Raw genomic sequence first — 115,343 nt, forward strand, 5'->3', positions numbered from 1 at the left:
GAGCCTTCGCTCCCGCAAAAGGGACGAAGACTCGTGGTACCACCCTTAGTTAATAGTGAGACATCCCCACTATTATCTTCATTGCTGTAACGGTCGAAACCGGAACACCTTCACAAGAGTCTCTTGCGGTCCAGTGTCTGCTCCAGAGTGAATTCCGTTTTTCCTTCCATAAAAATGCTTTCAGTCTAAGGCATTTTCTCCCTGAATGGTGGTTAAAAACATACTACTCTCTTTCTTAGCATTTATAAAATATACATTTGATTTATTTATTATAGAGAAAGTTATGCGGAGATGCAACTTCCTTACCTAAATTAACCCTTAAAATAATAAAGTAAAATTCCTGTTGCAACAGCAACATTTAACGATTCTGCTTGTCCATGTATAGGAATGTATACATTTTGATCAGCCATCTCAAGTAACGTTTGAGACACTCCTTCTCCTTCATTGCCAACTATTAAGGCAAACTGTGCTTGTGGCTCTAGGGCAGAATAAGAGCTCGCTTCCTTCAACGCTGTCCCAAAAACAGGAATCATTGCATTTTTAAGCTTACCAACCCACTCTTCAAGGTTGCCTTTTATAACAGGGAGATGGAACAAAGAGCCTTGTGAAGCACGAATGACTTTACTATTAAATACGTCCACACTTCCTTCACCAAGAATCACTCCTGTTAAACCAGCTGCGTCGGCCGTACGAATCATCGTCCCAACATTGCCTGGGTCTTGAACTCGGTCAATTAGCAGGTATTGTCCTTCTAATCGTTCAACTTCAGGTTCCTTTGGTAACACGCAAACAGCCGCAATGCCTTGAGGAGTCTCTGTCTCAGAAAGCTCTTTCATAATTTGATCAGTGACTAATATAACATCTTCAGACTGAAGTGTAGATGTAGGAGTTGCTTCTTCTGTCATCAACACATACTCGACTAATTTTGCCTTACTTGCTTCCTCAACAAGGTGATATCCTTCGACGAGGAAACGCCCCGTTGTTTCCCGACCTTTTCTTGTTTTTAGCTTTTTCCATTTTTTTATATGTTCATTTTTTACTGAGTCAATTCTTTTCATTTTCTACTCCTTTAAAAAACTTCTTCTCATTTCATCCATCATACCCATTTTTTTTCTCATAATCCAGTCCATGCTGTTGCATACTACTAGCAGAAGGATTATTTTTCAATTAAAAAGGAGTGCTAAGCGATGAGTTTTAATTTACGTGGGGCAATTATGGCCAATATTAAAGGAAGTACTGATCAAGAGGTAGAAGCAACGATCGTAGATGCGATGCAAAAAGGCGAAGAAAAAATGCTTCCTGGTTTAGGCGTTTTATTTGAAGTATACTGGCAAAATGCTAGTGAAGAAGATAAAAATGCTGTTTGTCAGCAAATTAGTCAAGGTTTGCAGTAATATTTGTTGGGGCACGGGTCTTATCTATGGACCAGTGCTCTTTTTTGATTTTATACAAAGTTTGATTTATTTGTTGTGAGGTGTGTGCGGATCAGAAAAGTAGTTTTTCGGATCATAAATTTCCCGATTCGGATCAGAAAACCGGAGTTTTAGATCAGAAAACAGAAGCTTCCGATCAGAAACAGCAAGATCGAGCAATTACCGAGCCCGGCTACACTAGAGAGTGATAAAAAAGAGCGAATTCACTAGGAAATCGCTCTTTTTTATCATTAATTATACGTAATTTTCTCGACTGTTTCTTGATCGAGCTTTTTGATTACTTCTACGATTAGCTTAACCGTATTTTCATAATCATCACGATGTAGCATCGCTGCGTGCGTGTGAATATAACGGGTTGGTACGGTAATAGATAGTGCAGGCACACCGTTCGCTGTTAAATGAATAGCGCCAGAATCCGTTCCGCCTCCTGCCATTGAGTCAAATTGATACGGAATGTTATTCTCATCAGCTGTATCCGTAACGAAATCTCGTAGTCCTTTGTGAGAGATCATTGATGCATCATATAAAACAATTTGTGGCCCGTCGCCCATTTTGGCAAGTGCTTCTTTTTCCGTGACTCCTGGAGTATCTCCTGCAATCCCAACATCAACGCCAAAGCCAATATCCGGTTGAATTAAATGAGCAGATGTACGAGCTCCGCGAAGGCCAACTTCCTCTTGAACCGTTCCAACTCCGTAAACCGTATTAGGATGGTCCACTCCTTGTAACCCACGCAAGACATCAATAGCAATCGCACAACCAATTCGGTTATCCCACGCTTTTGCCATTATATATTTCTCATTTTTCATCACAGTAAATTCACAGACAGGAACAACTGAATCTCCAGGTCTGACACCAAACTCCTCAGCTTCTTCTCTGCTCTGTGCACCAATATCAATGAACATATCTTTTTTATCAACTGGCTTTTTACGAGCTTCTGGTGCAAGAATATGTGGAGGTTTAGAGCCTACGACTCCAGGGATATTTCCGTTTTTCGTCATAATTGTCACACGCTGTGCTAGCATAACTTGCTCCCACCAGCCGCCAATTGTCTGAAAACGTAAAAATCCTTTTTCGTCGATGCTCGTAACCATAAATCCAATTTCATCAAGATGACCAGCTACCATAATTTTCGGGCCATTTGCTTTTCCCGTTTTTTTAGCGACAAGGCTTCCTAGATGATCTGTCGTTACTTCATCTGCAAATGGAGTTATGTATTTACTCATTACTTCTCTTGCTTCACGCTCATTCCCTGAAATCCCGTTTGCATCTGTTAAATCTTTTAACATTTGCAATTTTTCATCAAGCTTAGTCATTATGTAATCCCTCCTATAATTTTCTACCATTTAAGTATACAGAAAATAGTTACAACAATCTAATCTTAGTAGCCGTTATCTTGCCTTTCATGGTTCACTTTATTTTTTTCTAAATAAGCTCCCTCAATCTCTTCATATGTAAAACCAAGTTTAGCCCCTAACGCGAAAAACGAATTTAAAAAAGCTTGAAACAGCTGTGGATTATGTTCTAGACGTTGTGATAAATGTATTATATCTAAAAATTGTTCTGTAAGCGTTTCTTTCGGTTCATGTTTATCTGGTACGATAACCGACGTCGTTTCAAGTGTTAAACCAAGAGTTAAAGCAAAATGAAGGCCATCCACATATTCTTCTAAAATAACCGCTCGTTCCGAGGAAGACTTCCGACTCCAATACTTAAAGCACCTTGTTTCATTCGCCAATTCTCCTATCTCAACAATAAAAGCAAGTAACTTTTCTTTAAAGAGATCTTGATTAGCTAAATGATGCTCCTCTATGATTCGGTCATTTAGTTGTTTTTGTATAGCGAATAACGTTTGTATATCCATGATATTCCTCCTCTTTTCAGTATTATAACAATTATTTTCAAAAAAAAACGTAACCAAATCGATAGTTAATCGTATCACATAGTAAGGACTTTACTTCTCTAAAGAAAGTATGTCAAAATCATTATATACAAAAGAATGTACCTCATAAGGAGGCGAATAAATTGGTTATCTTATTTCGTTTGTTGTTACTGATCGCTGTCGTAGTACTAGCTTATTCAGCATTAAAATATCTATTTCACCCTAAAAGAAAGCTTGAGCAAGCCCACGACAAAAAGCAATTTTATTTCTACGATGAAGAAAAAGACGTCCGAAAAAACTTTCTCATTACTTATAAGGGAGTTATGTTTGAAGGTGAAAAGTATCTGGGGACAACTGATCAATCGTTTGAGATTGTCTCCATATACGTTTGGGCTAGACAAACTGATCGCTTAACTGGGTTTAACAAAGAAGATTTTCAATTTATCGCAGATGATATCCGCCTACGATACCCAAGTGCGAAGATTGAATGGAAAAGTCCGATAAAAGAGCTATTAAAAAAATAATGGTTTAGCGCAAAGAAAAAAGCTAGTTACCATAAAATTAGACCATATCATCATGATATGGTCTTTAAAGTGCTAGAGAAACATTTTACGATTTCTTGGTCGCAAAAAATTCATCCCAGCTAATATTTGTTCTTTTCTTCCTAAAAAACAGAAAAAGAATCGCTAAGAAACTGGCAAAAACAAGCGTTCCAGCAAGTGGTAATTCGTGTATCATGTCTCCAAAAGCCGTATAAACAACAGCCGGTGGAATGCTAACTAGAAACGAATACTTTGAATATGTTTTAAAATCTTTTGTTGATTCCATTAAATAAAGAGACACGAGATGAAAATGAACAAAAGGCATAAGCCGCATAACCATCATTTGAGGAACACTTACTTGTTTTGACTTTAATAGACGCTTTTTTATTTTCGTCAACTTCCCTCTCACACTAGGAAAAATATGAATAAGCCCATAGAAGACCATACTTACCGCAGTAAGACCTATAATGGAATAGATTGACCCATAAACCGTCCCAAATAAATAGCCACCTAGAAGGCAAATAACAAGCACTGGAATAAAAAAGATTTGTCTACATACATGGAGCAAGACAAAGAACAGCGGAGCTAGCCAACCACTTTGTTCAATAAATTGAAATGAGCTCTCTAAAAATTCCTCCATACTATTGGCCCCCTCTTCTCTTAATCTATGCTGTGATAACCTGTAAGATGAAGACTAGTACTAGTAATTGAATAAAGAGAATAATTGGAACTCCTATATAAAATTTTTTCTTTTTTGTTTTATGGCGAAAAGCTTTCATGCCAACATACACTCCTAAACTACCAGCTAACCAAGCAAATAAAAACAATGTCTTCTCTGCAACCCGTCTTTGACCTTGTTTCGCCCGGGTCTTGTCCAATCCCATGATAACATAGGCTAGGATGTTAATCACAATGAGATAAACAGTTAGTAGCATAGTAAGGCACCTCCAATTATTCATTTTATTTTATAGGCTGCGCATCCTTCATGATCCGTTATATTTCACCTTGTTCAGTTTCAGATATAATAGCTACCTCTTAAGTGAAATTACCTTTTTACAAAATAAAAAAAGCGCGACATCTGCCGCGCTTTTATCATTATGCGTTTAAACTAGCTTTTGCTTTATCAGCAAGTTGTGCAAATGACTGTTCGTCAGTTACAGCAAGCTCAGCAAGCATTTTACGGTTTACATTGATATCAGCAAGCTTTAAACCGTGCATGAAACGGCTATAAGAAAGACCATTCATACGAGCAGCTGCGTTGATACGTGTAATCCAAAGCTTACGGAAGTCACGCTTTTTGTTACGACGATCACGGTAAGCATAAAGTAATGACTTCATTACCTGACCTTGAGCTGATTTAAATAGTGTATGTTTAGAACCGTAATAACCTTTAGCTAACTTTAGAACTTTCTTACGACGACGACGAGCGACATAACCGCCTTTTACTCTTGGCATCGAAGTTCCCTCCTTCTATCAAACGATCAATTATTTTTTGTACGTTAACATTGAGCGGATACGCTTGAAATCACCAGAATGAACCATTCCAGCTTTGCGTAACTTACGCTTTTGCTTTTGTGACTTGTTACCGAATAAGTGACTAGTAAATGCGTGTGAGCGCTTCAGCTTTCCAGATCCAGTCTTCTTGAAACGCTTTGCAGCACCACGGTGAGTTTTCATTTTTGGCATAACTCAGGTCCTCCTTTAATCTTGTTACAAGCTAGATTAGATGTTACTTCTCAGCTTTAGGAGCAAGCATAAGGAACATGCTACGCCCTTCCATCTTAGGCATTGATTCTACCACTGCAACATCTTCACATTCTTTTGCTAAACGCTCTAATACTTTCCGTCCAATTTGAGAGTGAGTAATAGCACGTCCACGGAAGCGGATCGCCACTTTTACTTTATCTCCTTTTTCAAGGAATTTACGAGCGTTGCGAAGCTTTGTATTGAAATCATTATCTTCAATCGTCGGGCTCAGACGAACCTCTTTTACATTGATGATTTTTTGATTTTTACGCGCTTCTTTTTCTTTCTTTTGTTGTTCATAACGGAATTTTCCGTAGTCCATAATACGACACACAGGTGGTTTCGCAGTTGGGGCAACACATACTAAATCAAGATTAACGTTTTGTGCCATTTCAAGAGCTTCTTGTTTTGACTTAACTCCAACTTGATCTCCGTTTGCTCCAATAAGACGTACTTCACGTGCACGAATCCCTTCATTGACCAACATGTCTTTACTAATAACGAGCCACCTCCAAAGGATTTTAACGAACCAAAGCAAATTTATAAGCATTACTACTGCAACAGTAGCTTTAATGCACCTCATTTAAGTACAAAAAAAGTGTAGGCGCAATATATACGCCCACACTTATTCCATTTATCCAGAAATGAAACGTTTAATACCTGTAAACTGCTATTGCGTCATCAGGTGAGAAGCGGGCGCCTCTGCTTGCTTTGTTTCCAATGTTTAATTGTTTACTCAACGAATATACCATATCCATTGAAAGGTGTCAAACTTTTTTAGTGGCCGACCTATATTATTCTAACCCTTAAGTTATTAGAAAGCAATGCCTTATTTTAAGAAAAATTATACAAAGATATTAGTTTTTTTGAAGAAGTGGTTTACTGGTTAGCTAGGGAGAGAACTTTTTATCGGCTGATTGTGATTGGGGAGTGGTTGAGCTGTGGACATGAGATACCTTATCTGTGGTTTCACTGTGATTTTTGTGGGGGAAACGGACCTAGAAGCCCTTATTGGCTATTTTACAGGCTTTATTAAGCTCAATTTTAGCTAATAAGGAACCTGAAGTCCCTGAACATTGAAAAATCAGGGTTTTAATGCCATATAAGGGCATCTGTGTCCGCACCACGACCTCCCGGCTTCGCTTAATGTTTCACCCCTCCTTATCCCTACCTCTGCCTCTTTCCTCGGTCGTTAGCATTGGCTTCGCTCGCTGCTCTGAAAAAAACCAACAGGGAAGTTCGCCCTGTTGGTTTTTTTCTCTTATTTTCTTGCTTCTGTTTTCATTTGTTCAACGAATTGCTCTAGAGAAACGGATTCTGAGTCTTGTTCTCCGTATTTGCGGATGTTCACTGCTGATGCTTCCATTTCCTTGTCTCCTAGGACAAGCATGTAAGGAATTTTTTGCATTTGAGCTTCGCGGATTTTGTATCCTAGCTTTTCGTCGCGTTCATCAATTTCAACACGGACACCGACCGCTTGTAAGCTTTCTTGAACTTTTTTCGCATAGTCTAAGTGCACATCATTTGAGACTGGAATGATTTGTGTTTGAATTGGTGCTAACCATGTTGGGAAAGCACCTTTGTATTCTTCTAGTAAGAAAGCAACAAAACGCTCCATTGTTGAAACAACACCGCGGTGAACAACGACTGGACGATGCTGTTGGCCGTCTTCTCCAACATATGTTAAATCAAAGCGTTCAGGAAGTAGGAAATCTAATTGAACCGTTGACAGAGTTTCCTCTTTTCCAAGTGCTGTTTTCACCTGAACGTCAAGCTTAGGACCGTAGAAAGCCGCTTCTCCTTCTGCTTCGAAATATTCAATATCGCCAAGCTCATTCATCGCATCTTTAAGCATTCCTTGAGCTTTTTCCCACATTGCATCATCATCAAAATATTTTTCTTTATCTTCAGGGTCGCGATACGATAAACGGAATTTGAAACTCTCAATTCCAAAGTCTTTGTATACTTCTCGAATTAAATGAACCACTCGTAAAAATTCCTCTTTAATCTGATCAGGTCGACAGAAAATATGAGCGTCATTTAAAGTCATACCTCGAACACGCTGAAGACCTGAAACGGCACCAGACATCTCATAACGGTGCATCATGCCAAGTTCGGCAATACGAAGAGGCAATTGACGATAGCTTCTCATCTCTTGCTTATACACCATCATGTGATGTGGACAGTTCATTGGGCGAAGAACAAACTCTTCATTGTCGCGCTCCATAACAGGGAACATATCATCCTTATAGTGCTCCCAGTGGCCAGAAGTTTTATAAAGTTCTGAGCTGCCTAAAATAGGCGTGTACACATGTTGATAACCAAGTCTTTCTTCTTTGTCGACAATATAACGCTCAATGATACGACGAACCGTAGCACCTTTAGGTAGCCATAGTGGCAAGCCTTGTCCCACTTTTTGTGATAAAGCGAAAATACCAAGCTCTTTTCCTAACTTACGGTGGTCACGCTCTTTCGCTTCCTCTAGTAGACGAAGGTGCTCTTTTAAATCTTCTTTTGTAAAGAAAGCTGTTCCGTAAATACGTTGAAGCATTTTATTTTTGCTATCGCCTCGCCAGTATGCGCCAGCTAAACTAAGAAGCTTGAACTCCTTAATTTTATTTGTTGATGGAATGTGAATACCACGACAAAGATCAAAGAATTCACCTTGCTCGTAAATCGTCAACATCTCACCTTCAGGAATGGCTTCAATCAGCTCTAACTTGTACTCATCACCAATTTCCTTGTATTTCGCGATCGCTTCTTCTCTTGTTACCTCGATACGCTTCAATTCAAGATTTTCTGAGATGATTTTTTTCATTTCTTTTTCAATCTTAGGTAGATCCTCAGCTGTGATAGATTGCTCCGAGTCAATATCATAATAGAAGCCACCTTCAATGACAGGACCAACTCCAAGTTTAACGTCTTTAAATAAGCGTTTTACAGCTTGTGCCAACACGTGTGCTGTACTGTGACGAACAATCTCTAAAGCCTCATCCGAGTCTGGAGTTACAATCGCAATATCTCCGTCCACTGTAATCGGTGTACGTAGATCAATTAATTCATTATTTACTTTCCCAGCAAGTGCTTTTTTCTTTAAACCTGGGCTAATCGATGCCGCGATCTCTTCTGTCGTTGTTCCACTTGGAAACTCCTTTACCGCGCCATCTGGAAATGTCATTTTTACAACAGCCATGCTAGTTCACTCCTTCTATAAAATAAAATAAAAAACACTCATCCCTAAAAAAGGGACGAGTGTAGTTCGTGGTTCCACCCTTGTTCGAGTCGACTCAAGTTATGAGTTAACTCCTCAAGAATACAATGTAACGGTTGTTCCCGGCATTAGATAGTCCACACAATCGTGTTTCCCTAACGCAGTTCAGAGGTGGTAAGAACGTCAGTCTAGTTAGGAAGCTTTCAGCACATGCTTCCCTCTCTGCAAACTTTATTGAACGCCTCATGTCCTCATCAAGACTCTTTCTTTATTGACTATGATATGTAGTATTATAGGGAGCCTTGTTTAGAAAAGCAAGTCGAATTCAAAAATTAATTCCATTCCTGTTCATAAGCTTTCAGAGGATGAAGTTTCATTCTCTCTTGGAAAATAGCTTGAATAGATAAAATAACTCCATGATCTGGATCATCCGTGAAAACATGAACAAGGCGTGGAACCATGCTCACTAATGGACTAATGACCATTTCTTCAATGTCAACTTCTTGTTCGAAGACTAAATCGTCTTGTAAATGAAAAAGTAATTCCTCTCTCGTCATTCTACGAAAGTGCTCATCGTAAAACACGAAGGTTTTATCATGTACGACATAAACAAGATCTAGCTTCGATCGTTTATATTGAACATACTGTCTGAAATCTTCAATCATGTTTTGATATTCCTGTTCTAGCATATACTCATCAATGGCCATTTCAACACAGTCAATTAAAATCTCTCCGTAATCTCTCAGTCTGAATGTGAGAAACGGTTCGTAATAAAACGTTGTTTCCTCTTCTAAGTGCTTCGCAAAAGCATCGTAAATAAAAGCCCTTCGATTAAAGAATGGTTTCATCTGTGGCAAATCATTGCGGTCCCCTTCTAAAATGGAACGAGCAATGGTTAGAATTTGTTGCTGTTCTTCTGCATCCGTAAAATAAAACATCGTTTCAATAATGTCTAACAACCACTCATCTTCCTTTGTACTAATAACATAATCGGTTAGCACAGAAGCAAGTAATGGATGAAACGAATCATAAAAGTCCACTTGCTTATCTTCATATTTGAGGATAATCGTATCCTCACCTTCTGCTTTCACAGCACCACCCAAGCCGTATTCAGCGTATTTTTGGATATACGCTGTCAGCTGACGAAGCAGCTGCTTGCAATCATGTTCTTGTTCAAAATGGATTGCTATCAACGCTCACTCCCCCTTACAAATAACGAACACCTCTATAGGTACATCCTTTTTACTCCAATCTCAGACAGGCTCTACTTTCATCCTATGTTCAGGTTTTAAAAACATGATTAAATAATCTAGGAAGTGTGATGCTTTATTTATGAAGGCCGTTTTCGTGAAATTTTTGCTATAAAAATAGTTGTCTCCGTCACATGTTCGTTCCATTGCGCTCCAGTCACTCGCTTTCCGCGGGGAGGTGCCGAGCCTCCACGGCTTCGCCAGTGGGGTCTCGCCCCTACCTCTTCATCCCGCAGGAGTCGAGTGACTTCCGCTCCATTTCACTACGAGAAAGTAAACCCAAAACAACAATACGTGAAAATAACCTTTTATAAAAATCTTCTCGTAAGTATTATTCGTATCATACTTATTAAAAACTAACTAAGTGGAATGGAGCGGAAGGTACTTGACTCCTGCGGGAAAAAGAGGAAAGGCCAAGACCACACAGACGAATGTCGTGGGGGCTTGGCTCCTCCCCGCGGAAAGCAAGTACCTGCAGCGTAATGAAACGGAGCGGTTAATGGCGATTTGATGAAGAAAAACAATAAAGTATACGAAAACAGTCTATAGAATACCTCCCTTCCCTCACCCCTTTTCAACACAAAAAAAGCCCCTTCCAATAAAATTGAAAAGGACTCACTTCCTATTAATTTTGCATAATAAAATCTTTCGTTGCTTGTTCTTCTTCATCAAAGACACGTAAAATTTCATATTTCGTATTACGCTGTGCTGGAATTTTACCTGCTTCACGGATAAGACGAAGAATTTCGTTTGTATTAACTTTATGAGTGGTTCCTGCTGCAGAAACAACATTTTCTTCCATCATCGTTGATCCAAAGTCATTACAACCATATTCAAGAGACAACTTACCGACTTCTGGACCCATTGTCACCCAAGATGATTGGAAATTCTCAATATTATCTATGAATAATCGAGAAATAGCCACATTTTTTAAATAGTCACGAGGGGTTAACTTCTTTGTTTTATACATACCCGTATTTTCAGGCTGGAATAACCATGAAATGTAGGCTGTAAAACATTGAGTCTCATCTTGCGCATCTCGAACTCGTTGCATGTGAAGAGCACGTTCTTCGTATGATTCGCCGAATCCAATTACCATTGTAGCAGATCCATGCATTCCGACCTTTTTCGTTGCTTTCATTGCATCAATCCATTGTTCCCATGTAATCTTAAGACGACTAACTCGTAATCTTGTTTCTTCTGTGAGAATTTCTGCTCCACCACCAGGCATACTATCAAGACCAGCTTCATGTAATTCGCGTAACACTTCTTCAACAGAAAGATTTGACACTTCTGCAATCTTCCAAATCTCAGCTGGAGAGAAAGAATGCATCCAAATATCAGGATAGCGCTTTTTAATTTCCTTCAGTAAATCTGTATAGTAACTCAGAGGTAGATTAGGATTTGTTCCACCTTGCATTAATATTTCTGTACCGTCAACAGCAAGTGTTTCTTCGATCTTTTGAAAAATGACATCATCACTTAGAACATAACCCTCTTTGTGCCCCGGAGCACGGTAAAATGCACAGAAGCGACAATATGTGTCACAGAAATTTGTATAGTTTACATTTCTACCAATTACAAACGTGGTAACTGGCTCTGGGTGCCATTTCTTCATAATTTCGTTGGCCGCTGCCCCCATTTTTTCAACTTCATCACTCTCATAAAGAGCGACCGCGTCGTCCATAGTCAGCCGTTCACCATTTAGAGCCCGTTCTAATATCGCATCTATGCTCATGTTGTACCCTCCGCTATCTATTAGAATAAGATACTTTTATCCTATCATAGTTACTTCTTTTGGCAAAGAGAAGAGGTCTCATTTGGAAAAATGTTCATGTTTATCTAACGCGTCGATTTGCGCCTTCGACCGTGACAAAACTTGTATAATGTTTGATTCTCTCCATAATTCTTTTGGCTTTCAATTCTTCAATTCCACCACGTTCAGAATAAGATAGATGCTCCTCTAATTCATCATAATCATAATTTGAGGTAAATAGTGTTGGTAAGTTTTCTAGCATTCTATATTGTAAAATAGCTCCCAATACATCATCACGAATCCAGCCAGAAATCGTTTCCGCACCGATATCATCAAGAATTAAAACTTGAGCTTTTTTTACCATGTCAAGTTTCTCTTGGAATGTCCCGTCTCCAATAGAAGATTTCATCTCTCTAAAGAAATCTGGTGTGTAAACAATAAATGTTTGGATGCCTCTGTCACGAAGTTCATTCGCTACAGCTCCCATCAAATACGTTTTTCCAACACCAAATTTCCCGTAAAAATAAAGCCCTTGTCCTTCATCGCCCGGCTTGGCACTTAACGCGAATTGCAATGCTTTTCGACTGGCTTCTTCTCGTTCATGATCTGGATCTAATTGGTCAAAAGTTGCTTGCAGTATGTCTTTAGGTACGTACAGGGAATTAATGAGTTGTCTTTGTTTTCGATCGTTATCAGCTTTTTTCTTTAACGAACAAGGATGATAAGTAAGATCTAATGATTTTCTCGCAACGATTAACTCAGGCTGATACCCCTTCATCATGTTAGGGCACTGCGACAAACCAGGACATTGCTGACAATGATTAAGTTCCTTTTGAAGCTCGTAAAGTTTAATTAAATCTTGATCTAGAACTTCCTCAGAAACATCGACTTTCTCTAATGCTTGTTTGACAACAGGGTCATGAAGCAATGTTCTTTTGGCATCATTTAGCCTTTGCTGAAACCTCTCATTATCAACGGCCCATTGTTTCAATGAAGATTGAATTGACTCCATACTTATACCTCTCCTCTCTGTTCTTTGTTTCGCCTACGTTCAGCCAGCATTTCTTCAAAACTTTTTTCCCCATTTTGTGTTTGTTGCACTGGTGCCTTCGTTTCCTGTGATTCTACCTTTTGTTTTTCTTTTTCAGCCAATAACCATTTTGGTAGTTTATCACGTTTAGGCTGTTGCTTTTGTCTCGTAGATTTATTAAAAGTACTTTGTTTTTTAGGTTGTTCAGAAGCCTTTTTCTGTTCTTGTACAGCTAGTTGCATCGCTTCTTTGACTGTTTTTACTTTTTTTCTAGACCAGTGTGCAGCTATTTTATCTATTAATGCTTTTGCTAACTTCATATCCTGACTCCACAAAATGAAATCTATTAACACATTTGCTACACCAGGAAGTAATTGATGGTCAACAATTAACGATTCTACAATCTTGGCATCGGCTGCAGCCACCTTTGCTCCGTCTGCTCTTATTTCTAGTAATGTAAGAGGTGGCGTCGTTTCATAAAACTTAATCGCTCTTTCCTCTTCTGTTGCTGGCTCTTTTCCGTGCAACTCTTGATATTGAATCGGGTGCTGTTGCAAGCCAAGACCAGGTGGTTCATTGCTATGCTCAATCTTATACCACTCTTGCACTTTTTTTCTCAATTCATTTACATTCAGTTTATCATCATGCAAAAGAGATTGTTGTAAGATGCTCGTCATTTCTAAAGGTTCTATTCTGTAAACAAACGCTAATCTTCCAATTAGTGTTTTCACTTCGTCCGTTAGAACTTCAGCTGGCACGATGAAAGAAGCCAGACTTTTCTCTAGAAGGTCAAAGTCAAATTGTTGGTGCAAGAAAGTAAACTCCTGCTTTTCTGATTCTACCAATTGTTTATGCGAGTCTACTTTTAATGCGTTACCTGTTTCTGATTTTAAATTAGAAACCATTTCTGAATGATGAAGTGAAGCAAACACTTCATCAAACGCATACGTTAACTCCGTGTATTCCTCATGCTCTAGCTTGTCCAACGTAAATCGTTCACGCAATTGCCGGTAATGCGTTTTGCCAAGACGATTAAATAAATAAACACTTAACACGTCATTTTCAAAAAATTGCTTCGGTGTCATAGGTGGAAGAACTTCATAAAGATAAGTAGATTCTCCAGAAGCGTCTTTCCGCTTATATGTTTTTAATAACCCAATACCTTCGAGTTTCTTTCGCTCTTCGTAAATCACTTCGAGTGGAGCACCTAGCAATAACATTAATTGCCTATGTGTTTGTTCCTCACTCCAAAATTGGTCTTTTTGTAATTGAGACAAAAATGTAATGTACAGACTATGAGCAACAGCCCCAATTAGAGGTTGATACAAAAGCGTTAGCGTTAGACGATCTATTTCTGTTACATATTGACTTGTTCGAATGGTAAAGCGATCAACTGGTAATAATTCCTTCCAATGCCATGTCATTTCTAAGTCCTCCTCTCTAAGTAATGTCAACGTAAAAAGAGCTTCCAGCGAGTTGACGCTATAAGCTCTATTTGATTCTTAGCTTTTATTCATTAATTCGGTCAGTTCTTTTATAAAGACGTTAATATCTTTAAATTGACGGTAAACAGATGCGAACCTAACATAAGCAACATCATCAATCACCGCTAATCGCTCCATGACAAGTTCGCCAACATCTTGACTCATCACTTCATTTTTTCCTAAACCACGAAGCTCTCTTTCGACATCATTTACAATTTTCTCGAGAGTTTCTAATGAAACAGGCCTTTTTTCACAGGCGCGAATTAAGCCTCTGAGAATCTTGTCCTGACTAAATTCTTGACGGGTCCCATCCTTTTTAACAACTATTAAAGGAATTTCCTCGATCATTTCAAAGGTAGTAAAACGATGACTGCATTCTTCGCATTCTCTTCTTCTTCGAATTGAACGACCTTCATGACTAGGTCTAGAATCTAGTACTCGAGTTCCATTATGATGACAAGCAGGACATAACATGTAATCATCTCCACTTTCCGTACGTACTCAGATTATCTTGGTACTCTTATAATATAGAAAAACAAAAAATCTGACAAGATAAGCGCCTAGTCGTTCATTTTCTTTATGTAACCATCATATCACATATCCTAAAGTGTTATATACGTAAAAAATGTTCCAAATCAAAAAGAGACTGACCCAACACTGTTTTTAGCCTACAAGTAACTTTTGAAACCTTCGTTTCTAAGGTTATTGTTGATCAAAAACAATTAGATGGTCAACCTCTTTATTTCACGCTTATAAAGCTTTTACTTTTGATTTACCAACCTTAATTGGTCCCATGCCTCGAGGAATCTCAATGACTTCACTCGTAGTAGCCTCTAGAGACTCAGTTATGTGATCGGCTGCGATATTCGGATCTAAGTCACCACAAGTAAAAACATCAATACTCGCGTACCCATGCTCAGGAAAACTGTGAATCGTTAAATGAGATTCGGAGATAATGACAACCCCACTAACTCCCTGAGGTGCAAACTTGTGAAAGGCCACTTCGCGAACCTCTGCTCCTGATTCCAAAGCAGCGTCAACAAAAATTTGTTCAATTAAAATCATATTATTCAACTTTTCCACGTTACATCCCCAAAGCTCCGCTATAACGTGACGACCCATAGTGTCCATAAGTTGAACCCCCCTTTGAAAGAATTTTCATGCCTTCTTAAGCTTGTAGGAAAGGTAACATTACAAGGGGGAAAGTTAGTCCAGAGAGATCCTAACCCTTTCTGCAACAAAACAATTCCTGATTTGCTGTATGAAGTTCACGAAAATCAATTTCCTTGTTTTAGAAATTGATTGAAGCAGTTTTTTAACCTGAAAAATACTGCCCTTTTCTCAATTTGTATGCTATTTGGACTGGCATTTCATCTGATTTCCAAACAACATTTAGGGTTTAGGATCTCACAACAATATGAACACTATTCAACTATTTTAGTGTACGTGAATGGTTTGTTTTATTTTATCGGCAACATAAGAAACAAGATCGACTACTCTGCAGGAATAGCCCCACTCGTTATCGTACCAGGCAAGTACTTTGACCTGTCTGTTATTCATAACCATCGTTGATAAACCGTCAATTATGGAAGAATGTTCATCTCCATTAAAGTCAATGGACACGAGCGGTTCTTTTGTAAAGCCGAGAATGCCCTGTAGTTCATTATTGGCAGCCTGCTTTAAAATCTCATTCACCTCTTCAACCGATACATCTTCTTTCACGTTGACAACTAAATCAACAAGTGAAACGTTTGGAGTAGGGACTCTAAGAGCCATACCGTTTAATTTACCTTCTAAGTGAGGAAGGACTTTCGCAATCGCCTTTGCTGCTCCGGTAGATGTCGGAATAATGGACTGTCCGCAAGCTCTAGCTCTCCTGAGATCTTTATGTGGATTGTCGATATTTTTCTGGTCATTTGTATAAGAGTGAATTGTCGTCATCATGCCACTTTCAATTCCAAATGCTTGGTCAAGTACTTTCACAACAGGAGCTAAGCAATTGGTTGTGCAAGAAGCATTTGAGATAATATCATGCTGATCATGATCATAACTATCTTCATTTACCCCCATTACAACCGTTACATCCTCTTGCTTACCTGGAGCAGTAATTACAACTTTTTTTGCACCGGCTAGTAAATGTAAGCCAGCTGTCTCTTTTGTTTTGAACTTACCAGTCGCTTCAATGACAATATCGATCTTTAGATCGCGCCAAGGCAACTCCCGTGGATCTCTTGATTGCAGGAGTTTGATTTCTTTCCCATCTACTATTATCGAATGTTCTTTTGCGACTACATCTAACTCATATATCCCATGAATGCTGTCATATTTAATTAAATGTGCAAGCGTTTCAGCTGGGTAACTAGCATTTATTGCGACTATATCAAATAATTGTTCCCTCATTGCTTTTCTAAAAACCATTCGACCGATGCGGCCAAAACCATTAATTGCAACTTTCGCCTTCATTAGAATGACTCCTCTCACAATATAAGTTATACTCTATATCCCTTTTATAGTAAATAGTATATCACATTAAAATTATATTGCCATTCTTTTCCGGATATTTCGGTGAAAATAAGGTTTTTGTCTTAAGATTTTTCCATTGTCACACTCACAGCAAACATGAAAAAGTTGTTTTTATGATAATAGTGCTCCGAAAATGGGCGTTATCTCTTAGTGAAGTGGAGTGGAAGTCACTCGACTCCTGCGGGATATAGAGGTAGCGGCGAGACCCCGCAGGCAAAGCCGAGGAGGCTCGACACCTCCCCGCGGAAAGCGAGTGACTGGAGCGGAATGTAACGATCACGTCATATCCGCTACAAGTCTTTTCAAAAAATCTCAAATAAAAAAGTGCTTAAATCGGGTGAGTAAGGCTTACACCACGATTTAAACACTTTATAAGATGGACCATTCTTTTAAGATGAACAGCAATTGTTCCTTGGTTTGCTCTGTTGTTTGTGAATTATCAATAATAAAGTCGGCTCGGTCACGCTTGTGAGCTAATGGCATTTGAGATCCAATTCGCTGTTTAGCATCTTCTATTCCTGCCTGGTCTCGGTTCATTAACCTTTGAACCTGTGTATCCTCATCGACATAAACTAAGATGACTTTTTCAACTAAATAAAATAAATCACTTTCAAATAGAAGAGGGATGTCATAAACAATCGTCTTTTCTCCATTTTTCAAGTGAAATTGTTTTAGTTCCTCCATACGATTTCGTACCGCAGGATGAACAATTTGATTTAACACTTTCCGTTCTTCTGGATTCTTAAAAATAATGGCTCCTAACTGTTTTCTCGCAAGTGTGCCATCTTCATTTAGCACCTTGTCACCAAAATGATTTCGAATCGCTTGTAACGCACTCGTCCCCGGTTCAACTACTTCGCGGGCAACTTGATCTGCATCTATAACAGGTATACTTAGCTCGGTAATCATCTGACTTACTGTTGATTTTCCGCTAGCAATACCGCCCGTTAAACCAATTAACATTCTTATCCTCCAAGAGATTCGGCTTAAAATAACTGTAACTCCCTAGATCACGACCTAGAAAGTTATTAAAAATTAAAAACTATAAACTAAAAATGCCTATCACAATAAGCAATAGTCCTGGGATAAAGGAAAATTTCTTCATTAATTTGGAATCTGAAAAACGATTCCCACTCTTCATTCCGAGCGTCACACATAAAGCACTCATTGTTGCAACACTGATCGCCATCCAAATTGGTGAAAACCCAATTAACGCCGCACCTATTCCCGCACCAAATGCATCAAGTGAAAGGGCAACGCCAAGTAGAAAGGCTTCACGACCTGTGATAGTTCCAGAGTTATCAAAGTCGGCAACCATCGGTTTTCTCAGGATTCGAATCACAACACCTAATACTTTAATTTCAAAATTTAAGATTACTTCATCTCCTTTTGTTTTCACTTCATTCTTAGCAGGACGATATACTTGATACAACGCCCACGCACCAATCATTATTAAAATGATTCCTCCTAAGGACTCAGCAAAACTTGGAGACAAATAAGTCTGAATCATGTTTCCAAAAAACATCGCAATTAAAATAGAGGTAGCAGAACAACCAGCAATAAACAACAATGATCTCCATGGCAATTTCATCTTTCGTAAGCCGTATGTTAACCCAACACCAAAGCTGTCAAGACTAACAGCAAGTGCGATCGCTAATAAGGAGAGAATCTCAACCATCATGATAAGCTCCTTCCATTCAAACATACGATAGTATATGGCAGGAGCCTATCCAATGTACTTTATTTTTGGCAATTCACACAAAAATGCGTTCCTCTGCCACCTACTACAGACTTAGAAATTTCGTTTCCGCATTGATGACAAGCTTCTCCCTTTCGACCATACACTTTTAACTGCTGCTGAAACATTCCCATTTCACCTTGACCATTGACGTAAGATTTAACTGAGCTACCTCCTAAGTCAACTGCTTCTTGTAGTGTTTGAACGATCTCTTTATGTAAAAGAGATAATTCATCGCTCGTTAAGGAAGACGCCAGTCGATTCGGAAGAATTCCAGCTCGAAACAAAGCTTCATCTACATAAATATTCCCAAGCCCTACCACTGTTTTCTGATCAAGTAAGACGACTTTTACCGTTCTCGTCGTTTTTTTAAAAGCTTCCTGTAATAATTCGGCTGTAAAGCGCTCTGAAAAAGGTTCAACACCTAATTGTGATAAAGGCATGTACTGTTCTTCTGTGCCTTTTTTAAAAAGGTGCATCGTTCCAAATTTCCTCACATCTTGATAGCGTAATTCGGAGCCATCCGTAAATCGGAAAACAACATGAGTATGTGGAGGAAGTTCCTCGTCTTTTTGGAAAAGTCCATAACGACCTTCCATCCTGAGATGAGAAACCATCGTAATATCATCAAGTACGAACAGAAGAAACTTCGCCCTTCTGTTCACTTCATGAATGGTTTGCCCAATTAACTCAAGCTTGAATTGTTCAACATCATCAGGTCTTTTTATGATATTGGCCCATTTTACATCTACTCCGGCAATCGTCTTCCCTATAACTAACTGTCGCAGCGTTCGACTAACTGTTTCAACCTCTGGAAGTTCTGGCATCGTATCTCCCCTTACTTCGCGTCATACCATGTTTCTCCGAAAGAAACATCTGCCTTTAATGGAACTCGTAGTTCCACAGCTTGTTCCATCACTTCTGGCACAAGTTTTAGCATGATATCCACTTCATTTTCTGGCACTTCAAAAATAAGTTCATCGTGTACTTGTAAGAGCATTCTGCTTTGTAATTGTTCTTTTTCTAATCTAATCGCCATTTCAACCATTGCTTTTTTAATGATATCAGCTGCCGTACCTTGAATAGGCGTATTCATCGCTGTTCGTTCAGCAAAACTACGCTTGTTAAAGTTACGACTCGTTAAATCTGGTAAATAACGTCTTCGCTGAAGCAAGGTGGATACATAACCTTTTTCTCTTGCATCCTCAATAATATTATCCATATATTCTTTAACTCGTGGATAGCTCGCAAAATAACGCTCAATAAATTGCCCCGCTTCTTTCCTTGTAATGCCTAAACTTTGAGATAAACCAAAGTCACTAATTCCGTAAACAATCCCAAAGTTTACAGCTTTCGCACTACGACGCATATTCGACGTTACCTCTTCTGCACTCACATGGAACACGTCCATCGCAGTCTTGGTATGTACGTCCATATCCGTTTGGAACGCCTCGATTAATTTCGCGTCTTCAGAAATATGAGCAAGAACTCTAAGCTCAATTTGCGAATAATCTGCCGCAAGAACTTTCCAGCCAGCTTCGGATGAAATAAAAGCCTTTCTAATTCTTCGTCCCTCTTCTAGTCGAATCGGTATGTTTTGTAAGTTGGGGTCGGTTGAGCTTAAGCGACCTGTTTGTGTTAAAGCTTGATTATATCTTGTATGAATTTTACTCGTGTCTTCTTTCGTAACCTTTAATAAGCCTTCAATATAGGTCGAATTTAGCTTACCCAACTGTCTGTAATGGAGAATATACTCAACAATTTCATGATCCTCTGCAAGCTTTTCAAGAACATCAGCAGAAGTGGAGTAACCTGTTTTTGTTTTCTTCACTGGAGGCAATCCAAGCTTTTCAAATAGAATTTCACCTAACTGCTTTGGTGAATTAATATTAAAAGTTGTTCCAGCTAACTGATGGATTTTTTTCTCGAGGTCATTCAAGCGAAACTCTAAGTCCTCACCCATTTGCTGCAATTGTTCTTTATCCACTTTTACCCCTGTCGTTTCCATTCGGCCAAGTACAAGTGATAAAGGCATTTCTAAATCGCGAAACAATGCTTCTTGCTCATTTTCTTTTAATTCCGCTTCAAGTACTGGCTTTAGCTGATAAAGAGCCATTGCTTTTCTCACTAAGTGCTCAGCTAATTCGTCTTGTCCTGGAATTCTCCGTTTTGCTCCTTTGCCGTAAACAAATTCATCCTCTTGAAGTTGTCCAATTCCTTTTCTCATTGCAACATCACTAATATTATGCGAAGAAAGAGACGGATCGAGTAAGTAGGAAGCCATTTGTAAATCAAAGACAACCCCATTTAATAAGATTCCTTGCCATCCTAAAGAAACAACAGCCTGCTTCGCATCAAAAACTGAGATTTTCGTTGATTCATCTTTTAACCAATTTACAAAAGCTACGGAGTCTAAAGCTTTTTCAGTGGGGATAAAAAAGCGACCTTTTTCGTTAACTAATGCGAAGCCTTCAATTGGAGCTTGATGATAATTTTCATCCAATACTTCGACTATAAGAGCCGCTTCGGTCGTAAGGTGCTTGTCTTCCACTTCTTCTAGAATGTCGAACGTAATCTCTTCTAGTTCAATTTCTTCCGCACCTTCTGTATCGAACTTAGTAACTAACGAAGTAAACTCAAGTTCTTTCATGAAGTCTACAACTTTCTTCTGATCATAGTCACCGAAACTCAGGTCATCAATCTCCGTGTCAAAAGGCACTTCTAAAAAGATGGTTGCGAGTTCTTTACTCATAAGGGCTTGCTCACGGTTTTCTTCTAGCTTTTCTTTCATCTTCTTACCAGAGATTTGATCAATCGATTCCAATACTTTTTCAACTGAACCAAATTCCTTTAAAAGCTTAAGCGCTGTTTTTTCACCGACTCCAGGTACACCAGGGATATTATCGGAACTATCTCCCATGAGTCCTTTCATGTCGATAATCTGATTAGGCGTAATTCCGTACTTTTCCTCAATCAAAGCTTCATCATATGCTTCAACATTTGTAATTCCTTTTTTCGTTAAAACAACCGTTACTTTGTCTGATACTAGTTGAAGTAAATCTTTATCACCTGAGAAGACTTTTACGTCGAAATCTTTATTAGCAGCTTTTTTAGCAAGTGTGCCAATAATATCATCGGCTTCATAGTTTTCTAATTCAAACCGTGAGATGTTAAACGCATCAAGTAACTCCCTTACTAAAGGAAATTGCTCAGAAAGTTCTGGTGGCGTTTTTTGACGTCCCCCTTTATATTCATCAAACGTTTTATGACGAAACGTTGTTTTACCAGCATCAAAAGCAACTAACATATGTGTTGGTTTTTCTTCTTCTATGATTTTTAATAACATCGTTGTAAAACCATAAACTGCATTTGTGTAAACGCCTTTTTCATTGTTTAACAGCGGTAAAGCAAAAAAAGCGCGATACGCTATGCTATTTCCATCTATTAATACGAGCTTCTTCAATTGATAAGCCCCTTTCTCTTCTGTTTTCTTTCATTTATTGTAGCATAGCAACCGCAAAATGAGAAAAAAGAGAGCAACGAATGTCGCTCTCTCATCTTAGTTATTCCGTATATCCCATTAAGATTCTTGCATATGGTGAATTAGATGGAAGTACGATAACAGTCTCCTCACCTATTGTCTTTTCATATGACTGAAGGGTACGATAAAGCTGATAAAACTCTGTATCACGTCCAAATGATTCGTTGTAGATACGAGCAGCTTCTGCTTCCCCTTCCCCTTCAATTTCTTTCGCATCGGCATTAGCGGTTGCGATCATTTCTGTTACTTCACGATCTGTTGACGATTGGATACGATTAGCTTCCGCATCCCCTTGTGATAAGTACTCTTGTGCAGTTGCATGACGCTCAGAAATCATTCGGCTATAAACAGCTTCTTCATTTTCTTGTGGCAAGTCGGTACGCTTCATCCGAACATCAGTTAAAACAATGCCGTAGTTACCACGTTCCAATGCATCATTTACTCGATTTCGAACAAGCTCATTAAAGTTACCTCTAGAAGAAGTTTCTTCATTGATAATTTCATCAAAGTCTAATTGACCAAGTTCAGCACGAATTGCCGAGAAAATTAACTCACCCATAATGGCTTCCGCTTGCTGTTCGGTTCTTGCATTTGCAATCATTAACTGCGGGCTTTCAATTCTCCACAAAGCGTAATGATCAGCTAACATTCGCTTTTTGTCTCGTGTATTGATTTCAGCTGGCGGAATGTCATAGACCATTTGATATTTCGGTAAAGTGGTAACTGATTGGATAAAAGGTATTTTATAACTTAAGCCAGGTTCAGATTCGATTCGTACAACCTCACCAAATTGACGAACGACTTTGTACTCTCCTTGTTCCACAATAAATAGATTGCTAATAATCGTTCCAAGAAGTACAACCAATATAATTCCTATAGCACCAAGTTTTGCATACTTTCTCCATTCATCACTTGGTCGACGTTCATTAATATCTACAATGTTATCATCACTCATTAGTTACTTCCTCCTTCAGCAGCGGTATTTTGCCCACGCTCAAGTGGCCTAATTGGTAAATAGCTTACAGTATCATTGTTACTATCCATAATGTAAATCTCAGTACTAGGCAAGACAGTTTCTAACGTTTCTAATACAAGACGTTGACGAGTGACATCTGGATTAACAAGATACTCTGTATACAAAGCGTCAAACCTAGCTACATCCCCACGAGCACGCTCAATTCGCTCTGCTCGAGTTCCTTCCGCTCTAGAAATAATCGCATCCTTTTCCCCTTCAACTTCATTAATAAGCTGATTACGATATCTTGTAGCTTCATTAATTTTGGTTAGACGTTGCTCACGAGCATCGGTTACCTCTGTAAATGCACGACGGACTTCCTCTGTAGGTAGTTCGACATCCTGTAATTTAACATCTTGTATACTTACACCAATTTGATAGATTTCAAGCAGTTTAATTAAATTTTCAAAAACTTGGGCTTCCACCTCAGGTCTTTGATCTGTTAGTACATCATCTATTCTTGTGCTACCAATTACACCACGTAAAGCAGCAGAAGTAGCATTGTAAAGTACTTGCTCTGCATTTACCGTACTATAAAGGTATTGTTCCGGATCGCTAATTCTCCACTGTACCGCTAAGTCAGCATAAAGAATATTTTCATCGCCTGTTATCATTTTAGCTTCGTTTGTAAATTCAACAACTTCTCCGCCTTCTTCTTGATAACCAACTTGAAGCGTGTACGTACCTCTTGATAAAATTTCTACTCTTTGGATTGGCCAAGGCATCTTAAACTTCAAACCTGGCTCAGAAATCGTGTCCTCTACTTTTCCAAAAGTTATAAGTGCTGCTTGTTCAGATTCATCGACTATGTACCATCCTGTGATTAAAAACAGAGCAAGGATGGCTCCACCAATTAAGGTTACAAAGCCAACGAGTAGTTGCTTAATCGTCATCAAATCATCCCTTCGCAATAATCTCTACTTATCTACGGATTTACCTTAGAAAAGTTTCACTATTCTTAATGTAATTCCATTCTTTTTCATTATAGTACAATTTTTTGCGTTATTGGGCTTGAATAACAAAACTATGTATATTGTAGATGGTGGTTATGGATAAAATTAGTCGGTGGGTTTGAGCTTGGGAAGGTTAGTAGTTTGCGGGGATTTGAACTATATTGACATGAGCGTAAGTCGTGGCATTGGCTCCGTTCGCTACTCGCCTTCTATGAGAAAACCGTTCATAGAAGGCTTAAGGGCTTGTAGCGACTCCGCTCAATGCATAGGTTTTCAATAAATCGGCAAGGGCGGCCGATTTATTGAAAACCTATAAAAAGGATGTGAGCATAAGGGGGTGCTCACATCGTAAAAGGGGATGTACTTTGTTCAAATAGGAACTAGCCTATTTGATCGGCAGTGATGAAACCGTTCTATTACATTGTAATTAGACAACGTTAAGCTTGTATAAAGCGGTTGTAAATGTTTTGTAAACGTTTATTCATCTGGTTGCTGCCGTTCTTTTTTTAGTTCGATCGAGAAAGTCGTTCCTTTGCCTATCTCACTATTCACTGTAATCTTAGCAGCGTGCGCTTCTACTAAATGTTTTACAATTGCCAGTCCTAGACCTGTGCCTCCAGAATTTCTACTTCTAGCTCTGTCGATCCGGTAGAATCGTTCAAAAATTCTAGGAAGTTCATTTTCACTAATTCCTACTCCTGTATCTATTACATCTAGTTCGACTCTGCTGTCTCTTCCTTTTAAGAAGATCGTCACTTTACCACCAGACGGGGTGTACATAATCGCATTATTTACTAAATTAATAGCGATTTGTTTTAAACGTGCTGCATCCCCTTCTAATGTCGTATCTCCTTCTATAACTAAATCTAAAAAAATGTCTTTAGTTGATGCTTTTTCTTTCAGTAAATCATACACCTCTTCAATGATTCGCTTTAAATCGGTTGTAGCCCAATTAAGCTTAAAGTAGGATTGTTCTATTTTTGATAATTCAAGTAGTTCTTCGATTAACGTTTGTAGTCGTTCACTCTCTTTTGCAATTATATTTAAAAACTTAACTCTTAATGCTCAGAATTCATTGCCCCGTCCAAGAGCGTTTCCGTAAAGCCTTTAATAGATGTAACAGGCGTTTTTAATTCATGAGAAACATTAGCTACAAAATCTGTTCTAACTTGCTCTAATTTTTTTAAATCGGTTATATCATGAAGGACAAGCACAATTCCTTTTAAGTTCCCTCTATTACTCATAACCGGAGAGCCGAACACTTCAAAATGCCGCATTTCAAGGTGAACTGGAAAATGGATTTGCATCCTTTGGTGTTCTTCCGTCATAAAAATCGTTTGCACAACTCGGATAACCTCTTTATGTTTAATTACATCATGGTAAAGTTGATTTAGCCAGAGGTCGGTATTCTCTTGAAAAATCGTTCTACAAGCACCATTTATAATCGAGATATCCCCTTTGGTGTTAATAAGAATGAGGCCACTCCCCATGTTTTCAATTAACGTTTCCATTCGTTCCTTCTGAGCTTGATGTCTTCTTGTAAGTTGTTCTAGATTATAAGCTAATATATTTATTGACCTTGTTAACTGACCTATTTCGTCCCGCTTACCTTCTTGAGTTCTTGCTTTATAATTTCCCTCTGCTAATTCATTGGCAACCACTGTTGCACTTTCTATTGGACGAATCATCTCATTAGCTACACGATAGGTTATCGAAACAATAATAATGAAAGCAATTGTAAAACTAGTTAGCAAAATTCCCCAAATGATTTGGTCCATTTCTGCTAATTCCTGAGTCGATAAACCTAATCTTAGGTACCAACTGTTTCACGCTCTGGGTTAAATATTCGTACTGCATAATAAAGTAATTCGTCCCCAACTGTATCACTATAACGAATTTCTCTTCCTTCTAAATTTCTTTCTACTGCAATAATTTCTGGTCTAGTCCGGTGGTTATCCATTAAAGCAGGATCAGTTGCCGATTCACCAATAACAGTACCATCTAATAAAATAATCGTTACTCTCGCATCTAATGCCTTTGAAATATCAAGTGCAAAGCGTTGAGCTGTATCAGCTCTAATCCCTTCTTCTCCTATTACATAGGCCGCTAACTCAGCTTCTTTTTCGATTCGGTCAGTTAGATTATTCACATAAAAAGATTGATATAACTGTCCAATCACTATTCCAAGACCAGTCATAACTAGAAGAGTAGTTAGTAATATGGCTGATATCAGCTTAAAACGTAGCTTAGACATTCAAAATAGGCTCCTCTAACTTATACCCAAGCCCTCTTATTGTTTTTATATAAACTGGTTTCTTTGTGTTCGTCTCAATTTTCTCACGAAGATGACTAATGTGTACATCAACTATTCGAGTGTCTCCAACAAATTCATAATTCCAAACAGCATTTAAAAGTTGATCTCTTGTTAATACTCGACCTTTATTTGTAGCAAGGTAAAGAAGCAATTCAAATTCCTTAGGTGTTAACTCAATAGGTTGATTCTTAAACAATACTTCATAATTCTCAGGATGTATTTCAACTTCACCGAATTTAATCGTTTCTGATTTAGTATCATTTTTTCCAGTTGTTTCTTCTACAAAAGGTGGATTAACCCTTCTCAAAATAGCTCGAACTCTGGCAACGACTTCCCTCGGGCTAAATGGCTTAGTCATATAATCATCTGCACCTAGCTCTAGTCCAAGTACTTTATCAAATTCATCATCTTTAGCTGTAAGCATTAGGATCGGTGTCATTACTTTGTTTAATCTTAAGTTTTTACATACATCTAGACCATCCATTTCAGGTAACATCAAGTCCAAAATTAACAAATCAAAAGTTTCATTAGTTGCGAGTTCTAGCGCCGTTGCACCGTCCATCGCTGTTGTTACATCAAAACCAGATTGCTCCAAATTAAACTGTAGTAAAGTGACAATCGATTCCTCATCATCAACAATTAATAAACGCTGTGACATGTTCCATCCTCCAGAAGCCATTAAAAGGCATTATATTACAGTTTACCGCTGCCAAACATCCAAGTACATCTATCTTCTCTATTTTTTATAATTTAAGTATAGCAAAAATTAGCATAATACGGATAACTCTATTTTTAGATTATTGAGATGTTAATAGGAATGTCGAAAAAAGCAACTGGCTCTTTTATTTTACTTCTACATCCTGACTAGGTCTAATACAAAAAGCACCGCAAAAATGCGGTGCAGTCAGATCATTAAGCTTTCGGTAGAGCGGACATAACATTACGAACAGATTCAACAGATTTTGCAAGAGCCACTTGCTCGTCTTCTGTTAGATCTAGTTCAATGATTTTTTCAATTCCGTCTCCCCCAAGGATTGTCGGAACGCCAACGTAAAGGTCACTATATCCATATTCACCTTCTAGGTATGCAATTGTAGGGATCACACGTTTCTTATCTTTTATGATGGCTTCGACCATTTGCGTAAGAGATGCGGCCGGAGCGTAGTAAGCACTTCCGTTACCTAAAAGACCAACAATTTCTCCGCCACCTTTTCTTGTGCGTTCAACAATAGCATCTAGACGGTCTTTTGAAATAAGCTTTTCAAGCGGCACTCCGCCAGCAGCGGAATAACGGATCAATGGAACCATGTCATCGCCATGTCCACCTAGAACGAAACCAGTGATATCTTCAACAGAAAGGTTTAACTCTTGAGCCACAAACGTACGGAAACGAGCTGTGTCAAGAACACCTGATTGACCAATTACACGATTTTTAGGGAAACCTGATTCTTTAAATACGGTGTAAGTCATAGCATCAGCCGGATTTGTTAAAACAATGATATAGCAATTTGGAGAGTATTTAACTACTTCTCTTGTTACTGCCTTCATAATTCCTGCGTTTGTGTTAACAAGGTCGTCGCGGCTCATGCCAGGCTTTCGTGCGATGCCTGCTGTGATTACAACCACATCAGAATCTTTCGTATCTTCATAATTAGAAGTACCAACAATATTTGAGTCGATTCCCGCAACAGGTGTAGCCTCCATCATGTCCAGAGCTTTACCCTTTGTTGGGCCTTCCATTTGTGGAATATCGAGAAGAACAACATCACCAAGTTCTTTTTGAGCTACCATTAGAGCTGTAGTAGCCCCAGTAAACCCTCCACCAATTACGGAAATCTTTCTACGTTTAATTGCCATGATACACACACTCCCCTATTAAGTAATAAGTTCAGTATCCCAAAGTTACATGGTTAAAGTCAAATTCATCCATTTCTATCAGATGAATTAAAGCGCTTTCAAAGTTTTTACAAGAAAACCAAAAGGGAAATCCGTCCTTTTGGTTTTCTAATTAATAATTATAGATTTTTGATAAGCTCGTCAGCGAAACCAGAGCAAGATACTTCTGTCGCACCATCCATTAAACGAGCGAAGTCGTAAGTTACTACTTTACTAGCGATTGTTTTATCCATTGCAGACATGATCATATCAGCAGCTTCAAACCAACCTAAGTGACGAAGCATTAACTCTCCAGAAAGAAGAACTGAAGATGGGTTTACTTTATCAAGACCAGCATATTTTGGAGCTGTTCCGTGTGTTGCTTCAAAAATTGCGTGTCCTGTATCGTAGTTGATGTTTGCTCCTGGAGCAATACCAATTCCACCTACTTGAGCAGCAAGTGCATCAGAAATGTAGTCACCATTTAAGTTCATTGTAGCTACTACATCAAACTCTTTAGGACGAGTTAAGATTTGTTGTAAGAAGATATCAGCAATTGAATCTTTTACAATGATTTTGCCAGCAGCTTCAGCTTCAGCTTGAGCTTGGTTAGCAGCGTCTTTACCTTCAGTTTCAACTAGCTTATCATATTGTGCCCAAGTGAATACTTTATCTCCGAATTCACGCTCAGCCAACTCATAACCCCAGTTTTTAAACGCTCCTTCAGTAAACTTCATGATGTTTCCTTTATGAACTAGAGTTACACTCTTACGACCTTCATCAATTGCATATTGGATTGCTGCACGAACTAGTCGGTCTGTTCCTTCTTGAGATACTGGCTTAATACCAATTCCTGAAGTTTCAGGGAAACGAATTTTGCTTGCTCCCATTTCATTTTGTAAGAAAGCGATAAGCTTTTTCACTTCTTCAGATCCTTCTTTGTACTCAATACCAGCATAGATATCTTCTGAGTTTTCACGGAAGATAACCATGTCTGTGTCTTCAGGACGTTTAACTGGTGATGGAACACCATCAAAATAACGAACCGGACGTAGACAAACATAAAGATCTAGCTCTTGACGAAGAGCAACGTTTAAAGAACGAATACCGCCACCGATAGGAGTTGTTAATGGTCCTTTTATAGCAATTAGATATTCACGCACAGCATCTAAAGTAGCTTCAGGTAACCACTCACCAGTTTGATTAAATGCTTTTTCACCAGCAAGGATTTCTTTCCACTCAATTTTCTTTTCACCATTGTAAGCTTTTTCAACTGCTGCATCTAATACGCGTGAAGCTGCAGCCCAAATGTCAGGTCCAATACCGTCTCCTTCAATGTAAGGAACGATTGGATTATTAGGTACATCTAGCACACCATTGTTTACTTTAATTACTTCTCCCATGTTCATAACCTCCTAAGATAATAAGAAAATAATAAGACCATCTAGTCTAATGTAGCTAATATTCTGCCTATTTGTCAATCTATGTACAGGGAGGATCTCCCCCCGAGCACGCTTTAGCGTTGTTCAATTGGAATATATGTTTGTTTTCCTGGTCCTACATACTCAGCACGCGGACGGATCAGGCGATTATTACTGTATTGCTCTAAGATGTGAGCTAACCATCCTGATGCACGACTTACAGCAAAAATAGGTGTAAACAAATCATGCTTAATACCTAAGCTATGGTACACACTTGCAGAGTAAAAATCTACATTTGGAAGAAGACCTTTCTCTTTTGTTACCATATCATTAATTTTTGTAGACATCTCATACCACTTAGTTTCACCAGTAATTTCAGTTAACTTTTTTGACATGTCTTTCAAATGTTTCGCACGTGGGTCACCATCTTTATAAACACGGTGTCCAAAGCCCATAATTTTTTCTTTATTATCTAACGCTTTTCGAATATAAGGTTCTACATTCTCAACTTTATCAATATCCATCAACATGTTCATAACCGCTTCATTAGCACCACCGTGTAATGGACCTTTTAGCGCTCCTATTGCAGCAGTGATTCCAGAATAAACATCAGATAAAGTTGCCACACAGACTCGAGCTGTAAACGTTGATGCATTCAACTCATGGTCAGCATGCAATACAAGCGCTTTATTAAAGGCATTAACCGCAATCTCGTCTGGTTCATTTCCAGTTAACATGTATAAGAAATTCGCAGCGAAAGCAAGGTCACTACGTGGTGCCACAGGCTCTAATCCTTCGCGAATACGTGAAAACGCTGTCACGATCGTAGGGATCTGAGCTTGAATCTTGATTGCTTTTAAACGATTAGCTTCCTCTTCCATTACATCTGCTTCTTCATCAAATAATGCCAAACTTGAAATAGCTGAACGTAATGCTGCCATCGGATGAACCTTATCAATAGGATAAGCTTTCATTTGCTCTATAATTTGATTAGGAATTTCTGCATGGTTAGCAAGTTCTTGAGTAAATTGACTTAACTCAACTGAATTAGGTAAACGTCCATTCCATAGGAGGTAAACAACCTCTTCAAAACTCGCATTATCTGCTAAATCATCAATATCATACCCTTGATAAGTAAGGACACTTTCAATAATGGAACTAACGCTAGATGTCGTTGCTACAATTCCTTCTAGACCACGAGTTGTACTCACGTTAACCTCTCCTTTTCTTCAAAACTTATTTTCCCCATATAGTAAATGCTTACATTTCTAATATCATAGAATGTAGCTATTCTATGTATAAGGATTTCACAACTTCTATTATAACTATATATTAAGCTTTTGTGAACGTTTTCTTTGAAAGTTGTTTTTAGATTCTTTATTTTTCTGCAGTTTTAGTAAGAACCAAATACTTAATGTTCAAAATTATCCCCATAGATTCGAAAGAAACGAAACCAGTCTCATTGCAAAATAAGCAATTCCAGCACCAATTAAAGGCCCTACCGCAACTCCTTTGAAAAGAGCTACAGCTAATATCGTTCCAAAAACTAAAGCGGTTGTTATATGAGGATCATTTTTCAACAAATCAATTCCATTTGCTGCAATAATTGCTACTAATATACCAGCTCCTAAAGCGATCCAAGCATAAGATGATTTAACAGCTTCTCCTAATTGCTTAAATCCAATTTCCCCTGTGACAATTGGTGTTAAGACAGCAATTGTAATGACGGTTACTCCAATATTAATTCCTTTTTGTTGAAAGAGTGGGAATAACTTATCACCTAAACCAACCCATTTTACGACAAGTAACACTCCGACAGCTACCATTAATGATTGATTTTTAGCGACAACTGCCACTCCTAACAACACTAACATAAATATCGACGCTTGTGACAGAGAAAAGTCCTCCTTAAATTAAAAAAATTAATTCTCACCCATAGACTTTACTTACCTTCTATTCACCACAATGAAATTGCCGTTTTTAATCATGGTATGGAATAACTTCAAAAGAAGAGCTTTAGCGTAAGTTCTCGTTTTCGGGATTAATAAAAAGAAGCCAATCGCATCTGTAATAAATCCTGGTGTTAGTAAGACTACACCTCCGATTAAGATACAAATTCCATCTAAAAGTACACCGCTTGGAAGCTGCCCCTGCTGAGCTTGTAATTGAGCTAACCTGATGGCTTGAAGCCCTTCTTTTTTTGCTAGCCAAGCGCCGAGAACCCCTGTTGCAATGATTAGTAAGATCGTTGGCCATACTCCTAAAACATTTCCAGATAAAATTAGTACAGCAATCTCTAGAGCCGGTACGATAATAATGAGTAGTAACAATAGTCGAAACATGACATTCTCCTTTATACGAACAGATTGTTGGGTTTGTTAAAAGGAAAAGGAGAAGGGAATTCCCTTCTCCTTAACAGTATTATAGTACACTCGCGTGGCCTCTGTAAATGTCGCCACGAGCACTATCAACAGTGATCTCTTCACCATCTTTAAATAGATCAAGTGCTCCTTCCACACCTACGATAACAGGAGTACTTAAATTCAACCCAACCACTGCTGCATGAGAAGTTAATCCGCCTTCTTCTGTAATGACTGCAGCTGCTTTTTCAAATGCAGGAATCATATCTTTATCTGTGCTGTAAGTAACAAGGATAGAGCCTTCTGTTGTTTTTTCAAGCGCTTCTGCTGCGTCTCTAGCGACCACTACTTTACCCGCTGCAGATCGACGGCCAATGCCTTGACCTTTTGCTACTACTTCACCAATAACATGAACTTTCATGATATTAGTCGTGCCTGTTTCTCCTACAGGAACACCCGCCGTAATGACTACTAAGTCACCTTGCTTGATTGAGCCTGACTCAAGGGCAGTTGAGATTGTAGAATCAAACATCTCATCTGTTGACGTACAGTGTCTACCTTGAATTGGATAAACGCCCCAAACTAAGTTTAATTTACGGATCACTTTTTCATTGCTTGTAACAGCGATGATAGGCGATTTTGGACGATATTTAGAAACGATACGTGCTGTGTGTCCACTCTCAGTTGCAGATAGAATGACTGCAGCTGTAAGGTTAGAAGCTGTGTGAGCAACGGACTGCCCAATAGCACTTGTAATCGTAGTTGTTTCTTCTTTTGTTTTCTTCCTTAGCATTGCACTATAGTTAAGAGCTTGTTCTGTGCGTGTAGCAATATTATGCATCGTTTGAACTGACTCTACTGGATAATCTCCTGCTGCTGTTTCACCTGATAGCATAATTGCATCTGTACCATCAAAAATCGCGTTCGCAACATCACTTGCTTCTGCTCTAGTTGGTCTTGGGTTACGTTGCATGGAGTCTAACATTTGAGTTGCTGTAATAACAGGTTTTGCTACGAGATTACATTTTTTAATTAATGATTTTTGAACAAGTGGAACTTCTTCAGCTGGAATTTCAACTCCTAAATCTCCACGAGCTACCATTAAACCATCTGATACTTCAAGAATTTCGTCGATGTTATCGACACCTTCTTGATTCTCAATTTTAGGAATGATATGAATTTCCGAACCATTGTTATTATCAAGTAACTCTCTTATTTCTAGAACATCCGTAGCTCTTCTTACAAATGAAGCTGCAATGAAGTCAACACCTTGTTCGATACCAAACTTTATATCAGCAATGTCCTTATCTGTTAATGCAGGTAAATTTACACTTACATTTGGAACATTAACACCTTTTTTATTTTTAAGCGTTCCACTGTTCATTACTCTAGTAACAAGTTCATTATCAAGAACTTCGGTTACTTCAAGTCCAATAAGTCCATCATCTAGTAGTATTTTAGAACCAGGTGACACGTCGTTTACTAGACCTGGGTATGTAACAGAAATCTTCTTGTTATTTCCAACAACTTCTGTCATAGAGATGATCAGTTCGTCTCCTATTTTTAACTCAGCAACACCATTTTCAAGCTGTTGTGTGCGAATTTCTGGACCTTTTGTATCAAGAAGAATCGCTACTGTTTTTCCTGTTCGCTCTGAAGCTTCACGAATGTTTTTAATTCTAGCTCCATGCTCTTCGAAATCACCATGTGAAAAATTTAATCTTGCTACGTTCATTCCAGCTTCAATTAAAGCCGTTAGTTTCTCGACTGATTCACTTGCTGGTCCAATGGTACAAACGATTTTTGTTTTACGCATAATTGCCTCCTGATATTTAGGTTAATAAATTTATATTAATTAAATCGATAATTGCTCTGATAGCTTGTACATTTCTAAATCAATCGTGTGCTTTCTTGAAAGGGCTTCATTTATATCATGATAGACAAGTTCATTCTTTTCAATTCCAACAGTCACGCCGGCCTTACCTTCTAGTAACAAATCAACTGCTTTTGCGCCAAGACGACTAGCAAGAACACGGTCAAATCCAGTTGGCGAACCACCACGTTGAATATGGCCAAGTACTGTTACCCTAGTTTCAAGATCCATTTCTGCTTCAATTCGTTTTCCAAAATCAAAACCGCTTCCGACACCTTCAGCAACAACAATGATACTGTGTTTCTTACCTCGATCTTGGCCTCGCTTCAACTTGGCAATAATGTCGCTCATTTCATAATTTGCTTCAGGAATCACAATTGTCTCTGCTCCATCAGCAAGACCTGACCATAAAGCTAGATCCCCTGCATGACGCCCCATTACTTCAATCACATATGTACGCTCATGAGATGTTGCAGTATCTCGAATTTTATCTATGGCATCTATTACTGTATTTAAAGCCGTATCAAATCCAATGGTGAAATCTGTACCAGGAATATCATTATCAATCGTGCCTGGAACTCCAATGGTTGGGAAGCCATGTTCTGTTAGCTTTTGAGCACCTCTATAAGAACCGTCTCCTCCAATTACTACTAAACCTTCAATTCCAAACTTCTTTAATTGTTCAATTCCTTTTTGCTGGCCTTCAAGCGTTTTAAATTCTTCACAACGAGCTGTATATAGCATTGTACCACCGCGATGAATAATATCACCTACAGAGCCTAGTTCCATTTTTTTAATGTCACCATTAATTAATCCTTGGTACCCGTAAGAGATTCCATAAACTTCAAGCTCATGATAAATCGCTTTACGAACAACCGCTCGAATTGCTGCATTCATTCCTGGTGAATCCCCACCACTAGTTAAGACTCCAATCCTTTTCATGTTAAAAATCCTCCTCAATCTTGAAAAGATATCTATATAAATTTTTAATAAAAAGCCAAGTCATTATAGGATGTGTATTTCCTTATCATTTCATGACCCTTTTCATATAATCTAAAACATCCCACTCAATAAAATACCACTTTACTTAAGTAAACACAATCCAATAACTGCCAACGAAAAAAATGCTTCCTAAGTAGCTGGAAGCATTTAACCTTTATTTACAGGCATGACATCGTTTACATGTGTATATTGGCCAATATTTTTATATTTTTGGTATCTTTGTTCAATGAGCTCATCTTTTGATAAGCTACTTAAGCTTTGAATCGATTGATTTAAAACTTGATCCATTTTTTCTGATTGCTGCGCGACATCTTTGTGCGCACCACCTTTAACTTCATGAATAATCTCATCGATAATTCCAAGCTCTTTTAAATCTGGAGCGGTAATTTTCATTGACTCTGCTGCTTTTTGAGCAAGTGATGCGTCTTTCCATAGTAAAGCTGCCGCACCTTCAGGAGAGATAACTGAATAAGTAGAGTTCTCTAGCATATGGATATGGTTTCCAACTCCTAATGCTAATGCACCTCCACTACCACCTTCTCCAATCACAATGCAAACAACAGGTACTGTTAGTCCAGCCATTTCAAGGAGATTCTTGGCAATCGCTTCACTTTGTCCGCGTTCTTCTGCTGCTTTACCTGGGTATGCCCCTTTTGTGTCAATAAAACAAATGATTGGACGATTAAATTTTTCCGCCTGTTTCATTAAACGTAACGCTTTACGGTAACCTTCAGGATGAGGCATACCGAAATTACGACGAATATTCTCTTTAGTGTCTTTCCCACGTTGGTGCCCAATAACTGTGACAGAGCGCCCCTTATACTTAGCAATTCCGCCTACAATAGCAGCGTCATCTCCGTAAAAACGGTCTCCATGCATCTCTAAGAAATCCGTAAACAAATACTCAATGTAATCGAGAGTTGTCGGTCTTTCGTGGTGTCTTGCAATCTGAACGCGTTCCCATGGCTGAAGATTGCCATAAATATCTTTTTCTAATTGATGTAAACGATTTTCAAGTTTTTTTATTTCATCTGTTAGATCAATTTCTTTTTCTTCGGTAAAAGTCCGAAGCTCAGAGATCTTGTTTTTTAATTCTAAAATCGGTTTTTCAAAACCTAATTCACTTGCCATGAGTACACCTCCCTTTATGAAGAATGAATGTCCAGTATTTTCGTCAGTGTTTCCTTCATTTCTAAACGTGGGAGAACTCGATCAAGTTGTCCATGTTTCAAGAGAAATTCAGCTGTCTGAAAATCTTCAGGTAACTCTTGACGAATAGTTTGTTCAATTATTCTTCTTCCTGCAAATCCAATTAACGCCTTTGGTTCGGCAAAATTATAATCTCCTAATGATGCAAAACTAGCAGAGACTCCTCCCGTTGTCGGATGAGTCATAATCGAAATAAATAACCCACCTTGTCGATTCAACTTTTGAAGGGCAGCGCTTGTTTTAGCCATCTGCATTAAACTTAATACACCCTCTTGCATTCTCGCACCACCGGATGCTGAGAATAAAATAAAAGGAATACCCATCTCAATTGCATATTCTACCGCTCTTGTAATCTTCTCGCCCACAACAGAACCCATACTTCCCATACGAAATCTCGGATCCATTACTGCGATCACTAGGTCAAGATTATTAAGTGAGCCTTTTCCTGTGACAATCGCTTCATTTAAGTTACTTTTTTTTCTATCCGCTTCTAGTTTCTCTTCGTATGTTGGAAAATCAAGTGGATTTTTACTAATCATATTTTTGTCAAACTCTACAAATGAACCTTCATCAAGTAAACTGTCGATACGCTCATATGCAGTCATGCGAAAATGATGTCCACAAGAATCGCAGACTTTAAGGTTCTTGTCCAATTCTTTCGTATACATGATCGTTCTACAAGATGGACATTTAGTCATCAGACCTTCTGGAACTTCTTGTTTTGCCCTTTCAGAAGGGATTGTTGCGTACCTTTTCTTCTTTTTCAGAAAATCCTTAAGCATTTTCCCACCTCATTGGCTTAAGCTTTATATATTTTATTCTATGCTTTTAAAAACATAATAGTACAAGCTAAAAGCGACTATTTTCTAAGTGACGACTCATTGCAAGCATCGCTTGTTTGCAATCACGCTTTTTTAATGCCAGATAAATATTTTCGTGCTCTATTAGTGCAAGAGACATTCTACCTTCACGTTTTAGTGAGCGCTCAATCGCAACTTTATTGTATTCAACTAAAGACACCCATAAATTTAACAGCAGTCGATTGTCACACGCTTCTACAATCGTTCTATGAAACAAATAATCTTCTTCAACAGGCAAATCACCGTGAGCCCATTCTTCCTTCGCTTGAACTAAAAGTTGATAAAGTTTCTCGATGTACTCTTCTGTTATTCGATCACAAGCTAATTTCAACGCCTCAAGCTCTATTATTCGTCTTGTTTCAGTTAAATCCTTCCGAGCATTTTCATCTTTCAATAAAAAGGACAAGAGTATTTCTACTAAACGATAGCTACCAAATGGCTTAATATAAGTTCCTTCACCACGTCTTGTTTCAATCAAATCTAGCAGTTCAAGCGCTCTTAAAGCCTCTCGGACAGAAGAGCGACCAACATCTAGCGGTCGCTCAGCTCTCTTTCCGAAGGCAATTTATCTCCACTTCCAAGTTGATCATCATTTATAATGTTATTAATTTGTTTAATAACTTCAATGTAGACTTTTGGTTGTCCTGATGACATAAGTCACCCTCACCTTCAATTGCTTAAATAGTTAGTTTGATGCGCCGTCTCCAATTAAAGCAAGTTTCTTTGTTTTTTCAGCAACTTTTTCTGGGTCAACTTTTTTACGAGCTACACCTGTTTCCATTGCTGTTTTCGCAACAGCTGCTGCCACAGCAGGCGCTACACGTGGATCAAATGGTGCTGGAATCACATAGTCAGCAGTTAATTCTGACTCTTTTACTAAATCGGCAATTGCATAGACAGCAGCTACTTTCATTTCCTCGTTAATGTGAGTAGCCCTTACATCAAGTGCTCCGCGGAAAATACCTGGGAACGCTAATACATTATTGACTTGGTTAGGGAAATCAGAACGACCCGTACCAATTACTTTTGCTCCTGCTGCTTTCGCTTCCTCAGGCATAATCTCTGGCGTAGGGTTTGCCATTGCAAAAATAATAGGATCTGGATTCATGCTTTCAATCATTTCTTTTGTTAATGCACCAGCGACAGACACTCCAATAAAGACATCTGTTCCTTTGATAACATCAGCCAAGTTACCTTCTAATTTAGCAGGATTCGTAAATTTAGCTACCTCTGCTTTCATATCATTCATTCCATATGAACGCCCTTCAAAGATAGCTCCTTTAGAATCACACATAATAATGTCACGAACACCCATTCGTTGCATCAGTTTAATAATAGCTATCCCGGCAGCTCCTGCTCCGTTAGCAACAACTTTAATCTCAGACATTTTCTTGCCTGTTATTTTTAACGCATTGATTAAACCGGCTAACGTAACAATCGCTGTTCCGTGTTGGTCATCATGAAAGATTGGAATATTTGTTTCTTTTTTCAGTCTTTCTTCAATTTCAAAACAAGCCGGTGCTGCTATATCCTCTAAATTAACTCCGCCAAAAGTTGGCTCTAGTAATTTTACTGTTTCAATAATTTTTTCTGTATCCGTTGTACGTAAGCAAATTGGAAACGCATCAACGCCAGCAAATGATTTAAAAAGTACTGCTTTTCCTTCCATTACTGGTAGAGAAGCTTCTGGTCCGATATTACCCAGTCCAAGTACAGCTGTCCCGTTACTCACAACAGCAACCATGTTGCCTTTCATTGTGTATTCATAAACTGTCTCAACGTCTTCAAAGATCTCCTTGCAAGGCTCCGCCACACCTGGAGAATACGCTAAACTGAGGTCTTTTGCATTTCGCACTTCTACCTTTGCTTTTGATTCTAGTTTCCCCTGATTAATACGATGCATATGTAGGGCTTCTTCTCTAGTTGTTGCCACAACGTCACTCTCCTTTTAGAAAATAGTTTTTATCTGCTTGATAAACAACTGGTCTGACCACCTAAAAGCATTTCTAATTATATAGAAATTTAATAGAGAAGCCAAGAGAAAATATGAAGATACTAGAGAGTTTATTTTTCCAATCTTTTCTAAGGTTCCTTTACAATCACATTCTCTTCACCAATTAACTTTTTCATACCTGCTAAAAAAGCTGGACTTGTATTAACACTATATTCCTCTGTTAAATGGAGTGTTTGTTTCGTGCGCGCATAATATAAAATTACGGGAATGGTGCCACGGTGAGCCTTTAAGGTTGTTTTCACCATTTCTAACAATTCTTGTGTTTCCAAGTCACTTTCAATTCGAAGATATAATTTCGTTTTCTTAGCGGGGTTAAACGTTTTAACTGAAGCGACTTTGTCTACAATGAATTGAATTCGCTCTTTAGACGAATCAAACCTGCCTTCTAATAAGAAAAGTTCTCCTTCTTCGATCAGATTCATATATTGACTCCACACTCGGGGGAAAAACACTAACTCACAGCTATCAGATTCATCTGATAAAGCTGCAAAAGCCATGCCTTCTCCTTTTTTCGTTTTAATTTTTTTAAGATAGGTCATTAACCCTGCTATTCTAACAACCTTAGTAGATGTTAAAGCTTCATTGATCGTTATCCGTCCATTTGAAGCTAGCACCTTCGTATAAGCTTCAATAGGGTGCCCGGATAAATAAAAACCTAAAGCCTCTTTTTCATAATCTAATTTTTCTTGATCTGAGAGAGGTTCAAGTGTTCTGTATGTAGGAGGCTGTATATCTAAAGTAAAAAGTCCTTCTGTTTCCTCTTGAAACGAATTTACTTCAGAAGCAAAACGAACGGCTTCCTCAACAGCATAAAGAAGTGTCGCGCGATTTTCTCCAAATTCATCCATTGCTCCAGCTTTTATCATATTTTCAATTGCTTTTTTATTAACGATTTTAGGATCGAGTTTAACAGCCAAACTAAACAAATCTGCTATTGTTGTATCTCTTTTCTCAACAACATATTTCGCTGCTTGAAAACCAACATGAGCAATGGGTAATAACCCAAACCTAATTCCTTTTTCTTCGATCGAGAAAAGAATACCACTCTTCAACACAGAAGGGGGATAAACAGGATACCCAGCTTCTTTACATTCTCTAATGTGATGTGCTAGCTTATCAGGCTGGTTCCAAACACCAGATAAAAGAGCAGTATAAAAAGCTAACGGATAGTTCACTTTTAAATAAGCTAAATAGTAACTGATCATAGAATAAGCGACTGCATGACTTCGGTTGAAGCCATAATCGGCAAATCTTTCAATGAGATCGTAGACTTGTTCTATTCCTTCATGCGAATACCCTTTTTTAAGAGCACCTTTTATAAAAGCTTCTTTCTGTTCAGCTAATTCTTCTTTCTTCTTTTTACTAATAGCTCGCCTTAAAATATCAGCTTCGGCAAGAGAGAATCCTGCCATTACAACCGCTATCTCCATAATTTGCTCTTGGTAAATGAGCACCCCGTAAGTTCTTTTTAAAATCGGTTCTAAGTCAGGATGAGCGTAAGAAATAGGGTCATTTCCATATTTACCTTTTACATATGTCGGGATGTACTTCATTGGTCCAGGACGATAAAGAGCATTTACAGCAACGATATCTTCAAATTCTGTCGGCTTTAATTGTTTAAGTGCTTGCCTCATACCAGCCGATTCTAGCTGAAAGACCCCTGTTGTTTCTCCTTTACTCAGTAGGTGATACGTTTCTTGATCATTAAAAGGAATTTCAGAGAGCTTAATATTTATTCCAATTTGCTGTTTGATCAAACTAATAATATTCTCTAAAAGCGATAAATTACGTAAGCCAAGAAAATCAAATTTAAGTAAGCCTAGCTTCTCAACAATATCCATCGTTGCTTGGGTTAACGATATGGTCGATTGACCTGCTTGTAATGCCATCACCTTTGTTAGAGGCTCACTACTTATGACGACTCCTGCGGCATGAGTCGACGCATGTCTAGGGAGTCCCTCTAATCCTTGTGCGATTTCCCATAACTCTGATAATTCTTCTGATTGCGCGATTAAATCTTTAAGAACTGCACTTTCATTTTCAGCTTTTTTAAGCGTCATACCTGGTGCTGCAGGAATTTGCTTAACTAGCTGTTCAATTAAATAACTATCCGTTCCGAGTGCTTTACCAACATCTCGAGTAACCGCCCTTGCTGCCAGCGTTCCAAACGTAATAATTTGAGCGACATGTTCTTTTCCGTATTTTTTTTGAACATAAGCAATCACTTCATCACGACGGTGGTCAGGAAAGTCAATATCAATATCCGGCATCGATACACGCTGATGATTTAAGAATCGTTCAAATAATAGATCATATTGTACCGGATCAACATCGGTAATTTGCAAAACATAGGCCACTAGTGAACCGGCGGCTGATCCACGTCCTGGACCTGTTAAAATCCCACGTTCTCTAGCATATTTCATAAAATCCCAAACAATTAGAAAGTAGTCACTAAATCCCATTCTTTCAATGACCTCTAACTCTTTTTCTAAACGTTCTTTAATGGAATCGGTTATATGTTCATATCGTAATTGAGTGCCTTTTATGCATAATTCTCTCAAAAATTCACTAGAATCTTGAGCTTGACCACTTGGGAATGTTGGTAATTTAGGTTTATCTAACTCTAACTGAACAGAGCATCTTTCTGCTAATATCTGAGTGGCTTGAAGGGCTTTTTCTTCACCTTTATAAAGCTCTTTCATTTCTTCTGGACTCTTCAAATAATACGTAAGCTCTTCTTTAGTTAGAGGATGATCCTCAACTTTTATCCCTTTTTGAATAGCACGGACTACTTGAAATAGCTTAGCGTCCTTTTTTTCTAGAAAGAAACATGGATTTGCCGCAATCACTGGCATTCCTGTTTTTTCTTGAATTTGTTTTATAAGCTGGCTGTCATGCGCATTTGAACTGGACTCAGCTTGAACTTCTAACAGCCAATCACTCGAATGAATGGATTCGAGGTTTTGCCAATTTTTTAACCAATTTAATCCGTCAGTAACACTACATTTTGAAAAAGGACCATTATGATAAGGTAGCACCACCATTAAATCTGTTAATAAAGGCTGGGCTTCTTCTTTCAATAAAGCTTGAACTTTTCCTGATTTATGCCCAATAGCAGTTGCTAGTTGAAGCAAATTTTGATATCCATTTTGATTTTTAGCATAAACTCTTAGCGAGGCTACCTTATTTAAATCTTCACTCATAGTGATTGTTAGTTCTAACCCAAAAATCGGTTTGATTTGATGTTTGATACAAGCTTCATAAAAAGGTACAGCTCCATACATTACATGTTTATCAGTTAATGCAATGGCCTTATAACCTAATTCACTTGCTCTTTTTACTAGTTGTTCTACTCGATTCGTCGATGATAGAAGACTGTATTCGCTATAAACATAATGTGGCACAATCTCCATGTTCAACTCTCCTCATCTTATCTTTGTAAAGATCTTTCCTCTAGTATAGTACAGATTGTCCTTTAATTAATATCAGTGTGCTTAACGAACTTTTATTTTCTGTCATAAAATCTTGATACTTGTCTTATATATGATAGGGATAAGCTTATACGTTTAGAAGAAAGTGATATAGACAAAGTTTAAGAGAGGTGGATCCACATGTTGACTCGCGAACTTCTTGCTACACTCATTATTGATTTCTTCGTTGCTTTTGGAGTGATCATTGGTGGGGCAATCATTGGTGGAATTGGAGCCTTTTTAATAGGAAAACCGCCTTTATCCGTCATACACGATTTAGCTGGCAGTCTAAAGATTTGGGCTATTGTTGCTGCAATTGGAGGGACGTTTGATGCCATTACGAATATTGAAAGAGGTCTTTTTTACGGTACACATGATGATCTCTTTAAAACTGGCTTTATGATTTTAGCAGCGTTATGTGGTGCACACTCTGGTACGGTCTTCATTCAATGGATCGTTGGGGATTCCATAGCATCATGAGGGTTCCTCCCCTTTTTGAGCGTCGAACCGTCCAACGCTTCTTTGCTGGAATTATTCTCGGAATTCTTTTAGGTTGGTTTTTCTTTATTTATCAGTATGGACAAGTGTATGAAGGCTTAATCTTTCGTTTATCTGAACAAGAAGCGACCATTGAATCTTTAGAAAAAAACATAGAAATTCTTGTTAGCGAACAAAAGAAACTAAACGAAGAAAATCAAAAAGATTTAACTGTTCAAGACATCCAAATTCATTTTTTAAATGATCGTAGACTCCGATTAAACCAGTTAACGTTACTTGATCTAAAACAGCAAGCTTTAAATGAATTGCAAGATGTGAAACGAAAAGACATTGAGACTGTTCACAATATGAGACAGCTCATGAAGAGTACCCTTGAAAATAAAGTGTTCCCAGTTGGAGAAAAAAAGTATCAACTCATTGTAAGAGAAACAGATCTTTTTACTACTCTACACATCTATGTTGAAATTGTCCCTTCCAGTTAAATATCACAATTTTTCAAACTCTTTCTAGCCCTCATCAAAATGGAGTATATTTTCGTGTATAATTACATTATAGCTCTTATTTGATAGGAGGGATTAAAATGGACGTTACTGGAAAAGAAATGGTGCTAAATCGTAAAGAAATGGCATTGGAAAAAGTAGACAATATTAAAAATGGCCTATCCGCATTTGCTGAATCCAAAGAAGTAATTGAACTCATTCGTAAAGAATTAGAAAAAAGCAATATACATGTCCATGAGGATGCAACAGAGATTGGTTCTTGGTTTATTCCCGTTGAAGATGTGTAAAGATAGATAAATAAAAAGGACGACAAAATCATTACACTACATTTTGTTGTCCTTTTTTTATGGGTTTTTTCGTAAAAATTGTTGCTATGAAATTGTTTTTTCTGTTAGTGAAATGGAGCGGAAGTCACTCGACTCCTGCGGGAAAAAGAGGTAGGGGCGAGACCCCACAGGCGCAGCCGAGGAGGCTCGCCACCTCCCCGCGGAAAGCGAGTGACTGGAGCACAATGGAACAAACATGTAAAGGACACTCAAGCACCAAAACTTATTTACAAGCGTCCACTAACTTGGCTATGATCTCTTCTGTTTCATCCCATGAATAAGCTGTTGCGCCTGCTGCTCGCGGGTGACCTCCTCCATCGTGTTCCGCCGCTATCTTATTAATAACCGGGCCTTTTGAACGAATTCTGACTCTAATTTTATCAGTATCCTCTACAAAAAACACCCAAGCCTTTAATCCTTCCACATCCGAAAACGCATTTACTAATTGCGACGATTCACTTGATGATACTTGAAACTGCTCTAGATCATCTTTGGTTATCTTCATGACTCCAACAACCTCTGAAATAATAGAGAAGTGTTGTAAAACATATCCTTGTAAACGAGTCATTTTCAACTCTTTTTTATGTAAGTTTGAGTAGAATTTAGTTTGGTCAAAATTTTGTTCAATTAAAAGACTTGTTCGTCTGAGCGTGTCTGGAGTCGTGTTGTCATATAAAAAACGGCCCGTGTCCCCTACAATTCCAGCATACAAAAGCAATGCAGATTCTGGACTAAGTGAATAGCCATGTTTCCCTCCTTGAATAACGAACTCCACGATCATTTCGCTTGTTGAACTAAATGATGGATCAACCCATACTAAATCACCATAAGGTTCTTCGTTAGGATGGTGATCAATCTTAACGAGAAAAGCACCATTGTTAAACCTTTTATCGTCTACTCGCGGTGTATTAGCTGTATCACAAACAATGACTAAAGCATTCTCGTAATCAAGATCTGATACTTGTTCCATGTTACCTAGAAACACAAGCGAGGGTTCTTCTTCTCCTACAACTCGAACTTTTTTCTCTGGATATAACTCTTTAATCAATTGAGCTAAGCCTAATTGAGAACCTAAGGCATCTGGGTCTGGTCTCTCATGGCGGTGAATAATAATGGTTTGATACTCTTTTATTTTCTCTTGAATGGCTTCAATCATTCTCTTATCTCCTTTTGTTCACCGTTCCTACACTAGCAAAAAATCAGCAATCACGATACAATTGCTACTAGAACTGCAACGGCTCTATGACTTAATTTGTTATTAACATAGCATATCTGTTTTCAAACTAAAACTAACATGAAAGAGAGGGTCTTTTTAAATGGATAAATTACTTACTATTATCATTGTTGTATCAGCTGTTTTCTTCTTGTATAACAAGATTAAATCATGGAAAGTAACAGAATCACTTTTAAAACGAATCTATCAAACAAAATCTACTTATGCACTTGGCTTCTTTTTAACTGCTTTTGGAGCTAATTTGCTTATTTTCCCAAGAAGCACAATCGACATGATTGTAGGAGCTGTCTTTTCCATCCTTGGAATAGCGAATGTAATCTTTGGCTACCGGGCGTCTAGACATTATATTGCTCAGTTAGACAACTAAACGGTTCAAAGGGCGTTATCCAAAAAGGTTATTAAATCACCTTTTTAGATAACGCCCTTTTTGATTTTAATCAATTAGCTGTGCCATCATTAATGCTTTTCCTGTAATTTTTCCATTATGATAGAGTTCAACATCAATCTTACCATGTTTTCTACCTACTTCTAGTACCTTGGGCAAGATTGTGATTACACTGTCGATTTGAACAGGTTTAATAAAATAAAGTGTGATGTTTTCAACAACAAGATCACCCTTCTTGAATTTACGTAGTACTCGGCTTCCAATCTCAGTCACTAATGTAGTAATAACACCGTATGAGATCGTTCCAAGTTGATTGGTCATTTGAGGTGTTACTTCACACTGAAAGGCTAGTTCGTCTGTTGAAATATCTTGAATTCGACTTGTAACGATGTCTTCAATCGTTTCTCCAATATGAGGCTGCCTTTGCACCATTTGCAACGCTTTTAAGACATCCTGACGGCTAATAACGCCTAATAGCTTTCTTTGATTATCAATAACAGGGAGTAATTCTATCCCTTCCCACACCATCACGTGGGCAACGGCCGCTACTGAAGTTCGCTCATTTACCGTAATGGGATTACTCGTCATGACTTTTTCAATAGGCGTTTGTTTAGAAGCCCCAAGTACATCCTTTGCAGCCACCATTCCTTGAATCTTCATGTTCGAATCGATGACAGGATAACGGCTGTGACCTGTTTTTTCATTTAAATCATGCCATTTATCAACCGTGTTTTGAGTAGTCATATAATAAGTGTCTTGAAAAGGAATTAATATATCATCAACAAGAACAATTTCTTTTTTGATTAATTGATCATAAATGGCGCGGTTGATCATCGCTGCAACTGTAAACGTGTCATAGCTTGTGGAAATGATCGGTAAATTTAATTCATCTGCAATTGAAATCGCTTCATCACTTGTTCCGAATCCACCAGTGATTAGCACGGCCGCACCAGCTTCAAGTCCAACTTTATGAACTTGGTCACGGTTACCGACAATTAATAAGTTACCAGCCTCTACATATCTCATCATTGCATCAAGTTTCATTGCACCAATGACAAAACGATTAAGCGTTTTATGCAGACCTTCTCTTCCACCTAACACTTGTCCATCAACAATATTGACAACCTCAGCATAGGTCAGTTTCTCAATATTCTCTTTCTTTTTCTTTTCAATCCGGATTGTCCCAACTCTTTCAATTGTACTGACTAACCCTTGATTTTCTGATTCTTTTATTGCACGATAAGCAGTGCCTTCACTTACCGTAAGTGCTTTTGCTATAGACCGGACAGAAATCTTCTCTCCTACTTCTAAATTCGTAATATACTCGATAATTTGCTCATGTTTTGTAGCCATGATAGCCACCACACTTTCACTCGGCTGTTTCACCGAAAAATATAAACTGTATTAATACATATTATACGTGTGAAAGAAGTGACTAGCAAGGCTCACATAAATTACATAGATTATTATCCCCGTAGCCTTGCTCTGACTTTTTCTTGTTTTCTTAAAGGTACAGCTCTCTTTCCTGCTTCGCTTTTCTTATATAACAGGTGTAGTACATTCCCACTTATCACCATAACAGCAAAGACGATCCAAGCCCAGGCAAATAACTGGTCCACTACCGACCCATTCAATGGCAAATATTCAAATCCATAAATAAGCATTGCGGTGGAAAATAAAAAACACATAAAATACCTTTGCTTCATAAGCACCCCTCCAGTCTTTCCTTTCTAAATAAGTATGCTTTTGTAAAAAGAAAAAGACCAAGCCCTTAATCAAAAGGCTTGATCTTCTAGTTTATAAATCGTATGACTCTCCTACTGATAGTGGAAGACCTTTTTTGCCAGATAAGTTATTAGCAAACTCAAATGGATCTTGTTCAATGACAGGGAAAGTATTGTAGTGAATAGGGACAACACGTTTTGCCTGCAACCATTCTGCAGCAATCTCTGCATCTTCTGGTCCCATTGTAAAATTATCACCAATAGGTAGAAAGGCAAGATCAATCTTTGTTTTCTCACCAATTAACTTCATATCACTAAATAGCGCTGTGTCTCCTGCATGAAAAATAGTTTTATTTTCTGCTGTAAATAAAATTCCTGCTGGCATTCCTGTGTACACGATTTTTTGTTCTTCTTCTATCGTGTAAGAAGAACCGTGGAACGCTTGAGTAAGTTTCACTGTACCAAACTCAAATTGATGTGATCCACCTATATGCATAGGGTGTGTCTTGACACCTTGCCAACTTAAAAACGTTGCCAGTTCAAAAGGAGCAATAACTAGGGCATCATTTCGTTTTGCCAATGCCACTGTATCGCCAACATGATCGTTATGACCATGTGTTAAAAGTACCACATCTACCTTTAACTGGTCTGCATCCAAATCACATAGTCCATTCCCTGTAATAAATGGATCAATGATAATACGAGCTTTCTTTGTTTCAATTAACACAACTGAATGTCCATGATAACTAACCTTCAACATGATCGACTCCTTTATGCTATCTATACCCTGTCTATTTTATATTTAAGCATGATTGACTGAATTTCCTGCTTATTTATTATTTTCATTCTGCGAAAAAAAGGTTTGTTTTTTTACGCCAGAAGTTTCGGTTACATAGGATGCTTCAAGAACAGCACTTGGATCAATCGTTAATACAACATCTTTCAGCTTGGGATACATAAAGCGATTCGTAATACAATAAATAATTAAACGCTCATCTCCTGTATAACCGCCTTGACCATATAAATACGTAATCGACACATCCAACTCTTTTAACAGTTTCTCGCCAACTTTGTGAGGATAATCCGAGATAATCATCACTGATTTCCCTTGGTTTAGCCCATCTAATACAAAATCAATCATCTTTGAAACTATATAAAAGACAGCAATACTAAACATCGCTTTTTCTAGTGTGAAAATAAACGCTGCCCCTGTTAAAATAACTGCGTTTACCGCGAGCAAGAACGTACTAATTGGAACGTGAAAACGTCTATTCACCCAGATCGCAATCATCTCCGTTCCATCAACGGCACCACCGGCTTTTACAACTAGTCCTATACCGAACCCTAGTAATAAACCACCGTACAAAACGATTAATACTTCAGATGAAGTAATTGCAGCCATCGGTGCCATCCACCATAGAGCTAGAGTCGTTATGGCATTCGCATAAAGAGTACGGATAACAAATTTTTTCCCCATGAAACGACCTGAGACTAAGAGAGTCGGTACATTTAATCCTAAATACACAACCCATATTGGCCATCCAAGTTGATAATTAAACATAATTGCAATGGCGGTTACACCACCGTCTACTAACCCGTTTGGAGCTAGAATTAATTCTAATCCCATAGCTACAATGATGGCTCCTAATGTTAAAGAAAGGTAGTTAAAAAATAGTTTCATTTAATTTCTCCTCTTCTCTTCTCTTTCTTATTCTATCATATGATGGTAAATTAAGAATAATCTCACGATTGGAGGGACTTTCATGTTACATAATCGACTACAATCCATTCAACATTGGATAAAGAACCAAAAAGCCGCTTACGGAGTCATTCAAGGAAAAGCTAACCTCTTTTATTTAACGGGTTTTCGCTGCGATCCACATGAGCGCTTAATTGCTCTTTTTGTTTTTCCTGACAAAGAACCCTTTCTCATCTGTCCAAACATGGAGAAGCCACTAATCAAACAAGCTGGTTTTGATTTTTTGATTATCGGTTACAGTGACCATGAAGATCCATGGGGCCTCATTAACAAACACTTAGCTTCCATGAGCTTGGTAGGAGAAAAAATAGCCGTTGAAAAAGATATTCTATCCGTAACCAGACTAGAACACCTTCAAACATTGTCTCCTGGTCTTTCTTTTGTCTCCTGTGACGCAGCTTTAATGGAATTGCGTCTAATAAAAAATAGTGAGGAAATTGCGATCCTTCGTGAGGCAGCTAAATTAGCAGACTTTGGGGTTGAAGTTGGTGTCCACGCTTTAAAACAAGGTCGAACAGAAATGGAAATAATAGCTTTGATTGAGTTTGAACTAAAGAAAAAAGGGATAGCTGAAATGTCTTTTGGCACTTTAGTTTTAAGTGGAGAACAATCGGCAAATCCTCACGGAAAACCAAGTATGAAGCCAGTTCAAGAAGGCGAATTTATATTATTTGATTTAGGAGTCGTGCTTGAAGGATATTGCTCAGACATTACTAGAACCGTGATGCTTGGACAACCAAGCGAAGAACAGGAAAAAATCTATCATACTGTTTTACAAGCTCAAGAGGATACATTAAGTTTATGCCGTGAAGGTACCATTTTGGGCGATTTAGATCGAAAAGCGAGATCTATCATTACGAAGGCGGGCTATGGTGACTTTTTTCCTCATAGAATTGGGCACGGATTGGGGACAGAAGTTCACGAACTCCCTTCTTTAAACGAATTAAACACGGATCAGTTAAAAGTAGGAATGACCTTTACAATAGAGCCTGGAATTTACGTTCCTTCTGTTGGAGGAGTGCGAATAGAGGATGATGTTCTGGTCACTTCCACTGGTTATGAGTGTCTTACTAAGTATCCAAAAGAGTTACAAGTAATAAAATAAGGCTTTCATGAGGTTGTTGACTGAATATGCAGAACTCACTTGCTTGAAGGATTTACTTGAGAGTTTAGTCATTTTCTTTTGGAGAGGCTGGTTGGTTACTTGTTCTCTATATGTTCGTTTCATTCCGCTCCAGTCACTCGCTTTAGAGGCCACTGAGAAAAGGTGAAAAACACACCTTTTCAGTGGCCTTCTCGCTTTCCGCGGGGAGGTGTCGAGCCTCCTCGGCTGTGCCTGATTGATTTTCCGAAGCATATTCTCTTTAGGGACAACTAGTTCATAGATGTCCCTAAATGGACTGAGCGCAATCGTTTCTTCATTGAGATCATTAGGTTCACCTTCATCTATATAATACTTAAATTATAAAATAAATGATGGTGAAATAGTTTATAAAAATAAACAAGTTAGAACGTTGAAGAGAAGGAAAATTCTATCTTTCCTCAAATCAAAGCGGACGGGATGGGGGGCCGACTCCTGCAGGAGGAAAGGGCAAGTGGAAATCCACCGGCGCAGCCGGTTAGTTCCACGCCCGCCTGCGGAAAGCGTGCCCCCATCCCGGTAGCGGGTTCGAAGCGAATTTTCAAGCCCGCTATTTTCAAATAAAGAAAGCCTGAGTAATTCCTTATGGAATGCCTCAGGCTTTTGCTATTAACGATCTTTATTCCAAACCCATGTATGCAATCGACTATCACTATCCATATAGCGAATGTCTACACGTTCTAAATTAGGATAATCTGATTGTTTTAATCGTTCCACAAAACTGGAGACATTTTCATTTTCATCAAACTGTAACACTTCTAAAATGTGTTCCATTTTGTCTTTTGCTAAGTCTCCCTTTATTACACGTTCACCTTGCTCATATTCATATTTATTCGGGCTATCGTATTCCCACTCATACTCAGTTCCTTGTTCTACCACTGTAATCCGTAAAGAAAAAACGGACATTAGTTCCGTTCCCGCGGCACTAGCAGGAGAAGCCAAAAGAATGGTTAGTAAAAGTAATACGCCTTGGATAAAACACCATTTTCGCATATACATCACCTCACCTTTATAATGCACACTCAAATGAAGTTATATGCAAAATTTAACATTAACGATATCTATGGATCACATCTACTCCACCTGTCACTTCTAAAACGGTTCCAGTAACCATATCTGCGTTCTCTTCACATAGGAAAAGAACGGCACGGGCGATATCTTCACCTGTTCCTGACCTACCTATAGGCGTTTCGCTATCACGATGTTGTCTTGCATCATCAATTGTTGCTTCTTTCATTTCTCCTAATATATTCCCAGGACAAACCATATTCGCTGTAATTCCATACTCCGCTTCTTCAATTGAAACAGTTTTCATTAATGAAACAAGCCCTACTTTTGCAGCGGCATAAGCTGAACGATAAATCCATCCTGGAGCACTATTTGCTCCTTGAAATCCGTATGTAATAATTCTTCCAAAATGTTGTTTTCTCATAATCGGAACAATTTTTCTAAGTAGATGGTAAACGGCACTTAAATTTCCTTCGATCATGTTATTCCATTCATCTTCCTCATAATCGACTAGCTTCTTTCGCTCAAACACATAAGGACCAGCATTATTAATGAGCAAGTCAATTGTTTGAAAACGTTCCAAAGCCATATCTACCGCTCGGTCAATATCATTCTTTTTCGTTACATCCACTTGAATAAACTGCAAGTTCTGTTCAAATTCCAGCCACCGATTTCGTAGCTTCTCTACAGCCTTCTCATCACTTCGAAAGGTAACGGTAACAGAGTAACCGTTCATTAACAGAGCTTCTGTCACCTGAACTCCGAGTCCTTTTGTTCCAGCTGTTATAAAGGCATGACGCATGAAACATTCCTCCTCACCCAAAAAACTCGAGGTCGTTCAATAGACCTTCTTTATCATACTATGTTTTCTATTGATAGTAAAAAAAGAGACTGACTAATAAGGGCCTTAATAGCATTTAGCTATCTTAGTCACTTAAAAATCAATCTCTAATTTCTAGTATTTCGTTTTGTCGTATTGATGCTCCATTTCATCCTGATGACGCTGCTCATCATGTGTACCATGGCTATATGAGTCCATTACCTGTTGATGTACAGTCATTTCTCCGTCTGCATCATAGGTTGCATTCGTTAACTTATGCTCTTTCATGTGGTTGCCCCTCCCTCCAAGGTAAATAATTTACTCTGTTAGTATGGGCACAACTACCATTAATATGTGAAAGAGAGTTAAGCTTTACTTGAAAATGTTAAAGCATGCTCTGCTTTTTCAAGAGCTTTCTTAACTTGATCAAATCCAGTTCCACCTGCACTGTTCCGACGAGCTACAACCGTCTTTGGATGCAAAACATCAAATATATTTTCTTCAAATAGATCACTTGCTTCCTGATAATCAGAAAACGGTAAGTCAAGCAGGAACACACCTTTTTGAATAGCTACTAAAACAAGTTTACCTACGACCTCATGGGCTTGACGGAACGGCATTCCCTTTGTTGCTAGGTAGTCAGCTAGCTCAGTTGCATTTGAAAAATCCTGATGAACAGCTTTCTCCATTTTATCTGTATTCACTGTCATGGTCTCAATCATACCTGCGAAGATATTTAAAGATCCTTTTACTGTTTCAACAGTATCAAACATACCTTCTTTATCTTCTTGCATATCTTTATTGTAAGCTAAAGGAAGCCCTTTTAACGTTGTTAATAGCGAGAACAAATTCCCGTAAACACGCCCTGTTTTTCCACGAATTAGTTCAGCCATATCAGGATTTTTCTTTTGAGGCATAATACTTGAACCTGTTGCAAAAGAATCGTCCATTTCAATAAATTGAAATTCTTGTGTAGACCATAAAATTAATTCTTCACAAAGGCGAGATAAGTGCATCATTAACATAGAGGAAGCACTTAAAAACTCAACAATAAAATCACGATCACTTACCGCATCTAGGCTATTATGATAAATATCATCAAAACCTAATAATTCAGCAGCGTAAGCACGGTCAATTGGAAAAGTTGTACCCGCCAATGCACCTGCTCCTAATGGAGATATATTTAAACGTTTAAAACTATCTTCATAACGACCATAGTCACGCTCTAGCATCCAAAAATAAGCAAGCAAATGATGAGCAAATGATACTGGTTGCGCACGTTGTAAATGTGTATAACCAGGGATCAGTGTCTCTACATGTTTTGTCGCTTGTGTATAAAGAGCTTCTTGTAACTTCTTCACAGCTGACATGATTTCTTTTGTATTATTACGTAAATATAAATGCATATCTGTTGCTACTTGATCATTACGACTTCTACCAGTGTGAAGTTTACCGCCAACTGGACCAATCTCATCAATAAGCATTTTCTCAAGATTTAAATGAATATCTTCTTCTGAAACAGAGAACTCAAGCTCTCCTTTTTTGGCTTTCTCACGAAGAATGTTTAAACCCGATTTAATTTGTTCCACTTCTTCTGCTGGAAGAATGCCACATTTCCCAAGCATTGTTACGTGCGCTAAACTTCCCTCTATATCTTCGTCCACAAGTGCCTGATCAAAGCCGATCGACGCACCGAATGCATCGACCCACTCCTCAGCCGTTTTCGTGAAACGTCCACCCCAAAGCTTTGTCACTATTGTGTGACCTCCTTCTTCTCTTTGTTGACCATTGCATTTACTTTTGTTGATAATCCCCAAAGTGAGATGAAACCAACTGCCGCACTGTGATCAAATTCATCATCTGTAGAATACGTTGCTAGCTTTTCATCGTATAGTGAATACGGAGATTTACGTCCTTCTACAATTGCATGACCTTTGAATAATTTAACACGCACAACGCCCGTTACCGTTTTTTGTGTTTCAGCTAAGAATGCTTGTAATGCCTTTGTAATTGGCGAGAACCAAAGACCATCATAGATAACTTCAGAAAGCTTTTTAGAAATAACTGGTTTGAAATGCGCTACTTCTTTCGTTAAAGTAATATCTTCTAATTCTTTATGTGCTTTGATTAGAGTCATCGCTCCAGGGCACTCATACACTTCACGAGACTTAATTCCAACTAAACGGTTTTCTACATGGTCAATACGTCCTACACCATGCTTTCCTGCAACTTGGTTGAGTTCAAGAATTAATTGATCTAGTTGATAAGCTTTGCCATTTAACGAGACAGGTACACCTTGCTCAAAACCAATCTCAATGATTTCAGCTTGATCAGGAGTGTTTTCCAAAGAAGCTGTTAGCTCGTATGCTCCTTCTGGTGGTGTTGCCCAAGGATCCTCAAGGATTCCGCACTCATTTGCACGTCCCCATAAGTTTTGGTCAACTGAGTATGGATTATCCAAGTCAACTGGAATTGGGACATTATTTGCTTTTGCATAGGCAATCTCTTCATCACGAGACCAGCCCCACTCACGTACTGGTGCAAGAACTTTTAAATTAGGGTTTAAGGCTTGAATCGAAACCTCAAAACGAACTTGGTCATTTCCTTTTCCTGTACAACCGTGAGCAACCGCACTAGCTCCAACTTGCTCAGCAATTTCCACTAACTTCTTTGAGATAAGAGGACGAGAAAGTGCAGATACAAGTGGATATTTTTCTTCATACATTGTGTGAGCTTGCAAAGCAGGTAAAACAAAATCTTCAGCGAATTCCTTTTTCGCATCAATAGAATAAGATTCAATTGCACCAACATCTAAAGCTTTTTGTTTTACAAAATCTAGGTCTTTACCTTCACCTACATCTAATCCTACAGCAATAACATCGTAACCTTTATCTGATAACCACTTAATTGCAACTGATGTATCTAAACCACCCGAATATGCTAATACAACTTTCTCTTTACTCATCTCTCATAACCTCCAGTGAATATTAATACTTAAAATATTATTTTTATACATACTTATTCAAAAAAATGAGTGCTCTCATTACTCGCACCAAATTGCATAAAACCAAAATCAATTCTTATTAATATTCATTACTTTAACAGGGGTACTTGGTTTTGGCAAGTAATTTTTTTGTTTTTTTAGTTGTTTTTAATTCCATTTTCAGCAAGCATTCGCTAATATTTAAATTGAGGTGATATGCAGTGACAATTGAATTCATATACGATCAACGTCTCGACCTCTTTCTTCCTTCTATTGATGGATCATGGCATGAAATTAGCAAAGAACAACAAGAACAAATATTAGCAAAATGGGAGACGATTAGAGGAATCATTCCAGATCGTATTAAGGAAATTGAACAAACGATAGAACTAGTTCATCAACAATTAACCGAGGAAGAAGATTTTGATCGTTCCTGTGAACTTAACCTTAAAATGGCTGAGCTTGCATCAACTATTAATGAATTATGGATTTGGTTTCGAGTAACACCTACAATGACATAGTAAGTATAATAGCCACTTTTGTTGCCTGTTTTATTTTAATTTAAGAAAAAGACTGTTAGCATCGCTAACAGTCTCCCTTTTATATCCATTCATCTAACAGTCTTCTTTTTTGATAAAAGCGCTGTCCAATTTCAATCACTTGTTGAGAAAAACGATAATTCATTCCAGCCCCAACTGCCATCCCTACAAGAGGCACGCCTTGAATTAATTTCTTGCGAAGCATCGTTATAACGAAACTCTTGATTAATTGATTCGTTAACTGCTCAAGGCTCTCTTGCTTGAGAATCGAGTCATCACCTTCATAAAAAACATGATCCCGATCTTGCTGTTCCACTTCCTCAATCAACTTGTCCCACTCTTCGGCTTGATAAGCCTTCGGTAATGTCGCTACGTAAAATAACTTCAATAAATTAACCATTTCGATAGGGCGTCTTACATCATAGCCATAAACTAACGCTAGATACTGCAGAGATCGCAATTGAATGACAGCAAGAGCAGGAAGATCGGCTAGCAAAAGGAAAGTTCCTCCCATTCCTGTTAAACCACCTTGCCCTAAAGCAAGCAAGCGTTGTTTGGCCATTAATTGTTCTGCTAAGTAATCAAGTTGTTCTAACGGAAGATTTTGAAGTTCTTCAACTTCTGATATATGAGGCGCAAAAATTCGAGCATGTGAAATGACTCTTTTCTTCGTTTCTTCATATGAATGACTGTTTTGTAACCAAGCATGAAAATGAATCAAGCAAGCATCCATTTTTTCTAACCATTTCTGCTTTTGTTTTGGTCCTAGCTGTTGTAACACACGTTCATTCCACTTATGATAAGTTCCACCTAGGTCTGTTGCATCATAATGGAAAAATAACTCTTCCCATTCTTTTATTTCATTCCATCTTTGATTCATTCGTATCCCTCTTTACTCGTATACATTTTTCTTTTAAACATAGGCGAGTATGTCCACTCTTCGTTTGATCGTTCTTGTATCATTTCAAACGCATGCAACATCGTATTCATTTGCTTAATATGTTGAAAAAAGACAGCCTCCGCCGTTTTAGGAGAAACCGGACTTCCAAATCCATTTTGTATCTCTCCAAACTGACTCGCAATACAATGCTTTACTTTCATTAATTCAACATTACTTGTTGAAATTCCTGCTTCTCTAGCCGCATCTTGAATGAGTTCAAGCCCTAGCGTTATATGACCTAGTAATTCTCCAGCAGTTGTATAATCAGGGGCAACTGCCTCAGTAAATAGTTCTGTTTTACCTATGTCATGGAGTAAGCAAGCTGTTAAAATGACATCACGGTTTAATTGAGGATAAAGAGGAAGCAACTGCAACGCGCATTGACTAATATGAACAATATGATCCAAAAGCCCAGCATAATAGGGTGATGATAATTTTTAGATGCAGGAATTGTCGTCAGTCTGTCCCGAAGCGGTTTTCGCTTATATAAAGTCTTGATGACCTCTGCAAGTGTTGGAGAGTGTACTTCTTCCATGATTAAACGCAATTCGTGCCAAAGTGCCTCTCTTTGAACCCCTTCTCTTGAAATCAATTCAGATACATTCACTTCATCTTCTTCGGTCGCTAAACGAATTCTTTTTATATTTAATTGTTGTTGCCCACGATACGTAATGATAGTCCCTTCAATTTTGACTATTGATTTTTTTACTAATTGTTTTTTTTGTTCTATAGTTATGTCCCACAGCCTGGCGAGCATCATATGCAAATTTCGTTGAATTGTAAAATTTGCATACTCACTACCATTTGAAGCTTGTTTTATTTCTCTATCTCTAATTAGAAAGAAATCAACTATGGTTTCTCCTTCAGTCCATTCGTTCACAATCATTCCTCCCTATTCGCTACTTCTTCATTCTATGCGAGATAGAAAGTATTCAGTCTTAATGATAGCTTGCCATCTTAGAAAATGTAAAGTGAGGTACTTATTTGATAAAACCCCCTAAGGATTATACCTTAGGGGGTCCAGAAAGTCTTATTGTGATAAGCGAACAGTATCGCGTGCAATCATTACTTCTTCATTTGTTGGAATGATTAGAACTTTAACAGGTGAATGTGGATAGTTAATGAAAGCTTCTTTTCCACGGACTTTATTTAGTGCTGGATCCCAATAAACACCCATAAACTCAAGACCCTTTAATACGCGCTCTCGAATGACATCACTATTTTCACCAATACCTGCAGTGAATATGATCGCATCAACACCACTCATACGAGCAGCATATGAACCGACATATTTATGGATTCTAGAAGTGAATACTTCTAGTGCTAACTCCGCACGCTCATTTCCAGATTCCGCTTCACTTTCAATATCACGAAGGTCACTTGAGAAACCAGAAACCCCTAAAAGTCCACTACGCTTATTTAATGTATCTAGTACGCCGTTTGCATCTTGACCTGTCTTTTCCATGATATAAGGAATTAAAGCAGGATCTATGTTACCCGAGCGAGTTCCCATTGTTACACCAGCAAGAGGAGTAAAGCCCATTGACGTATCAATTGATTTCCCTCCTTCAATTGCTGCTATACTAGCACCATTACCAAGGTGACATGACAACAGTCGAAGTTGCTCAAGCGGACGTCCTAATAACTCAGCTGCACGTTCAGAAACATATTTATGAGAAGTACCATGGAAACCATATTTACGGATCCCATATTCTTTATAGTACTCATAAGGTAAACTATATAAGAAAGAAGACTCTGGCATTGTTTGATGAAAAGCTGTATCAAACACAGCTACTGCAGGAACATTAGGTAAAACCTCTTTGAAAGCCTTAATTCCCACTACGTTAGCAGGATTATGTAACGGAGCAAGCTCAGATACTTCCTCGATTCCCGCTAGAACTTCATCAGAGATCAAAACGGAATCATTAAATTTTTCTCCACCATGCACAACACGATGACCAATTCCATCAATCTCGTCTAGTGATTGAATAATCCCTAAACCTGTAAGCTTGTCCAATAAAGTTTTAACTGCAAACGCATGATCAGGGATATTAAGCGTTTCTTTATTTTTCTCTCCATTAACTTCAATCGTAAACACACCATCTTCTAGACCAATACGCTCAACAAGACCTTTTGTCACAACAGTCTCTTCCGGCATATTTAACAGTTGAAATTTCAATGAAGAACTACCAGCATTAATCGCAATAATCTTTGCCATTTTTTTAAATACAGCTCCTTTTTTAATTCAAGCTAAACCATTTATACCTCTTTCATTTAAGCATCACAAAACAACCATTTCAAGCAAATTCAACGATTTACAACCATATTCATTATATTCAGATTTGAAAACGGTTCAGAAAAACGGTTACATCCAAACCAACAAAAAAGGAAGCGCTTTTCTTCCTTTTTTGTTGGTTTGGATGCGGTGGGCATAGCCGGGGCCCGCTCTTAAGATAAACTGAGCGCTCTTCTCAGTTTAATCGCGCCCCGCGCGGAGCCACCGCCACTTCACCGATATTCAGAAGCGCTTTTCTTCCTTTTTTGCTGGTTTGGATGGCTTGCCGTTATAGTATACGTAATTCTTTCTCAAACCATTTATTAATTTGTTTAATCATATCAGCTAATGCTTCTTTATTCTTAAAGGAAGGTAACTCTGCAAGTAAAGCTTGCTTAGGAACAATCACTTTATCTCCTTTTTTCTGAAGCATAAAAATACTCTTTCCAGCTTGCTGTGATTGAAACATTGTCTTCGGTAGTTGAAGCAACCCTAAAATATTGGCTTCTTTTTTTATGAAATCATGTAACTGCTTAGCCTGTTCACTCTCAAAGAGGAAGTTAGGCACAACAAAAAATAAGTATCCGCCAGCTTTCGTCTTCGCAATGGCTTGTTCAATCATCAGATGATGGATAAAAGAATGTCCTTCCTCTGATTTCAATGTATAAGATTGTGCCACATCATCCTTCGGGTAATAACCTACTGGTAAATCTGTTACAACAAGATCGACTTCCGGTAATGCGAGAGGTTCAACACTGTCTTTATGAAACAATTGAATTTCATGTTTTTGTAAATTCGCGCTAACAAACGCTAGTTTTAGTAATGTCTCATCAACTTCAAAGCCGTAAGCTTGTAGTGGACAAGTTGTTTGATTGGCTAAGGCTGAAAGTAAATTACCTGATCCAACCGCCATATCAAGCAAACTAACGTCTTGTTTATTTTTCCCGATCACCTTATTAACTAAATAACTAATGAAAAGGCATACTGCATCTGGTGTCATAGAGTGATGAGGTTGAACTACACCTTTCATTCCCTTTAAGACGGCTAGTTGAAAAGCTTTTCGAACTTCTTCTTGTGTGAATTCAACCGCTTTAATTTTTTCCAACCTTTCCTGTAGCCATAACTGCTCTTTTTCTAAAACGGTTTGACAGATCTCTCCTGTAAATAAGTTTTCACCAGCTTCTGCAATTCCTTCGAGGTATGTTACCGTCCAGTGTTCTTCTAAAAAAGTGGCCGTTTCATCTAAGTATGTATATAGTACTTCTGTTTTGGTTGTTTCTACTTTCATGATCATTTCTCTCCTCTAGTCTTACATGAAATCATTATCTTTGCCTTAGTCATCATTTTAACTAAACTGATACGATATATACAAAGGTTTCCCACACCAATGAAAAAACCTGCTGAATCTAGCAGCAGGTAAAAGGTAATTACTTATTTAGCTGCTTTAGCAGCCTCGATTGCAGCTTCATAATTAGGATGACTAGTAGCTTCAGATACGTACTCCACATACGTTACTACATCATTAGAATCAATTACGAATACTGAACGTGCAAGTAAACGTAATTCTTCTATCGCTACGCCAAAAGCGTTACCAAAAGACAGATCACGATGGTCTGAAACCGTTTCTATATTTTCAATTCCCGCCGCTGCACACCAGCGCTTTTGAGCAAATGGTAAGTCAACACTTACTGTATAAACTTGAACGTTAGGAAGACCAGCCGCTTCTTCATTAAAACGACGAGTTTGCTGATCACATACGCCTGTATCAATAGAAGGAATAACACTAATTAAGCGCACTTTCCCTTCAGAATTAGCCAGAGTAACTTCAGACAAGTCATTTGCTAAAACTGAAAAATTAGGAGCCTTGTCCCCTACTTTCACTTCAGAACCGATCAATGTAACAGGATTATTTTTAAACGTGACAGATGCCATAGAAAATTCCCCCTTAGAAAATATGTACATCCTTATATTACATGAGTTTCTAAAAATATGCCAAAAAAAAGAATGGGGAGACCCCATTCTTTATAGTGGTGGTGTTTGGTTATCAGTCGTTGTAGTGTTTGGTGTTGCAGGAGGAGGTGTCGCTTGAGTTCCACCATTTGAACCGTTTCCGACCATTTGTTGAATTTTCTCAACAACTTGTGGAGCAAAATCAAGTAATTTTTCGTATAAGTGAGTGTTGCTGTCTAAGTGAACCATTTTTACACCTTCACTATTTACAACTAAAAAGGCAATTGGTGTAATAGATACTCCGCCACCACTACCTCCACCAAATGGATGGGCATCTTCTTGCCCGTGGTGATCTACTACAAATTCACTACCACCAGCAGCAAAACCAAAACCTACTTTTGAAACAGGCATAATTACGCTTCCGTCTGGTGTCTCTACAGGGTCACCAACGATCGTATTTACATCGACCATTTCTTTTAAGTTTTCCATTGCTGTCATCATTAATCCTTGAATTGGATGGTCTGTCATATCGTTTCCTCCTAAAGTTACATATTTTTTTCAACCGAGGCATTGGTTCTTACTCGCTTCGGTCTTCTTCTCCAATGCTTGAGTAGCATTAGGCCTGCAATGATAGCATGCCCTATTCTAAAAGAAATAATGCATGATAAATGTGTGTGTGAAACCATTGCTTGAAAATGAGGATTAATTGTAAGTTTTGGCATCTTTCTTATTCTCATAGTGTTACCAACAATTCCAATAATACTCCCCTTTAATGCCCAAATCGCCCCAATAAGTTGAGCCGTATGAGCAGCATCGCCTACCCCAATGTCCGAGTGCCACCTAAAGTGATTAACATGGACCTTCTTTAAAAATTTTCTAACGATTTTATGCAATCCAACAACATGATCTAAAAATCGCTTTAGCCATCGAAGATCTTCAACAATAAGTTCTGGAGTGATAGGGAGTTTATTCTTCATTTTCATTCCTGCAATCTCATGTTCATCCTCGACGATAACTGAAGCAGAGTCATCATCTACTTTAATAACTGGTGCTGAAAACGTATAAACCCGCATTTTCCAAATAAAGGTTTTTACTTCTAACAGGTCATCGTCTTGATGATGTCGATAAAGGATGTCGATTTTCACTTTTGTGATCGCAATTACCACAAACAGAAAAATAAGTCCAATTATAATATATGTCCAAACCATACCATTCTCCCTTTATACATGTCGATTATATCTAGTTTCTCCCAATTAATACGAAATAAACCTGTCAATTTTGACAGGTTTATCGTTTCTTATTTATGAAGTTCGTGAACGACGATTGTATCAGCAATATAATCATGCAACCCTTGTTTTCTTTCCGTGAAAGCAACCATCACATAAATAGCATACAAAAGGAAAAAAGCTTGATGAATAAAACGACCAATTGCTTCTCTAAATATAATTTGATTCCACGTTAATTCCTGTTCACTTAATGATATCACAGTTAAACCAAGTACCATTTTCCCTACCGTTTGACCATATTGCTTCGTCATGATTGCAAAGTACAGGAAGAAAATCAATGCACCGAAGATGGTTTCCACAGTAAATGGTCCGAGTGAAACACCACTTAAATTCATATAACGAATAATCGGGTTAACGAACAACAACTGAATAGAAAATACCGTAATTAAGTCTAATAAAAAAGCCCATAACCTCACCCAAAATCCTGCATATTGATAAATCGGAGGAGAGATTTCTTCACTTTTTTGCGATTGTCTTAATATGTTTTCTCGATTAGGTTTCAGCCGATGTCTTAGTCGGTTGTTAACCACTCTCTTACGCTGCTCCGCTAGTTGATTCACTTGTCTCCCCCCTACTCTTTATAAATATACTTTAATGTCGGCGAGCGATGTGTCGATAAGATTCTCTCAAGACTTGCTAATTCATGATCTGCTCGAAACAGTTGTTGTAGTGACATCGAAAAAAACTGTGGCAACCCAACATGTGCCTCATATTTAATCACATTATAATGCCCAACCTCTGATCTCATCATCGCAATCGTATCATCTAAATTTCCAAGTTCATCTACCAAGTTCAAATCAAACGCTTGTTTACCCGTGTAAATTCGACCGTCAGCGATTCTACGAACCTCAGCTTCAGACATGTTTCTTCCCTCAACAATGATTCGAACAAATTCATCATAAGATTCATCAATAATCGACTGCAAAATTGCTCGATCACCGTCCGTCATTTCTCTTGTTGCTGACATAATATCTTTATATGGTCCACTTTTAATTGTATTAATTTGAACACCGTAATTTTCAGCAAGTTGCGAAACATTGATTGATTCCATAATGACACCAATTGAACCTGTGATCGTCTGAGGGCTTGCCACAATTTTATCGGCTGGCGCTGCGATGTAATAGCCCCCAGATGCAGCCATGCTTCCCATTGAAACGTAAATAGTTTTGTTATGTTCATTTTTCGCACTTAGAATTTTTTCATAAATTTCTGCACTCTCAACTACTCCACCACCAGGGGTATTTACACGCAAGATCATTCCAGCAACGGTCGGATCCTCTGCTGCATGCTCTATTTGCGAAAGAAACATCTGATGCCTATAGCCAGTTGTTTGAAAAAGCCCACCGTCCCCTGTATCTTGAATCGTACCATTTAACTCTAATACGACAATGGATTGCCCCATTTCTTCTCCTGCATCCATTACTTCTTGTGTCCATTGATGTCCAGAACTATCTAGAAATGAATTAGCATTTGAAAACATCATTGTTGTCGCTGCATTAAAAATAACTGCTACAAATAAAATCATAGCAACTGCAATTAAAGCTAACCAACGTTTTCGACTCATATCTCACCCTCCAATATTTTTCTGGTTCTTTTTCCCAATCAATGGTTATGATAACATAGAATACGAATTATTGACATTTCCATGAGAGGGTGTACGAACGTGTCAGTTAGAAATCATTTATATTTATCTTATAAAAAGACAGAAGAAATGGAAAAAGTGGTTCAACCAATTAGTGAGCTTGCCACGCAGCATGGATTTACCTTAGTCTCTAACCCAGTCGAGGCAAATATCATAGCAAGCATTGGAGGGGATAATGCTTTTTTACAAGCTACCAGAAAAACAGGTTTTAGAGACGATTGCTTATATGTTGGAATTAGTGTTGATTCTAGTGGGTTTTACACTGACTTTACTATTCAAGAAATAGAACAGGTGATTCAAGCCATTAAAAACGAAGAAGTCGAGGTAAGAAGATACCCTATTCTGAAAGTAACCGTTGACCATGAAAAGCCATTTTATTGTTTAAATGAATGTTCTATACGGTCAAATGTTATCAAGACGTTTGTCATCGACGTTTTTATAGATGAATTACATTTTGAAACCTTTCGTGGCGATGGAATGATCGTTTCTACACCAACTGGAAGTACAGCTTACAATATGTCTGTGAACGGAGCAGTGGTGGATCCCACTTTGCCTTCACTTCAAGTAAGTGAGATTGCTTCTTTAAACAATAATGATTACCGAACTTTAGGGACTTCGTTTTTACTTGGCGCCAATCGCAAGCTTACATTGAAAGTTGTTCAAGATGGAAATGATCATCCTATTATTGGAGTAGATAATGAAGCGTTGAGCATCCGGCATGCTAAGGAGATTAAGATGGAGTTAGCCGAGAGGCATATTAAAGTATTAAAACTTAAACATAATTCGTTCTGGGAAAGAGTACAACGGAAATTTTTATAGGGTTGACGAATGAAGGAATTACTTTGAAGACAGCCAAACATAGCAGTATCCCTCAATTATTCGAGACTGTTTTCAGATAACTTTGTTTGTTACTGACGGCTCCGTTCCATTGCGCTTCAGATACTTGCCTTTCCCTCTCTTTAAGCCAATAAAAATTCTTGAAAGTTTACTCAAGGAAGTAGCAATGGCTCCACACGTTGCGCGCCTGCTATGAGAAACCCCACTCATAGCAAGCTTTAAAAGAACAGCAACGGGTTACGCTCATTGCTTAAGAGGCCAGCTAAAAAAGGGAAAACCACCCTTTTTCAGTGGCCTCCCTCTCTTTCCCGCAGGAGTCAAGTACCTTCCACTTCATTCCACTATTCCTGAGAATGTGTATATAAAAAAGAGCTATCTAACAACATTACGTTGAAACATAATCGAGTTATCTACTATTGTCATTTCGACATTTGTTTGAGGGATTTCGTCTGGTTCGATTGCAAATAGATTACGGTCTAGTACCGTGAAGTCTGCGAGAAATCCTTTGGAAATTAAACCTCTTTCAAGCTCTTTTTCGATTGCATAAGCGCTTCCTGTTGTAAATAATTGAACTGCTTCAAATACAGTTAATTTTTCTTCTGGTTGATACTCCTCTATTCCTCCTTGCCTTTTTCTTGTTACGGCAGCGTGAATGCCTAATAATGGATCTGCAGGCTCAATTGGTGCGTCTGACCCACCTGCACAATGTAAACCAGCTTTCAGTAACGTTTTCCAGGCAAAAGAATATTCAAGTCTGTCTAGGCCAATCCTTTCGATTACCCATGGAAAGTCTGAAGCAACAAAGCGGGGTTGGATATCCAGAATGACTGGAAGTTGTTTCATTCTGTTTATTAAATCCAGGTTGGCTACTTGAACATGGATCAACCGGTCTCTACCTGATGAAAGAGGATAACGTTCTAACGCTGTTAAAGCCATTTCAAGTGCTCCATCTCCTATTACATGAATAGCGACAGGCCTGTTTTTTAATCGCGCCTGTTTCACCAACTCGAAAAGACCTTCCTCCGTATGAATAGCAACTCCTGATGTCGAAGGGTCATCAGTGTACGGTTGAGTTAAAAACGCGGTTCTCCCACCTAATGCACCATCAGCAAAAATTTTAACTGCTCCGAGCTCAATAAATGAGGATATCTCACCTTTTTCATACCCTTCTTGCTCCATTTCAGCTATCGCTTCATGGTGAACGAGTAAGTGTGCTCGAAACTTTCTTGTCTTACCATCCACAACCTTTTTAAATTGATCAAACGTTTGTTTAAATCCACCATAATAGTGTAAATCCTCTGTATGTCCACCTACTAAACCCAATTTATAAAGGTCATCAATCGCAACTTGAAGAGCTGTTTCTACATATTCATCCGAAACTTTAGGCATCACTTCTTTTACAAGCTCTGTTGCCGTATCCAATAAAAAACCAGTCGGTTCTCCGTTAGCATCTCGAACGATAACGCCTCCCTCTGGATCCATTGTCTGTTTCGTAATACCTGCAAGTTGTAATGCACAACTATTGACAAGTGCAGCATGACGACAGATTCTCGATAAAAACATAGGCTTGTCAGGTGAAATTTCATCTAATTCTATTTTGTGAAAATTTTCGATCAGGGAAATTATTCTCGTTCCAACCTTCTCCTATAAGCCATTGCTGATTTGCTTGTTTTGTGTATGAATGTTTTAAATGCACTTTCATTTCTTCTGCAGAGTACATATTAGATAAATCAAGTCTTATTAATTTTTCCCCATGTCCGATTATATGTAAATGACTATCGACAAACCCTGGATAAATATATAAACCTTCTACATCTCTCCTTTCTTCAATAGTCGAATTATACTTTTTTTCTAGCGTTTCTGTTTTTCCAATATCTTGTATTCTTCCATCTTTTACATAGACAGCTTCTACAGATTCATTCTCATGTTCCATCGTGAAAAAAGTTCCATTAAACCAAAGTGTTCCCATACAATTTCCTCCTGATCTTACTTTGTATACCTTATTTTATCGTGCCAGATTCATCATGAAGATGCAAATATCAAAAAAAGAAGAGTGACATAAAGTCACTCTTCTTACAGCCATATATGAAATTATTGTTGTTGGAAACCACCCATTTGTTGTTCAGCCATTTGTACTAGACGCTTTGTGATCTCACCACCAACAGAACCGTTAGCACGAGAAGTAGCATCAGCACCAAGTTGAACACCAAATTCAGAAGCGATCTCATACTTCATTTGGTCTAAAGCTTGTTGTACACCAGGTACAAGAAGTTGATTTGAGCTGTTGTTGTTGCTTGCCATGTTAATCACCTCCTTCTGTACTCATAGAATGAGTTTTTGGAGAGAAAAACATGCAATTAATTTAATGGTAAATGTTGAGAATCCTAGTTTTAGCTTTCACAGCGCTGTTAAAAGCACCTAAGAAATAATTAAAAAAGATCCTCAACTTCTTGTTTTACTCGAGTAGTATTTGTTAAAACCATCTTTTCCGTTCTTGCTACAGCATCATCTATATATTTATCCATCTCAATGAACTGTTCAAATTTATTCGCTTGTTCACGTTTAGGTCTCGTTTTTGAATCAGGTGGAAGAAAGATCGTACAGCAATCTTCAAAAGGCAAAATGGATGTCTCATATGTGCCAATTTTTTGAGCAATACTTATCACTTCTAGCTTGTCCATTGTAACTAACGGACGAATGATAGGCAAATTTGTTACCTCATTAATTGTGTTCATACTATGCAACGTTTGACTTGCTACTTGACCAAGACTTTCCCCAGTCCCTAACGCTAAGATTCCACGATCTGTAGCAATTTTCTCACTAATACGGAGCATCATTCTTCTCATAATTGTCATCTGCATATTACTTGGAATCTCAGAGTGAATATGCTTTTGCAAGTCAGTAAATGGTACTAAATGCAAGACAACACTATTACCAAATTTCACAAGTGACTGAGCTAAATCAATCACTTTTTGCTTAGCTCTTTCATTTGTATAAGGAGGGCTGTGAAAATGAACAGCCTCTATTTTAGCACCGCGTTTTAATGTTAGATAACCAGCAACAGGGCTGTCAATTCCTCCAGAAAGTAACATCATGACTTTTCCACTCGTACCTACCGGAAGACCGCCAGCTCCTTTATAAGAGGCGGACGTAATATAGGTTGCCGTCTCACGAACTTCTACATGAATATTAAGATCAGGATTATGAACATCAACTGATATACCTGATGTATTAGCAAGTACATATCCACCAATTTCTCTATTTAGTTCCATCGTATCAAGCGGAAAAGGTTTATAAGCTCTTTTTGCAGTTATTTTAAATGTGTTTACATTTTCATTCTCTTTCAGTACAGTCAAAGCACCGTGTTTCATTGAATCAATATCATTATTAACTTTAAAAGCTAAACTAAACGAATGAATACCAAAAATATGTTGTAATTTTTCTACGACTGGTTCATGGTCTTCCCCATTCAATTCAATCAAAATTCGGCCAAACGTACGGCTTAGTTTTAAATTAGCTAAAGGTTTCAAGCTCATTTTAATGTTTTCAAGTAAGTGTTTTTCAAAGACCGAACGATTTTTTCCTTTAAGGGCTAACTCCCCGAATCTTACTAATATATGATCATAGATCATGTATAAACGACCTCCAATAATTCTGGAATTATTATTTTAAGTTCATCAATTACCTGGTTAATTTCTTCTAATGTTGTATCAAATGAAAAACTAACTCGAATACCTGAACTTGCTCGATCTAAGTCCAACCCTAGAGCAGTTAAAACACGACTTGGCTCAGATAACTTTGACGAACAAGCAGATTTTGTTGATACATAAATACCCTTTGCCGATAAAGATTGCACAATCACTTCGGGTTTCGTCCCAGGGATCGAAAAGTTAACAATATGGGGAGCAACAAATTTATCTGGTGAATTTATCATTACACCTTCTATGGCTTGTATCTTTGTGACAAAGGTATTTTTTAATTGCGTAAGTTCACGTTGTTTCTGTTTGTTTGCTTTGACCATTCTCAGTGCTTTGGCCATTGCAACAATCCCAGCTACATGTTCTGTTCCAGCACGTAAACCAGATTCTTGGACCCCACCTTGAAAGAGAGATTGAACCTGGATGCCTTCTCTTACAAATAAAAATCCGCTACCTTTCATTCCGTGGAATTTATGAGCAGAACAAGTGAGAAGATCAATTCTAGATTTTCTAATATTTAAATCCACCTTTGAAATCCCTTGCACATGATCAACATGAAAATAGATTTGTGGATAGTTTTCTAACATTTCTCCAATTTCTTCGATTGGTTGTACTGTTCCAATTTCATTATTTACGTGAATAATAGAAATTAATGTTGTCTCTGGTCTTATTTCAGCTTCAATTTGCTCTACACTTACTCTGCCAAATTGATCAACAGGTAAATAAGTGACTTCAAATCCATCTTGTTCAAGTCTGGAAAAGGCTTCTTCAACAGAGGCATGCTCCACTTGAGTCGTAATAAGATGTTTACCACGCTTTTTTTTGGCATGGGCCACGCCTTTTATTGCAATATTATTACCTTCTGTTCCTCCAGAAGTGAATATTATTTCAGATGCCTTTACTCCAAGAAGATCAGCAATACGATTTCTAGACTCAGTAATAAGCCCTTCTGCTTGCATTCCAAGAGAGTGAAGAGAAGATGGATTTCCAAAATAAGTAGAAGCAACAGTGACATAAGCGTCTACCACTTCTTTATATGGCTTCGTAGTTGCACCATTATCTAAGTAGATCACCTTAATTCCTCCCCATTTCGTACTGTTTGCATTCATATATGTTAGCATAGATTCCTTAAATAACAAGATGAATCCTGTACTTTTCCAGTGATTCACTAGCATAAATTCTTTTAAAAGACCATTTCTCACATTTTGTTGTTTTCGTTTGTGGGTTACAACGCTGCCTCTTTATGTTCGTTTCATTGTGTTCCAGTTACTCGCTTTCCGCGGGAAGGTGCCTAGCCTCCTCGGATACGCCTGTGAGTCTCGCCTTTACCTCCTGCCCTCGCAAGAGTCGAGTGACCTCCACTCCATTTGACTATGAGAAAAAACAATATTCAAAAACAGAAATACTTACGAAAACGGCCTTAAAAAGAAAAAGGCTATCCCAAAAGATCTGTATTTTACGACCTTTGGAATAACCTCTTCAAAACGAGTGAATTTGTTTTTTTGTAATCTTTTTTGTTTCTCCTTCAGCATGCTTTATTCCATTTAAGCTTTCATTATTATGACTAGCAAAAGGAGGGGGTAAAGCAATTGCTCTATTTTGTCTTACACCGTTGCAAAATCTTTAACGATATCAAGGACATTCGGTTCATATTTTTCAATTACACGAACAGCACATTCAATTGCTTCTTCGTATTCAAACTGTCTGAATAATAACTCAGCCTCAAGCAATCCGGTAGCGACATCTTGAGATCTGCTACGGTAGCGATTACCAAATTGAATAACATTCTCTGCAAGTTCAGCTGTTTCAATCGTTTCAAGAATGTATTGATGGTTTTTCTTAACCATTTCTTCTGCTTCTGTGACAAGTACATTGATTCTACCTAATTCCAGTGGAATTTGCTCAAGGTAATCCGTTGCGGTCATTAATTTTTCTTCGGCCTCTCCAAGCTGTTCAATAGCTCTCTCAGGCAAACCAGGAATATTGCTTTTCTTAAGTGCACGATTAATGTCAACCATCGTTCCTTTTAAGCTTAAAAGAGTTTCTTTTGCCTTTCTTTCATCTTCCCTAAGAGCAAATAGTGTTTCTTTTTCAGCTGAAACAAGACTTTCCATTTTTTCTAGCTCCGTGTACCACTCATCTACCAGTTCACGGATTGAAGTAAAAGTTTGCTTCTGGTGCTCTGCTAAATCGGAGATAACATATAAATCGTTTTTCAATTCTACAACGTTATCCGAAATTTGTTTTTGAGCTTCTATTTGCTGCTTAGATACAAAGTAACTTTGCTGTACCTCCAATGTTTCGTTCGATAGTGCTTCAACATTTTCAGCTACAATCACAATTTGTTGATTCAACTCTTCAAGCTTGTTTTCAACGTACAACTTTGAATCAACTTCGTAGTCCAATGTGTCATAGAGTTGTTCGATTTGGTTCGACAATTCAGCAAGCTTCTCTTCTACACCTTCGTATCTTAACTCTGTTAAGTCATTTTTTAATTTTTCTAGTTCCGTTTCCATTTGATCTAATCTAGAATCTAATGAAAAAGTGTGCAATTCATAACCTGCTTCTTGCATTTCTTGAATACCTCCACGAATTTCTTTGAATTCGGCTGGTATTTTTGTTTCAACTTGAACTAAAAGCTTTGGATATTGCTCAACAAGACTGACTAAATCTTCTATTAAAGCATTTGCATCCATCAGGTATTCTCTAGCCTGTAGATAGCTTCCATCTGCCGTTGCTTGTTCAAAGGATTCTAGAAGCTCGTTCACTTTGTCAAGTCTTTCATCAATTAATGGAAGACTTTTTCCAAGAGAACCTCTTTTCTTCGTTACAGTTGTATAAAGGTCTTTATAAGCTGCTCGTACTACATCAATTTCCGATTGATTTTGTTCAGCACTTTCAACAAGTTTCGAAACATCTTCTAACAATTGCTTAATTTGTTCCTCAATGCCGTTTAACCTTTTCTCTGTGACAACCGTTAAGTCCTTTGCTTTTTTAAAACGATTCTTGGCAGCAAGATCCTCAATATCGAAAAGACGTTCTTCAATATCAGGTAAGATACTCCCAACAATGTCATCCCATTCATTTCTCCACGTTTCAAACTTCTCTTCTGTTTGGCCAGACATATGTAAGTTTTTTACTTTACCAATTTCTTCAGGTACATCTCGGTTCAAAATTCCATTTTTCCATTCCTCAAGCCGATCGACTTCTTTATATATAGCTTACGCATGACCGAACTAGTAATAATAAAAATAGCTACTAGAGCTATTATTGTATAGATCACATACATCCTAGAGGACTCCCTTCTTCTTCTGCTCGTTTTATATGGCTATGTCCTTATATTCTAAACGTCTATTTTGAGTTTCCTGTTGTTTCGGCAAAAAAAACAAGAATCCTTTAATTTTGACAAAATCGTTTAAGATTTTTACGTTTTCAATAAATAATATGATACCATGAAAATGCTAGTTTGTATGGATTTTTTTCGGCCTTTTCATATTAATGTAAAAAGATTTATTTAAGAGATTTTCCATCTTATTTAGAGAAGGAGAGAATGTTTTTGAAGATCTATGACGGACATGTACATACCCCATATTGCCCCCACGGTACTAAAGATACTTTCTTTAAGTATTGTCAACAAGCAATTGACAACAACATTACTGGGATAACATTTACAGAACATGCACCTCTGCCCCGTTCTTTTACTGATCCCACCCCTCTGCAGGATAGCGGAATGGATTGGAAATATTTAACAAGTTATTTTGAGGAAGTTATTCATGTTAAGAAAGAATTTAAAGGACACTTAGATGTAAATCTAGGCTTAGAGGTTGATTTTATAGAAGGATTTGAAAAAGAGACAACGGAGTTTTTAAACGAGTATGGCGCTCTACTAGACGATAGTATTTTATCAGTTCATTTTCTAAAGATCGACGCTAATTATCTATGCTTAGATTATAGCCCAGATGTTTTTAAACAAGCAGGTGATTTATTAGGTTCTTTTGAAGCTGTATATAGGAAATATTTCGAAACTGTGCTTTCTTCAATTCAAGCTAACTTAGGCAAATACAAGCCTAAACGCATCGGTCACATTACACTAGCAAGGAAGTTTCATAAAAAACACCCTGTATCAGCTGATTACACTACAGAAATATCGAATATTTTAATGGAAATAAGAAATAAAGGATACGAGCTCGATTACAATGGTGCAGGTTGTGTTAAACCGCTTTGCAAAGAACCCTATCCTTATAATGAGGTTATTAACGAAGCCATTAAACTTGGGATTCCACTTGTCTATGGTTCTGATGCTCACCAAGCCTCCGCTTTATTAAGCGGTTTTGAAAGTTTAACTCACAGAGAACTGCTTAAGAAACCTCTTCTATTAAGAGATTGATCTAGGCAACAGGAAGGCTGGAGTATTTCTCACTTCTTCAACACAAAGCCAAAGCTGGATCCAATTACTAACATGCCTCATGTACTTGTCGATAAAATATGGCTCAGTTGTAGTAATTTGATAGAGTTCACTCAAATAGTGAGGAGACAAAAAAGGAATAGTGATCATCGTTCGTAAATGAACAACAACTAAGTCAGTAGGTTGCTTCCTAAACTCTCCTCTTCTCATTCCGTTACGTAGCATTCCTTCTAGGTCATGTTTTTCTTTACGAAGATACGTAGACATTAATTCTCGGACAAGCATGGAGTCAAAGGTCATTTCTCTATGAACCATTCTTGCAACATAATGTTGAGCTGATTGGTATTCAATTAATGATTGAATGACAGAGAGTAACTGATCCTTAATTGAATTAGAGATTTTCTCAGTCTCTTCTTTTATTACATGGAGATAGCCTTCAAAGAACTGAGTCATTAATTCTTCATATAATCCTTTTTTTCCACCAAAATGATAGGAGACAAGGGCAACATTTACTTTTGCTTTACTAGCTATATCGCGTACCGAAGTACCATCATAGCCTTGAGTATAAAAAAGTCTTGCAGCAGCGTCGAGTATCTTTTCTTTTTTCGTTTCCTTCATTATGGTATCCCCCTTAGATCCGCATATATAACCGTTTCGTCTCTTTTAGCCAATATCCTCTAGTTTTCGCTCGACAATCCTCTTGCACTTTTTGACAAAAACTAAAAATGTTGTCTAATTTACTCTACTTATGTTGTTACAGACGATTGCAGTAGTTATAATTGAATTTCTTACTGTTATTCTTGTAAAATACAGATAGATATATTTTTTTAAGAAGGGAAGTTCTATATGTTTCAAACAGAGTCATACAAAGGTTCTTTAGAAGATAAATACAATAGTGTATCAAAACAATTAGACGCGTTATTAACTGGTGAAGAAGATTTTATTGCTAACTTAGCCAACGCTAGTGCTCTCTTATCTCAGTTTTTGCCTGAGGTGAATTGGGTTGGTTTTTATTTAAATAAAGATGAAGGTTTAGTACTTGGGCCTTTTCAAGGACTTCCTGCCTGCGTTCGAATTCCAGTTGGAAAAGGTGTATGTGGTACTGCTGTTGCAAAGAATCAAACCATGCTCGTTGATGATGTCCATCAATTCCCTGGGCACATCGCCTGTGATGCTACTTCTCGCTCAGAGATTGTCATTCCCATTCGAAAAGATGGAACGATTATCGCCATCTTGGATATTGATAGTCCCGTTCTTGCACGCTTTTCTTTAGAAGAGAAAGTACTTTTAGAACGTTTTGTTCAGACGTTAGAGAAGCATCTTTAAAACCATCTTTTTTTCGTGTTATTTGATGTTATCTGAAACATAATAAGGTCTGGAGCTTAGTAGCTCCAGACCTTTTCTCTAATTAACAACAACTTGATTTTTCCCAGATTCTTTCGCCGTATATAAACCTTCATCTGCTTTTTTAAATAGACTTTGTAGTGAGGTTAGTTCTTCGGTTTTATCCCAAGAAGACACACCAACAGATATGGTTACTCTAGGACTTGTTTCAATTTCAACGTTTCTTACAATTCTTTGGGCGATTTTTTCTCCAACATCTATAGGTACTCTTGGTAAGTAGACAGCAAGCTCTTCTCCGCCCCATCTAGCTGCAATGTCAATCTCTCTAATGTTACGTTTCAATACATTCGCTACTTGTATGATAATATCGTCTCCTACTTGATGACCAAATGTATCATTAATTTTCTTAAAGTTATCAATGTCAATTAACAAGAAAGTCCCTTGACCATCTGTTTGAAGAGATTCTTGAATGCGCTCATCAAGGTAGTTACGAGAAAATAATCGTGTCAGATGATCTGTAATAACCAATTTTTCTAATTCTTCATGAAGCATAGCATTTGTTAAAGCAAGCGTTGAATGATGAATAAGGGATTGAAGTAATTTAAACTGATGAAAGGTAAAGAAATAAGCATCTCTATGAACCGCTAATGCCATCCCCTTTAATTCTTTACTATGCATCATCGGAACAACAAGGATTGAATGAAACCCTGGAAGATTAATTTCAGTCTCCTTATTCAATTCGCCAACAAACAGTGGTTCCTTTTCTTTTTTTATTTTACGAATAAAAGCATCTAATTTGCCAACTATTGATTGTGAGAATAAGTGAGAACTTCCATCTAACACAACGGTTTCTCCATTGCCTTGAAAAATAAAGAAACCAACTTCCTCTGCTCCAAGTGATTCTATAATTTGATCAGTCATATAGTTAATCGTATCTGATAACCGTAAATTTAAATTTAGTTGATGAGTAGTTTGATTAATAAGTTGCAAGTCCTTTATCAAGTTTTGTGATTGTTGGTTAATTTCTGCGTTTTCTAACGCAATACCACCTGTATCTGCTAACATTTCTATAAAACTGAAGTCTTCCTTCGTTATAGACTCATCCAGTTTTGCTTGTATTTCCATAACACCATATACACCTTGTTTTCCTCTTAACGGTGCGTAAACATACATTCTTTGTTCATTTACATCTGTATCTACCTTGATTTGTCCAGTTACATAGGCATTCTCAGCCATACTATTGTCGCTATTCAAACCATATTTAAACAGTTTGACAGGTAAATTTTCTTTTACTTTCCATTCTTGAGACAAAAGTAAAAAAATTTCAAAAGAAGGATTAGCTTGTTTTAATGCTTTTAATATTTCAGCTAAAATCTCGTCAATATCCATCGTTGAATGAAATTTCTTTGTTACTTGCATTAATATATTTCTTCGTTCATTATCTCTATTTCTAAGCTCTAATTTATAACTCGATTCAATCAAAGGAACTAGTGTATGAAGCCATTGTTGTATTTCTTTTTTCATTTCATCCTGATTGCCTACCAATGAAAACATAAAAAGCAATACAACTTCCCCATCTACTCGGACTGGAAAAACTAGATACTGCTCCTTAATAATAAAAGGATTCTCTCTTTCAGCAAGTTGAGGTAGCCAATCATTGACTTTTTCAAAATCCGGCATTTCCTCAAATAAGGAAACAAACATCTCGCCCTTTTTTTCCAATACATGAAATGATTGAAAAAACGGCTGATCTAATACATTCTCTCTTAAAACATGAATTAGCTTGTTAAAGTCTAATTGGAAATTCAGATGGTTTTGAAGTTTGTTTATCGTTATTTTCGATAATCCATTTTTCTCACTTGAAGTCGACAATCCTAATGCTAGTCCCTCGATAAACAGTTGTGCTTCTTTTAATTGTTCCGTTTGAGATGTTATAAGGCCTATGTAGAATTGAGTCTCACCTTGTTCTTCTAAATTAATACGGTAATTGATCTTTTCAAATTCCTGAAACGTTTCTATTTTATTGGTCTTGAATGGTCTTTGAAAAAAAGCTAGAGCTGTTAATAAGGATTTAGAAGAATAACCTATTTCATAATAGGTTAAGACTTTTTTATCTGTAGCAACATAAAGGATGGCTGGTTTGACAAAATCAATCCTTTTCAATGATTTAACTAAAAGCTTTTCTATAGAGTGAAGAAAAAGGCTTTCTTTATCTATGGTACTATTCACATTTACTCACCACCGTTCATTATAGGATAATATACCTAACTGTGTTTTCATTTCAGTTTATTGACACGATACGTTTTTTTGAATTTTTCTAGGTCTATATCTCTATTATAAAACAAGTTATCGAAGAAGACTATGTTTAGCAGAGATTTTCATTAATAATATATTTAATTGACATTCGATACACAAATTTATATAATATTCTTTGTGTGAAATAAGACAGCCAAGGTAAATATACTTGAAATCATTTTGTTCCTCTGCGGCTGCAAAAAAGAGGTGCATCGTGTAACTTCTAGCTGTCGAAGCGAAGATGCATGAAAGCAAAATGAATCATGTATGAGATTACCAAGCGGTTGTTATTTTGCAACATCAAAATAACAAGGAGGAGTCAAATTATGGCTCGTTATACAGGTCCATCTTGGAAATTATCTCGTCGTTTAGGAATCTCTCTAAGCGGTACGGGTAAAGAATTAGCAAAACGTCCGTATGCTCCAGGGCAACACGGTCCAAACCAACGTAAGAAATTATCAGAGTACGGTCTTCAACTTCAAGAAAAGCAAAAGCTTCGTCACATGTACGGAGTAAATGAGCGTCAATTCCGTCGTATTTTTGATGATGCTGGTAAAATGCCTGGTATCCACGGTGAGAACTTCATGATTCTTCTTGAGTCTCGTCTTGATAACTTAGTTTACCGTATGGGTCTTGCTCGCACTCGTCGTGCAGCTCGCCAATTAGTAAACCACGGTCATGTTCTTGTTGATGGCGGACGCGTAGATATCCCATCTTACCGCGTTAAACCTGGCCAAGCAATCAGCCTTCGTGAAAAGTCACGTAACCTTGACGTTGTTAAAGAAGCTCTAGAAGCTAATGACTTCGTTCCTGGATATGTAACTTTTGATGCTGAGAGCTTACAAGGAACTTTCACTCGTCTTCCTGAGCGTGCTGAGTTACCTGCTGAAATTACAGAAGCACTTATCGTTGAGTTCTACTCTCGTTAAGTTCTTGAACCCCCGCTATATAATAGCGGGGGTTTTTTATTGCAGTGTTTTTGTTGGTAATTCATCCTCTATAGAGTCATGGAATCACGCGAAAAAATCTCTTTTAGATCAACAACTCTCAAGTAAACAGTCTAATTAGAAAGAAAACACCAAGGAACCCTTGGCGTTTTCTTTTTTTAGTAATATTAATCTTTACGACTACTCGTTCATTACTCGTCTCGCATGTACAACAAATCTAGCATCATTAAACTCATAGGAACATGTAGATAACGTCAAGATCTGCTCTACTTCATTCCAATTAAGCGATTTCTGAATAACCGATCTTGCTCCAACCTCTTGCAGGAACTGTAGATAATCACGATTTGATCTGAAATTAGGCTCGATGTAATAATAACTAGTATCTGTTACGTATGCAGAAAAAACTTCCCATTTCGTTTCCTCATGTAGAGTTTGGATTGTAATGATTTGATTCTCTTGAAAAAAGTCATTGTCTTGATAATTGACTAAATCCTTGAACATTGAGCCATCCCTCATATGATGACCATATAGAATCGTATTTTTTTGTGTTAACTCCGGGGCATTCCGATAATCCATAAAAATGGTTCCCGCTTCTGAACTCCTGCCATGAAAATCATGATCTAGATAGAAGTCATTATTATCAGTTTGCACTACCGGATAATCAATCTTTGTATTAGGTATGGTAATCCACCCAATCGTATCCTTGTTCTGCTTAAGGAGTGCTTCAAACTTATCAAAAGTGATTAGCTCCTCTGTTTTATTCGATTCTTCTTTAACTGTCTTTTCGTTTAACAAAGGTTGAACACTATGCTCTTCTCTCAACTGTTCATACGTTTGGTTAGTTTGATAACTTGCATAAACTGATTGAAATACATGAAACATCGAAAAGGCAAATAAAGCTATGAATAGAAGTAGAATCAGACGGTTTATAATCATAAAAGCAACACCCTAACTTATTTACAGCAAATCTTATTCAACGGAAAAACGTAATTATCTACTAGCTAATTGAGATTTTCTCATAAAGAATATCATTCCAACTGCTGCTAAGATAGTTAACAAAACATATGGCATAACAGAGTTATTACTTGTTTGAGGAATGGACTCTTGCTCCCTACGGGAATTAAAACAGAATCAATTACGTGAATCACACCGTTTGACGCTTCGATGTCTGCCGTAATCACATTAGCATCATTTACTTGAACAGGATCTAAAGAAATGATTACTTTTTCTCCATTTAAAGTCTCCACTTCCATACCATCTTCTAAATCAGCTGACTTCACGTTACCTGCTACAACATGATACAAAAGAATATTTGCTAACTCTTCGCTAGCTAAGAGTTCTTCCGCTGTCATATCTAATTCATTAAGTAAAGTTGCGAAAGCTTCATCTGTTGGAGCAAATACGGTAAATGGCCCATCCCCTTTAAGCGCTTCCACAAGTTCTGCTGCTTGAACAGCGGCTACTAACGTATTAAAATCATCTGCTGCAATTGCCGTATCGACAATATCTCCTTCTTCAGCTAAAACAGCCATTGACGTTGACATGACCACCATAAAAACTAACATCATGATAAACCCTTTAAACTTTTTCATTTTAACTCCTCCTTAATTTTTGTATAACTTACATATATGTAATGTATAACTATTTTGTAATTATGTAAAGCAATAACTTCCATTTTTTTATTTTATTTGTTGAGAAACAATTTTTATTAAAGATAGTTACTTGCATTTAGATGTCAAAAAACGAAGAGCTACAAAAGCCCTTCGTTCTACCTTACTTTTTATTAACCTTAATAAATTTACGCTTCCCAACTTGGAGGATTAAGCCGTCTTCAATTTCCACTTGGAGTTGGACATCCTCAACCTTTTCTTCATTGATTTTTACACCACCATTTTGAATCATTCGACGTGCTTCACCTTTAGAATTTTGCAGCTTTAATTCTACTAATAAATCGACAATCCAAATTGGAGATTCACCTTCCCAGGTAACCTCAGGAATATCTGTTGGGAGTGAACGCTTTTGAAATACCGTTTGAAAATATGTTATTGCTTCTTCTGCAGCCTCTTTACTGTGATACATTTCAACAAACTTAGCTCCTAGATTCATTTTCGCATCACGAGGATGAATCGTTCCCTCTTTAATACCTGCTTCTAACTTCTCAATTTCATCCATTGGCATATCGGTTGCTAATTTATAATATTTAACCATTAATTCATCCGGAATAGACATTGATTTACCAAAGATTTCATTTGGCGATTCATCAATACCAATATAATTATTTAGTGACTTAGACATTTTCCGCTCACCATCAAGTCCTTCTATTAAAGGAAGCGTCATCGCTACCTGCTTTTCTTTACCATAAGCTTCTTGTAATGTTCGACCCATCAGTAAGTTGAATTTTTGATCTGTTCCTCCAATTTCAATATCTGTATCAAGAGCAACAGAGTCATAACCTTGCATGAGCGGATAGAAGAATTCGTGTACTGAAATAGGTTGACCAGACTTATAACGCTTTTCAAAATCGTCACGTTCTAACATCCTTGCAACAGTCATGTTAGCAGCTAGTTTGACAACGTCTTCGAATTGTAAAGGCTTTAGCCATTCAGAATTATAGTATATGGTTACTTTTTCCATATCAAGTATCTTCCCATATTGTTGAACATAAGTTTCAGCATTTTTCTTCACTTCATCATCGGTTAATTGTTTTCTCGTTTCTGACTTGCCAGTAGGGTCTCCAATTCGACCAGTAAAATCTCCAATTAGCATTTGAATTTCATGTCCAAGCTCTTGAAACTGACGTAACTTATGAAGAGGAACTGTATGACCAATATGAACATCTGGTGCAGATGGATCCATTCCTAACTTTATCTTAAGAGGCTTGCCCGTAAAAACTGACTTCTCTATTTTTCTACGAAATTCACTTTCGGGTACGATTTCAACAACTCCTCTTTGTAAATAAGCCAGTTGTCTTTCTACTTCTTTTTCCTGCTCTGGTGTTAGTGTAAATTCCTTATCCATTGTAAGCCTCCATTAATTTTTATTTAGTGACTGTTTTCGCATACTTGTTGTTTATGGATTACGCTTTTCACCACATGTTCGTTACATTGCGCTCCAGCCACTCGCTTTCCGCGGGGAGGTGCCGAGCCTCCTCGGCTGCACCTGTGAGGTCTCGGCCCTACCTCTAGATCCCGCAGGAGTCGAGTGACTTCCGCTCCGTTTCACTTAGAGGAAAAACTACTACATAGCAACAGCATTTACGAAAACAGCTTTTAAATTTAAACACAAAAAAAACTCCTCCTAAAAAAGGGACGAGATTCTCGCGTTACCACCCTTGTTGAAGAAAAATAAAACTTTTCTCCCACTTCATTATTATAACGGCATGACCGTTCTTTGCTTATCACAAAGAAAAGCTCCTGATTGTAATTCATCCATAACTTTTGTACTAATTCTCACCACCATTAGCTCTCTTAAACAGGGAAGTACGGACTACTTCGATCATTCTTCGCTTCATATTTAATTATTGTTTTCTTTTTACCATATCACTCATAAATTGTCAATTATGCTTAAACCATACCTTCAATCGACACCATATGATATAATATGGTTGATAAATGGGAGGTTTGCTATGAATCTTAACGAATCGACATTCATAAACAAAATCAAAAGTTTCTCAAAAAAACTTCATGAACTAAAGGTTTTCCGTAGGATTGGCATTACATACCAAGTTTTCTGGAATTTATTTCTACTTACTATAATTGTAGGTTGTATGTCACTCTTCTTTCTTGGAGGAACAGCAGCTGGTTATTTTGCTTCATTAGTAAAAGATGAACCACTTAGAACCGCTGATGAAATGAGAGATCGAATTTATGATTATGAAGAAACGAGTCAAGTCTTCTTTGCAAAAAATGAGCCATTAGGAGAATTACCAACAGATGTAGAAAGGCATAAAGTCTCTCTCGAGGATATCTCTGATCATCTTAAGCATGCCATTATTGCAACAGAAGATGAATATTTCTATGAACATGAGGGAGTCGTTCCAAAAGCAATTATGAGGGCGACGTTTCAAGAATTTGCTAATTCCTCTCTTCAAACAGGAGGAAGCACCCTTACTCAACAGTTAATTAAAAATCAAATCTTAACAAGCGAGGTTTCGTTTGATAGAAAAGCTACTGAAATCTTGTTAGCAATGCGTTTAGAGCAGTTTTTGGAAAAAGACGAAATTCTTGAAGCTTACTTGAACATTGTTCCGTTTGGACGAAACGCTTCTGGAAGACAAATTGCTGGTGTTCAAGCTGCTGCGATCGGTATTTTCGGAGTAGATGCAAGTGAACTTTCGATACCACAAGCCGCTTATATTGCAGGATTGCCACAAAGTCCATTTGGTTATACACCATTTCTCCAAAATGGAGACATTAAAGAAAACTTAGATCCTAGTTTAAATCGAATGAAGACTGTACTTTCAAGAATGCATGAAGGTGGGTTTATTTCAACTGAGGAATATGAAGATGCGTTAGCCTATGATATTCGTGAGCATTTTGCTGAACCAACTGTAGCACCAATTGAGCAATATCCTTATTTAACGAACGAAGTACTAAGGAGAGCCACAGACGTTCTGGCCAAGCAAAAAATAAAAGCAAACTATCCTGATTATGATGAATTAGAGCAGGAAGAGAAATTAAAAATTTTCAACCGAGCTTCTGAAGAAGCAAGACTTGATCTTAGAAGTAAAGGCTATCGAATCCATACAACAATAGATCAAGACATTTATTTAGCTATGCAGGAAGCTGTTCAAAACGATAATATATTCGGACCAGACAAAAAATACAAAAATGACGCTGGAGAAGAATTACTAGATCAAGAAGAAGTCGGTGCAGTTCTTATCGAAAATCATACCGGTGCCATTAAAGGGTTTGTCGCTGGCCGAGATGAAATTTTAGGAAATGAATTTAACCGTGCAACCCAAGCGAATCGACCAAATGGTTCAACGATGAAGCCATTGTTGGCTTACGCACCAGCAATGGAAATCGGTGCTATTCAGCCGGGGATTGTTGTACCTGATACTTATGCCGAATATCGAACAAATGGAAGAGAAATTAGAAACTTTGACCGTCGACACCTTGGACTTATTTCTGTTCGAGAGTCCTTAGCACGTTCAAGGAACGTACCAGCAATCCGAGCTTCTTACATGGTTCCTTATGAACAACAACGTAAGATATTATTAGATTACGGATTTAATCTTCCTAGCGATGCTCCTTATGAATCTTCTCCACTTGGGGCGTTGGAAGTGACGGTTGAACAAAATACCAATGCATACGCAACATTTGCAAATGGTGGAAAATTTATTGAATCTTATATGATCGAACGAATTGAAACAGCAGACGGAGAATTAGTCTTTGAACATGAAAAGTCTGAAAAAGAGATTTTCTCTCCCCAAACAGCTTACTTAACCATTGATATGATGAGAGATGTTTTAAGAGGTGTTGGGACTGCTACCTCAATCCCTGGAAGATTAGCATATTCAGCGGATTGGCTGGTAAAACAGGTACGACAAACGATACAAAAGACTCTTGGTTTGTCGCTACTAATCCAAATGTCTCATTAGGTGTTTGGATAGGATATGATAAAAACTTCCCGATTGAACAGACTGTTAATGGACTTAGATATGGTCCGAGAACTCAACAAATATGGGCTAATATTGCCAACGCCGCAAGTAAAATTGATCCAGAACTTATGGGAAGCGGCAAACGTTTTGCTCAACCGGAAGGAATTGTTTCAAGATCTATTTGTAGCTTAACAGGTTTATTGCCATCACCGATGTGTCAAGCGGCTGGCCTTGTGAGAACGGATATATTTAATGCTAAATTTGTTCCAACAAAAACAGATGACAGCTTACAAGAAGCTCGATTTGTAACAATTAATGGGTCTAATTATAAAGCATTGTCATCTACACCTTCGGAATTTTCACAACAAGGATTTATGGTTTCAGATAGTTTTGGAGACTTAGATAACATTTCACAGTATTTACCAGATAATATGAAGAACTTAATTCCTGATAAAGACGCACCTAACAACGGACGCAATCCTGGTGTTGTAGGTGGAGTAAAATTAGGTGGTAATACATTATCTTGGTCTAAACATCCTGATAATGATATCGTTGGTTATAAAATTTATAGAGCTGCTAATGGCACGACTGATTTTTCTTTCTATAATCATGTTGTAGGCAATGAAACAACTAGTTTCAATGTAAATGGGGAATCCTATTCCTACTATGTGATTGCCGTCGATACAGCTGGTCGCGAATCATCAGCCTCCGCTTTTGCAGAAGGGACTAAATACAAGCCGGAACCGGAACCTGAGCCTGAGCCAGAACCAAAGCCTGATCCTAAACCTGATCCTAAACCGGAGCCGGAACCTAAACCGGAGCCAAAGCCAGATCCTAAACCTGATCCTAAACCAGAAAAACCACCTGGAGAAGGAAATGGAAATGGAAATGGAAATGGAAATGGGAATGGGAATGGAGACTAAAAAGAATATCACGTCAAAAAAACCGCTTGGGATACATTACAATCCAAGCGGTTTTTCTTAACCTTAAAAATCCAAAATCAAACATGCCTTATTAAATTGTCTTTTAACTGGGGCTAGAAGTTTTAGAAACCTTTTCAGTTTTATCTTTATTCCATTCATACGGTACTCTTGACCAATTATAAAACCACCTTATCAATATCATCATAAAATAGATTGTAATATTATCTATCCAATTAACCTCTTTGTTTATCACTAGTTGCGAGACTGTGGTTACAGCAAAATATATTAAAGCTAATCTGATGCTCTTCTTAAACATTTAAGTACCTCTTCGGATTATTCATTATTATTTTCTAACTTTTTATTTCTTTTCAAGCTATGAACAATCAATGCACTAAAAAATACAAATAAGAACGTGAACAGGATCCCAAAACCAATCTCATCATTAGTTTCGATACGCATATATTGCCATCACAACCTGACTTGTTGTTAGAATTAAAATGGTAAATGACTGAGTTTTTGCTTTCTTCATTCAGATCCCTCCTCTAATGGATCTCGTTTGAAAACATCAAAACATTGTAAGAACTCACCTCCACATTAACATAAATAACCATTTTTGGTAATGTGGAAATAAATTCTTCTTTTCATTCAAGCAAAAGAAGAGAGGGAAAATCCAATTAGATTTCCCTCTCTTCTAATATATTCTACAAACCGAATAGTCAGTCTGTAATGCTATTAATTAATCTTCCATTGTAGACAAATCACCAGTTGGTAAGTCTAACTCCCAAGCTTTTAGCACTCGTCTCATAATTTTACCACTACGCGTTTTTGGAAGTTTCGCTCGAAACTCAATTTCTCTAGGTGCAGCATGTGCCGCTAAGCCTTTTTTAACAAAGTTACGAATATCTTCTTTTAATTCATCTGTTACTTCATATCCATCACGTAAAGCAACAAAAGCCTTAATGATTTCACCTCTAACAGGATCAGGTTTACCAATAACTCCTGCTTCAGCAACTGCTGGATGTTCAACTAATTTACTCTCGACTTCAAATGGTCCTACACGCTCTCCAGAAGTCATAATGACGTCATCAATTCTTCCTTGGAACCAGAAATAACCATCTTCATCCATATAAGCAGAGTCACCTGATACATACCAACCATCAATTTCAAAATAACTATTGTACTTCTCTTCATTTTTCCAGATCGCCCGCATCATCGACGGCCAGCCTTTTTTAATAGCTAGATTCCCCATACGGTTTGGCGGTAGCTCATTGCCTTTATCATCAATAATGGCAGCTTTAATTCCTGGTAGTGGTTTACCCATTGAGCCCGGACGAACATCCATTGAAGGATAGTTACAAATAACCTGAGCACCTGTTTCCGTCATCCACCAAGTATCATGAATACGAAGATCAAATACTTTCATACCCCAACGAACTACTTCTGGGTTTAAAGGCTCACCAACACTTAATAAATGACGAAGATTAGAAAGGTCATATTTCTTAACCAATTCATCACCAGCACTCATTAACATACGGAATGCAGTAGGTGCACTATACCAAACTGTCACTTCATATCTTTCTAATGTCTCATACCAATCTTGCGGACTGAAACGCCCACCACGAACAACATTTGTCGCACCTACTAACCATGGTCCAAATATACCGTAAGAAGTACCTGTAACCCAACCTGGATCAGCTGTACACCAATAAACATCTTCTTCTTTTAGATCTAATACCCATTTAGCTGTTTGATAATGCTGTAACATTGCATTGTGAACATGTAATACACCTTTTGGTTTACCAGTAGATCCTGAAGTATAATGTAGAATTAAACCATCTTCACGGTCAACCCACTCAACATCAAGAGTATCACTTGCTTGATTAAAACGTGAGTAGAAGTTTAAGTATGGTCCGTTTTCTTCATATTGCTCATCTACGATAAATACTGTTTCTAAATTAGGCAAATCACTAACTGGAACACGCTCTAGAAGAGCTGGAGTTGTGATCAAAACCTTTGCTTCGCTATCTTCTAAGCGATCACGTACAGCACCTTCCATGAATGCTTCAAATAATGGTCCTACAATAGCACCGATTTTAATAGCACCTAGAACTGAAAAGTAGAGTTCTGGAGAACGAGGCATAAAAATAAAAACGCGGTCTCCTTTGACAACTCCAGCTTCTTTTAGTATGTTACCCGCTTTGTTTGAATTTCTTTTCATGTCTTCAAATGTATATTGTTCAACTCGATTTACATCACTATAATATAAGGCAACCTTATTTTTCTTTTGCCCTTCTGCATGTCGGTCTATTGCTTCATAAGCAAGATTTACTTTCCCTGTAGTACCCCAAGAAAACTCTGATTCTACTGTTTTCCAATCAAAAGATTGAACTGCTTCTTCATAGCTTGGTAAGTTGTGATTTCCTTGTTTAGATGGAAGCGCTTGCACATTCATAGTAGATTCATCCTCCTTTTATGTAATTACAATATATAGTATAATACATACAGAATATTATATCAATTTTAAAATTTATAAAAAGACATTCTTTGGAAGAAATAGAACTAAGCATTTTTCTTGACAATCCTATGAATATTCACATTCCTTCTGATCACTTCATGTATAATGTAGACAGAAGAAGGCTTTTAAAGGTGGGAACGCATACATGAAGCATCCAAAAACTTATTACTCCGTTACACTTCCATTTAAGGAGCGAACACTAACATTAGAAGGACCTATTTCTGCTCAAGCATTAAATGAATATGATTTCCACGAAGGACTAGTAGCATTTCGTCCTCCCACTCAGCAAAAACAAGCATTGATAGGGATAGCAGATTTGCCAGAAGGCAGGATTAATGTTGTATTAGACGGAAACATGATTGTAGGCTATGTAACATTTGTATACCCTGATCCAATGGAACGCTGGTCAGAAGGAAAAATGGAAAACTTAATTGAATTAGGTGCTATAGAAATCGCCAAAGAATATCGCGGCGCACAAGTAGGAAAAAACCTACTTCGACTATCTATGATGGATGACGCAATGGAAGACTATATCATTATCACAACTGAATATTACTGGCACTGGGATTTAAAGGGAAGTGGCCTTGATGTATGGGAATATCGAAAAGTGATGGAAAAAATGATGAATGCTGGTGGGCTAGAATGGTATGCAACAGACGATCCAGAAATCTGCTCTCACCCGGCAAACTGCCTCATGGCAAGAATCGGTAAAAGAATCGACACCAACTCCATCCAACAATTCGACCAACTCCGCTTCCAGAATAGGTTTATGTATTAGATTTAAATAAAAAAGGACGCTTTTCCTTTTTTATTTAAATCTATGCAATGAGCAGAGCCGATGCAAGGTTTAAGTCCGTTCTGAACGGGTCTCTCAGAACGGACGCGCATCGTGCGAAGCCATTGCCACTCAAACATCACGCTCTATCAAAAAAGGACGCTTTTCCTTTTTTATTTAAATCTATGCAATGAGCGGAGCCGATGCAAGGTTTAAGTCCGTTCTGAGCGGGTTTCTCAGAACGGACGCGCATCGTGCGGAGCCATTGCACACTCAAACATCACGCTCTATCAAAATATGATGATCTTCACCTTTTTTATTTAAATCTATGCAATGAGCCAATTTGTTAAAACAAAAGAAGTCATTAAGTTGGGACGCGGGACACCAGAGCTCTTATTGAAGTAAAATATGTTGTCTTTAAGGTGTATCTGGACTGTGAGGCCTCTATTTAACAAAACGCTAGTAAAATTTCCTTGATTTATAGCCTATAAGGTTGTCTGAGTCCTCTAACCTTGCAAAACTAATGTTTTTTTCACAAATAAGGTATGTAGAGTCCAACAAATACTCTTTTAGTAGCTAATCTATGATTGCACAATCAAGCCTCGCGTTCTACTTTTACGGTTCAACTATAAAATTCAAGGTGGTGTACCAATGATTCTTGAACATATTATGAAACGAAATGTCATCACATTAACTGATTCTTGCACTATAAAAGATGCAATGCAACTGCTAGAATTGCATCAAATCCGACATATTCCCATTATTGACGCTCAGAAAAACTTAGTGGGCATTGTCTCAGATAGCGATATTCGCGATGCTAGTCCTTCCATCTTTCATTTTACTGAGCACCTAGAAGATTTTCTAAAACCGATTTCAACTATCATGAAAAAAAATGTAATCACTGCTCATCCTTTAGACTTCGTAGGAGAAGTTTCTACATTATTTTACGAACACCATATTGGTTGTTTGCCGATCCTTGATGATGGTGATCTTGTTGGAATTGTGACGGAAACAGATATGCTACATACCTTAGTTGAGCTAATGGGAGCTCACCAACCAAGTTCTCATATAGAAGTTAAAGTAGAGAACATCACAGGTAAATTATCAGATATCGCTGCTATTTTCAAACAATTAAATGTAAGTATTACAAGTGTTCTCGTTTATCCTTATCAAGATCCAGCATTTAAAATTCTTGTATTTCGTGTTCAAACGATTGATCCTCGTCGGATTGTTAAGGTAATTGAAGACAATGGTTATGATGTCTTATGGCCAAGTGAGCCTGGTTTATGAGTACGAAGAAAGATGCTGTTTTTGTTTATTCTGATGAACAGTTAGCTTATCGCTTTAACGATAAACACCCATTTAACCATTTGCGACTTCAACTTACTTATGACCTTTTAAAAGAATTGAAAGCACTAGATGATGATGTTATTCTTGCACCGAGAATAGCAACACAAGAAGAAATAGCTTTAGTTCATGACGAAGCATTTATAGAAGCTGTGAAATCTGCTGGAAAAGGAACATTAAACGAAGCAATTGCTGCTAATTATGGTTTAGGTACAGAGGACACACCTATCTTTCCTTTTATGCATGAAGCTGCTTCATTGCTCGTAGGAGGAACACTAACAGCAGTTGATGAAGTTATGTCGGGTAGAGCTAGTCACGCCTTACATCTAGGCGGTGGCCTGCATCATGGATTTAAAGGAAAAGCTTCAGGATTTTGTATTTATAACGACAGCTCAATTGCTATTGAATACATGAGGAAAAAATACGGAGCACGCGTACTATACGTAGATACAGATGCTCATCATGGCGACGGAGTAAAATGGGCTTTTTATGACGATTCTGATGTGTGTACGTTAAGTATCCACGAAACCGGACGCTACCTATTTCCTGGAACAGGTCAAGTCCATGAAAAAGGATCTGGGAAAGGCTTTGGGTTTTCAATTAATGTACCAGTTGATGCCTTTACGGAAGATGAATCTTTTTTAGAAGTTTATGAAACCGCTTTTAGAGAAGTGGTTGCATTCTTTAAACCAGATGTCATTCTAACTCAAAATGGAGCTGATGCTCATCATTTTGATCCACTAACCCATCTTTGTTCCACTTTTGAAACATATAAAAGAATACCCGAACTTGCTCATGAATTAGCCCATGAATATTGTGACGGACGGTGGATTGCAGTAGGTGGTGGAGGCTATGACATTTGGCGAGTGGTACCACGAGCATGGTCCTACATTTGGCTAACCATGACTAAACAAACGAAAGACTTACAGCAAACCATACCTGAAGGTTGGATTAATAAATGGTCTAAACAAGCTGATGTAGAATTACCTTCATACTGGAATGATTCAAACATTGTACCAACAATACCTCGTAAACAAGAAATCACTGAAAAAAATAGAAACACACTAGACAAAGCCCTCTATCATATTCGGAATGAAATGAGACGCTAAACCACTTATGAGGAGTTACTAACTCCTCATAAGTGGTTGAATTATTACATTTTTTTTAAGATTGATGAAACAAGTAGATGCGATTGTTCACTTGCCAGTTGTGTGAATTCAGCAAAGTTCATTGAGGCTTCACCATTCGCCTTATCGGACATTGATCGAATGATCACAAATGGAACTTGATTCATTTTAGCAACTTGAGCTACGGCTGCCCCTTCCATCTCCACACATACCGCATCGAATTCGCTTCTTAATGTTTGGACAATCTCTGCAGAAGCAATAAATTGATCTCCACTTACAACTCTACCTTGGACAATATGACGTTCGGTGCTCTCCTCCGCTGCAGCAACTGCCATTTTCACCAAAGTGCTGTCTGCTTCGAAATCAGAAGAATCTTCGAAATAAGGAATTTGTCCTTTCTTAAACCCTAGTGCTGTTACATCAATATCATGTTGAATGGCACTCGTTGAAATGACTAAATCTCCTACATTTAGACTTTCATCTATAGCCCCTGCAACGCCCGTAAATAACAGATGAGAAATCTCAAACTTGTCTATTAAAATTTGAGTCGTTAAAGCCGCATTCACTTTCCCAACACCACACCGACAAAGGATGATTTTTTTCTCTTTTAACGTTCCTTCATAAAAGGTCACAGATGCATAAACATGAGTTTCTGAAACCTTCATTTCGGCTTTCATTCGTTCAATTTCCTCGTTCATTGCTCCAATAATCCCAATTTTCATTTTTCAACCTCCTAGATTCTTTTTTAGTATACACATTTTTTTAATAACAAGAAAAGAATCCTAAAAAAACTCAAGGGAAAATCCCTTGAGTTAATAAGTTTGTCCATCATTATACGAAGGATCTGAAATCACAATAACGACACGACGGTTTGTTTGTAGGTTTTCTTCTGACGTATTTGGAACTACAGGTCTCGTATCTCCATAACCAGTTGCAATAAAACGGTTCGTTTCTAAATTATGATTATCTATTAGAAAACGAATGACACTACTAGCTCTTGCTCCCGACAATTCCCAGTTGGAAGGATAACGAAATGTCGAAATCGGACGACTATCTGTGTGCCCCTCCACCTTCACCATATTCGGAATAGCTTCTAGCAAGGTTCCCACTTTACTTAGGAAAGGTTCAGCACTTGGTAACAGTTCAGCTTCTGCTGATTCAAAGAGTGTACGTTCCTGAAGGACAAGTACAACACCTCGATCATCGCGAGTAGCTGAAATGACGTCTTGTAAATCATTCTCTTCTAGAAATTGATCTACTTCCTGTAGCAATTCATCCATATCAACATCCGATCCATCTTCCCCAAAGTCACCTTCATCAAAAGGATCCTTCCGTTCTTCTCCCCGTTCTTCTGACGGATTTTCAAATTCAATAGCAGATGGCATATAATCAAATATTTGCCTTTGATTGAATGATTCTGCGATAGCTCTAAATTTTTGGGCATCAACTACCGACATTGAAAAAAGTAAAATGAAGAATACTAGAATAAGAGTCATCAGATCGGAAAAAGTAACCATCCATTTTGGAGCACCTTTTTCTTCCGGACGGCTTCTACGCTTCATAAGTCTCACCCGTGTTTTCTTCAATAATCTTATCTTTGTTACTCAAAAATGCACTTAATTTTTCTTGAAGTACTTTTGGATTTTGACCTGACTGTACTCCGATAACTCCTTCAATGATAATTTGTTTCACAAATACCTCTTCGTCGGTTTTATTCGTTAACTTAGATGCCATCGGAATAAACACAAGGTTCGCTAAAACAGTTCCATATAAAGTTGTTAAGAGTGCTACAGCCATATTCGGTCCAAGAGTAGCTGGATCATTTAAGTTTTGAAGCATTAGAATAAGTCCAACTAAAGTACCGATCATCCCCCAAGCAGGAGCATACTCTCCTGCTTTTTCAAGGATTGATCTTCCTTTACGGTGACGTTCTTCCATCGCTACTACTTCAGCCATCATAATATCTTTTATTACATCTGGTTCAATACCATCAACAGCTAGTAAAATACCCTTTTTAATAAAGGGATCTTCAACCTCATCTAAACCTGCTTCTAGGGCTAATAAACCTTCTCTTCTTGCTTTTCCAGACAAATCTACAAAAGTATCAATTAACTTTCTTAAATCGTGATCTTGACCACGAAACGATTCCATTAACACTTTTGGAACTATTTTTAGCTCAGATAATGAAAAGTTAATAACAATTCCTGCAGCAAGTCCCCCCACTACTATGAGTAGTGAAGCAATCTGGATAAAGAAAATAAGTCCAGAAGGTCCTGAGTTAGAAAGTACGGCCAAAAGTAAAACAATTATCCCAACAACAATTCCAATTGGCGTTGTAATATCAAATTTTTTCATATTCCTCTCCCCGAGGCGATTCAGACTTGGACTAACTATTGACTAGAATGAATCACCTATGATTTCGTAGATTGTCTAAATTCTATTCTGTGAGGGAGCACTACGATTTGATCAGTCACTTCTTCTTTATTCATGAGTTTTGTTAACAGACGCATGGAAACAGCTCCAATATCATACATAGGTTGTACAACTGTAGTTAAAGTTGGACGAACCATTGTAGCTAGACGTGTATTATCAAATCCAATGATGTCAAAATCATTTGGAATTGAGTACCCTTTATCTTGTGCACCATGAATGACACCAAGAGCCATTTCATCTGTAGCTGCAAAGATTGCCGTTGGTTTTTCATCTAACTCTAGAAACGTCTGCATCGCATCAATACCAGAATCATATGTGTAATCACCAATTGCAATTAACTCTTCTTCAAAAGAAATTCCTGCTTCTTCTAGCGCTTCTCGATAACCTAAAAACTTCTGATATCCATTAACCGGATCATCAAGTGTTCCTGATAGCATTCCAATACGGGTATGGCCTTTTTCAACCAAATGGGTAATCGCATCATAAACAGCTTGTTTGTAATCAATGTTAACTGAAGGGATTTCCTTATTTGTATCAAGCGTCGCTGCTAAAACAACGGGTACAGGCGAACGTTTGAATTGTTCTACATGCTCTTCTGTAATATGTCCCCCCATGAAAACAATTCCGTCAACTTGCTTTTCAAGTAAAGTGTTAATTAAGTGAATTTCTTTGTCTTGATTTTGGTCAGAGTTACAAAGAATGATATTATACTTGTACATTGTAGCAATATCTTCAATTCCGCGTGCTAACTCTGCAAAGAAAATACTTGAAATATCAGGAATAATTACCCCAACTGTCGTCGTTTTTTTACTTGCTAATCCACGCGCTACCGCATTAGGACGATAACCTAGACGCTCTATAGCCTCAAGTACTTTTTTTCGTGTCGCTGGTTTCACGTTAGGATTACCGTTTACCACACGTGAAACAGTAGCCATTGATACACCTGCTTCTCTTGCAACATCATAAATGGTTGTATTATTCACAATGATCCTCCTCTACGTCATTTCAATATGATCGTATATAGTAATGTATTGTTATCATACGATACTCTGAAGAGGTCCGCAATGTTCTACACTATATATATCGACACCCTTCGAGAAATTTTCATAGACTTTTTAAAAAAAGGTCGCTTTTTTACCTTTTTTTAAAAAGTCAGCCCTGAGCGAAGCCGTTGCAAGCTCTTAAGGGAACTATAAGTGCTCTTCTTATAGTTCCCGCGCAACGAGCGTAGCCAGGGACATTCTTTCTGCTTATCTCTCACTACTCAAAAAAAAGGTCGCTTTTTTACTTTTTAAAGACGTAAAAAAAGGTTGACCTTAGTTTTAGGTCAACCTTTATAAATTATCCCTTATATAAACCAGATGCTAATAATTCATCAATAAATTTATTAAATTGAGGAATATCCATTTGCTGTGCTGAATCAGACAGCGCAACAGCAGGATCAGGGTGAACTTCAGCCATAATCGCATCGGCACCAATTGCAAACGCAGCTTTTGCCGTTGGAAGTAATAAGTCACGTCTACCTGTTGAATGAGTTACATCCACTAAAACAGGCAAGTGAGTTTCTTGTTTTAAAATTGGAACAGCCGAAATGTCTAAAGTATTTCTTGTTGCTGTTTCATACGTTCTAATTCCGCGCTCACATAACATAAGGTCATTATTCCCACTCGCTACTACATACTCTGCTGCATGAATGAATTCAGAAATAGTCGCAGATAAACCTCTCTTTAGTAACACTGGCTTTTTCACAGAACCAGCAGCTTTTAATAACTCAAAGTTCTGCATGTTACGTGCACCAATTTGAATAACATCTAAATACTCTACAGCTTTTTCAATATCCGCTGGATTTACAATTTCACTAATAACAACCATATCTAGTTCATCCGCTACTTTTTTAAGGATTTGTAATCCTTCTAACCCTAGTCCTTGGAAGTCATATGGAGATGTACGAGGTTTAAAAGCTCCCCCTCTTAACAATTTGATTCCACGCTCTTTAAGTGCCTTTGCTACTGTTAGAACTTGCTCATAGCTCTCAACAGCACATGGACCCATAACTAAACGTTGGGCTCCATCACCCATCATGACACCTTTCAAATCAACGACTGTATTTTCTGGGTGTTTCTTTCTAGACACTAGTAAAGCTTTACTATTATCTTCTTCTTGAAGCTCCAAACTCGCTTTGAAAATTTGCTTAAATAAATGCTGTAATGTAGCTGTTTCAAATGGTCCTTTATTGTGTTCTGCTATATGGTCAAGCATGCTTCGCTCACGTACAGGATCAAAGCGGTTCACACCTTGAGTGCTTTTTACTTTTCCTATTTCCTGAACTAGACGAGCCCGCTCATTTATCACTTCAAGAAGCTTAAGATTCACCTCATCTAAATCTGTTCTCAACTGATCTAATTTATCGTTACTCACTAAACTCCACTCCCTTATAATCTTGGCTTCTTAATTACATGTAATTATAAATCAAAATAATCAGAATGTCACGATTTTTTTCTTTAGTGCTTTTAAGCTCCTAAGCTTTTATGCGTTAGCGCGTTAATTGGTTAAAATGATTTACTTAGATTTTTCTTACCTTTTAAGATAATCTCTAGTACAATAAATTGAAGATATTTGTCGAATAACATAAAGCTTGATGTAAATATACAGTGAAGGTGATGACCAGATGACACATGTACAAAATACTCCTCTTTTCGCTCTCGATATCGGAACTCGTTCAGTCGTTGGTTTACTTCTAGAACAAAACGAGAATCAATATCAGCTTATCGACTCGTTTGTAGAGGAGCATAACGAACGAGCTATGCTAGATGGCCAAATTCATGATGTTCCTTCAGTCGCTAAGGTCATTTTGCGAGTTAAAACGTATTTAGAGGAACGCCATGGTCATCTTAATAAAGTTTGTGTAGCTGCTGCAGGTAGATCTCTTAAAACGAGACGTTCAGAGTTCACACTTGAGATTGAAAATAAGCCGATGCTCTCAAGAGATGATTTGCTTCATTTAGAACTTAGTGCCGTTCAGAATGCTCAATTTCTGCTGGCAAATGAACAAGTGGAAGATGGTGCTTTTGAGTACTATTGTGTTGGTTACTCCGTTTTATATTACAGACTAGATGGTGAACCAATTGGTAGCCTTCTTGATCAGACTGGTAAACAAGCATCTGTCGAGGTCATTGCTACCTTCTTACCTAAAGTAGTGGTAGAATCCTTGCTTGCTGCTTTGTCTAGGGCTGATTTAGAGTTAGAAGCATTAACTCTTGAGCCAATTGCTGCAATAAATGTATTAATTCCTCCCTCTATGCGCAGGTTAAATGTCGCATTAGTGGATATTGGAGCAGGTACATCAGACATTGCTATTACAGATGAAAATACAATTATTGCATATGGTATGGTACCTGTTGCAGGAGATGAAATTACAGAAGCTATTAGTGATTCTTATTTACTTGATTTTCCTGACGCAGAAAAGATGAAACGTCAGTTATTAAAAGAAGATTTAATTACAATTCAAGATATTCTCGGAGTAGAATCTACTTTAGAGAAATCTGTTATCGTCGAGTCAATTACAGGAGCCGTAGAAAACCTAGCTAATTCAATTAGCAACGAGATTATGAATTTAAATGGAAAAGCCCCTCAAGCTGTCATGCTAGTTGGTGGTGGTAGTTTAACACCTTTACTCCCGCAGATGATAGCAAATAGACTTAATCTCTCTGAAAGTCGAGTCGCCATTAGAGGAGCAGATGCTATTAAATTACTTAAACAAGATCATGCGATTCCACTAGGTCCGGAACTCGTTACTCCAATCGGGATTGCTATTGCTGCTAAAGAAAATCCTATTGAATACATTAGTGTTACAATCAATGATCGAACTTTACGTTTATTTGATATTAAGACCCTAACCGTTGGAGATGGATTACTAGCTGCCGGTATTGAAATTGCTAAATTATACGGTAAACCAGGTTTAGCAATTATGGCAACTGTACAAAATCAGTTAATTTCAATTCCAGGAGAACATGGACATCCACCTGTTCTACTTAAAAATAACGAACCAACTACTCTGGATGCTCCTCTAACACCAGGTGATGCGGTTATAGTTGAACCTGGGAAAAATGGAGCTGCACCTTCTGTAACTTTACGTGACTTAATAGAAGATGAACCTAATTTAACCGTCTTTGTAAATGGGATAAAGAAACAATTTGCCTCAAAGTTAATTTTAAATGGAAAAGTCGTTACAAAAGAAACCCCTGTTCAGGATCGTGATCACATTACCGTTCAACAAGTCATCACGGTTAATGATCTTTTTGACGCTTTACAATTACACGATTTTCTTGTTCCAATTACACTTTTTATTAATGACAAGAAGTGGATTGATTCTACATGGACGCCAACGATATTAGTGAATAATAAACCGAGTAGACTTGACCAAAAGCTAACTAATCTTGATCGAATTGACTGGGAAGCCAAAACAAAGCTGACAGTAAGCGATCTACTTCAAGCCAAAAAGGTGAAAGTTACTGAACACTTAACCGTCTTTTTTAATGAGAAACCAATAACCCTTGAAAGACCGTTGGTTGAAGTCCACCGTGAAAATAAACGTCTAACGCTCGAGGATGAACTTCAAACAAACGATTGTTTAAAACTGACACGTAAAGAAACTAGTGATTTTATTGTGCAAGACTTATTCTCTTTCGTTGATCTTAATATCGACTCGCTAACTGGGAAAAAATTAATCTTAAAAAAGAATGGTGAGGATACTTTTTTCAGTAGCGAATTATATAGTGGAGATAAGATAGAGTTAATCGTAAAAGATGTTTCCTCAAATGCATAACAAAAAGGCGAGTTTCACGATAAAAGCCTCTTTTAATATCAAGACTTATTATCGTGATCCATCGCCTATTTTCGATCAATTTAGTTAGTAGCTGTTCCAGTTTCCACTTTCGCTTGAATTTCATCTACTTCTTTTTTTACTGTTTCTACAATTTCTTCACCAGCATCTTGAACATCTCCTGCAAGATCTCCAACCACCTCTTCTGCCGATGCTTGAACCTCTTCTGCTTGTGATTTCAAGTTTGACGTTGCTTCCTTTACTTTGTCTACGACTTGAGTTGACTGATCTGAAACTACTTTAGCGATAGTCGAAGATTTCTCTTTTGCATAAGAAGCCCACTCATTCCCTTTTTCATAGGCATTCGTCGTTAATTGGTTCGTTCTTTCTTTTGCAGCTTGTGCTTGTTCAGACAGATCACTACGAAGCTCTTTACCTGATTTAGGCGCTAAAAATAATGCTGCTGAAGCACCTACAATTCCTCCGATTAAAGATCCAATTAAAAAATCCTTTGTGTTCATTTCACTCATGATTTTTCTCCTCCTTGGGTTTCGTTTTGTTTTTGTTTCTGTTTAAACTTTGCATATAAATCAATAGCAACATTTCCCCATTGCACAGCTTTAGCAATCTGCTCAGATTGTTTCACAGTCTGAGTTGAAACTGTATTGGAAACATGCCTAATTGATTGATTTACTTGTCCTAAAGACTCTCCAAGTTCTTTCACTGATGAAAAGACCGTATTTAATGATTCCGATTTCCCGTGGATATCATCAGCTAATCGATTGGTTCGGTTTAGGAGTTCTTCAGTTTCTTTTGTTATGCCATTAATTTGCTTTTCTAACCCAGACATCGCGTTTGCCACATGAACTAACGTGATGTTTACGGATTTTAGTGCGCGAACGACATATATTACTAATACCGCAAAGGCAATTGCAGCGACCAAAGCACTTATGTAAAGTAGAACTACCATTCTTCAGCTTTCACCTCCCTAACAGACTATAACTCTATATATCGAAATACCCATTCTTACTCTTTTTTAAACATGATTTCATTACTATATTCGTGAAAACAATAAGATTTCCTGCAACTTTTCACAATTACTGTTATGTTATCTATAATTCGTTTACAATAGTAGGAGTGAACATAAGGAGGAAGATGAATGAAAGATCCTAGAATTCAAACATTAGCAAAAAATTTAATTACTTATTCAGTTGAACTAAAAAAAGGAGAAAAAGTCTTAATCGAGAATTTCGGCTTGCAACGTGAACTTGTTACTTCACTTGTCCAAGAAGCTTACAATGTTGGTGGTTATCCATTCGTTTTGTTGAAAGACCATCAAGTAGATAGATCTCTACTTATGGGGGCTCAAGAAGAACAACTTCAAATGATGGCTGCTTATGAAGCGCAAGTGATGAGCGAAATGGATGCTTATATCGGCTTGCGAGCAGGTGATAACATCTCTGAGCTATCTGACGTTCCTAGTGAGAAAATGGCTCTTCACGGCAAAACGGTAGGCACCAAAGTTCACCGAGAGATTCGCGTACCAAAAACAAAATGGGTAGTGTTACGTTATCCAAGTTCATCAATGGCACAGTTAGCAAATACAAGTACGGAAGCGTTTGAAGATTTTTACTTTAACGTTTGTAACCTTGATTACGGTAAAATGGATCAAGCGATGGACGCGTTAGTTGCTTTAATGGACCAAACAGACAAGGTTCAGTTAAAAGGACCAGGAACGGATTTAACTTTCTCTATAAAGGATATTGCAGCCATTAAGTGCGCTGGTAAACGAAATATTCCAGATGGAGAAGTGTACACAGCTCCTGTCCGTGATTCCATTAATGGGACGATTACATATAATACACCTTCACCTTACCAAGGCTTTACCTTTGAAAACATATCTTTCACTTTCGAAAATGGTAAAATCGTTAACGCTACTGCTAATGATACAGAGCGTATTAATAGAATCCTTGATACAGATGAAGGAGCTCGTTTTATCGGTGAGTTCGCTATTGGGGTTAACCCTTATATCCAACACCCTATGAAAGACATCCTTTTTGATGAAAAAATTGATGGTAGCTTTCATTTTACTCCAGGTCAATGCTATGAAGAAGCATCAAATAACAATAATTCAAGCATACACTGGGATATTGTCATGATCCAACGTCCTGAATACGGTGGCGGAGAAATCTATTTTGATGATGTACTGATTCGCAAAGACGGTCGATTCGTTATTCCTGAATTAGAATCTTTAAACCCAGAGAACTTAAAATAATATGAATGAAGAGGAGGATCACACTTGTGAAGTGTGGCCCTCTTTTTTGAAAGTATTAATCCTTTTAGGACAGATCTTTTGATATTTGATATATCAAAAGTAGAATGGAGTGGAAGGCACTTGACTCCTGCGGGAAAAGAGGAAAAGGCAAGGCCCGTCAGACGGAACGTCGAGGGGGGCTTGCCTTCCGCGCAATGGAACGGTTCCGATACTCTTCAACCTTGATTGTAGAGTCTCATTCTCATACAAAAAAAGATCAGTGATTGATAATGAACTGATCTTTCTTCGTGTTTATTCATATTCATTGAACCATTACTGAAGTGAATCCTCATATGCCTGCTGGAATTTCTGAATATCTCCAGCTCCCATAAATAGCAAAACACTATTTTCATGATTTTTCAAAATAGAAATAGACTCCTCAGTTATTAATTTCGCATTTGGTATTAAATCCTGAAGGTCATTAATCGTTAAATTCCCTGCTTGTTCGCGAGCTGATCCAAAAATATCACACAAGTAAACAAAGTCTGCTCTGTTTAAAGACTCAGCAAATTCATTTAAAAAAGTTTTCGTTCTTGTGAAGGTGTGTGGCTGAAAAATAGCTACTACATTATGTGTTGGGTATTTTTGTTTAGTCGCTTCAATCGTTGCTGCAATTTCAGTGGGATGATGAGCATAATCATCGATTAAAATTTGCTTGTCAACTACCTTTTCACTAAAACGACGTTTTACCCCTTGAAAAGTCTTTAAATGTTCAGCTACTACTTCTGCTGGAACATTTTCGTAATGGCAAAGAGCAATCACAGCCAAAGCATTTAAGACGTTGTGTTTTCCATAACCTGGAGTCGTAAACGTACCATATAAGCTATTACGAACATACACATCAAATTTGGTACCTTCTGTTGTTGTTGCAATATTTCGAGCTTGAAAGTCATTGTCTTCATTGAAACCATAATACACTACTGGTACGTTTGCATGAATGCCTTGTAAATGCTCGTCATCTCCACAAGCCACAATTGCCTTTTTAACTTGCATAGCCATTTCTTGAAACGCAGAGAATACATCTTTAACATCACTAAAATAATCTGGGTGATCGAAATCAATATTCGTCATAATGCAATAATCAGGTTTATAGTTAAGAAAATGACGTCGATATTCACAAGCTTCAAACGCAAAGTATTTCGAGTTTTCCTCTCCCTTTCCCGTTCCATCTCCAATTAAAAAAGACGTGGGAAACGCAGCACCAAGAACATGTGCTAACAAACCAGTTGTTGATGTTTTACCATGCGAACCTGTGACAGCTATACTAGTATATTGCTGTATAAATTCACCTAGGAACGTCGGGTACTTGGTTACCTCAATTCCTAGTTCATGAGCTCTTTGCACTTCCTCATGATCATCTCCATAAGCAGCCGAAACAACAACATGTTGATCGGTTTTAATATTATTACGTTCAAAAGGGAATAATTGAATTCCTTTTTGTTCAAGTGGCTTTTGTGTGAAGAATGTTTTCTCTACATCAGATCCTTGAACAGAGAAATTCATATCGTGCAACACTTGCGCTAATGCGCTCATTCCCGATCCTTTAATTCCAATAAAGTGAAAGTTTTTCATAGTTTGGACCTCCAAAATTCACGTCGTTTTTTTGCGTCCAATGAAGTCAATTTTAACGGGCTTAAACGCTCATTGACCCATTATATCAGATAACAACATTTTAACCAATTTAGCACAAGCAGTATCCACCAAATAGTATATGTTCTAGCATGAAGAAAAGACCGACTGAAGCCAGTAGGTCTTCAACATGCATTACTCAACCAATTGTAGTCTTGGATTGTCGCGAAAGCGTCTACCTGCTTTTGCTTCATGTTCCCCGTTCAACATGACATTGTCGCCGGTGAAACCAATATGGATTTTAAGTAAACTGCCCCCAACCCCATAAATATCAACCGGTACTCCTGCTTCTTCATACTCTTTAATTCTCTCAGCATTAAATCCGCCTGTCACAATGATTTTCACATGTTGAAAACCTTCGTTATCTAATGCTTCACGTAGTGCAAATAATAAAGTAGCATTCGCCCCTCTAGGATCGAATGAACCCATTACTTCTGGTCTTCTACAGAAGAATTGATCAACCATTGTTCGCGATGTATCCACTCTTACCCCTTTTAACTCTCCTTTAAATTCACGAGCTACCTTTAAAGAATCTGTAATGACATCATTGTTATAGTCAACAAGAGCCATTAAATCATCTTCAGGAAAGGTTTTTTTATAAGCCCTTGTTGCTTCGACTACATCACCTTGGAATAATTGGATGAGAGCATGAGGCATTGTTCCCATCCCTTTCTTTCCCCACCATTCGTTCATGGCGTGAGTCGCTTGTGCTTTCGATCCTCCGATAAAAGCTGCATACCCATCACCAGATTGCTGGGTAAAGTGATCATCTCGGTCACCCATGAAAATAATTGGTTTTTGCACACCTGAATGTCTAGCCGCTTTTGCAACATTATATACATTTGTAGCTACTGATGTTCTTCTTGCGAAAATCCCATCAATGATGCCTTCTAAGTAGCCAAAGTCTTCATATTTGCCCGTAATCGTAAAGACCGTTTCAAAAGGTTTAATTTTATCTCCATCTTCTAAAGATCTTAGTTCTAGGTTCTCAGCATTTTTTGCAAAAGTACGAATTAAAGCGATCACTTCATCCGTTCCACATAAAACGGCATGTTCCTTTTGAAAGAACTGCATCGTTACGATGTTATTGGGACGAAATTTCTCAACAATTTCTCTCGTTTTCAAAAAATATACAGCAGAAAACCATCCCTCTCTCACGCGTTCGTCAAATTTAAACGTTTCATTGGTTAGCCGTTTTATTTCCCCATTTAGCTTTCTAGTTATCTCTTTCATGGTTAAACTCCTTGTATCCTACCTTCAAGTAAGGCTTACCCGTAATGACTATGCTCGTTAACCCAACTTTAATAAAGGCAGTTTTCATATACTTTATTTAGCAATGTTTTGTATCTCATTATCATATAAAACCTCGCTTATGAAAACAAGACGAAAATAGATTAGCTTTCTTGGTGATAAAGGATTTCCTCAAGTTCAATGGTGTCTACAAGTACATGCCTTGGCTTACTTCCCATAGCCTGTGACACAATTCCTCTTTCCTCCATCAGATCAATTAACCTTGCAGCACGATTATATCCAACTCTAAATTTTCGTTGTAGACTTGATGCCGAAGCTGAACCTTGTTCAATGACATAGTAACAAGCCTCTTCAAAATGTTCATCATCCACTTCTTCTACAACATGCTTCAATTGATCTATCTCAAGTAAATAGTTAGGTTCTCTCTGTTTTTTTACATGGGCAACCACATCTTCAATTTCTTGATCAGATACGAATGTCCCTTGAACTCGTACTGGTTTAGGAGAGCCATTTTCATGAAAAAGCATATCTCCCTTTCCAAGCAATCTTTCAGCCCCACCCATATCTAGAATAGTCCTAGAATCAGTTTGAGAAGACACTGAAAACGCAATACGTGTAGGAATATTTGCTTTAATTAATCCAGTAATTACATCAACAGATGGCCGTTGCGTAGCTAGCAATAAATGAATACCGCATGCTCTGGCTTTTTGTGCAATTCGGCAAATCGCGTCCTCTACTTCCTGAGGAGAAACCATCATTAAATCTGCCAATTCATCAATGACTACCAAAATAAACGGCAGTGCTGGTTGATCAGGAGACTCCGAGTACAAGTCATTATATCTTCCAACGTCCCGTACTCCTTTTTGACTAAATAATTCATATCTTCTTTCCATTTCTAAAACGACCCATTTAAGAGCAGCAGTAGCTTGTTTCGCGTCTGTAATTACTGGCGTCACCAAGTGAGGCAATCCGTTATATGGAGCTAATTCCACCATCTTAGGGTCAATTAACATAAGCTTAACTTCATCAGGAGTTGCCTTGAATAAAAGACTCACTAACACTGAGTTGATACACACACTTTTACCAGAACCTGTTGCTCCTGCAACGAGGCCATGAGGCATCTTTTTTAAATCTGTAACAATTGGTTGACCCGAGATATCTAGTCCTAATGCAACCGTTAATGGTGAATCTGAACGAATAAAAGAGTTTCTACGTAAAATTTCACGTAAGAACACAGGAGTAGATGTTCGATTTGGTACTTCTATTCCAATTGTGTTTTTACCTGGTATAGGGGCTTCGATCCTGATATCCTTAGCCGCAAGCGCCAACTTGATATCATCAGTTAACCCTGTAATTTTCGTAACTTTAACGCCTCTGCCTGGTTGAATCTCAAACCTAGTAACTGAAGGACCTTTTGTCGTATGGACAACCTTTGCATCAACGGAAAAGCTTTGCAGTGTTTCTTCTAAAACAGCTCCTTGCTCTTCTAGCCATTCAGATTCGTCCTGTTCCTTAACTTCAGGATAATTCAACAGCTGGATACTTGGATAAGCATAAGTGGGTTGAGAAAGGACTTCTTCTTTAATTTGTGGTACTTGTTTCTTTTGCTGATCTTGCGGCAACATCATCACATTGAAAGGAATTGGAGACTTTGATGTTCTCGTCGCTTCTTTTGGCTTAGAACTTTCTTGCTCTGATAACGGTTCTTTTTGTTCTTCCTTCTCATCAACCTGCTCTAAGAAACCTTGTTCTTGTTTGTCTTTGTCTTCTTTTTCGACTACTTGTCTATTATTTTCTGCCATAATCTCTTCTTCTTGAACGTCAGTCTTCTCTTCCTCATATAGATCAGACACTTTTTCTTTTTCTTTTTCTTCGATTTCTACGACTGGATCAAGATTAACCTCTTTAAAGGGTTGTTCCTCTTTGGTCGCAATAGATAGTTCTTCATCAGATTGGGCTTGAGTCGAAAAACTAGAATCAACCAATTTGTAGATAGAATCCAATTGTTGTGGGATGTCTTTAGGTTGCTGTTCAACCGATTCACTCTTTACTTCTTCTTCTTTTAGTTCTTCTCTTATATCTTCCTTTATTTCTATTTCATTATCATCAGTTGATAGGTTACTAGTATTAATTTGTACCGCCTTTTCCTCAACCCATTCTGTTGTGGCAGCAACTTCTTCATTCCCACTGTCGATAATAAGTTCTTCCTCTGCTCTTTCTATAACTGTTTGTAGAATGTCAGAAGTACTTTGGTGGGATTTCTTTTCAAATGGTGATACAGATAATGAGTCGCTCATTACACTTTTGGTCGTAGTTCGCTCTTGAAATCCGTAAACGGGTGACGGAATGGACGTAAGTTTAAACTCCGGCTTACTAACTGTTTCTTGTTGCTTCTTCATTTTGGGTTCAGGTCTAGGCTTTTGCTTTCTTGATCTTGGTTCAGAAGCTATTTCAATTCTCTTATTTCGTTTTGGTTGATCATCAATTACTGGAAAACGAAACTGACCTGTTTTCGGGTACTGATACATGATTTTAGACTCGCTTTTTCTTTTATCTGATTCAACTCGTCCATATTTATAAGTTCGTTCACTTTCTATGTATTCTTCTTCTTCCCTTTCAGGTTCGGACCCACCAATAAACTGTTGAAGCCTCCTCATCCATTGATTCAACATACCCATTTATATCACTCTCTTTCTTTCATCTCTCTTCTGTTGTTCATGCTGACTTAAAAGAGGTTGACTCTTCGTAGCTGATCACCATTTTACACTCATCCGTTGAAAAGCTGAATTGTGTACATGTATGTCATCAGACGTGAAGTCAACCTCTTTAACTAATTTATTTAACATAGCACCAAATTAAATATTTAACGGTTCAAAAAAAGGTGTAGATAGCACATCAAATTTCAGTACGTTCATTATTCATTGTACCATATTATTCCTTGATGTGATGGACGGATTGTCTATTTCTCTCTCGGTTTTCTTTGTGCCAAAATAAAAGTAGGGTCTAATTCACCATTCTCATATATAAACGGCAATGCGGTCACCGGCACTCTTCCTTCTCCAAAAAATTGAAGTGCAATTTGCGCAAGTACATCATACCCTCTTTCATTGACAATATCAGCAAAAATTAACACATCTTGATGTGGAATCGCAACAGTCAACTGCCCTGATGCTTGCTTTTCCATTTTTTCCAACAAGGATTGATCCAAAACTCGACTAGCATCATAACCATCTTTGGCTCTTAGGAAAAAGAACTGATTCCCAGCTACTTCATCTACTTTTAACGGTGCTGGAAGTGATCGAATGTTAAATAAAGATACCTCTTTAATTTTCTCTCGCGTTAATGTGGTGCCCTCAAGCATACCTTCTTTTATTAACGTGTAAGACTCGCCTTGGTCGATAACGTAATAAATTCTTGTTTCAGCGGTATGCTCATCAAAAAGCAGAGCTTCTCCTTCTTTTGTTTCTGTCGGAAACGATGTAGACCGAATAACCGGGAAGATCTTTTTTTCATTTCCTTCTATGGTTGGTGTTTCTTTCATTGCCTTTAATCCAACTTCAACATAGCGAACTACTTCGTCAATTGACCCAAATTCATTTCTTTCCCATTTGGCAAGCAGTGGCTTAAGCGCAAGCGTCACCCCTTTTTTTATTTCAAGATCCTCTATACGTAACGTGGCTTCTTTATGATCATATACGATTGACCAACCATCTCTTGTTAGACGTTGTTCAATTTCTTTACGGAATTGTCTCATTTCCATTTGTGTAATCCTCTCCTTTACGTTCAACTATTATTTTATCAGAAAAAAAGGTTGGAACCAAAAAAGAGCTGTCCAATAAGTATCAACTTATTGAAACAGCTCTTTTCATTTTAGAAATGTGATTCCGCTTTTGTTAAAAAGGCTTCTATTTCTTCTTGTGTTTTTCTATCTTTGCTAACAAAACGCTCGACCTCTTTGCCATCTACATAAGCTAAAAAGCTTGGAATACCAAAGATATCTAGTTCTGCACATAGGTCAATGAACTGATCTCGATCGACATAATAAAAAGTAAAGCTAGGAAAATCAGCTTCAATTCTAGGTAGAACAGGCTCAATCACTCGACAATCTGGGCACCAACCAGCCGAAAACATAAAAATGGCTGCTTCTTTACTTGATACCTCCTTGAATTCTTCTATACTCTTTAATTTTTCCATTTGTAAATTCCCCCATTATTGGTTTATTTTTAAATCCCCTAAGCGAATATATCCACGTTTTCTCATCCACTCAGAGAGGACCAGACAGATAATGGCTGGGCCAATAAAGTGTAATAATGCTATAGCTATCCACACATTTGCAGAAAAGCCCATGTCTGTTAGTGTCATAATTGGACCGACCAATCCACTTGTACCCATGCCTGCTCCTGCTGGTAAATTAGTCATACCGAATCCAACCGTAGCAATTGGTGCTAAAATGGCACCTGCGATAGTTGGCGGTATTAAAATAAGGGGATTTTTCACGATATTAGGAACTTGTAGCATCGAAGTACCTATGCCTAATGAGACAAGTCCAGACCAACCGTTTTCTCTGTATCCACTTACTGCAAAGCCAACCATTTGCGCTGCACAACCTACAGTGGCAGCACCAGCAGCAACTCCGCTCAGTTCTAACATAATTGCCAATGCTGCACTAGAAATAGGCGCAGTTAAAGCTAGTCCCATTAACGTGGCTACAACAATTCCCATCAAGATAGGTTGTTGCTCGGTCCCCCACATAATAAGGCCACCAAACTGTTGCATTCCAGCTTGAATCCAAGGGCCAATTAACGATGCCGCCAAGAATCCGGTTAAGATCGTTACTAAAGGAGTTACAATTATATCAAGTTTTGTTTCTCCTGCCACGATTTTTCCTAGTTCAGTTGAAATAACAGCTGCTACAAAAGCTCCTGCTGGCCCACCTAATTGAGCTCCTGCTGCTCCACTTATAATAGTAGCAAACACAACAAGCTTTGGCGCTTTCAAACCATAAGCAATGGCAACCCCTATCGCAGGACCCATTAACCCCATTGCAAGTACTCCAACCTCTTGCAACCACTCACCTACACTTATAACGCCTAGTAGGAAAAGTTGTTCACCAACCGTGCGCAAAATCAGACCAATGATAAGTGAGGCAAAAAGACCGAGTGCCATATGACTTAAGCTGTAATAAAGTAAGTACGCCATGAAAGCTCAATACCCTTTTTTTCTAAGAAAGTTCTCAAACGATGTCCTCCAATCTTTAATTACGATTCTATAACTTGATAGGAATGCAAGATGACCATCATTGCTTCAATGCTCTCTTCTAGTAATTGATAAGTTGTAACGGTCGTAATTCTTGCTCCTCCAACTGCTGTAATCACATGAAGTTGTCCTTCTTCTTCTTGTTCGTTCACAATCAAGTAAGAGATCTTCTCATCTGTTTCATTAACTTCATAAATAATAGCTGAGCCTGCGCTTTCCATATCACGTTCTAAATGAAAAGTGCTTGTGAGAGGAACAAAAGGATCATAGAGAAGATTATACAATTGCCCATTTTCTTCTAATAACAAATTGTAATCCATTTCTTCCATTACTTCAAAACCTCGAGGTAAGTGTATTTGGATCTGATCTTTTTCAAAATTAGTTTCTAGTTGTTCCTGTTCTATACTTCCTACGAAAACTTGGCGGCCGCGCTCAATCGCTTCTTCTTCAGAGACAGAACATCCAATTAAAAGGAGAAGAACAACAACGAAAACTCCGATACGCCAACTTTGCTTTTTCAATACTTGACACTCCTTTTACTTATCTTGCCTAATTTTCTTCTATCATACCCTCAAGGTAGTCACTGACAAGACAACATTGTCGATTAATGTTAGAATTTAGCTTTCATTTCCTTTTTTCAAACAACTTTGGTACATTCTCATTATTAAGCAAATTAATGCAACTTACTCAAGGAGGCACCAAAATGGAATTAACGATTTATTTAGCAGGTGAAATACACAATCCGTGGCGCAACGAAATTCGAGAGGAAGCTGTTGGATTAGCACTTCCGATTACGTTTACTGGGCCTATGGAAGACCATGATCGTTCTGATCAGATTGGTGAAGAAATATTAGGTTCGCAATTAAGTAAAATAGCAAAAGATGAAGCCGCCTCAAGCATAAATAATTTACGAACACAAATACTGCTTTCAAAAGCTGATATTGTCATTGCGTATTTCGGTGAGCAGTACAAACAGTGGAACAGTGCCATGGATGCTGCTACTGCCATTGCGATGTCCAAACCCGTTATTATAATTCGAGATGAAAAACTTCATCATCCATTAAAAGAACTAGCTAACAAGGCTCAAGTTGTTGTGGAAACTCCTGAACAAGCACTTCGAGCAATTGCTTATATTTTTGAATAAAATGATTTTGAACTAAAGTATGTTTAAACAGCCTATTGAAAAAGCATTGGAGTATAAAATCCAATGCTTTTTCTTTGAATAATTCTCGTATTCATTTCTATTCTTCTTCTGCCAGTTTAAAAAGACCAACGGCCATTCCAATACTCGCAACATAAATCATTCCTGTAAACGTAAGTATTACCGCTAATATTGAACCAGTCATGACTCACCTCTCCTTGTTTACAACAATTTTTACTCCCACTTTTATTTTAATCGAGAGAAATAAAAAAGATCTTGAAGAGATGTGTCAATCATTTTACATTTTATGTAAATTAATAAGGTAACCACTGTAGAAATGTTATCATTAATGGTGACTATTTGCTTTAGAAGCTGAATATTGCCCATACAGTAATCTGACAATATGAGCGAACAATTCTTTTCTACTAACCCATCCTGCTGTATATATTCCCATAGCTCCTTCTTTTTTTCTAACATCCATTTTTCCTGTTAAAGAAGCCATAATATCAGCTAATTCAAAGCCTTCATATAACTTTTTCACAACCATTTCTGGTAGTGGAAGTCTGGCCCCGCCCGCTATCCACTTACCTCCATCAACATGCATTAACACTCCCCAGTTACAAAGCATTAATCCATCTTTTGTTTCCTGCACTCCACCTTCTAAGCCAAATGCTAATGTGGCATTGGTTACTTCTAATGCTGCTTTAGCACGATTAGATGCACCTAAGACTGTTTCCTCATCAGAGAACGGTTGAGCTGATACACCAGACTCAACTTTCACGGATATAAAAAAGAGCTTTTCCCTTATTAAGCAATCTTGAACAGCATGGATTTTCGCAGGGTTTTTTGTGCCTATTGCAACTAGCATGGTTATCCCCCCATTTGTAAATTCAAAAAAAGGTGACTTCAGAGGATATTTCCTCGCAGTCACCCTCATTTTAATAGTAACAAATTCCTATAATAAAAAGGTTACGCTTGTTCTTTTATTGAATTGACTGTTGAAGCATCTGCTGATTTAACCAGTTTAACAATTAATTCTTTCGCAGCTGCGTAATCATCAACATGAACGATTGAAGCTGCAGTGTGAATATAGCGTGAGCAAATACCTACTACTGCTGACGGGACACCATCTCCTGACATATGTACTCTTCCGGCGTCCGTTCCGCCTTGTGAAATGAAATATTGGTATGGAATATCATTAGACTCGGCTGTGTCTAATACAAAATCACGCATACCACGATGTGTTATCATCGAACGGTCATATATTCTCAGTAAAGCACCTTTGCCTAATTGTCCAAATGCATCTTTTCCACCTGTAGCATCATTTGCAGGACTTGCATCAAGTGCAAAAAAGATATCAGGCTTGATCATGTTGCTGCAGTTTGTGCGCCTCTTAATCCTACCTCTTCTTGTACGGTTGCACCTGAATACAAAACATTAGGAAGCTTTTCGTTTTTCAATTCTTTTAAAAGCTCTAATGACAAACCCACTCCATAACGGTTATCCCAAGCCTTAGCAAGAATCTTCTTTTCATTAGCCATTGGCGTAAATGGACAAATCGGAACAATTTGCTGACCTGGCTTTATGCCAATCGCTTCAGCATCCGCTTTATCATCTGCACCAATATCAATGTACATATGTTTCATTTCCATTGGCTTTTTACGTTGTGCCTCTTCTAATAAATGAGGTGGTGTCGAACCGATCACACCAATAATCGGTCCGTTAGTTGTCATAATTTGAACTCGCTGCGCAAGTAAAACTTGGCTCCACCAACCTCCTAATGGCTGAAAACGAATTAAACCTTGTTTATTAATGGATGTAACCATAAAACCAACTTCATCCATATGACCAGCTACCATAACCGTAGGCCCAGATTCGTCTCCACGTTTCACACCAAAAATACTCCCCAACCGATCTTGAACGATTTCATCTGTATATTTTTCCATTTCTGAACGAACAAATTTACGAACATCATGTTCAAATCCAGGTGCCCCTTGAAGCTCTGTTAACGCTTTAAATAATTGTAACGTCTCTTGATTCACTTTAACAAACTCCTTTCGAAAACCTAAATAATTATGTATCTCTTTTATTTTATCTGAAGAACTAGTTCATTGCCACCATTCTCTTTTTTTACAATTTTAGAATCTAATTGAAACGACAGTCTTTTTTTGGATATACTAAGATAAAGTGAATGTACCTAGAGAGGAAGATGAAAAATGGTAAAACGATTTATCGCAGGATTAAGTCTAGGCTTAGCAGCTGGATATTTATTAGGACCTCAACTACGAACAGAGAAAATTTCACCTGAAAGAGCTCTAAAAGAAATCAAAAAAACCGTTTCACGCACATATGCTATTTCAGGTTCATGGATTCATATGATTCCAGAAACAGTAGAGCTAAATCAGATTTCTTGCAATGTCTACCGTGGTGGCCTTTCAACGACGAACGAACAGGGCACAACTCAATTTGAATTTTTAGCTGATACAAAAACAGGAGCTTTATTAGATTTAAAGGCTACTTAATATGATCTTTTTAAAAACCTGCTTGAATGAATCTCAACCTTAAGTGTTCGGTTGAGTTCGAGCAGGTTTTTTAATTACATTGGTTTTTGTTATTACTTTATATGCTTAATAGCTCCGTTACATTGCGCTGCAGGCACTTGCTTTCCGCGGGGAGAAGCCAAGCCCCCACGACATTCGTCTGTGTGGTCTTGCCCTTCCTCTTTTTCCCGCAGGAGTCAAGTTCCTTCCGCTCCATTTCACTTAATTCTTTCCGTCTATCAATAGACAACCCTTACGAGAAGAGCATTTTTAATAGGAATAAGGTGTTCTTTCAATCGAGCTGATGATCTCACCTTGTTCGTTCCATTTGATCATCCGGTATTTGTAATCATGATAAAATAAGAACGAGGCATTTTCTTGTTTGGCGTAATTCATCCATTTTTCTTTTTCCTTAATTGATGTCATGGGATAATCATCATAAGCTAAAACCCATAGTACATTGGCATGGGCATGGGTCGGCATTATATCCGCTAAATGTATAAAACTTTCTCCCTCATGTTCTATAAGCAAAATAGAATGTCCATCACTATGGCCACCTGTATGAACAAGTCGAATACCCGGTATAACTTCGACCTCGTCAGTAAAGGTTTTAATTTGATCGGTAATGGCTATTCGATTTTGTTGCCAATATGTATTTTTTGAACGAATGTTAGGATTATTCATTTCTTTCCATTCAATCTCTGAAGTATAGATTACAGCGTTTTCAAATAATGATGTATCTGCTCCATTAACCTTTTTAACTAATCCCGAAGCATGATCAAAGTGAAGGTGAGTCATTAAAACTATATCTATATCAGAAGGAGCCAATCCAAGCTTGGCTAAATTTTGTTCCACTGAGGATTCTTCTAGAACACCATAATTTCTTCTTTGTTTTTCATCTAATCTTTCATTTCCTATACCAGCTTCAACTAAAATCCTTTTTCCATCTTTCTCGATTAGCATTGGGTCTGTTCTAAGTTCAATTTGATTTTTATCATTATGAGGATATTTCCTACTCCATAAAGGTTTTGGGACTACTCCGAACATGGCTCCCCCATCCATATGAGTAACCCCACCGTTTAACCATGTGATTGTAAGGCCATCTCTTTCTAATCGTTCCACTAGATCTCCTCCTTGTGTGCTACTATCTAATGAATATTCGGCACAGATCACTAATATCCTGTTTTCACTTAGATTACCAAACCAATAAACACAATAAGTCATGTTAAAAAAGCCAATAAAAAAACACCGAAACCTCGGTGCTTTAATACATTAGCGAAACTTTGCCTCACAACGATAAATCCGCATCCCTTTCTGGGAAAACTTTTCTTCATACTCTGTCATTACATTACCTTCAATGTCACTCTTATGAAGATCTAAACTGACATTATGAAGTGACATCCCGTAACCCGACAAGCTTTCAAGAGAGTATTCAAATAATCCTTGATTATCGGTTTTAAAATGAATTTCGCCAGTAGGTTTTAAAATTTGTTTGTATAAATCAAGAAAACCTTTATACGTAAGTCTTCTTTTTTCATGTTTATTTTTAGGCCAAGGATCCGTAAAGTTAATAAACAAACGATCAACTTCTCCTTGATCAAAATAATCTAAAATATTTGTCACATCTTCATTTAAAAATTTGACATTGGGTTGCTCTGATTCGATTGCACGTTCTAAAGCAGTAATAATAACACTGTCATACTTTTCAATACCGATGTAATTTACTTCAGGGTGCAGCATCCCCATGCCCATTAGAAATTGACCTTTACCTGTACCAACTTCAACATGGATTGGGTGATCATTGTTGAAGACTTGATTCCATTTCCCCTTATGTTCACTAGGGTTAGAAACAATAATGTGGGGATATTGTTTCATCTTTTCTTTCGCCCCAGCTTATTACGTAAACGCACGACGCCACCTCTTTTTTGTTATTTCAAATGTATTTATTGAGAGTAATTATAAGAATAGCTTTTACTATTCAAGTGCAAAATAAAGCTTAGGAATACTATTTTAAGGAGTGCTCGCCTCTATGCCTATTTCCAATGAAGATAAATTGCATTTACTTCGAGACCTTATTGAAAACCAAGCTGCTGAAAACTACATGACAACAGATGAAGCTCAACAAATTGAACGTTTGCTATCTTCCTTAGCTACTGACCCTGCCCTACAACCCGCAGTTTTAGAAACGCTCGAGCAGATTCAACAAAAACACCAGTTAAATCATGAACCTTTTGATCAGAACGATGTCGAACAATGGCTCAATGTCTTAACTATAGAATAAATCGACTTTATTCCTCAGGAAATATCGAGTTTTTTCTCGTATTTAACAAATCAAAAGACTCACCGATGCTTGAACTGGTGAGTCCCTACTCCTTTAGGAGGCTTTCAATATACAACTTTAATTGTTGAACTTCCTCAAATTGTTGTCTTCCAAAGTGCCAAAGCAATACAGAAATGGATTGTGAAACCACATACCAATGCATACGACCACGTAAAGAAGGGTCTAGCTGTATACCATATTGAGAAAGCCAAGCTTCCCAATCTTGTTTCGGGATATAAGAATAAAGAAGTAAACCAAGATCTAACGCTGGATCAGAAACAGTTGCACCGTCCCAGTCAATTAAATATAGGTGGTCTTCTTCGTCTAACATCCAATTATTATGGTTTATATCACAGTGACAAACAACATAATGTTCATGTCTAACTGATTCCAACATCTCAAATAAGTAAGTCATGCCCGCTTCAATCGTTTCATCTTCAATATGATAAGCTTGAAGTTGTCTGCGTAAATTTTCAACAATGACATAAGGCGTTAATGGTTGATTACCGATTCGCTTAAACATGTCGAGAAGTTCACTTGATCCGTGAATCTTTGATAATAATGCTGCTACACGGTTTTCCTTCATTTCAAAAGCTTTAAGTTCTCGACCTTGTATTAGCTTTTGAGCAGTGACAACATCCCCATTTTCCAACCGTTTTGTCCAGAGTAATTTGGGAACAATTCCTTCTGCAGAAAGAACAGCAAGAAAAGGTGACGAATTTCGTTTTAAAAACACTGTTTGTTCACCTTGTTGGGCAATATACGCTTCTCCTGTTGCACCACCAGCCGGATGCACTTTCCAGCCATCTCCTAAAAATTGTTCCACCCAATTCACCCTCAATTTCATCATATCTCTAGCCAGAAAACTCTGTGAGACCAAGTATAGTATACATTATTTGAAGACAACATGTCATTTTAAAATTAAATCTTACGAATTCCTTAGTCTATAGACTAGCAAGGACAAATGTAGATAAAGGAGAAACTTGAACACAGTCTTCACCTATTTTGTCTAATGGTATCAGAGAAACACTAGAATCGTCAACGAATACTTGCCAATTCTTGTTCTCAGGAAGAAAAAAGTGTTGTTTGTCAAAAGATGCGTTGTGTATAACAATGATGTCTTTCCAATCATCGAGTTTCCCTAAATCTTTTAATTGGTAAGCGATACATTGAGGTTCCGCTTTAATAATCTCAAGATGCTTGTTGATAAGTTCGTATGTTTCGAGTCTAAAGGCCGGATGGTTCCTTCTTATTCGAATCAGTTTTTGGACATATTCAACATGTTCGTTAAAATAAGCACGTTGGTTCCAATCAAATGCATTAATCCAATCTGGTTGATTATAACTATTTTCAACACCATGCTTCGTCCTAAACCACTCTTGTCCGGCGTGAATAAACGGAATCCCTTGAGAAAGTAAAATGATAGATGTTGCTAACAGTTGTCTTTTTACCAGGAGTGAACGGCGTTCATATGGATGAACAAGCTTTAATTTATCCCATAATGTGTGATTATCATGAGCTTCCACGTAATTGATTGCTTGTATCGGTTCTTTGAAATCGCCTATACTACCTTTTATTCCGTGTACAATAGCATGTGAATCTTTTTCATGTCCACTAATGAACCCCGGTTCCTTTATGTTAAAAGTACTGCCTTTTAAACCGTCACGAAATTTATCTTGAAAGAAACCAACCCCATCAAGCGCTAGCGCCTGCTCCATCACAGCCCTTTTTTCAACTGGATAAGCAGTAGGTAAATTCCATCCTTCACCGAAAATCAACACATCTTCATTTATTTTAGTCGCTTCTTCCCTTACTTGTTTCATCGTCTCTATATCTAAAATACCCATTAAATCAAAGCGAAATCCATCTACTCGGTATTCTTTCAACCAATAACAGATTGCATCAACGATCATCTTTCGTGCCATTTTTCTTTCTGATGCAAAATCATTCCCTACCCCTGTACCATCACTAATTTCATTTTCAGGTGTATACCGAAAAAAGTATCCTGGCACTAACAAATCTAAAGCAGATTCTTCCCAAATGTAAACATGATTAAAGACAACATCCATAATGACTCGTAATTGTTTTTCATGTAAAGCTGCAATTAACTGTTTAAACTCGCGTATTCGTTTTTGCCCATCGTAAGGGTCACTAGCATAACTTCCTTCAGGCACAAAAAAATGAGTCGTATCATAACCCCAATTATATTCATCATCACGATTACTTTCATCGACACTTCCATACTCTTGAACAGGTAACAATTCAACATGTGTAATTCCTAAATTCGTTAAGTAATCTAGACCGGTTGCA

Annotated in this window: 108 protein-coding genes, 4 pseudogenes and 3 other annotated features (1 of these 115 running past the window's edge); of the genes and pseudogenes, 22 read left to right on the forward strand and 90 right to left on the reverse strand. The window is 37.8% G+C overall.

Annotated features, from left to right (window positions below; translation table 11 throughout):
• Window positions 1-16 precede the first annotated feature (16 nt).
• Window positions 17-246, reverse strand: a binding site (T-box leader).
• 65 nt (window positions 247-311) lie between these two features.
• Window positions 312-1,058: a TrmH family RNA methyltransferase gene (locus JCM9157_RS05175; protein ID WP_035662845.1), complete on the reverse strand. Its 747-nt coding sequence runs from the start codon at window positions 1,056-1,058 to the stop codon at window positions 312-314.
• A 129-nt stretch (window positions 1,059-1,187) separates the two neighbouring features.
• Here JCM9157_RS05175 and sspI point away from each other — a divergent pair, with 129 nt between their 5' ends.
• Window positions 1,188-1,394, forward strand: a complete 207-nt coding sequence (gene sspI, locus JCM9157_RS05180) for a small acid-soluble spore protein SspI (protein WP_035662846.1) — start codon at window positions 1,188-1,190, stop codon at window positions 1,392-1,394.
• Window positions 1,395-1,663: 269 nt separating this feature from the next.
• On the opposite strand, the gene JCM9157_RS05185 is transcribed toward sspI, so the two are convergent.
• Together JCM9157_RS05185 and JCM9157_RS05190 are read right to left on the reverse strand one after the other, a co-directional pair.
• On the reverse strand, window positions 1,664-2,749 hold the full coding sequence (locus JCM9157_RS05185; protein WP_035662847.1) for a M42 family metallopeptidase: 1,086 nt from the start codon (window positions 2,747-2,749) through the stop codon (window positions 1,664-1,666).
• Window positions 2,750-2,814: 65 nt separating this feature from the next.
• On the reverse strand, window positions 2,815-3,297 hold the full coding sequence (locus tag JCM9157_RS05190; protein WP_035662849.1) for a dUTP diphosphatase: 483 nt from the start codon (window positions 3,295-3,297) through the stop codon (window positions 2,815-2,817).
• Window positions 3,298-3,458: 161 nt separating this feature from the next.
• On the opposite strand from JCM9157_RS05190, the gene JCM9157_RS05195 reads away from it, so the two are divergent.
• Window positions 3,459-3,839, forward strand: a complete 381-nt coding sequence (locus tag JCM9157_RS05195; protein ID WP_035662850.1) for a hypothetical protein — start codon at window positions 3,459-3,461, stop codon at window positions 3,837-3,839.
• Between the two features lie 85 nt (window positions 3,840-3,924).
• On the opposite strand, the gene JCM9157_RS05200 is transcribed toward JCM9157_RS05195, so the two are convergent.
• From JCM9157_RS05200 to dnaE, 36 genes are all read right to left on the reverse strand, one after another.
• Window positions 3,925-4,497 (reverse strand): TVP38/TMEM64 family protein, encoded by a 573-nt coding sequence (locus tag JCM9157_RS05200; protein ID WP_035662851.1) that lies wholly within the window; start codon window positions 4,495-4,497, stop codon window positions 3,925-3,927.
• Window positions 4,498-4,522: 25 nt separating this feature from the next.
• Window positions 4,523-4,792 carry a DUF1294 domain-containing protein gene (locus JCM9157_RS05205; RefSeq protein WP_035662852.1) on the reverse strand — a complete coding sequence of 90 codons (270 nt, stop codon included), beginning with the start codon at window positions 4,790-4,792 and terminating at the stop codon, window positions 4,523-4,525.
• Window positions 4,793-4,952: 160 nt separating this feature from the next.
• Window positions 4,953-5,312 carry a 50S ribosomal protein L20 gene (gene rplT / locus JCM9157_RS05210; RefSeq protein ID WP_035662853.1) on the reverse strand — a complete coding sequence of 120 codons (360 nt, stop codon included), beginning with the start codon at window positions 5,310-5,312 and terminating at the stop codon, window positions 4,953-4,955.
• A 30-nt stretch (window positions 5,313-5,342) separates the two neighbouring features.
• Window positions 5,343-5,543 (reverse strand): 50S ribosomal protein L35, encoded by a 201-nt coding sequence (gene rpmI / locus JCM9157_RS05215; RefSeq protein ID WP_035662855.1) that lies wholly within the window; start codon window positions 5,541-5,543, stop codon window positions 5,343-5,345.
• Between the two features lie 43 nt (window positions 5,544-5,586).
• Window positions 5,587-6,090, reverse strand: coding sequence for a translation initiation factor IF-3 (gene infC, locus JCM9157_RS05220; RefSeq protein WP_035662857.1), 504 nt, complete (start codon window positions 6,088-6,090; stop codon window positions 5,587-5,589).
• A 99-nt stretch (window positions 6,091-6,189) separates the two neighbouring features.
• Window positions 6,190-6,317: a sequence feature (ribosomal protein L20 leader region), on the reverse strand.
• Between the two features lie 547 nt (window positions 6,318-6,864).
• A complete protein-coding gene (gene thrS, locus JCM9157_RS05225; RefSeq protein WP_035662858.1) occupies window positions 6,865-8,796 on the reverse strand; it encodes a threonine--tRNA ligase in 1,932 nt (643 codons plus the stop codon).
• 350 nt (window positions 8,797-9,146) lie between these two features.
• A complete protein-coding gene (gene ytxC / locus JCM9157_RS05230) occupies window positions 9,147-10,007 on the reverse strand; it encodes a putative sporulation protein YtxC (RefSeq protein ID WP_035662859.1) in 861 nt (286 codons plus the stop codon).
• A 682-nt stretch (window positions 10,008-10,689) separates the two neighbouring features.
• Complete coding sequence (gene mqnC, locus JCM9157_RS05235) at window positions 10,690-11,802, reverse strand: cyclic dehypoxanthinyl futalosine synthase (RefSeq protein ID WP_035662861.1); 1,113 nt, start codon at window positions 11,800-11,802, stop codon at window positions 10,690-10,692.
• A 100-nt stretch (window positions 11,803-11,902) separates the two neighbouring features.
• A complete protein-coding gene (dnaI, locus tag JCM9157_RS05240) occupies window positions 11,903-12,832 on the reverse strand; it encodes a primosomal protein DnaI (protein ID WP_035662862.1) in 930 nt (309 codons plus the stop codon).
• A gap of 2 nt (window positions 12,833-12,834) precedes the next feature.
• On the reverse strand, window positions 12,835-14,274 hold the full coding sequence (locus JCM9157_RS05245) for a replication initiation and membrane attachment family protein (RefSeq protein ID WP_035662864.1): 1,440 nt from the start codon (window positions 14,272-14,274) through the stop codon (window positions 12,835-12,837).
• Between the two features lie 78 nt (window positions 14,275-14,352).
• Entirely contained in the window at window positions 14,353-14,808 is a 456-nt protein-coding gene (nrdR, locus tag JCM9157_RS05250) for a transcriptional regulator NrdR (protein ID WP_035662866.1), read from the reverse strand.
• Window positions 14,809-15,084: 276 nt separating this feature from the next.
• Window positions 15,085-15,465, reverse strand: coding sequence for an adenosylmethionine decarboxylase (gene speD, locus JCM9157_RS05255; RefSeq protein WP_035662867.1), 381 nt, complete (start codon window positions 15,463-15,465; stop codon window positions 15,085-15,087).
• A 306-nt stretch (window positions 15,466-15,771) separates the two neighbouring features.
• The gene (locus JCM9157_RS05260) at window positions 15,772-16,797 is read right to left on the reverse strand and encodes a glyceraldehyde-3-phosphate dehydrogenase (protein WP_035662868.1); all 1,026 of its coding nucleotides are present in this window, start codon (window positions 16,795-16,797) and stop codon (window positions 15,772-15,774) included.
• A 429-nt stretch (window positions 16,798-17,226) separates the two neighbouring features.
• Window positions 17,227-17,820: a dephospho-CoA kinase gene (coaE, locus tag JCM9157_RS05265; protein ID WP_276563940.1), complete on the reverse strand. Its 594-nt coding sequence runs from the start codon at window positions 17,818-17,820 to the stop codon at window positions 17,227-17,229.
• Window positions 17,821-17,899: 79 nt separating this feature from the next.
• A complete protein-coding gene (gene ytaF, locus JCM9157_RS05270) occupies window positions 17,900-18,535 on the reverse strand; it encodes a sporulation membrane protein YtaF (RefSeq protein ID WP_035662872.1) in 636 nt (211 codons plus the stop codon).
• Window positions 18,536-18,597: 62 nt separating this feature from the next.
• Window positions 18,598-19,422, reverse strand: coding sequence for a DNA-formamidopyrimidine glycosylase (gene mutM / locus JCM9157_RS05275; protein ID WP_035662874.1), 825 nt, complete (start codon window positions 19,420-19,422; stop codon window positions 18,598-18,600).
• 11 nt (window positions 19,423-19,433) lie between these two features.
• Window positions 19,434-22,058, reverse strand: a complete 2,625-nt coding sequence (polA, locus tag JCM9157_RS05280; RefSeq protein WP_035662875.1) for a DNA polymerase I — start codon at window positions 22,056-22,058, stop codon at window positions 19,434-19,436.
• A 100-nt stretch (window positions 22,059-22,158) separates the two neighbouring features.
• The gene (gene hflC, locus JCM9157_RS05285) at window positions 22,159-23,091 is read right to left on the reverse strand and encodes a protease modulator HflC (protein ID WP_035662877.1); all 933 of its coding nucleotides are present in this window, start codon (window positions 23,089-23,091) and stop codon (window positions 22,159-22,161) included.
• Window positions 23,091-24,044 carry an FtsH protease activity modulator HflK gene (gene hflK / locus JCM9157_RS05290; protein ID WP_173401245.1) on the reverse strand — a complete coding sequence of 318 codons (954 nt, stop codon included), beginning with the start codon at window positions 24,042-24,044 and terminating at the stop codon, window positions 23,091-23,093. The genes hflC and hflK overlap by 1 nt, the downstream gene beginning before the upstream one ends.
• Window positions 24,045-24,581: 537 nt before the next feature.
• A complete protein-coding gene (locus JCM9157_RS25990; protein ID WP_369384698.1) occupies window positions 24,582-25,019 on the reverse strand; it encodes a sensor histidine kinase in 438 nt (145 codons plus the stop codon).
• 143 nt (window positions 25,020-25,162) lie between these two features.
• Entirely contained in the window at window positions 25,163-25,882 is a 720-nt protein-coding gene (locus JCM9157_RS25995; RefSeq protein ID WP_369384699.1) for a PAS domain-containing protein, read from the reverse strand.
• Window positions 25,883-25,914: 32 nt separating this feature from the next.
• A complete protein-coding gene (locus JCM9157_RS26000) occupies window positions 25,915-26,358 on the reverse strand; it encodes a hypothetical protein (protein WP_369384700.1) in 444 nt (147 codons plus the stop codon).
• Window positions 26,351-27,076, reverse strand: coding sequence for a response regulator transcription factor (locus JCM9157_RS05300; RefSeq protein ID WP_035662880.1), 726 nt, complete (start codon window positions 27,074-27,076; stop codon window positions 26,351-26,353). The genes JCM9157_RS26000 and JCM9157_RS05300 overlap by 8 nt, the downstream gene beginning before the upstream one ends.
• 254 nt (window positions 27,077-27,330) lie before the next feature.
• Window positions 27,331-28,275 carry a malate dehydrogenase gene (gene mdh / locus JCM9157_RS05305; protein ID WP_035662882.1) on the reverse strand — a complete coding sequence of 315 codons (945 nt, stop codon included), beginning with the start codon at window positions 28,273-28,275 and terminating at the stop codon, window positions 27,331-27,333.
• A gap of 158 nt (window positions 28,276-28,433) precedes the next feature.
• Window positions 28,434-29,702 (reverse strand): NADP-dependent isocitrate dehydrogenase, encoded by a 1,269-nt coding sequence (gene icd / locus JCM9157_RS05310; RefSeq protein WP_035662884.1) that lies wholly within the window; start codon window positions 29,700-29,702, stop codon window positions 28,434-28,436.
• A 107-nt stretch (window positions 29,703-29,809) separates the two neighbouring features.
• Window positions 29,810-30,925, reverse strand: a complete 1,116-nt coding sequence (gene citZ / locus JCM9157_RS05315; protein ID WP_035662885.1) for a citrate synthase — start codon at window positions 30,923-30,925, stop codon at window positions 29,810-29,812.
• Between the two features lie 213 nt (window positions 30,926-31,138).
• Window positions 31,139-31,588: a DUF441 domain-containing protein gene (locus tag JCM9157_RS05320; RefSeq protein ID WP_035662886.1), complete on the reverse strand. Its 450-nt coding sequence runs from the start codon at window positions 31,586-31,588 to the stop codon at window positions 31,139-31,141.
• Window positions 31,589-31,660: 72 nt separating this feature from the next.
• The gene (locus JCM9157_RS05325) at window positions 31,661-32,056 is read right to left on the reverse strand and encodes an FxsA family protein (RefSeq protein ID WP_035662887.1); all 396 of its coding nucleotides are present in this window, start codon (window positions 32,054-32,056) and stop codon (window positions 31,661-31,663) included.
• 79 nt (window positions 32,057-32,135) lie between these two features.
• Window positions 32,136-33,890, reverse strand: coding sequence for a pyruvate kinase (gene pyk / locus JCM9157_RS05330; protein WP_035662888.1), 1,755 nt, complete (start codon window positions 33,888-33,890; stop codon window positions 32,136-32,138).
• A gap of 39 nt (window positions 33,891-33,929) precedes the next feature.
• Window positions 33,930-34,889 carry a 6-phosphofructokinase gene (gene pfkA / locus JCM9157_RS05335; RefSeq protein WP_035662889.1) on the reverse strand — a complete coding sequence of 320 codons (960 nt, stop codon included), beginning with the start codon at window positions 34,887-34,889 and terminating at the stop codon, window positions 33,930-33,932.
• Window positions 34,890-35,096: 207 nt separating this feature from the next.
• Complete coding sequence (gene accA / locus JCM9157_RS05340) at window positions 35,097-36,080, reverse strand: acetyl-CoA carboxylase carboxyl transferase subunit alpha (RefSeq protein ID WP_035662890.1); 984 nt, start codon at window positions 36,078-36,080, stop codon at window positions 35,097-35,099.
• A gap of 14 nt (window positions 36,081-36,094) precedes the next feature.
• Window positions 36,095-36,940, reverse strand: a complete 846-nt coding sequence (gene accD / locus JCM9157_RS05345; protein WP_035662891.1) for an acetyl-CoA carboxylase, carboxyltransferase subunit beta — start codon at window positions 36,938-36,940, stop codon at window positions 36,095-36,097.
• Window positions 36,941-37,007: 67 nt separating this feature from the next.
• Window positions 37,008-37,496 carry a FadR/GntR family transcriptional regulator gene (locus JCM9157_RS05350; protein WP_369384701.1) on the reverse strand — a complete coding sequence of 163 codons (489 nt, stop codon included), beginning with the start codon at window positions 37,494-37,496 and terminating at the stop codon, window positions 37,008-37,010.
• A 53-nt stretch (window positions 37,497-37,549) separates the two neighbouring features.
• Window positions 37,550-37,672: a hypothetical protein gene (locus JCM9157_RS26005; protein WP_369384702.1), complete on the reverse strand. Its 123-nt coding sequence runs from the start codon at window positions 37,670-37,672 to the stop codon at window positions 37,550-37,552.
• Window positions 37,673-37,703: 31 nt separating this feature from the next.
• Window positions 37,704-38,921: an NADP-dependent malic enzyme gene (gene ystJ, locus JCM9157_RS05355; protein WP_035663034.1), complete on the reverse strand. Its 1,218-nt coding sequence runs from the start codon at window positions 38,919-38,921 to the stop codon at window positions 37,704-37,706.
• A 179-nt stretch (window positions 38,922-39,100) separates the two neighbouring features.
• Window positions 39,101-42,445: a DNA polymerase III subunit alpha gene (gene dnaE, locus JCM9157_RS05360; protein WP_035662892.1), complete on the reverse strand. Its 3,345-nt coding sequence runs from the start codon at window positions 42,443-42,445 to the stop codon at window positions 39,101-39,103.
• Between the two features lie 201 nt (window positions 42,446-42,646).
• Here dnaE and ytrH point away from each other — a divergent pair, with 201 nt between their 5' ends.
• The 3 genes from ytrH to JCM9157_RS05375 all read left to right on the forward strand — a co-directional run bounded on the left by ytrH (window position 42,647) and on the right by JCM9157_RS05375 (window position 43,787).
• Window positions 42,647-42,982 carry a sporulation membrane protein YtrH gene (gene ytrH / locus JCM9157_RS05365; protein WP_081734064.1) on the forward strand — a complete coding sequence of 112 codons (336 nt, stop codon included), beginning with the start codon at window positions 42,647-42,649 and terminating at the stop codon, window positions 42,980-42,982.
• The gene (gene ytrI, locus JCM9157_RS05370; protein WP_035662895.1) at window positions 42,979-43,482 is read left to right on the forward strand and encodes a sporulation membrane protein YtrI; all 504 of its coding nucleotides are present in this window, start codon (window positions 42,979-42,981) and stop codon (window positions 43,480-43,482) included. Before ytrH ends, ytrI begins: the two co-directional genes overlap by 4 nt.
• A gap of 98 nt (window positions 43,483-43,580) precedes the next feature.
• Window positions 43,581-43,787: a YtzJ family protein gene (locus tag JCM9157_RS05375; protein ID WP_081734053.1), complete on the forward strand. Its 207-nt coding sequence runs from the start codon at window positions 43,581-43,583 to the stop codon at window positions 43,785-43,787.
• Between the two features lie 262 nt (window positions 43,788-44,049).
• Here JCM9157_RS05375 and JCM9157_RS05380 read toward each other — a convergent pair whose 3' ends face one another.
• On the reverse strand, window positions 44,050-44,982 hold the full coding sequence (locus JCM9157_RS05380; protein WP_035662896.1) for a DHH family phosphoesterase: 933 nt from the start codon (window positions 44,980-44,982) through the stop codon (window positions 44,050-44,052).
• 160 nt (window positions 44,983-45,142) lie between these two features.
• Here JCM9157_RS05380 and JCM9157_RS05385 point away from each other — a divergent pair, with 160 nt between their 5' ends.
• Complete coding sequence (locus JCM9157_RS05385) at window positions 45,143-45,427, forward strand: YtpI family protein (protein ID WP_035662898.1); 285 nt, start codon at window positions 45,143-45,145, stop codon at window positions 45,425-45,427.
• A gap of 66 nt (window positions 45,428-45,493) precedes the next feature.
• On the opposite strand, the gene JCM9157_RS05390 is transcribed toward JCM9157_RS05385, so the two are convergent.
• From JCM9157_RS05390 to JCM9157_RS05405, 4 genes are all read right to left on the reverse strand, one after another.
• On the reverse strand, window positions 45,494-46,798 hold the full coding sequence (locus JCM9157_RS05390; RefSeq protein ID WP_035662899.1) for a DRTGG domain-containing protein: 1,305 nt from the start codon (window positions 46,796-46,798) through the stop codon (window positions 45,494-45,496).
• A gap of 113 nt (window positions 46,799-46,911) precedes the next feature.
• Window positions 46,912-47,151 (reverse strand): hypothetical protein, encoded by a 240-nt coding sequence (locus JCM9157_RS05395; RefSeq protein WP_035662901.1) that lies wholly within the window; start codon window positions 47,149-47,151, stop codon window positions 46,912-46,914.
• A gap of 91 nt (window positions 47,152-47,242) precedes the next feature.
• The gene (locus JCM9157_RS05400) at window positions 47,243-47,926 is read right to left on the reverse strand and encodes a metal-dependent hydrolase (protein ID WP_173401246.1); all 684 of its coding nucleotides are present in this window, start codon (window positions 47,924-47,926) and stop codon (window positions 47,243-47,245) included.
• 72 nt (window positions 47,927-47,998) lie between these two features.
• On the reverse strand, window positions 47,999-48,850 hold the full coding sequence (locus JCM9157_RS05405) for a YitT family protein (RefSeq protein WP_035662905.1): 852 nt from the start codon (window positions 48,848-48,850) through the stop codon (window positions 47,999-48,001).
• An 82-nt stretch (window positions 48,851-48,932) separates the two neighbouring features.
• Between JCM9157_RS05405 and JCM9157_RS05410 the strand changes: the two genes are divergently transcribed.
• On the forward strand, window positions 48,933-50,033 hold the full coding sequence (locus JCM9157_RS05410) for a M24 family metallopeptidase (protein ID WP_035662907.1): 1,101 nt from the start codon (window positions 48,933-48,935) through the stop codon (window positions 50,031-50,033).
• 645 nt (window positions 50,034-50,678) lie between these two features.
• Here the strand turns inward: JCM9157_RS05410 and JCM9157_RS05415 are convergent.
• From JCM9157_RS05415 to JCM9157_RS05430, 5 genes are all read right to left on the reverse strand, one after another.
• Window positions 50,679-51,062, reverse strand: coding sequence for a hypothetical protein (locus tag JCM9157_RS05415; RefSeq protein WP_035662908.1), 384 nt, complete (start codon window positions 51,060-51,062; stop codon window positions 50,679-50,681).
• A gap of 58 nt (window positions 51,063-51,120) precedes the next feature.
• Window positions 51,121-51,879 carry an SDR family oxidoreductase gene (locus tag JCM9157_RS05420; protein WP_035662910.1) on the reverse strand — a complete coding sequence of 253 codons (759 nt, stop codon included), beginning with the start codon at window positions 51,877-51,879 and terminating at the stop codon, window positions 51,121-51,123.
• A 153-nt stretch (window positions 51,880-52,032) separates the two neighbouring features.
• On the reverse strand, window positions 52,033-52,185 hold the full coding sequence (locus tag JCM9157_RS24570) for a hypothetical protein (RefSeq protein WP_156321472.1): 153 nt from the start codon (window positions 52,183-52,185) through the stop codon (window positions 52,033-52,035).
• Window positions 52,186-52,262: 77 nt separating this feature from the next.
• Window positions 52,263-53,651: an argininosuccinate lyase gene (gene argH, locus JCM9157_RS05425; protein ID WP_035662911.1), complete on the reverse strand. Its 1,389-nt coding sequence runs from the start codon at window positions 53,649-53,651 to the stop codon at window positions 52,263-52,265.
• On the reverse strand, window positions 53,651-54,862 hold the full coding sequence (locus JCM9157_RS05430; protein WP_035662913.1) for an argininosuccinate synthase: 1,212 nt from the start codon (window positions 54,860-54,862) through the stop codon (window positions 53,651-53,653). The genes argH and JCM9157_RS05430 overlap by 1 nt, the downstream gene beginning before the upstream one ends.
• A 239-nt stretch (window positions 54,863-55,101) precedes the next feature.
• On the opposite strand from JCM9157_RS05430, the gene JCM9157_RS05435 reads away from it, so the two are divergent.
• Window positions 55,102-55,401: a hypothetical protein gene (locus JCM9157_RS05435; protein ID WP_035662915.1), complete on the forward strand. Its 300-nt coding sequence runs from the start codon at window positions 55,102-55,104 to the stop codon at window positions 55,399-55,401.
• 79 nt (window positions 55,402-55,480) lie between these two features.
• On the opposite strand, the gene JCM9157_RS05440 is transcribed toward JCM9157_RS05435, so the two are convergent.
• The 10 genes from JCM9157_RS05440 to sppA form a co-directional block, all read right to left on the reverse strand.
• Window positions 55,481-56,299 (reverse strand): EcsC family protein, encoded by an 819-nt coding sequence (locus tag JCM9157_RS05440; RefSeq protein ID WP_035662917.1) that lies wholly within the window; start codon window positions 56,297-56,299, stop codon window positions 55,481-55,483.
• On the reverse strand, window positions 56,296-56,727 hold the full coding sequence (locus JCM9157_RS25205; RefSeq protein ID WP_235714795.1) for an HD domain-containing protein: 432 nt from the start codon (window positions 56,725-56,727) through the stop codon (window positions 56,296-56,298). Before JCM9157_RS25205 ends, JCM9157_RS05440 begins: the two co-directional genes overlap by 4 nt.
• Window positions 56,703-57,239, reverse strand: a complete 537-nt coding sequence (locus JCM9157_RS25210) for a single stranded DNA-binding domain-containing protein (RefSeq protein WP_235714797.1) — start codon at window positions 57,237-57,239, stop codon at window positions 56,703-56,705. Before JCM9157_RS25210 ends, JCM9157_RS25205 begins: the two co-directional genes overlap by 25 nt.
• A gap of 150 nt (window positions 57,240-57,389) precedes the next feature.
• Window positions 57,390-58,577 carry an acetate kinase gene (locus JCM9157_RS05450; RefSeq protein WP_035662918.1) on the reverse strand — a complete coding sequence of 396 codons (1,188 nt, stop codon included), beginning with the start codon at window positions 58,575-58,577 and terminating at the stop codon, window positions 57,390-57,392.
• A 346-nt stretch (window positions 58,578-58,923) separates the two neighbouring features.
• Window positions 58,924-59,922 (reverse strand): class I SAM-dependent methyltransferase, encoded by a 999-nt coding sequence (locus JCM9157_RS05455; RefSeq protein WP_035662920.1) that lies wholly within the window; start codon window positions 59,920-59,922, stop codon window positions 58,924-58,926.
• A 143-nt stretch (window positions 59,923-60,065) separates the two neighbouring features.
• Entirely contained in the window at window positions 60,066-60,566 is a 501-nt protein-coding gene (tpx, locus tag JCM9157_RS05460; RefSeq protein ID WP_035662921.1) for a thiol peroxidase, read from the reverse strand.
• Between the two features lie 90 nt (window positions 60,567-60,656).
• On the reverse strand, window positions 60,657-61,112 hold the full coding sequence (ytfJ, locus tag JCM9157_RS05465; RefSeq protein WP_052012956.1) for a GerW family sporulation protein: 456 nt from the start codon (window positions 61,110-61,112) through the stop codon (window positions 60,657-60,659).
• Window positions 61,113-61,129: 17 nt separating this feature from the next.
• Entirely contained in the window at window positions 61,130-61,792 is a 663-nt protein-coding gene (locus tag JCM9157_RS05470) for a DUF2953 domain-containing protein (protein ID WP_035662923.1), read from the reverse strand.
• Window positions 61,793-61,881: 89 nt separating this feature from the next.
• Window positions 61,882-62,430, reverse strand: a complete 549-nt coding sequence (locus tag JCM9157_RS05475) for an RDD family protein (RefSeq protein ID WP_081734054.1) — start codon at window positions 62,428-62,430, stop codon at window positions 61,882-61,884.
• An 11-nt stretch (window positions 62,431-62,441) separates the two neighbouring features.
• Window positions 62,442-63,434 carry a signal peptide peptidase SppA gene (gene sppA, locus JCM9157_RS05480; protein ID WP_035662925.1) on the reverse strand — a complete coding sequence of 331 codons (993 nt, stop codon included), beginning with the start codon at window positions 63,432-63,434 and terminating at the stop codon, window positions 62,442-62,444.
• 99 nt (window positions 63,435-63,533) lie between these two features.
• On the opposite strand from sppA, the gene JCM9157_RS05485 reads away from it, so the two are divergent.
• Entirely contained in the window at window positions 63,534-64,331 is a 798-nt protein-coding gene (locus tag JCM9157_RS05485) for an NAD kinase (RefSeq protein WP_148296813.1), read from the forward strand.
• A 390-nt stretch (window positions 64,332-64,721) separates the two neighbouring features.
• Here the strand turns inward: JCM9157_RS05485 and JCM9157_RS05490 are convergent.
• From JCM9157_RS05490 to ezrA, 5 genes and pseudogenes are all read right to left on the reverse strand, one after another.
• A pseudogene (locus JCM9157_RS05490) lies at window positions 64,722-66,318 on the reverse strand (amidohydrolase).
• Between the two features lie 122 nt (window positions 66,319-66,440).
• The gene (locus tag JCM9157_RS05495) at window positions 66,441-66,650 is read right to left on the reverse strand and encodes an alpha/beta-type small acid-soluble spore protein (RefSeq protein ID WP_035662927.1); all 210 of its coding nucleotides are present in this window, start codon (window positions 66,648-66,650) and stop codon (window positions 66,441-66,443) included.
• A 128-nt stretch (window positions 66,651-66,778) separates the two neighbouring features.
• A complete protein-coding gene (gene thiI / locus JCM9157_RS05500) occupies window positions 66,779-67,981 on the reverse strand; it encodes a tRNA uracil 4-sulfurtransferase ThiI (RefSeq protein ID WP_035662929.1) in 1,203 nt (400 codons plus the stop codon).
• Entirely contained in the window at window positions 67,978-69,120 is a 1,143-nt protein-coding gene (locus JCM9157_RS05505; RefSeq protein ID WP_035663038.1) for a cysteine desulfurase family protein, read from the reverse strand. The genes thiI and JCM9157_RS05505 overlap by 4 nt, the downstream gene beginning before the upstream one ends.
• A gap of 531 nt (window positions 69,121-69,651) precedes the next feature.
• Window positions 69,652-71,265, reverse strand: a complete 1,614-nt coding sequence (ezrA, locus tag JCM9157_RS05510; protein WP_081734055.1) for a septation ring formation regulator EzrA — start codon at window positions 71,263-71,265, stop codon at window positions 69,652-69,654.
• A 338-nt stretch (window positions 71,266-71,603) separates the two neighbouring features.
• Between ezrA and hisJ the strand changes: the two genes are divergently transcribed.
• Complete coding sequence (hisJ, locus tag JCM9157_RS05515) at window positions 71,604-72,434, forward strand: histidinol-phosphatase HisJ (protein ID WP_439644331.1); 831 nt, start codon at window positions 71,604-71,606, stop codon at window positions 72,432-72,434.
• Here hisJ and refZ read toward each other — a convergent pair.
• Entirely contained in the window at window positions 72,423-73,070 is a 648-nt protein-coding gene (refZ, locus tag JCM9157_RS05520; RefSeq protein ID WP_035662933.1) for a forespore capture DNA-binding protein RefZ, read from the reverse strand. The genes hisJ and refZ overlap by 12 nt on opposite strands.
• A gap of 228 nt (window positions 73,071-73,298) precedes the next feature.
• On the opposite strand from refZ, the gene JCM9157_RS05525 reads away from it, so the two are divergent.
• On the forward strand, window positions 73,299-73,778 hold the full coding sequence (locus JCM9157_RS05525; RefSeq protein ID WP_035662935.1) for a free L-methionine (R)-S-oxide reductase MsrC: 480 nt from the start codon (window positions 73,299-73,301) through the stop codon (window positions 73,776-73,778).
• Between the two features lie 78 nt (window positions 73,779-73,856).
• Here JCM9157_RS05525 and JCM9157_RS05530 read toward each other — a convergent pair whose 3' ends face one another.
• The gene (locus tag JCM9157_RS05530; protein ID WP_235714801.1) at window positions 73,857-76,025 is read right to left on the reverse strand and encodes a sensor domain-containing diguanylate cyclase; all 2,169 of its coding nucleotides are present in this window, start codon (window positions 76,023-76,025) and stop codon (window positions 73,857-73,859) included.
• A gap of 392 nt (window positions 76,026-76,417) precedes the next feature.
• On the opposite strand from JCM9157_RS05530, the gene rpsD reads away from it, so the two are divergent.
• Window positions 76,418-77,020, forward strand: coding sequence for a 30S ribosomal protein S4 (rpsD, locus tag JCM9157_RS05535; protein WP_035662936.1), 603 nt, complete (start codon window positions 76,418-76,420; stop codon window positions 77,018-77,020).
• A gap of 198 nt (window positions 77,021-77,218) precedes the next feature.
• On the opposite strand, the gene srtB is transcribed toward rpsD, so the two are convergent.
• The 3 genes from srtB to tyrS form a co-directional block, all read right to left on the reverse strand.
• A complete protein-coding gene (srtB, locus tag JCM9157_RS05540) occupies window positions 77,219-77,974 on the reverse strand; it encodes a class B sortase (protein ID WP_052012958.1) in 756 nt (251 codons plus the stop codon).
• 116 nt (window positions 77,975-78,090) lie between these two features.
• Window positions 78,091-78,630 (reverse strand): fasciclin domain-containing protein, encoded by a 540-nt coding sequence (locus tag JCM9157_RS05545; protein ID WP_081734056.1) that lies wholly within the window; start codon window positions 78,628-78,630, stop codon window positions 78,091-78,093.
• Window positions 78,631-78,811: 181 nt separating this feature from the next.
• Complete coding sequence (tyrS, locus tag JCM9157_RS05550) at window positions 78,812-80,056, reverse strand: tyrosine--tRNA ligase (RefSeq protein ID WP_035662938.1); 1,245 nt, start codon at window positions 80,054-80,056, stop codon at window positions 78,812-78,814.
• Window positions 80,057-80,339: 283 nt separating this feature from the next.
• Window positions 80,340-80,550, reverse strand: a binding site (T-box leader).
• Between the two features lie 113 nt (window positions 80,551-80,663).
• Between tyrS and JCM9157_RS05555 the strand changes: the two genes are divergently transcribed.
• Together JCM9157_RS05555 and JCM9157_RS25215 are read left to right on the forward strand one after the other, a co-directional pair.
• Window positions 80,664-82,640, forward strand: coding sequence for a transglycosylase domain-containing protein (locus JCM9157_RS05555; protein WP_235714810.1), 1,977 nt, complete (start codon window positions 80,664-80,666; stop codon window positions 82,638-82,640).
• A complete protein-coding gene (locus tag JCM9157_RS25215; protein ID WP_235714813.1) occupies window positions 82,565-83,563 on the forward strand; it encodes a fibronectin type III domain-containing protein in 999 nt (332 codons plus the stop codon). Before JCM9157_RS05555 ends, JCM9157_RS25215 begins: the two co-directional genes overlap by 76 nt.
• Window positions 83,564-84,299: 736 nt before the next feature.
• Here the strand turns inward: JCM9157_RS25215 and acsA are convergent.
• Window positions 84,300-86,015, reverse strand: a complete 1,716-nt coding sequence (acsA, locus tag JCM9157_RS05565; RefSeq protein WP_035662941.1) for an acetate--CoA ligase — start codon at window positions 86,013-86,015, stop codon at window positions 84,300-84,302.
• Between the two features lie 208 nt (window positions 86,016-86,223).
• On the opposite strand from acsA, the gene JCM9157_RS05570 reads away from it, so the two are divergent.
• From JCM9157_RS05570 to JCM9157_RS05580, 3 genes are all read left to right on the forward strand, one after another.
• The gene (locus JCM9157_RS05570) at window positions 86,224-86,856 is read left to right on the forward strand and encodes a GNAT family N-acetyltransferase (RefSeq protein ID WP_035662943.1); all 633 of its coding nucleotides are present in this window, start codon (window positions 86,224-86,226) and stop codon (window positions 86,854-86,856) included.
• A gap of 648 nt (window positions 86,857-87,504) precedes the next feature.
• Window positions 87,505-88,143, forward strand: a complete 639-nt coding sequence (locus JCM9157_RS05575) for an acetoin utilization AcuB family protein (protein ID WP_035662945.1) — start codon at window positions 87,505-87,507, stop codon at window positions 88,141-88,143.
• Window positions 88,140-89,309, forward strand: coding sequence for an acetoin utilization protein AcuC (locus JCM9157_RS05580; RefSeq protein ID WP_035662946.1), 1,170 nt, complete (start codon window positions 88,140-88,142; stop codon window positions 89,307-89,309). The genes JCM9157_RS05575 and JCM9157_RS05580 overlap by 4 nt, the downstream gene beginning before the upstream one ends.
• Window positions 89,310-89,353: 44 nt before the next feature.
• Here JCM9157_RS05580 and JCM9157_RS05585 read toward each other — a convergent pair whose 3' ends face one another.
• The 5 genes from JCM9157_RS05585 to JCM9157_RS05605 all read right to left on the reverse strand — a co-directional run bounded on the left by JCM9157_RS05585 (window position 89,354) and on the right by JCM9157_RS05605 (window position 94,178).
• A complete protein-coding gene (locus JCM9157_RS05585; protein WP_035662948.1) occupies window positions 89,354-90,049 on the reverse strand; it encodes a 5'-methylthioadenosine/adenosylhomocysteine nucleosidase in 696 nt (231 codons plus the stop codon).
• A 90-nt stretch (window positions 90,050-90,139) separates the two neighbouring features.
• On the reverse strand, window positions 90,140-90,889 hold the full coding sequence (gene motS, locus JCM9157_RS05590) for a flagellar motor protein MotS (RefSeq protein ID WP_035662949.1): 750 nt from the start codon (window positions 90,887-90,889) through the stop codon (window positions 90,140-90,142).
• The gene (motP, locus tag JCM9157_RS05595) at window positions 90,879-91,682 is read right to left on the reverse strand and encodes a flagellar motor protein MotP (protein WP_035662951.1); all 804 of its coding nucleotides are present in this window, start codon (window positions 91,680-91,682) and stop codon (window positions 90,879-90,881) included. The genes motS and motP overlap by 11 nt, the downstream gene beginning before the upstream one ends.
• A gap of 56 nt (window positions 91,683-91,738) precedes the next feature.
• Window positions 91,739-92,743, reverse strand: a complete 1,005-nt coding sequence (gene ccpA, locus JCM9157_RS05600; RefSeq protein WP_035662953.1) for a catabolite control protein A — start codon at window positions 92,741-92,743, stop codon at window positions 91,739-91,741.
• Between the two features lie 358 nt (window positions 92,744-93,101).
• Window positions 93,102-94,178 carry a bifunctional 3-deoxy-7-phosphoheptulonate synthase/chorismate mutase gene (locus JCM9157_RS05605; protein WP_035662955.1) on the reverse strand — a complete coding sequence of 359 codons (1,077 nt, stop codon included), beginning with the start codon at window positions 94,176-94,178 and terminating at the stop codon, window positions 93,102-93,104.
• A 250-nt stretch (window positions 94,179-94,428) separates the two neighbouring features.
• On the opposite strand from JCM9157_RS05605, the gene JCM9157_RS05610 reads away from it, so the two are divergent.
• Window positions 94,429-96,585 (forward strand): cell division protein FtsA, encoded by a 2,157-nt coding sequence (locus JCM9157_RS05610; protein WP_035662956.1) that lies wholly within the window; start codon window positions 94,429-94,431, stop codon window positions 96,583-96,585.
• Window positions 96,586-96,665: 80 nt separating this feature from the next.
• Here JCM9157_RS05610 and JCM9157_RS05615 read toward each other — a convergent pair whose 3' ends face one another.
• Window positions 96,666-97,112, reverse strand: coding sequence for a YtxH domain-containing protein (locus JCM9157_RS05615; protein WP_035662958.1), 447 nt, complete (start codon window positions 97,110-97,112; stop codon window positions 96,666-96,668).
• The gene (locus tag JCM9157_RS05620) at window positions 97,109-97,552 is read right to left on the reverse strand and encodes a DUF948 domain-containing protein (RefSeq protein WP_035662959.1); all 444 of its coding nucleotides are present in this window, start codon (window positions 97,550-97,552) and stop codon (window positions 97,109-97,111) included. Before JCM9157_RS05620 ends, JCM9157_RS05615 begins: the two co-directional genes overlap by 4 nt.
• Before the next feature lie 189 nt (window positions 97,553-97,741).
• On the opposite strand from JCM9157_RS05620, the gene JCM9157_RS05625 reads away from it, so the two are divergent.
• Complete coding sequence (locus tag JCM9157_RS05625) at window positions 97,742-98,857, forward strand: aminopeptidase (protein WP_035662961.1); 1,116 nt, start codon at window positions 97,742-97,744, stop codon at window positions 98,855-98,857.
• A gap of 312 nt (window positions 98,858-99,169) precedes the next feature.
• On the opposite strand, the gene murC is transcribed toward JCM9157_RS05625, so the two are convergent.
• The 7 genes and pseudogenes from murC to JCM9157_RS05665 form a co-directional block, all read right to left on the reverse strand.
• Complete coding sequence (gene murC / locus JCM9157_RS05635; protein WP_035662964.1) at window positions 99,170-100,468, reverse strand: UDP-N-acetylmuramate--L-alanine ligase; 1,299 nt, start codon at window positions 100,466-100,468, stop codon at window positions 99,170-99,172.
• 192 nt (window positions 100,469-100,660) lie between these two features.
• The gene (locus JCM9157_RS05640) at window positions 100,661-101,758 is read right to left on the reverse strand and encodes a nicotinate phosphoribosyltransferase (protein WP_035662966.1); all 1,098 of its coding nucleotides are present in this window, start codon (window positions 101,756-101,758) and stop codon (window positions 100,661-100,663) included.
• 161 nt (window positions 101,759-101,919) lie between these two features.
• Window positions 101,920-104,454: a DNA translocase FtsK gene (locus JCM9157_RS05645; RefSeq protein ID WP_035662967.1), complete on the reverse strand. Its 2,535-nt coding sequence runs from the start codon at window positions 104,452-104,454 to the stop codon at window positions 101,920-101,922.
• Between the two features lie 281 nt (window positions 104,455-104,735).
• Window positions 104,736-105,536: a DUF1444 domain-containing protein gene (locus JCM9157_RS05650; protein WP_035662968.1), complete on the reverse strand. Its 801-nt coding sequence runs from the start codon at window positions 105,534-105,536 to the stop codon at window positions 104,736-104,738.
• Between the two features lie 110 nt (window positions 105,537-105,646).
• Window positions 105,647-105,970 (reverse strand): thioredoxin family protein, encoded by a 324-nt coding sequence (locus JCM9157_RS05655; protein WP_035662969.1) that lies wholly within the window; start codon window positions 105,968-105,970, stop codon window positions 105,647-105,649.
• 15 nt (window positions 105,971-105,985) lie between these two features.
• Window positions 105,986-107,013, reverse strand: a pseudogene (locus JCM9157_RS05660) (PTS sugar transporter subunit IIC).
• Window positions 107,014-107,034: 21 nt separating this feature from the next.
• The gene (locus JCM9157_RS05665) at window positions 107,035-107,553 is read right to left on the reverse strand and encodes a hypothetical protein (RefSeq protein WP_035662970.1); all 519 of its coding nucleotides are present in this window, start codon (window positions 107,551-107,553) and stop codon (window positions 107,035-107,037) included.
• Window positions 107,554-107,735: 182 nt separating this feature from the next.
• Between JCM9157_RS05665 and JCM9157_RS05670 the strand changes: the two genes are divergently transcribed.
• Complete coding sequence (locus JCM9157_RS05670) at window positions 107,736-108,176, forward strand: YtoQ family protein (protein ID WP_035662971.1); 441 nt, start codon at window positions 107,736-107,738, stop codon at window positions 108,174-108,176.
• 343 nt (window positions 108,177-108,519) lie between these two features.
• Here the strand turns inward: JCM9157_RS05670 and JCM9157_RS05675 are convergent, their stop codons facing one another.
• Both JCM9157_RS05675 and JCM9157_RS05680 read right to left on the reverse strand, forming a co-directional pair.
• Entirely contained in the window at window positions 108,520-109,041 is a 522-nt protein-coding gene (locus JCM9157_RS05675; protein ID WP_035662972.1) for a DUF84 family protein, read from the reverse strand.
• Between the two features lie 101 nt (window positions 109,042-109,142).
• Window positions 109,143-110,215: pseudogene (locus JCM9157_RS05680) on the reverse strand (M42 family metallopeptidase).
• A 174-nt stretch (window positions 110,216-110,389) separates the two neighbouring features.
• Here JCM9157_RS05680 and JCM9157_RS05685 point away from each other — a divergent pair.
• Window positions 110,390-110,695, forward strand: coding sequence for a hypothetical protein (locus JCM9157_RS05685; protein ID WP_035662973.1), 306 nt, complete (start codon window positions 110,390-110,392; stop codon window positions 110,693-110,695).
• Window positions 110,696-110,983: 288 nt separating this feature from the next.
• On the opposite strand, the gene JCM9157_RS05690 is transcribed toward JCM9157_RS05685, so the two are convergent.
• Both JCM9157_RS05690 and trmB read right to left on the reverse strand, forming a co-directional pair.
• Window positions 110,984-111,835, reverse strand: coding sequence for a YtnP family quorum-quenching lactonase (locus tag JCM9157_RS05690; RefSeq protein WP_035662974.1), 852 nt, complete (start codon window positions 111,833-111,835; stop codon window positions 110,984-110,986).
• A gap of 150 nt (window positions 111,836-111,985) precedes the next feature.
• Window positions 111,986-112,623 (reverse strand): annotated as a pseudogene (gene trmB / locus JCM9157_RS05695) (tRNA (guanosine(46)-N7)-methyltransferase TrmB).
• 119 nt (window positions 112,624-112,742) lie between these two features.
• On the opposite strand from trmB, the gene JCM9157_RS05700 reads away from it, so the two are divergent.
• Entirely contained in the window at window positions 112,743-112,994 is a 252-nt protein-coding gene (locus JCM9157_RS05700; protein WP_035662975.1) for a YtzH-like family protein, read from the forward strand.
• An 85-nt stretch (window positions 112,995-113,079) separates the two neighbouring features.
• On the opposite strand, the gene JCM9157_RS05705 is transcribed toward JCM9157_RS05700, so the two are convergent.
• A complete protein-coding gene (locus JCM9157_RS05705; protein ID WP_162831751.1) occupies window positions 113,080-113,868 on the reverse strand; it encodes a phosphotransferase family protein in 789 nt (262 codons plus the stop codon).
• Window positions 113,869-113,977: 109 nt separating this feature from the next.
• Window positions 113,978-115,343, reverse strand: partial view of a type I pullulanase gene (gene pulA / locus JCM9157_RS05710; RefSeq protein WP_035662977.1) — the 3' portion only. The gene runs 770 nt beyond the window's last position; only the last 1,366 of its 2,136 coding nucleotides appear in the window; its start codon lies off the right edge, out of view; the stop codon is at window positions 113,978-113,980.

The sequence above is a fragment of the Halalkalibacter akibai JCM 9157 genome (assembly GCF_000513135.1).
In the GTDB taxonomy this organism is placed as follows: domain Bacteria; phylum Bacillota; class Bacilli; order Bacillales; family Bacillaceae_D; genus Halalkalibacter; species Halalkalibacter akibai.

Excerpts from the sequence above, each read along its gene's own strand:
- JCM9157_RS05175 (WP_035662845.1), bottom strand. The coding sequence starts at position 1,058 with ATGAAAAGAATTGACTCAGTAAAAAATGAACATATAAAAAAATGGAAA.
- sspI (WP_035662846.1), top strand. The coding sequence starts at position 1,188 with ATGAGTTTTAATTTACGTGGGGCAATTATGGCCAATATTAAAGGAAGT.
- JCM9157_RS05185 (WP_035662847.1), bottom strand. The coding sequence starts at position 2,749 with ATGACTAAGCTTGATGAAAAATTGCAAATGTTAAAAGATTTAACAGAT.
- JCM9157_RS05190 (WP_035662849.1), bottom strand. The coding sequence starts at position 3,297 with ATGGATATACAAACGTTATTCGCTATACAAAAACAACTAAATGACCGA.
- JCM9157_RS05200 (WP_035662851.1), bottom strand. The coding sequence starts at position 4,497 with ATGGAGGAATTTTTAGAGAGCTCATTTCAATTTATTGAACAAAGTGGT.
- JCM9157_RS05205 (WP_035662852.1), bottom strand. The coding sequence starts at position 4,792 with ATGCTACTAACTGTTTATCTCATTGTGATTAACATCCTAGCCTATGTT.
- rplT (WP_035662853.1), bottom strand. The coding sequence starts at position 5,312 with ATGCCAAGAGTAAAAGGCGGTTATGTCGCTCGTCGTCGTCGTAAGAAA.
- rpmI (WP_035662855.1), bottom strand. The coding sequence starts at position 5,543 with ATGCCAAAAATGAAAACTCACCGTGGTGCTGCAAAGCGTTTCAAGAAG.
- infC (WP_035662857.1), bottom strand. The coding sequence starts at position 6,090 with ATGTTGGTCAATGAAGGGATTCGTGCACGTGAAGTACGTCTTATTGGA.
- thrS (WP_035662858.1), bottom strand. The coding sequence starts at position 8,796 with ATGGCTGTTGTAAAAATGACATTTCCAGATGGCGCGGTAAAGGAGTTT.
- mqnC (WP_035662861.1), bottom strand. The coding sequence starts at position 11,802 with ATGAGCATAGATGCGATATTAGAACGGGCTCTAAATGGTGAACGGCTG.
- dnaI (WP_035662862.1), bottom strand. The coding sequence starts at position 12,832 with ATGGAGTCAATTCAATCTTCATTGAAACAATGGGCCGTTGATAATGAG.
- JCM9157_RS05245 (WP_035662864.1), bottom strand. The coding sequence starts at position 14,274 with ATGACATGGCATTGGAAGGAATTATTACCAGTTGATCGCTTTACCATT.
- nrdR (WP_035662866.1), bottom strand. The coding sequence starts at position 14,808 with ATGTTATGTCCTGCTTGTCATCATAATGGAACTCGAGTACTAGATTCT.
- speD (WP_035662867.1), bottom strand. The coding sequence starts at position 15,465 with ATGGACACTATGGGTCGTCACGTTATAGCGGAGCTTTGGGGATGTAAC.
- JCM9157_RS05260 (WP_035662868.1), bottom strand. The coding sequence starts at position 16,797 with ATGAAGGCGAAAGTTGCAATTAATGGTTTTGGCCGCATCGGTCGAATG.
- coaE (WP_276563940.1), bottom strand. The coding sequence starts at position 17,820 with ATGTTAATTGGTTTAACGGGCGGTATTGCTAGCGGAAAATCAACAGTA.
- ytaF (WP_035662872.1), bottom strand. The coding sequence starts at position 18,535 with ATGGTTGAGATTCTCTCCTTATTAGCGATCGCACTTGCTGTTAGTCTT.
- mutM (WP_035662874.1), bottom strand. The coding sequence starts at position 19,422 with ATGCCAGAACTTCCAGAGGTTGAAACAGTTAGTCGAACGCTGCGACAG.
- hflC (WP_035662877.1), bottom strand. The coding sequence starts at position 23,091 with ATGAGTGATGATAACATTGTAGATATTAATGAACGTCGACCAAGTGAT.
- hflK (WP_173401245.1), bottom strand. The coding sequence starts at position 24,044 with ATGACGATTAAGCAACTACTCGTTGGCTTTGTAACCTTAATTGGTGGA.
- JCM9157_RS25995 (WP_369384699.1), bottom strand. The coding sequence starts at position 25,882 with ATGGACCAAATCATTTGGGGAATTTTGCTAACTAGTTTTACAATTGCT.
- JCM9157_RS26000 (WP_369384700.1), bottom strand. The coding sequence starts at position 26,358 with ATGTCTAAGCTACGTTTTAAGCTGATATCAGCCATATTACTAACTACT.
- JCM9157_RS05300 (WP_035662880.1), bottom strand. The coding sequence starts at position 27,076 with ATGTCACAGCGTTTATTAATTGTTGATGATGAGGAATCGATTGTCACT.
- mdh (WP_035662882.1), bottom strand. The coding sequence starts at position 28,275 with ATGGCAATTAAACGTAGAAAGATTTCCGTAATTGGTGGAGGGTTTACT.
- icd (WP_035662884.1), bottom strand. The coding sequence starts at position 29,702 with ATGAACATGGGAGAAGTAATTAAAGTAAACAATGGTGTGCTAGATGTA.
- JCM9157_RS05320 (WP_035662886.1), bottom strand. The coding sequence starts at position 31,588 with ATGTTAGTGTTGTTAGGAGTGGCAGTTGTCGCTAAAAATCAATCATTA.
- JCM9157_RS05325 (WP_035662887.1), bottom strand. The coding sequence starts at position 32,056 with ATGTTTCGACTATTGTTACTACTCATTATTATCGTACCGGCTCTAGAG.
- pyk (WP_035662888.1), bottom strand. The coding sequence starts at position 33,890 with ATGCGTAAAACAAAAATCGTTTGTACCATTGGACCAGCAAGTGAATCA.
- pfkA (WP_035662889.1), bottom strand. The coding sequence starts at position 34,889 with ATGAAAAGGATTGGAGTCTTAACTAGTGGTGGGGATTCACCAGGAATG.
- accA (WP_035662890.1), bottom strand. The coding sequence starts at position 36,080 with ATGGCAAGTGAATTAGGTTTTGAAAAACCGATTTTAGAATTAAAAAAC.
- accD (WP_035662891.1), bottom strand. The coding sequence starts at position 36,940 with ATGCTTAAGGATTTTCTGAAAAAGAAGAAAAGGTACGCAACAATCCCT.
- JCM9157_RS26005 (WP_369384702.1), bottom strand. The coding sequence starts at position 37,672 with ATGTCATCAGGACAACCAAAAGTCTACATTGAAGTTATTAAACAAATT.
- ystJ (WP_035663034.1), bottom strand. The coding sequence starts at position 38,921 with ATGCATCGTATTAATCAGGGGAAACTAGAATCAAAAGCAAAGGTAGAA.
- dnaE (WP_035662892.1), bottom strand. The coding sequence starts at position 42,445 with ATGGAGATTGTGCCACATTATGTTTATAGCGAATACAGTCTTCTATCA.
- ytrI (WP_035662895.1), top strand. The coding sequence starts at position 42,979 with ATGAGGGTTCCTCCCCTTTTTGAGCGTCGAACCGTCCAACGCTTCTTT.
- JCM9157_RS05375 (WP_081734053.1), top strand. The coding sequence starts at position 43,581 with ATGGACGTTACTGGAAAAGAAATGGTGCTAAATCGTAAAGAAATGGCA.
- JCM9157_RS05380 (WP_035662896.1), bottom strand. The coding sequence starts at position 44,982 with ATGATTGAAGCCATTCAAGAGAAAATAAAAGAGTATCAAACCATTATT.
- JCM9157_RS05385 (WP_035662898.1), top strand. The coding sequence starts at position 45,143 with ATGGATAAATTACTTACTATTATCATTGTTGTATCAGCTGTTTTCTTC.
- JCM9157_RS05390 (WP_035662899.1), bottom strand. The coding sequence starts at position 46,798 with ATGGCTACAAAACATGAGCAAATTATCGAGTATATTACGAATTTAGAA.
- JCM9157_RS05395 (WP_035662901.1), bottom strand. The coding sequence starts at position 47,151 with ATGAAGCAAAGGTATTTTATGTGTTTTTTATTTTCCACCGCAATGCTT.
- JCM9157_RS05405 (WP_035662905.1), bottom strand. The coding sequence starts at position 48,850 with ATGAAACTATTTTTTAACTACCTTTCTTTAACATTAGGAGCCATCATT.
- JCM9157_RS05410 (WP_035662907.1), top strand. The coding sequence starts at position 48,933 with ATGTTACATAATCGACTACAATCCATTCAACATTGGATAAAGAACCAA.
- JCM9157_RS05415 (WP_035662908.1), bottom strand. The coding sequence starts at position 51,062 with ATGCGAAAATGGTGTTTTATCCAAGGCGTATTACTTTTACTAACCATT.
- JCM9157_RS05420 (WP_035662910.1), bottom strand. The coding sequence starts at position 51,879 with ATGCGTCATGCCTTTATAACAGCTGGAACAAAAGGACTCGGAGTTCAG.
- JCM9157_RS24570 (WP_156321472.1), bottom strand. The coding sequence starts at position 52,185 with ATGAAAGAGCATAAGTTAACGAATGCAACCTATGATGCAGACGGAGAA.
- JCM9157_RS05430 (WP_035662913.1), bottom strand. The coding sequence starts at position 54,862 with ATGAGTAAAGAGAAAGTTGTATTAGCATATTCGGGTGGTTTAGATACA.
- JCM9157_RS05440 (WP_035662917.1), bottom strand. The coding sequence starts at position 56,299 with ATGAATCAAAGATGGAATGAAATAAAAGAATGGGAAGAGTTATTTTTC.
- JCM9157_RS05450 (WP_035662918.1), bottom strand. The coding sequence starts at position 58,577 with ATGGCAAAGATTATTGCGATTAATGCTGGTAGTTCTTCATTGAAATTT.
- JCM9157_RS05455 (WP_035662920.1), bottom strand. The coding sequence starts at position 59,922 with ATGAAAGTAGAAACAACCAAAACAGAAGTACTATATACATACTTAGAT.
- tpx (WP_035662921.1), bottom strand. The coding sequence starts at position 60,566 with ATGGCATCTGTCACGTTTAAAAATAATCCTGTTACATTGATCGGTTCT.
- ytfJ (WP_052012956.1), bottom strand. The coding sequence starts at position 61,112 with ATGACAGACCATCCAATTCAAGGATTAATGATGACAGCAATGGAAAAC.
- JCM9157_RS05470 (WP_035662923.1), bottom strand. The coding sequence starts at position 61,792 with ATGGTTTGGACATATATTATAATTGGACTTATTTTTCTGTTTGTGGTA.
- sppA (WP_035662925.1), bottom strand. The coding sequence starts at position 63,434 with ATGAGTCGAAAACGTTGGTTAGCTTTAATTGCAGTTGCTATGATTTTA.
- JCM9157_RS05495 (WP_035662927.1), bottom strand. The coding sequence starts at position 66,650 with ATGGCAAGCAACAACAACAGCTCAAATCAACTTCTTGTACCTGGTGTA.
- thiI (WP_035662929.1), bottom strand. The coding sequence starts at position 67,981 with ATGATCTATGATCATATATTAGTAAGATTCGGGGAGTTAGCCCTTAAA.
- refZ (WP_035662933.1), bottom strand. The coding sequence starts at position 73,070 with ATGAAGGAAACGAAAAAAGAAAAGATACTCGACGCTGCTGCAAGACTT.
- JCM9157_RS05525 (WP_035662935.1), top strand. The coding sequence starts at position 73,299 with ATGTTTCAAACAGAGTCATACAAAGGTTCTTTAGAAGATAAATACAAT.
- rpsD (WP_035662936.1), top strand. The coding sequence starts at position 76,418 with ATGGCTCGTTATACAGGTCCATCTTGGAAATTATCTCGTCGTTTAGGA.
- srtB (WP_052012958.1), bottom strand. The coding sequence starts at position 77,974 with ATGATTATAAACCGTCTGATTCTACTTCTATTCATAGCTTTATTTGCC.
- JCM9157_RS05545 (WP_081734056.1), bottom strand. The coding sequence starts at position 78,630 with ATGAAAAAGTTTAAAGGGTTTATCATGATGTTAGTTTTTATGGTGGTC.
- tyrS (WP_035662938.1), bottom strand. The coding sequence starts at position 80,056 with ATGGATAAGGAATTTACACTAACACCAGAGCAGGAAAAAGAAGTAGAA.
- JCM9157_RS05555 (WP_235714810.1), top strand. The coding sequence starts at position 80,664 with ATGAATCTTAACGAATCGACATTCATAAACAAAATCAAAAGTTTCTCA.
- acsA (WP_035662941.1), bottom strand. The coding sequence starts at position 86,015 with ATGAATGTGCAAGCGCTTCCATCTAAACAAGGAAATCACAACTTACCA.
- JCM9157_RS05570 (WP_035662943.1), top strand. The coding sequence starts at position 86,224 with ATGAAGCATCCAAAAACTTATTACTCCGTTACACTTCCATTTAAGGAG.
- JCM9157_RS05575 (WP_035662945.1), top strand. The coding sequence starts at position 87,505 with ATGATTCTTGAACATATTATGAAACGAAATGTCATCACATTAACTGAT.
- JCM9157_RS05580 (WP_035662946.1), top strand. The coding sequence starts at position 88,140 with ATGAGTACGAAGAAAGATGCTGTTTTTGTTTATTCTGATGAACAGTTA.
- JCM9157_RS05585 (WP_035662948.1), bottom strand. The coding sequence starts at position 90,049 with ATGAAAATTGGGATTATTGGAGCAATGAACGAGGAAATTGAACGAATG.
- motS (WP_035662949.1), bottom strand. The coding sequence starts at position 90,889 with ATGAAGCGTAGAAGCCGTCCGGAAGAAAAAGGTGCTCCAAAATGGATG.
- motP (WP_035662951.1), bottom strand. The coding sequence starts at position 91,682 with ATGAAAAAATTTGATATTACAACGCCAATTGGAATTGTTGTTGGGATA.
- JCM9157_RS05610 (WP_035662956.1), top strand. The coding sequence starts at position 94,429 with ATGACACATGTACAAAATACTCCTCTTTTCGCTCTCGATATCGGAACT.
- JCM9157_RS05615 (WP_035662958.1), bottom strand. The coding sequence starts at position 97,112 with ATGAGTGAAATGAACACAAAGGATTTTTTAATTGGATCTTTAATCGGA.
- JCM9157_RS05620 (WP_035662959.1), bottom strand. The coding sequence starts at position 97,552 with ATGGTAGTTCTACTTTACATAAGTGCTTTGGTCGCTGCAATTGCCTTT.
- JCM9157_RS05625 (WP_035662961.1), top strand. The coding sequence starts at position 97,742 with ATGAAAGATCCTAGAATTCAAACATTAGCAAAAAATTTAATTACTTAT.
- murC (WP_035662964.1), bottom strand. The coding sequence starts at position 100,468 with ATGAAAAACTTTCACTTTATTGGAATTAAAGGATCGGGAATGAGCGCA.
- JCM9157_RS05640 (WP_035662966.1), bottom strand. The coding sequence starts at position 101,758 with ATGAAAGAGATAACTAGAAAGCTAAATGGGGAAATAAAACGGCTAACC.
- JCM9157_RS05645 (WP_035662967.1), bottom strand. The coding sequence starts at position 104,454 with ATGGGTATGTTGAATCAATGGATGAGGAGGCTTCAACAGTTTATTGGT.
- JCM9157_RS05650 (WP_035662968.1), bottom strand. The coding sequence starts at position 105,536 with ATGGAAATGAGACAATTCCGTAAAGAAATTGAACAACGTCTAACAAGA.
- JCM9157_RS05655 (WP_035662969.1), bottom strand. The coding sequence starts at position 105,970 with ATGGAAAAATTAAAGAGTATAGAAGAATTCAAGGAGGTATCAAGTAAA.
- JCM9157_RS05670 (WP_035662971.1), top strand. The coding sequence starts at position 107,736 with ATGGAATTAACGATTTATTTAGCAGGTGAAATACACAATCCGTGGCGC.
- JCM9157_RS05675 (WP_035662972.1), bottom strand. The coding sequence starts at position 109,041 with ATGCTAGTTGCAATAGGCACAAAAAACCCTGCGAAAATCCATGCTGTT.
- JCM9157_RS05685 (WP_035662973.1), top strand. The coding sequence starts at position 110,390 with ATGGTAAAACGATTTATCGCAGGATTAAGTCTAGGCTTAGCAGCTGGA.
- JCM9157_RS05700 (WP_035662975.1), top strand. The coding sequence starts at position 112,743 with ATGCCTATTTCCAATGAAGATAAATTGCATTTACTTCGAGACCTTATT.